This window comes from Actinomadura rupiterrae, from assembly GCF_024172125.1.
GTDB classification, from domain to species: domain Bacteria; phylum Actinomycetota; class Actinomycetes; order Streptosporangiales; family Streptosporangiaceae; genus Spirillospora; species Spirillospora rupiterrae.
In genome coordinates, this window is sequence record NZ_JAMZEA010000012.1 from 1 (window position 1) to 115343 (window position 115343).

Here is a 115343-nt window from a genome sequence, read left to right on the forward strand (position 1 = left end):
CCTCCTGAAGGAGTCCGGCGCCGAGGAGATCGCCCGCGCCGTCAAGGCCGTCGCCGCCGGCGAGGCCATCTACGGCCCGGAGATCGCCCGGCGCGTCCTGACCTACTTCGCGGGCATGCCGCACCCCCGCCAGAACGCCTTCCCCCAGCTCACCGAGCGCGAACGCGAGGTCCTGGAGCTGATCGCGCAGGGCCGCGGCAACGCCGACATCGCCTCCGCGCTCTTCCTGTCCACCAAGACCGTCCGCAACCACGTCTCCAACATCTTCATGAAGCTCCACGTCGCCGACCGCGCCCAGGCCATAGTCATGGCCCGAGAAGCCGGCCTCGGCGAGTCCTCGAAAGGCTGAGACACCGCCCCCCAGACGCCGGAAGGCCCGCCGTCCCCTGGGGCGGCGGGCCTTCTCGCGGGCGTCCTGGCGCTTGCTAGGCGCTCTTTTCGCGGGGTTCGCGTTTGGTGCGTTCGCGCGGGACGAGGGTCGGGTTGACGTGCTCCAGGACGGCCTCGCGGGTGATGACGACGCGGGCGACGTCCTGGCGGGACGGGACCTCGTACATCACCGAGAGGAGGACCTCCTCCATGATGGCGCGGAGGCCGCGGGCGCCGGTGCCGCGCAGGATCGCCTGGTCGGCGATGGCCTCCAGGGCGTCGCCGGTGAACTCCAGGTCGACGCCGTCCAGCTCGAAGAGCCGGTGGTACTGGCGGACCAGCGCGTTCTTCGGGACCGTGAGGATGTTGATCAGGGCCTCGCGGTCCAGGTTGTGCACGCTGGTGATCACCGGGAGGCGGCCGATGAACTCGGGGATCATGCCGAACTTCAGCAGGTCCTCGGGCATCACGTCGCCGAGCACGGCGGACGACTCCTCGAAGTCGTTCTTGGAGCGGATCACCGCGCCGAAGCCCATGCCCTGCTTGCCGACCCGGGACTCGACGATCTTCTCCAGGCCGGCGAACGCGCCGCCGCAGATGAACAGCACGTTGGTGGTGTCGATCTGAATGAACTCCTGGTGCGGGTGCTTGCGGCCGCCCTGCGGCGGGACCGACGCGGTCGTCCCCTCCAGGATCTTCAGCAGCGCCTGCTGGACGCCCTCACCCGAGACGTCCCTGGTGATCGACGGGTTCTCGCTCTTGCGGGCGATCTTGTCGACCTCGTCGATGTAGATGATCCCGGTCTCGGCCTTCTTGACGTCGTAGTCGGCCGCCTGGATCAGTTTCAGCAGGATGTTCTCGACATCCTCGCCGACGTACCCGGCCTCCGTCAGCGCCGTGGCGTCCGCGATCGCGAACGGGACGTTGAGGAGTTTGGCGAGCGTCTGCGCGAGCAGCGTCTTGCCCGATCCGGTCGGGCCGAGGAGCAGGATGTTGGACTTGCCCAGCTCGACCCCGTCGCCCGAGCCCGTGTCACCGGACTGGATCCGCTTGTAGTGGTTGTAGACGGCCACCGAGAGGGCCTTCTTGGCCGTCTCCTGCCCGATCACGTAGGAGTCCAGGAACTCGTAGATCTCCCGCGGCTTGGGCAGGCTGTCCCACTTGAGATCGGAGGTCTCGGAGAGCTCCTCCTCGATGATCTCGTTGCAGAGATCGATGCACTCGTCGCAGATGTACACGCCCGGACCCGCGATGAGCTTCTTGACCTGCTTCTGGCTCTTCCCGCAGAACGAGCACTTGAGCAGGTCACCACCGTCGCCGATGCGTGCCACCCAACTGTCTCCTTTTCGTGGGGCCGCGGCCTGTGAGGCCATCCGCTGCGGCTCGGTCTGGTCCCGGAGGCTCCAGGCGCTGGACTCGACGTTACCGCCTCGAAGCGGGTTGTTAAGCCCCCCGCCCGGTTCGATCCCGGCCGGGCGGGGGCCCAACGCGCCCTCCCGAGGGGACGCCGTGAGCGCCGTCTATCAGGACGACACTACCTCGGCTTTGCGCTTCCTGCTGACGAAGACGTCGTCGATCAGGCCGTACTCCTTGGCCTCCTGGGCCGTGAGGATCTTGTCCCGCTCGATGTCCCGGCGGACCTCCTCCAGGTCCCGCCCGGAGTGCGTGGCCAGGATGTCCTCCAGCTGCTCCCGGATCCGCATGATCTCGCGGGCCTGGATCTCGATGTCGGAGGACTGGCCGTAGGTGCCCTCGGTCGCGGGCTGGTGGATCAGGATCCGCGAGTTCGGCAGCGCGGCCCGCTTGCCGGGGGTGCCCGCGGCGAGCAGCACCGCCGCGGCCGAGGCCGCCTGGCCGATGCAGACCGTCTGGATGTCCGGCTTGACGAACTGCATCGTGTCGTAGATCGCCGTCATGGCGGTGAAGGAGCCGCCGGGCGAGTTGATGTAGATGCTGATGTCGCGGTCGGGGTCGATCGACTCCAGCGTGATGAGCTGCGCCATCACGTCGTTCGCCGAGGCGTCGTCGATCTGCACCCCGAGGAAGATGATCCGCTCCTCGAAGAGCTTGTTGTACGGGTTCATCTCCTTGACCCCGTACGTGGTGCGCTCGACGAACGACGGGATGATGTAGCGGTTGTCCACCGGCATCACGCCACCGCCCGCCTGGATCTGGGGTCGGTACAGTTCGCTCACTTGCCTTGCCTCCGCTTCGGGATGATTCGTCAGCTGACCGTGCCCTCGGAGGGCACCTGGTTGGCGCTGAGCACCACGTGGTCGACGAAGCCGTAGTCCTTGGCCTCCTCGGCGGTGAACCAGCGGTCCCGGTCGGAGTCGCGCTCGATCTGGTCCAGCGGCTGGCCGGTGTGGGAAGCGATCTTCTCGGCGAGCGTCTTCTTGACGTACAGCATCTGCTCGGCCTGGATCTTGATGTCGGACGCGGTGCCGCCGATCCCGCCGGACGGCTGGTGCATCATGATCCGCGCGTGCGGCAGGGCGTAGCGCTTGCCGGTGGTGCCGGCGCAGAGCAGGAACTGCCCCATCGACGCCGCCAGGCCCATCCCGACCGTCACGATGTCGTTCGGGACGTACTGCATGATGTCGTAGATCGCCATGCCGGCCGTCACCGAGCCGCCGGGCGAGTTGATGTACAGCGTGATGTCGCGGCGGCCGTCCTCGGCCGACAGCAGCAGCAGCTCGGCGCAGATGCGGTTGGCGATGTCGTCGTCCACCTGCTGGCCGAGGAAGACGATCCGCTCGCGCAGCAGCCGCTGGAAGAGCTGGTCGCCCAGGGGCAGCAGCGGCGCCTCGGCCACCCGCGCCTGGATCCGGGACGACTCGTCGAAAGTCGGAGGCATGCTCACCGGGTGTTCCTCCGGTCCTTTAATCGGTTCGGATGATTGGACATTAACGCGCCCCGGGCCCCGCCTAAGCCCGAGCCCCCTGCTTTTCGCCAGGGGCGTACCGATGGCGAGAACCGGGCTTGATCGCGTAGGACACCGCCGGTCCCCGCCCGGAGGCCGGACCGTCCCGTAGAGACGGAACCGCCCCGCAGTCCGTCCGAGGGACGGGCTGCGGGGCGGTTCGGGCGTCAGGGGCGCGCTCAGGCGTCCTTGCCGTCCTTCTCCTCGGCGTCGGCCTTGGCCTCGGCCGCGGCGTCGGCCTCCTCGGCCTGCTCGCGGTCGGCCTCGTCGGCGGCGTCCGCGTCGGCGGCGGCGTCGGCGATCTCCTGGGCCTCGTCGACCGCGTCCTCGGCGAGGTCCTCGGTGTCGCCGCCGTTCAGCTCGCGCTGGATGGCCTCGACGTCGAGGGTCTCACCGGACTCGGTCTTGAGCACCACGTGCTCGACGATCAGGTTCAGGGCCTTGCTGCGCAGCACCTCGGACACGATCGCCGGGAGCTGGTTGTTCTCGGTGAGGTACTGGGCGAGCTGCTGGGGCGCGACGCCCATCTGCATCGCCTGGGTGACGACGTACTCGCTGAGCTCCTCGTTCTCGACGCCCAGCTCCTCCTGGACGGCGAGCTGGTCGAGGACGAAGCCGCCCTTGACGGCCAGGGCCGCGGCGTCCTTGACCTCCTGGTCGAAGTCCTCCTCGGACTTCTCCTCGTCCTTGAGGTAGTCCTCCTTGGTCATGCCCGCCATCTGCAGCTGCTGGTCGAGCTGCTGGTAGCGGCGGTCGACCTCCTGCTGGACGACGGCGTCCGGCAGCGGGATCTCGACCTTCTCCAGCAGGGCCTCCAGCGCCTTGTCGCGGGCGTCGGACAGCTGCTGGAGCTTGACCTGGCGGCCGAGCCGGGTGCGGACGTCGTCGCGCAGCTCGTCGATGGTGTCGAACTCGGAGGCCAGCTGGGCGAACTCGTCGTCGGCCGCGGGCAGGTCCTTCACCTTGACCGACTGGACGGTCACGGTGATCTCGGCGTCCTCGCCCGCGCGCTCGCCGCCGACGAGCTTGGAGGTGAACGTCTTGGACTCGCCGGCGGACAGGCCGGTGACGGCGTCCGAGAGGCCCTCGATGGCGCCCTCGCTGCCGACCTCGTAGGAGTACCCGGAGGTGGCGGCGTCCTCGACGGACTCGCCGTCGATCTCGGCGGCGATGTCGATGGTGGCGAAGTCGCCGGCCTCGGCGGCGCGCTCGACCGTGGTCAGCGAGGCGAACCGCTCGCGCAGGTTGTCGAGGGTCTCGTCGACCTTCTCGTCGGTGACCTCGGCGTCCTCGACGACGACCTCCAGGCCGTCGTAGTCCGGCACCTCGAACTTCGGCCGGATGTCGACCTCGGCGGTGAAGGCGAACTTCTCGTTGTCGTCGAGCTCGGTGACCTCGACGTCCGGCTGGCCGAGGACGAAGATCTCCTTCTCCTCGACGGCGCGGCCGTAGAGCTCGGGCAGGGCGTCGTTGACGGCCTCCTGGAGGACCGCGCCCCGGCCCACGTACTGGTCGATCAGCCGGGCGGGGACCTTGCCGGGCCGGAAGCCCTTGATCCGCACCTGGCGCGAGATCTCCTGGTACGCCTTGTCGAGATTCGGCTTGAGCTCGTCGAACGGAACCTCGACGGTGAGCTTGACCCGCGTGGGGGTCAGCTCCTCGACATCGGTCTTCACTGGGGTAGGTCTCCTTGATCGGGCACTGTCTTCGCCGCGGCGTTCGACGCGCTTGCTCAGCCTGGGTCTGTCTCTCTGGCTCGCGAGAGGGCGGGCACGCCGAATCACCGGCTCCTCGCCCATGCGCGCCAAGTCTATGGGGTAACCGGGGGAACTGCGGACATCGGCGGGTCGTTCGCGGACCGCAATCCCCGGGTTCCGGTCGTCCCACGGGACGTTACCAGTTGCGGCTGGTGGCTCTGGAGTGCCTGGCGATGGGCAGCGCGTCCTCCGGGCGCTCGTACACCGACTGGACGGCGACCCGGCCGGGTCCGACCAGCCGCGCCCAGATGCTGCGGTTGCTGTAGCGGTTGCCGAACAGGGAGGCCAGGCCCCGCCCGTTCAGGTTGCGCGGGTACTCCAGGTGCAGGTGGGCCTGGACGGTCACGTCCCGGTAGAGCAGGGCGCTCGGCTGGATGAGGAGCGGCTCCCCCGGCGCGAGGTCGCGGACGAAGGTGTTCCCGGGCGCGTGCAGGAGGAGCAGGCCCGGCCCGTTCTGGGCGGAGAACACGTCGCCGAACTGGCCCATGGGCCAGTGCCGCTCGCGCTCGTCGCCCTTGCGGGTGTCGTACCAGATGCCGGTGCTCGTCCAGTCGTAGGCGACGTTGCCCGTGGCGACGAGGAAGCGGTGCTCGCGCACCCACATCGACTGGCCGTGCTGGAGCGGCAGGACGACGATGTCGCCCGCGTGGTTGTCGGACAGGGCGATCCGGCCCGGTCCCTGGCCGACGAGCATGACCAGCGGGAGGCCGGCCATCATCCGCTTCCAGCCGCCCTTGAGGCCCATGTTGGAGAGCTGGGCGCCGGGGTCGGCCCACAGCAGGTTCTTGTGCGAGAAGTAGATCCACTCGCCGGAGGCCAGCGCGAAGTCGGCCACCGGGACCATGGTCCCCTCGATCTGGCAGCGGGACTGGCCGAACTGGATGTGCGCCATGTCGCGGATCGCGGGCTGCTTCGTCCAGCCGGACATGCTCACCGAGGCGCGGATGTCCACGGGCGCGCCGCAGAGCGGGCAGGTGCGGGCGGACGGGTCGCTCGGCTGGCGGCAGTACCGGCACACGTATTGCTGCGAGCCCATTCCTTGCTGTGAGGTCATTCCGGCCTCACCCGGAGTGGTGGTGGACGTACATGGACTGGATGCCGACGCGGCCGGGTCCGGTCATCTCGGCCAGGTACATGCCGCGCCGGAGCAGGCCGGTCTTGAGGTTCATCTGCACCGCCTGCATCTGCACGGTGGAGTCCTTGTAGAGGAATCCGCCGGGCTCGACGAGGATCTTCTCCCCCGGCCGCAGCACCCGCTCGAAGACGTTCCCGTAGCCGTGCAGCATCAGCAGGCCCGGATACCCCTGGGTGACGAACCGGTCCATGTACATGCCGTTGCCGCCGTGCAGGATGTTCGCCAGGCCCTTGATCCGGACGAACGAGTAGCCGATCGACCCGGACGCCACGAGGAACGCGTGCTCCCGGACGTCCAGCTCCATCTGCGGGTGCAGGGGCAGGACGACCAGCTCGCCCGGGGAGTCGCGGGAGAAGGCGACGCGGCCGGGCCCGGACGCGACGGTGACGATGTGCGGCATCCCGGCGAGGGAGCGCTTGAGGCCGCCGCCGGTGTTGTAGGCCGAGAGCGGGGTGTGCTCGTCCTTCCACAGCATCACGTGGTGCTCGAAGTACACCGCGTCGCCCTGGCCGAGGGCGACCTCGGCGACCGGGACGAGCTCGCCCTCGACCTGGCAGGTGCTGTTGCCGAAGCGGAACTCGGTCATGTCCCGCAGCCGGGGCGCCTCGCGCCAGCCGGAGTCGCTGACGCGGTCCGCCTCGTTCTGCGGCGCGCCGCAGGTCACACAGCTGATCGTGCCGGGCGGGTTCTGCCCGCGGCACCACCGGCACTGGATTCTCTCCACCGCTTCTTCCCGCCCCCGCCCTTACCTTTTTAACCTTGCTATAACTTCGCGCTTACCTTTTATCGGCCCGTTTCGCCGCCATTCGCGGAAAGAAGGTAGCAGGCACGGTTAGGATCCGTTCGGGGCTTTCCGGCGCAGTGGAGGGTACGAGGGGACATGGCCTGGTTCGAACGGGAATTCATCGCGGTACCGGATGAACGCAAGGGGCAGCTGGTCTTCAAATGGCCGGACGTGAACATCCGCCGTTTCACGAAGGCGATCGTCAACGCCGACCAGATGGCCCTGTTCGTCAACACCGGCCAGGTCGTCCAGATGCTCGGGCCGGGACGGCACAACATCGACGCCGAGGAGCTGCCCGGACTGGGCGCGGTGATCGACCGGCTGACCGGCGGCAACGCCTACCGCGCCGAGCTGTACTTCGTGCACACCCGCGAGTTCACCTCGTTCACCTTCGGCGGCCGGGTCGACAACGTCCAGGACCCGAAGAGCGGGCTGATCGTGACGCTGCGGGTGTTCGGCGACTACGCGCTGCGGGTCACCGACCCGGCCCGGATGATCATCAACCTCGCCGGGACCGTGGACCTCACCGACAACGAGCGCGTCGCCGCGTGGGTCAGCGACCAGCTGCTCAAGGCGCTGCGCTCCGGTGTGACCACGCAGATCGTCCGGAACGGCTGGCCGATCCTGGGCCTGTCGGCCTACTCGCAGGAGATCGAGAACGCGGCGATCGCCGCGGGCAACAACCAGCTCGCCGCGTACGGCGTCGCGATCACCCGCATGGGCAACTTCGACATCAACCTGACGCCCGAGGACGAGAACGAGCTCAAGCGGCTCGCCCGGGACGTCCAGTACTCGCAGCTCGCGGGCGGGTTCAACAACTACGCGGCGGGCCAGATGGCGCTCGGCGCCGGCCAGGGCATGGCCCAGGGCGGCGGCGCGAACGCGGGCGCGTTCCTCGCCGCCGGGCTCGGCCTCGGCCAGCAGGCGGCGGCCGCCCAGCCGCAACCGCAGGCCCAGCCCGTCGCCGCGGTCGTCTGCACGTCCTGCAACACCGGGAACGCGGCGGGCGCGAAGTTCTGCATGGGCTGCGGCCAGCCGGTCGCCGCGCCCGTCCCGCACTGCACCGGCTGCGGCTCCCAGATGCCGTCCGGAGCGCGCTTCTGCGCCAACTGCGGACAAGCTGCCACTTCTGGCTGATCAAGCGGGAACACTGAGGGCCGGGGGCGATCGCCCCCGGCCCTCAGTGTTCGGTCACTTGCCTCGGCGGTCCTGCTTGGGGAGGCCCTTGTCGAGGCCCGCGCGGCGGAGGGCGTCCGCCATGGCGCTGTTCCCGGCAGGGGCGCTGCTTCCGCCGCCGCTCTGGCGGCCTCGGCCGCCCCCTCCACCGCCACCGCCGTTGCCGCCCTGTCGGCGCTGCTGGCCTCCGCCGCCACCGCGCTGGCCTCCGCCTCCGCCGCGCTGGCCTCCGCCTCCGCCGCGCTGGCCTCCGCCGCGCTGGTTGCCGCCGCCGCGCTGGCGGTCGGCGGGCTTCTGCTGCTGCGCCTCCTCGTCCAGGCGGAGGGTGAGGGAGATGCGCTTGCGCTGGAGGTCCACGTCCAGGACCTTCACGCGGACGATGTCGCCGGGCTTGACGACGTCGCGCGGGTCCTCGACGAACTTGCTGGACATCGCGGAGATGTGCACCAGGCCGTCCTGGTGGACGCCGACGTCCACGAACGCGCCGAACGCGGCGACGTTGGTGACCACGCCCTCCAGGATCATCCCGGGCTGGAGGTCGGCGAGCTTGTCGACGCCCTCCTTGAAGGTGGCGGTCTTGAAGGCGGGACGCGGGTCGCGGCCCGGCTTCTCCAGCTCGGCGAGGATGTCGGTGACGGTCGGCAGGCCGAACGTGTCGTCCACGAACCGCTCCGGCTTCAGCGAGCGGAGCGTCGCGGTGTTGCCGACCAGCGCCTTGATGTCGGTGCCCGCCGCGTCCAGGATGCGCCGGACGACCGGGTACGACTCGGGGTGGACGGCCGAGGCGTCGAGCGGGTCGTCCCCGCCGGGGATGCGCAGGAAGCCCGCGCACTGCTCGAACGCCTTCGGGCCGAGCCGGGCGACGCCGCGCAGGCCGTCGCGGGTGCGGAACGGGCCGTTCTCGTCGCGGTGCGCGACGATCGAGGCGGCGAGGCTCTCGCCGATGCCCGACACCCGGGTCAGCAGCGGCACGGACGCGGTGTTGACGTCCACGCCGACCGCGTTCACGGCGTCCTCGACGACCGCGTCCAGCGAGCGGGACAGCTTCACCTCGGACACGTCGTGCTGGTACTGGCCGACGCCGATGGACTTCGGGTCGATCTTGACCAGCTCGGCCAGCGGGTCCTGGAGGCGGCGCGCGATGGAGACCGCGCCGCGCAGCGAGACGTCCATGCCGGGCAGCTCGCGGGCGGCGTAGGCGGACGCCGAGTACACCGACGCGCCCGCCTCCGACACCATGATCTTGGTGAGCTTCAGCTCCGGGTTCGCCGCGATCAGGTCGGCGGCGAGCTTGTCGGTCTCCCGCGACGCGGTGCCGTTGCCGATCGCGATCAGATCGACGTTGTGCTCTTTCGCCAGCTTGGCGAGGGTCGCGAGCGAGGCGTCCCACTGCCGGCGCGGCTCGTGCGGGTAGATCGTGTCGGTCGCCACGGCCTTGCCGGTGGCGTCGACGATCGCGACCTTCACGCCGGTGCGCAGGCCCGGGTCGAGGCCCATGGTCGCGCGGGTGCCGGCGGGCGCGGCCAGCAGCAGGTCCTTGAGGTTGGCGGCGAAGACCCGGACGGCCTCGTCCTCGGCGTCCTGGCGCAGCCGGGTGCGCAGGTCGATGCCGAGGTGGACGAGGATCCGCGTCCGCCACGCCCACCGGACGGCGTCCTGCAGCCACTTGTCGGCCGGACGGCCCTGGTCGGCGATCCGGTACCGCGCGGCGATCTCGGTCTCGTACCCGGACCGGACGCCGGGCTCCTCGTCCTGCATCTCCGGCTGGAGGTCCAGGTCGAGGACCTCCTCCTTCTCGCCGCGGAACAGGGCGAGGATGCGGTGCGAGGGCAGCTTGGTGAACGGCTCGGAGAACTCGAAGTAGTCCGAGAACTTCGCGCCCGCCTCCTCCTTGCCCTCGCGGACCTTGGAGACGACGCGCCCGCTGGTCCACATCCGCTCGCGCAGGGAGCCGATCAGGTCGGCGTCCTCGGCGAACCGCTCGACCAGGATGGCGCGGGCGCCCTCCAGCGCGGCGGTCCCGTCCGCGACGCCCTTCTCGGCGTCCACGTACGCGGCGGCGGACGCGGCCGGATCCTGCGTCGGGTCGTTCAGCAGCAGGTCGGCGAGCGGCTCCAGGCCGGCCTCGCGGGCGATCTGGGCCTTGGTGCGGCGCTTGGGCTTGTACGGGAGGTAGATGTCCTCCAGCCGGGCCTTGGAGTCGGCGGCCATGATCTGCGCGCGCAGCTCGTCGGTCAGCTTGCCCTGGCCCTCGACGGACTCCAGGATCGCGGCGCGCCGCTCGTCCAGCTCGCGGAGGTAGCGGAGCCGCTCCTCCAGGTCGCGGAGCTGGGTGTCGTCGAGCGCGCCGGTCGCCTCCTTGCGGTACCGGGCGATGAACGGGACGGTCGACCCGCCGTCGAGCAGCTCGACGGCGACCCGCACCTGCCCCTCCCTGACGCCGAGCTCCTCGGCGATCCGCGCGGTGATGGGCCGCGGTGCGGCCTGCTCGGCGGCGTTCTGGCTGGTGACTGTCACGTGTCGGTTCGCTTTCTCCCCAGGATGTCGCCCGTGCATTGTCCAGGAACCGGGGCCGCTTGTCGCGTCAGCCCCGGTTCCCGGACGGTCTCCATCCCGATCCCGCGGAGTGGATCAGCCGACGGGCACCCGCTGGGAGATCCGCTCGCCGCGCGCCGGGGCCTTGCGGGACAGGCGTCCCGGCCACCAGTTCGCGCGGCCCAGCAGCACCATCGCGGCGGGCAGGACGACGATCCGGATCACCACCGCGTCGATCAGCACCGCCACGGCGAGCCCGACGCCCATCTCCTTCATGTCCATCAGGCGCAGCGCCCCGAAGATCGCGAACACCGAGATCATGATCACCGCGGCGCTGGTCACGGTGCCGGCCGAGCCGGTGATGCCCTCGGCGACGGCGCGCCGGGTCGGCATCCCGGCCTGCGCGGCCTCGCGGATCCGGCTGACCAGGAAGACGTGGTAGTCCATCGAGAGCCCGAACAGCACCGCGAACAGGAACAGCGGGATCCAGGCGACGATCGCGCCGGTGCTGTGGAAGCCGAGCGGCTTCTCCAGCCAGGTGTGCTGGAAGATCAGCACCAGCGCGCCGAACGAGGCGCCCACCGACAGCAGGTTGACCAGGATCGCGGTCAGCGCGACGACGACCGACCGGAACATCAGCGTCATCATCACGAAGGTCAGGCCGAGGACGAACGCGACGACCAGCGGCAGCCGCTCGGAGATCTGCTTGCCGAAGTCGACCGAGGCGGCGGCGTCCCCGCCGACCCAGTTCTCGGCGCCCGCGACCTTCCCGACCGTGGCGGGGACGAGGTCGTCCCGCAGTTCCTTGACCGCGTCGCGGGCCTGGCCGCTGTTCATCCCGTACGGGGTGGAGAGCGTGAGCATCTGGACGCGTCCGTCCGCCGAGGACCGGATGTCGGGACGCGGCCCGCGCGCCACGAACAGCCGGTCACCGGACGTCCGCTTGGCGAGGTCGGTCAGCGCGGCGCGGACCTGCTGGGCCTCGCCCGGAGCCGACCGGACGACGATCTGGTGCTCGGTCGACTGGCTCGGGTAGGCGGCGACGAGCCGGTCGTAGGTCTGGAGCGCCGGGATCGCGCGCGGCAGCTGGTCGGCGGTGGTCGGACGCAGGTTCATGCCGAGCGCCGGTAGGGCCAGCGCGGCGAGCGCGGCGACGGCCAGCACGAGCGTGATCACCGGGTGGCCGAGCGCCGGACGCAGCAGCGCGCGCCACAAGCGCGGGTTCTCGCGGGTCGCGGTGAGCCGCCACAGCACCGGGACGCGCGGCTTGTCGACGCGCGGGCCGAGCTTGGCGAGGATCGCGGGCAGCACCGTGATCGAGCCGAGCATGGCGACCGCGACCACGACGATCGCGGCGGTCGCGAGCGAGGTGAAGATGATGTTCTGGGTGAGGAACAGCCCGGCCATGGCGACGATCACCGCGACGCCGGACACCACGACCGCGTGCCCGGAGGTGGCGGCGGCGATCTCGATGGCGTCCCGGTGCCGCGCCCCGCGCAGCCGCTCCTCGCGCTCGCGGCGCAGGTAGAACAGCGAGTAGTCGACGCCGACGGCCATCCCCATCAGCATCGTCATGCTGCTCGCGGTGTCGTACATCGGGACGAGGTGGGAGACCAGCGCGGTCAGCCCGGTCGCGCCGAGGATCGCGGTGATCGCGAGCAGGATCGGGACGCCGGCGGCGATCAGCGCGCCGAACGCCACGACCAGGATCAGCAGCGTCACCGGGAAGCCGATGCCGTCCGCGCGGACCAGGTCCTTCGCGATCAGCTCCGACAGGCCCTTGTTGATCGACGCGGCGCCGGTCTGCTCCACGCGCAGGCCGGGATGCTCCTTCTGGACGTTCGCGGTCCGGTCGCGTAGCGGCTGGACGCGGTCCTTGGCCGTCAGCGGGTCCCCGGACATGGTCACCGGGACCATGAGCGCCGTGCCGTCCTTGCTGGGGACGGCCGCGTCCACCTTGGCGACCTGCGGCATCGTCCGCAGCGCCGCGGCCACCTCCGTCGCCGCCTTCTGCGCCTCGGCGCGGGGCAGCGCCCCGGACCGGGACGTGATGACCACGTTCTCCACCGCCGGCGGGCTCACGCCGTGGGCGTGGGCGACGCGTCCGGCGGTGCCCGCGTCCCGAGCCGCCTGGTCCAGGTCGGTCGCCTTGTTCGTGCCGAGGGCGCCGCCCAGCACCGTGCACGCCACCACGAAGACGATCCACAACCCGATCGCCCGCCAGGGGTGGCCTGCGCTCCAGCGGGCCACCCGCACTGTCACCGATCGCCTGCTCATGAGCCCGACGCCCTTCCGTCGTTCCGTCACCGGTCTGAGCCGTCCCTGTCGGGCCGACGCTTCGATGCTCGTCCGGCGGAGGCGCCCGTGCAGTGGGCTCACATCCTCTTAGGGGTAGGGGAAAGTCCACCCCTGGGGTTAGGGGTCTGGACCCACCGCCCGCAGCTTGCGCACCCGGGCACAATGGGGCCGTGAACGGCGAAGCGCACGACCACGCGCGAGAGAGCGGCCTGGCGGTCGCGCGCAGCCTGCTCCAGGCCCTGCTGGCGCAGGTCGCGAACCTGCCGCTGGCGATCCTGCTGCTGGTGTCGCTGGCGTTCGTCCCGCTCGGGGTGGGGCTGGCGCTGCTGCCGCCGGTGCTGTTCGCCCTGCGCGGCCTGGCGAACCAGCAGCGGCGCTGGGCGGCGGAGTGGTCGGGCGTCGAGATCGTCGTCCCGTACCGTCCGCGGCCCGAGGGCGCGTCCGGCATCGGGGTCGTGAAGTGGCTGCTGCGCGACCCGGCGACCTGGCGCGACATCCTCTGGACGGCCGTGAACGCGGTGACCGGCCTCGTGCTGGCCGGGCTGCCCGCCGCGCTGGTCGTCTACGGGCTGGAGGGCGTCCTGGTGGCGCCCTGGATGCCGAAGGTGCACACGTTCGGCTGGGGGCCGTTCTGGCCGCTCAGCGACTACGGCCTGGCCGGCTCGGCCGGGAGCGCGCTGCTCGGCTCGCTGATGCTGCTCGTCGGCTGGCAGCTCGGGCCGTCCATCATGCGGGCGTACGCCATCGTCAACCGGTCGATGCTCGGCCCGACCCGCGGCCGGCTTGAAGAGCGCGTCCGGAAGCTGACCGAGACCCGCACCGAGACCGTGGACGCCTCGGCCGCCGAGCTGCGCCGCATCGAGCGCGACCTGCACGACGGCGCGCAGGCCCGGATCGTCGCGGTGTCGATGACCATCGGGCTCGCCGAGCAGCTGGTGAAGGACGACCCGGAGGCCGCCGCCCGGCTGATGGCCGAGGCGCGGCAGGCGAGCGGCACGGCGCTGACCGAGCTGCGCGACCTGGTGCGCGGCATCCACCCGCCAGTGCTCGCCGAGCGCGGGCTGGAGGGCGGCGTCCGCGCGCTCGCGCTGACCCTGCCGCTGCCGGTGGACGTGGCGGTGGACGTGCCCGGACGGGCCGCCGCCCCGGTCGAGTCCGCCGCGTACTTCGCGGTCGCCGAGATGCTCGCGAACGCGGCCAAGCACGCGGAGGCGGCGCGGGCATGGGTGGACGTCCGGCACAATGGCTCCGCGCTCGTCATGATCGTCGGGGATGACGGGCGCGGCGGCGCGGATCCCACCGCGGGGAGCGGGATGCGCGGCATCGAGCGCCGCCTGGCCGCCTTCGACGGCACGTTGGCGGTCACCAGCCCCGAGGGTGGGCCGACCGTCGTGACCATGGAGCTGCCGTGCGCGTTGTCATCGCCGAAGACCTAGCGCTGCTGCGGGACGGGCTGATCCGCCTGCTGTCGGCCTACGAGTTCGAGGTCGTCGAGGCCGTGGACAACGGCCCCTCGCTGAAGCGGGCGCTGGTGGAGCACCGCCCGGACGTCGCGGTCGTGGACGTCCGGCTGCCGCCGACGTTCACCGACGAGGGCCTGCGGGCCGCGCTGGACGCGCGCCGCGAGATCCCGGGGCTGCCCGTCCTGGTGCTGTCGCAGCATGTGGAGCAGCTGTACTCGCGCGAGCTGCTGTCGGACAGCTCCGGCGGCATCGGCTACCTGCTGAAGGACCGCGTCTCGGACGTGAAGCAGTTCGTCGAGGCCGTCCGCCGGGTCGCCGACGGCGGCACCGCGCTCGACCCGGACGTGGTGTCGCAGCTGCTCACCCGCCGGTCCCGCGAGGAGCCGCTGAAGGCGCTGACACCGCGCGAGCGCGAGGTGCTGGAGCTGATGGCCGAGGGCCGGTCGAACGCCGCGATCGCCGCGAAGATGTTCGTCACCGAGAAGGCCGTCACCAAGCACACCGCGAACATCTTCGCCAAGCTCGGGCTGCCGGTGTCGGAGGACGACAACCGGCGCGTCCTGGCCGTCCTGGCCTACCTGCACGCCTGATCCTGCGAACGAGAAAGGGCCGTCCCTGGCTGGGACGGCCCTTCCTTCATGTCGTTACGAAACGGTGTAGGAGTACGGGATCGCGGTCAGGACGTCGCCGCCGGTGTAGATGGCGCCGAGCGAGCCGTTGAACGCGCCCACCGGCGAGGTCACCAGGTAGAGCACGCCGTTCACGACCGTGCCGGGCTTGCCGGACGGCGTGATCGTCACCGCGACCTTTCCGGACTTGCCGGGCTGGACCACGACCGGGCTGCCGCCCTGGTTCCAGTCCCCGGTGATCGCCGTCTTGTACGGGTCACCGGCCGGCGAGGACACCGCGGTGTCCCACGGCTGGGTCTTCGCCAGGGCGGCCAGGGTGCTGCTGCCCGCGGGGGCCGGACCCGAGAACGGGCCGATCTCCTGGACGTAGCTGAACCAGTAGCCGCGCGCGAGGACGTGCCGTCCGCCCGCCTCGGTGACCCGCGCGACCGAGGTCAGGTCGCCCTTCTTCGCCGCGTTCAGGTCGCCGAACACGTCCGGCTGGCCGGACGGGCCCTGCAGCTCGACCTGGGCCGGGAGGCTGGACTTGGCGCCCAGCGACAGCGACCGGGTGCCGGGCGGCACCAGGTACGCCGGGACCGACGAGCTCGGGGTGATCGGCAGGGTGATCGTCGGGGACGAGCCGAGCGGCGCGAGCGCGACGTCGGCGTAGTCCCGCAGCCGCGGGTTCACCTGCACCGGGACGGGCGCGACCCCGTTGTTGGCATAGGTGAGGGTGAAGTTCGCGGCCTTCCCGGCGGGCAGCTTGCCGCCGTTCGGGAGGGAGCCGGTGACCTTCACCTGGTCGAACCCGATCGTGCCGGAGAAGTTCTGCGAGATCTCCTTGCCGCTGACCGGGTTGGCGACGATGACGGTCAGCCGCCAGCGGCCGGGCTCCGGGTCCGCCTGCGACACCTGGAGGGTGCTCGCGGTGACGGGCGTGCCGTCGTCCTTGAAGCCGCGGGCGTTGGAGCCGGTGCCGATGAGCTGGCCGTCCGGGTCGACCAGCGCGGCCTGGACCAGGACGTTCGGGTCGCGGGCGAGCTTCAGGGTGACGCCGACGTCGTGCCGGCCCTTCGGCACGTCGAACGCGTAGGACGCGGTCTGCGTCGGCGTGCCGCCGCGGGCGTTGCCGCCCGTGATCAGGCCGCTGAAGGTGCCCTTGCCGCCCTTGGTCGGGACGAGCGTCCGGATGACGACCGGAACCGACCCGGACTGGCCCTCGGCCGACCTGTACCAGACGGCCTCAGGCAGGTCGCCGCGGTTGCCGTCGGTCTTCGCGCGGAACGTGACGTCCGCGCTCTGGCCCGGCTTGAGGGTGACCGAGGACGGGCTGACCGTGCCGCGCGCGACGGCCTTGGCGGCGCTGGTCGCGAACTGGACCGGGCCGCTGTAGGACTGCGCCCCGGCCTGCGGGGTGTAGAGGATCGCGGTCCACGTGCCGGCCGCCGGGTAGCGGACGTCCACGTAGGCGTGGTTCGCCGAGACCGGGCCGCCCTGCGGGCGCGAGTTGGCCGCGTACGCGCCGTTCGGGTCGATCAGCGTGAGCCGGACGACCGGCCCGATGAGGCTGCCGTTCGACTGCGGCTTGTTCACGCCCTGCCAGGCGGTGGAGACGCCCAGCACGTCGGTGCCCTTGGCGACCTTGAAGGTGACCTTCTTGTACGCCCACGGCACGCCGTTGGTCGCGTACGGGAACGTCGGCAGCGAGCCCGCGGCGAGCGGGACGGTCTGGAAGCCCGTCTGCCTGGTGTCGTACGCGCGCGTCCCGAGGGTGACCTTGGTGGTCTTGGTGCCGTGGTTGGTGAGCGCGAACCTCTTGCTCACCGTCCCGCCCTGGGTGCCGGTCAGCGTGGTCTGGCTGATGCTCGGGACCACGGTGGCGTTCCCGCCGCCCTGCGCGGCGGGGTCGGCGCCCTTGTAGGCGCGGGCGGCGTCCACGGCGGCCTTGGCGTCCAGCAGACCGGCGCCCTGCTCGGGGCCGGGCAGGCCGAGGTCGTGCGCGGTGCCGGTGAGGAACCGCTTGACCAGCAGCGGCGACGGCGACTGGCCGTGGTGCGTGGACCGGTACGCCTGGATGACCAGGGCCGCGGCCCCCGCGGTGATCGGCGCGGACTGGCTCGTCCCGCCGAACGGCTGGATCGAGGCGGGCTTGCCGGAGTAGCCGACGCAGTTCTCGAACTTCTCCGGGTCCGGCGTGCACAGCGCCCAGTCGGACTCGCCCGGCGCGGCGAGGTCGGGGACCCGTCCGCCCTGGGTGATGCCGCCGGACGACAGCGCCGAGATGTTGTTGGAGATCCACTTGCCGGGCTTGGCGAAGCGCGACGCGCCGTACCCGGTCTGCTGGTAGTTCTGGAAGTCGGTGGACGCGGCGGTCGCGATCACGTTCGGGTCCGTGGACGGACTGCCCTGCGTCCCGCTGATGCCGCCGTCGCCGGTGGACACCGTGACGGTGACGCCCGCGCGGACGGCGGCGTCGTTGAACAGCCGGATGGTGTCGCGGCTGCCGTCGTCGGGGTACACGTTCGACCCGAACGACTCGTTCAGCACGTTGACGTGCTTGGAGATCGCGTAGTCGATCGACTGGAGGATGGCCGAGTTCGGCAGCGTCTCGCCGCCGGCCTTCAGCCCGAGGATGGACGCGCCGGGCGCCATGCCGAGCACCCGGATGGTGCAGCCCTTGGGGATGTTCTGCGACGGGTGCGCGTAGTCGGACGCGTCGTAGACCATCCGGCCCTGCGCGCCGATCGCGGACGCGTCGCCGAACGCCTCGGCGCCGCCGGACGGGGTGTCCGGGCCCTCGCCCGAGAAGTCCTTGTACTCGGTGAAGACCTTCTGCCCGTTCGCGCGGACGAAGTCGGGGTTGTTCGGGTCGACGCCATCGGCGATGTAGGCGACGGTCACGCCCTTGCCGTCGATGCCGGCCCGGTGCGCGAGCGACGCGCGCGTGCTGGTCAGCGCCTCCGGCTCCGGCAGCGGCTTCTTCGGGTCGGTCGGGCAGACGTTGGACGGCAGCGCCGCCTGCGCCCGCATGCCCTTGACCGGGGCGGTGGGCTTCTGGCTCGGCGCCGGGGGCGCGACCGGCACGTTGGTGTCGGGCACCACGGCCGCGACCGCCGGGTCGTTCGCGAGCGCGACGGCCTGGTCGGCGGAGACCGTCGCGGCGAACGACGGCACGGCCTGGTAGGTGGTGATCCTCGTCCCGCCCGCGCCCCGCACCTTCGCCACCAGGGCGCTCTGCGCGGAGCCGGACTTCAGCAGCACGATCACCCGGGACGGGCGGCCCGCGTCGGGCTTCGGCGCGGCGTGGGCGGGGGCGGCGAGCGCCCCCGAGCCCAGCGCCAGCACCGCCGCGCCCAGCCCGGCGAGCACGCTGCTCCGCCGGGTGAGCGCGCCGCCCCGCGCGTCCGTCAACCGAGACGATCTGGCCTGTCGTAGGGCCATGAGGTCCCTTCACAAGATCCTTCGCGGCCGTGGGCGGGTGAACGCGGCCGCGAGAACGGCGTCCGGTCGGGATGGGCCGGACGGGTCGCCGTCGGACAGAGACGGCGAACGACCGAATATCAACGGATCTTGACGGATGGGACAAGAGGGAGAAAAGCGGCGATTAGATTACACTTTGGTTTAGGACACGCCTGGTGACCGGGTTGCGGCGGGCGGTAATTCGTGGTGCTAACCGTCCGCCCTTCCGTTCCGGTATCGGTGCCGGTATCGGCACCGGACGTCCGGGCAAGATCATTTATTGATCGGCACTCTCAGCGGACCCAGGGCGGGGTGAGGCGCTCGTCGCCCTTCGGCGCGAGTTCGCAGCCGTCCTCCTTCGCGGGGTCGGGGTTGTAGACGACGGTTCCGGCGGGCGCGGCGACGACGGCCTGGAAGCCGTCCGGGGAGATGACCATCTGGCGCGGCGCGCCGGCGGGCAGGACGAGGGTGTCGCCGGGCGCGACGTCCACCTTGTCCGCGTGCTCGCCGTCGCCGACGGTCCAGGACGCCGCGCCGCCCACGCACGTCCAGACCTGCTCGGCGTCGAAGGTGTGCAGCGGGCCGGTCACGCCGGGCAGCGCGTCCACCCGCCACACGGCGAGCGTCGACGTGCCGCCCTGGGTGGGCGTCGCGAGGGTGGTCATGGTGCCGTTGGGGGTCGTGGTGCGGCGGGACTCGGCGGCTCGGATCACGATCATGGGGCACTCCGCTAAGGTTTGGACAACTGGGTTGTCCATATAGTCAACGAGGTTGTCTTTCATGTCAAGCCCCGACACCGATCCGCCCGGCTTCGAGCTGCCGCTCCGGCTGTTCCTGGCGTTCCGGACGATCATCGACGCGACGCACGAGGAGCTGGCCCGGCAGGGGCACCCGCACATGCGCCCGATGCACGGCTTCGTCTTCCAGGCGATCGGGCCGTCCGGCACGTCCGCCGTCGAGCTCGGCCGCCGCCTCGGCGTCAGCAAGCAGGCCGCGGGCAAGCTCGTGGACACCCTGGAGCGGCTCGGCTACGTCGAGCGCGCCGCCGACCCGTCCGACGCGCGGCGCAAGATCGTCCGGCTGACGGGGCACGGGGTGGACGCGCTGCGCCGGTCCGCGCTGATCTTCGAGACCGTCCGGGAGCGCTGGGCGGACGAGCTCGGCCGGGACCGGCTGCGCGCCCTGGAGGCCGACCTGGCGACCATGACGCCCGGCGACATCTGGCGCCTGGACGCCCCCGGCTGGTTCGGCGGCGCCTGACCCCGGGCGCGGTCCAGCCCCGCACCGCGGGCGTCCGGCGGCGGGCGGAAGCGATCTTCCGGACCGGCGCAGCGTGCGGGGCGGACCAGCTTGATCGCCCATAACCGCTGCGCCGAAACCCTTGCCGGGGCCCGGCGGCGCGGTTAACATCGCGGCGACTCTTAGGAAACTTTCCTAAGAATTCTTGAGATTCCTGTTGGTTCGGGGGCGCGAACTGATCGGAGAATCATGGCCACACCGGGCAGCCGACGGGTCCTCGCGGCCCTGTCCGCGCTCACCGCGGCGGCGGGGCTCGCGCTGACCGCGGCGCATCCCTCGGCGGCGGCCGGCGCCGTCACCGCGACCTGCACCAAGACCTCCGACTGGGGCACGGGCTTCGAGGGCTCGTGCACGATCAGCAACGGCACCGCCGCGCCGATCAGCAGCTGGAAGCTGGAGTTCGACACCGCGGCCGGGACCGCGATCACCTCGGCCTGGAACACCACCCAGACCCATTCGGGCAACCACTACACCTTCGCCAACGCGTCCTGGAACGGGACAGTGGCGGCGGGCGCGACCACCAGCTTCGGCTTCGACGGCAGCGGCTCGGGCTGGATCTCCGGCTGCACCGTCAACGGCGGCGCCTGCGACGGCTCGACCACGCCGCCCGGCGGGGACACCCAGGCCCCGACCGCGCCGTCCGGCCTGACGTCCACCGGCAAGACCGACACCACGGTCAGCCTGTCCTGGACGGCGTCGACCGACAACGTCGGCGTCGTCGGCTACGACGTCTACCGGGGCACGACCAAGGCGACCTCGGTCACCGGGACGTCCGCCACGGTCTCCGGCCTGACCCCGAAGACCGCCTACAGCTTCACCGTCAAGGCGCGCGACGCCGCCGGGAACGTGTCCGCCGCGTCCAACGCCGTGTCGGTGACGACCAACGACTCGGGCGGCACTCCCCCGCCCGGCGGCTCGAAGGTCATGGGCTACTTCACCGACTGGGGCATCTACCAGCGGAACTACCAGGTCAAGAACATCGACACCAGCGGCACGGCGGGCAAGCTGACGCACATCAACTACGCGTTCGGCAACGTCACCAACGGCCAGTGCGCCATCGGCGACAGCTACGCCGACTACGACAAGGCCTACACCGCCGCCGACAGCGTGGACGGCACGGCCGACTCCTGGGACAACGGCGCGCTGCGCGGCAACTTCCACCAGCTCCAGGAGCTGAAGAAGAAGTACCCCGGCATCAAGGTGATCTGGTCGTTCGGCGGCTGGACCTGGTCCGGCGGCTTCACCCAGGCCGCCGCGAACCCGGCCGCGTTCGCCGACTCCTGCTACAAGCTGGTCAACGACCCGCGCTGGGCCGGGCTCTTCGACGGCATCGACATCGACTGGGAGTACCCGAACGCGTGCGGGCTCAGCTGCGACACCAGCGGGTTCGCGTCGTTCAAGAACCTGATCGCGGCGCTGCGGTCGCGGTTCGGCTCGTCCCAGCTGATCACGGCCGCGATCACGGCGGACGCCACGTCCGGCGGCAAGATGGACAAGGCCGACTACGCGGGCGCCGCGCAGTACGTCGACTGGTACAACGTCATGACCTACGACTACTTCGGCGCGTGGGACGCCAAGGGCCCGACCGCCCCGCACTCCCCGCTGACGTCCTACTCCGGCATCCCGATCAAGGAGTTCAACAGCACCGACACGATCACCAAGCTGAAGGGCCTCGGCATCCCGTCCGGCAAGCTGCTGCTCGGCATCGGCTTCTACGGACGCGGCTGGACGGGCGTCACGCAGAAGGCGCCCGGCGGCACCGCCACCGGCCCGGCCGCGGGCACCTACGAGCAGGGCATCGAGGACTACCGCGTCCTCAAGTCCAAGTGCCCGGCCGACAGCGTCGTCGCCGGAACGGCGTACGGGCTGTGCGGCAGCGACTGGTGGAGCTACGACACCCCGTCCACGATCGGCGGGAAGATGGGCTTCGCGAAGTCCCAGGGGCTCGGCGGCGCGTTCTTCTGGGAGATGTCCGGCGACACCTCGAACGGTGAGCTGGTCTCCGCGATGCGCAGCGGCCTCGGCTAGCTCCTCCCTCGGCTAGCTCACCCCGGTCGCGGTCCGGCCCTCCCCAGAACGAGCCGGACCGCGACCCCACCCAGAAGGCCCCCGGTACACCTCCCACCGGGGGCCTTCGAAACGTCCGGGGTCAGCGGCCCTCGAACGTCGGGCGCAGCGACTCGGCGAGGTGGTCGATGTACCACTGGGGCGAGGCGGCGACGTCCGGACGGTCCTTGCGGAACTCGTCCCACTCGACGTACTCCAGCTCCTCCCGGAGGGTCCGCTCGGTCACCGGGAAGTGCCGGTACTGCTCGTCCGCGAGGTCGAACACCTTGCGGAGCAGGTCCGCGGACAGGGTCGTCCGGTCGGCGAGCAGGCAGGCGTCGAAGAGGTCCTTGCCCTCGGGGTAGGAGTCGCTGGTCAGCCAGAGCAGCTTCCAGGCCAGCGACAGCTCGGGCGTCGCGGCCAGGACGCGGACCGGGTCCCGGCCTCCGGCCAGGGCCGGGATGCCGGTGAACTCGGGCGCGGCGGGCAGCCGCTCGTTGAACACGAAGTCGAGCTGGACGGTGCCGGTGCCCGCGTCCTCGGACGTCCACGGCAGGATGACGCGGCGGCCCGGAACCCGGTCGTACGTCCAGATGTCGGACCAGACCGCGTCGTCCGCGTCGATGAGCACCGGCGTGCCGGATCCCGCGTCCTCGCGGGAGGCCGCCTCTTCACGGGAGACCGCCTCGGCCGCCTGGGCGACGCCGGTCAGAAGGGTGTCGGTGCGCTCCTCCTTCACGCCCCAGCTCTGCGGCCGGAGGACGAAGTCCAGGTCACCCGGCTCGCGCGCGACGGAGCCGTACCAGGCGTAGAGCAGCATGCTTCCGCGCAGCATCAGGTTGTCCACCCACGGCGAACCCGCGACACCGGCTACCACGTGGTCGATCGCGCGCCGCCGCGCGGCGAACCAGCGTCCGCCGCGGTGCGTGTCATCGAACCTCGGCTCGCTCGGACGCAGCGCGCGGGCGTAGTGCTTCACAGCCGGGTCGAACACCGCCACCTGCTCGGCGTCCGGCACCGGCCGGATGCCCGGCGGGAGCCAATTGCGCTCGGCGGTCTGCGCGTCGGGCGCGTACTTCGGCAGCGGGTCCGCGGCCGACCAGGGGCCGTGCCGCATCTGGTGCCAGACGTTCATCGGGTCTCCTCGGTGATCCATCCGTCGTCGAGGGACGGGGTGTCGTCGTGGACGACGTACTCGCGCTCGACCTCGACGATCTCGTAGGACGCGGCGCGCAGCGCCTCGACCAGCGCGTCCAGGCGGGCCGTGGCGGTCGGTGCGCCGACGCGGTGGCAGCGCTGGGTGACGAAGCGCTCGGGCCGTCCGTCCGGGCGGACGCGCCGGACGTTGCGGGACACGTGCGCGCCGTGCGCCACGGCCGTCCGGGTCAGCCCGGCGAGATCGGCGTCCGGGTCGAGCAGCAGCTTCACGTGGTGCTCGAAGTAGGAGCCGAGCGCCTCGCCCGCCGCGTCGGTGCGCGGCACGCCGTCGTTCCACGGCGCGGCCTCGACCTTGACGCGGACGACGTCCAGACCGTCCGCGCGCAGCCCGGCGGCGGTCCGGTCGGCCTCCGCGAGCACGTCGCCGAACGCGCCGGACCGGCGCAGGCTCAGCATCGGCTGCGCCGGCGTCCGGCCGCGCGCCAGCTCGATCAGGGTGAGCTTCAGTCCGCTCGCCGCGGCGGCCGCGCGCGCCCGCGGCGCGTCCGGACCGGCGACGGTCAGATGGATCTCGAAATCACCCTTGATGTCCACGGAAGCGATGGTCGCAGAAGGCCGAGCGCTGCCTCACCCGGATTTCGGCTGCGAGAATCCCGGTCATGCCCCTCCGCACCGCCGCCGTCCTGTTCGATCTCGACGGAACGCTGATGGACCACGCGACCGCCGCCACCCGCGCGATCCTGGAGTGCTGGCCAGGCGCGGACACCGGGTTCGTCGAGCGGCGCTGGAACGAGCTGACCGACGGCTACGTCGAGCGGTATGCCAGGGGTGAGATGAGCTTCGCCGAGCAGCGGCGGCGCCGGGCGATCACGCTCGCGCGCGAACTCGGCCACCCCGGCTGGGACGACGCGAAGGCGGACGCGTGGTTCGCGGGCTACCTCGCCCGCTACCAGGGCCACTGGGCCGCGTTCCCGGACGTCCTGCCCCTGTTCGAGGAGCTGGCGGCGCGCGGGCTGCGGTTCGGGATCGTGACCAACGGGGACGGCTCGCAGCAGCGGAGGAAGCTGGAGCGGATCGGCGTCCTGCCGCACGTGGCGGACTGCGTCATGGCGTCCCGGGAGGTCGGCGCGGCCAAGCCGGACGCGGCGATCTTCACGGCGGCGTGCGCGCGGCTCGGGCTGCCGCCGGACGCCGTCCTGCACGTCGGGGACCTGCTCGACACCGACGCGCGGGGCGCGGCGGCGGCCGGGCTGACCGGGGTCTGGCTCGACCGTCCCGGCACCGGAACCCCAGCGGACGTGGCCCGCATCACGACCCTCGCCGACCTCCCCGGGCTGCTCCTGTGACGGGCCCCGGCGCGTAACCGGGATGAAGTCGCGGGTTCCGGCGGTTACATTGGGTCAGACCTGAGCCACTCGGATGGAGTAAGAGCAAGAGCGATGGGCCTTCACGAGGTGGGGCGGCGAGCTAGCCGCGCCGAGCCGGAGAACGCGCGAACCCGCGCGGTCCGGCTCGGCGGTGTGCGCCGCTGCCCCGACCACCTCGTGAGGGTTCACCATGCTTTCCACTGACGTCCGCTCGACCTTCCTGACCTTCTTCCGCGAGCGCGGCCACTTCCGCGTGCCGTCCAGCCCGCTGGTGCCGGACGATCCGACCCTGCTGCTGGCGAACGCGGGGATGAACCAGTTCAAGCCCTACTTCCTCGGCGAGCGCGAGCCCGGGCACCGGCGGCTGATGTCGGTGCAGAAGTGCGTCCGCACCACCGACATCGAGAACGTCGGCCGGACGACCCGGCACGACACGTTCTTCGAGATGCTCGGGAACTTCGCGTTCGGCGACTACTTCAAGCACGAGATCATCCCGTGGTCCTGGGAGCTGCTGACCGGGCACTACGGCCTCGACCGGGACCGGCTGTGGGTCACGGTGTTCCGCGACGACGACGAGGCGGAGGCGATCTGGCGGAGCCTCGGCGTTCCGGCGGACCGGATCCAGCGGCTCGGCATGGCCGACAACTACTGGTCGATGGGCGTCCCGGGGCCGTGCGGGCCGTCGTCGGAGCTGCACTACGACCGGGGGCCGGAGTTCGGGCCCGAGGGCGGCCCGGCGGTGGACGGCGAGCGCTACCAGGAGCTCTGGAACCTGGTGTTCATGCAGAACCTGCGCGGCGAGGGCACCGGCAAGGACGGCTACGAGGTGCTCGGGCCGCTGCCCGCGCGCAACATCGACACCGGGCTCGGCCTCGGGCGGCTCACCGCAATCCTCCAGGGTGTCGACACCGCGTGCGAGACGGACATGATGCTGCCCGCGTTCCGGTTCGTCCAGGAGCGGGCGGGACGGGAGTACCCGGGACGGCACGGCGGCGAGGTCTCGACGTCCATGCGGGTGGTCGCGGACCATGCGCGGACGGCGGCGTTCCTCATCGCGGACGGCGTGCTGCCGTCCGGAGACGGGCGCGGGTACGTGCTGCGGCGGCTGCTGCGCCGCGCGATCCGGCACGCGCGGCTGCTCGGCATCGAGGGGCCGCTGCTCGCGGACCTGACCGGACGCGTCGCGGACGGCCTCGGCGGCGAGTGGCCCGAGCTGGTCTCCGGCCGGTCGCTGATCGCGAAGGTCGTCTCGGTGGAGGAGGAGCGCTTCGACCGGACGCTGCGGCAGGGGTCGCGGCTGCTGGAGTCGGCGATTTCGAAATCGTCCGGGAGCCTGCCGGGGCGGACGGCGTTCGAGCTGCACGACACCTACGGCTTCCCGATCGACCTGACCCTGGACGCGGCGCGCTCGGCGGGCCTGACCGTGGACGAGGACGAGTTCGGACGGCTGCTCGAAGCGCAGCGCAGGCAGGCGCACGAGGCGAGCCAGGGCCGCAAGGGCGACGCGGTCGCGCGGCAGGATCTCTACAGGGGCGTCCTCGCGCGGCATGGGCGCACCGAGTTCGTGGGGTACGACGGCACATCGGCGGAGAGCCGTGTCGTGGCGCTCCTAGATGGCTCGGAGTCGCGTACGCGCGCGCACGAGGGCATGACGGTCGAGGTCGTCCTGTCCCGGAGTCCGTTCTATGCGGAGGCGGGCGGGCAGGTCGGCGACACCGGGCGCGTCGTCACGCCGTCCGGGACGCTGGAGGTGCTCGACACCCGGCTCGGCCTGGACGGCCTGCACGTGCACACCGCGCGGGTCGTGGCGGGCGAGGTCGGCACCGGCGAGGAGGCGGAGGCGGTCGTGGACGCGGACCGGCGCGCGGCGACCGCGCGGTCCCACAGCGCGACGCACGTCCTGCACGCGATGCTGAAGCGGGTGCTCGGCGAGCACGCGGCGCAGCGCGGTTCGCGCGTGGAGCCGGGCCGGCTGCGGTTCGACTTCGCGCACTTCGGCGCGGTGACGGACGGCGAGCTGGCGACCGTCCGGACGCTGGTGAACGACTACCTCCTGGACGATCCGGACGTCCGCGTCTGGGAGGCGGACCGCGCGGCGGCGGAGGCGGCGGGCGCGGTCGCGCTGTTCGGCGAGAAGTACGGCGACCACGTCCGGATCGTGGACATCGGCGACGCGTCCCGCGAGCTGTGCGGCGGGACGCACGTCGGCCACGGCGCGCAGGCGGGCCCGGTGCACCTGCTCGGCGAGTCCTCGGTCGGCTCCGGCCTGCGCCGGATCGAGGCGCTGACCGGCCCGGACGCGCTGCGGCACTACGACCGCGAGGGCGAGCTGCTGCGGGAGCTGGCGCGGCTGCTGTCCGTCCCGGCGGACCAGGCGCCCGACCGGCTGCGGCAGCGGCTGGCGACGCTCGCGGAAGCGGAGCGCGAACTCACCGCGCTGCGTGCGGCGGACCTGTCGTCCCGCGCGTCCGTGCTGGCGAGGTCCGCGCAGCCCGCGTCCGGCGTCGTGCCTCACACGGGGCCGACCGGCGCGGTCGCGGCGGACGTCCTGGCGGTCTGCGCGCCCGTGGACGGAGTACCCGCGGATTCGCTGCGCGGGCTGGCGTCGGAGACGCTCGGGCTCATCCCCCGGCCCGGCGCAGTCGTGCTCGGCACGGTCGCGGACGGCAAGGCGCTGCTGGTCGCTGCGGTTTCGGAAGGGCTCGGCATCCAGGCGCGGGACCTGCTCGGCGACGCGGCGCGCGTGGTCGGCGGCGGCGCGGGCGGACGCGGCCCGCTCGCGAACGCGGGCGGCCGCCGCACGGACGCCCTCCCCGAGGCGCTCGCGGTGGCGGCGCGGACCGTCCGGAACGTCCTCGGCTAGCCCGCCCGCTCCCCGGTCAGCGGCCGGTCGCCGCACCCGGCCGCTGACCGGTGAGCTCCGGGTCAGTTGGGGACGATGACGGCGCGGCCGTTGACCTTGCCTTCGTGGAGGCGCTGGTACGCGAGCGGCGCCTCGTCGATGGAGTAGGTCTCGACGTGGACGTCCACCGATCCGGCGCGGGCGAGGTCGAGCACCTCGATCAGCTCGGCGCGGCTCCCCCAGTACGGCGCCCGGACGGACGCGTCGTACGCGATCGACCCGAACCCGACGCTGGCCGCGCCGCCGCCGATGCCGACGATCGCGACGTCGGCCTCGACACCTGCGACGCCGGTGGCGGTCGCGGTGGTCGGCGGCGCGCCGACGAAGTCGAACACGGCCTGGGCGCCGAGCCCGCCGGTCAGCTCGCGGACGCGCGCGACCGCCGAGGCGTCCGATGTGACGACCTCGTGCGCGCCGACCGTCCGGGCGAGGTCGAGCTTCTCGTCCGACACGTCCAGCGCGATCACGCGGGCCGGGGACAGCGCCCGGAGCAGCTGGATCGCGACGTGCCCGAGCCCGCCCGCGCCGATGACCACGGCGGTGCTGCCGGGCACCAGGCGCGGCAGCGCGCCCTTGATCGCGTGGTACGGCGTCAGGCCCGCGTCGGTCAGCGGGACGCTCCGCACCGGGTCGAGGCCGCCCAGCGGGACGAGGTGGCGCGGCGCGTCCACCAGCAGGTACTCGGCGAGCGCGCCGGGGGCGCCGAGGCCGGGCGGGCGGATGCCGAGCGCGGCGGCCCGCAGGCAGTAGTTCTCCTTGCCCTGCGCGCACATCGTGCAGGTCCCGCAGCCCCACGGCCCGTACACCGCGACGGGCTCGCCGAGCACCAGGCCGGTGACGCCCGCGCCGAGCTTCGCGACCGTGCCCGCGCCCTCGTGGCCGAGGGTCAGCGGGAGCTTGAGCCCGGTCTCCTCCGGCGGATGGCTCATCACCGCGAAGTCCGAGTGGCACACCCCCGCGGCCGTCACCTTCAGCAGCACCTGGCCGGGGCCCGGCTCCGGGTCCGGTACCTCGACGACCTCGGGAAACGTGCCGAACTCGCGATATTGGACAGCCTTCATGCTCTTCCCCCCAGTTCGGCGGCGAGCACGTCGAAGGCGCGGCGGGCCGACTCCTGCGGGCCGCCGTCCTCCTCCGGGTGCTCCTGCCACCATCTGATCGCGGCGCGCAGCGCCCCCGCGCACGCGGCCGCCAGTACGACCGGGCGCAGGTCGTCCGCGCCCAGCCGGTCCGCGAAGATCTCGGCCGTCCGGTCCTCGGCCGCGGCGATGACGCGCTGGTAGGCGGCCTCCGCCGGGGCCTCGGCATGGACGGTCCGGAGCAGCTCCGCGCGCGCCTCGTGCGGCGCGCCCGATCCGAGCCAGTCGAGGACCGCGTTCCGGTAGGCGACGACCGGACGCTCGTCCGCCGGCCGCGCCGCGAGCGCCGCGTTGATCCGCGCGCAGTCGTCCCGGACGGGCTCGACCAGCGCGTCCTCGCGGCCCGCGAAGTACCGCGAGAACGTCCGGCGGGACACCCCGGCCCGGTCCGCGATCTCCTGGACGGTCAGCGCCCGGAAGCCGCGCTCGGCGACGATCTCCAGGGCCGCCGCGGCGAGCGCCGCCCGCGTCCGCGCCACCCTGCGCGCCCGCGGTCCGGACTCCGCAACACTCACATCTCCACGCTAGCTCGCAAACTGTCCCATCGGGACACGAGCCCCCCTGACCCACACCGCCCGCCCGCGCATCTGCGCCGACACCGCCGGACGGGATAGACTGCCGCGTGCTGCGGGCTGTAGCGCAGTTTGGCTAGCGCACCGCCTTTGGGTGGCGGGGGTCGCCGGTTCGAATCCGGCCAGCCCGACGGACGAGGCGCGGCGGGGGCCCAGAGGTCTCCGCCCGCCTCCGCCCGGTATCGAAGCGGCGACCGGTCCGAAAACCCGGTACGCTACGGTTGCGGCCGAGGCGAGAGCCCGGCGCACGCGGATGTAGCTCAATGGTAGAGCCCTAGTCTTCCAAACTAGCTACGCGGGTTCGATTCCCGTCATCCGCTCCAGAACGCGAAAACGGCGGCCATTCGGCCGCCGTTTTTTCGTTTCTCGCATCAGGCCGTCGGGGGCTGGAGGAGGGCCTGGCCGGCCGCCCGGTGCTCGGCCGCGGCGGGCGGGTCGGTCTCGGCCAGGACGGCCGCGATGCCCTCGTGGGCCAGGGCCTCCTCGTGCCGGTATCCGACCGCCGGCGCCAACTCAAGGGCCTCGCGGTGCAGGCGCAGGGCCTCGTCCGGCAGGCCCGCCAGGCGGCAGGTCTCGCCGTAGCCGTTGAGGAAGTGGATCTTCCAGTGCTCCTCGAACAGCTCGTCCAGCAGGGCGAACGCCTGGCGGTGGCTGGCGAGGGCCTCGTCGTACCGGCCCATCCGGCGCAGGGCCACGCCGAGGCAGTTGAGGCACCACGCCTCGTTGTGCTTGTGGCTGTCCTCGCGGGCGAGTTCGAGGGCCTGGTTGAGGTGGTCGGTCGCCTCGTCGGGGTTCTCGTGGGCGATGGCGACGCCGAGCGTGATGCGGGCCGTGAGCGTGGACGGCCAGGCAGGATCGGAACTGGTCAGATCGAGCGCCTCGCGGGCAAGGCGGGCGGCGTCGTCGCTGAAGCCGAGCTGTTGGAGGGCCCATGCCTCGTAGGCCGTGGCGTGGGCCTTTCCGGTGACCGAACCGATGCTCTCGTAGAGCTTCCCGGCCTGGCGGAAAAGGTCCAGGGGTTCTTCGACGTGGCCTTCGTCCCAGAGGAGGAAGGCCCGGCGCATGGTCAGCTCGGCCAGTGACCAGGTGTCACCGGTCCGGGACACCAGGGGCTCGGCCGCGTCGTAGGCGGCGTGGGCCTCGGCCATGCGTCCCGCGTTGTAGCGGGCGAAGCCGAGGTCGCTGTGCGCTTCGGCGAGGCGGCGCGGGTCGTCCAGGCGCTCGGCGGCGTCCAGGGCGCGTTCGAACAGGCCGTTCAGGTGGGTGGTGCCGCAGCGGCGGGCGAAGTACGCGCGCATGAAGCGCGGCAGCTCGCACGCGTGGACGTCCGCGCCGGACGCTACGGCCGTGTCGAAGACCGTCATCAGGTTCGTGTACTCGGTGCCGAACCAGAAGAGCGCCGCATGCTTGTGCTGGAACGTCGGGAGTTCGGCCGGTGCCTCGCCCGCAGTGGGCGGCTGGCTCCGAGACAGGTAAGGCATCGCCGATTCGGCGGACGCCGCCGCGTGGACGTAGTAATCGAGGACGCGCTCCAGCGCACGGTCGCGGTCGGCCTGCGAATCGTGCTCCGCGGACGCTCGGCGGGCGTGCGCGCGCACGAGGTCGTGCAACCGGTAGCGTCCCGCCGCGGGCTGCTGGACGAGGTGGGCGTCGAGCAGGTCCTCCAGCATCGTCCGGGCGGTGCGCAGGGGGACGTCCGCGACGGCCGCCGCCACGTACTCGTCGAAGGACGACCCGGGCAGCAGCCCCAGCAGGCGGAAGAAGCGGCGCTGCGCCCGGTCGAGCTGCCGGACGGACATGTCGAAGGCCGTGTCGAACTCGCTCGGCCCCTCGGCCATGCGCTCGACGAGGATGCCGACCGTCCAGCCGGGGCGGTGCCGGAGGCGCGCGGCGGCCAGGCGCAGGGCCAGCGGCAGGTGCCCGCACAGCCGCAGCACCTCGGCGGTGTTCTCGGGCTCGCGGGCGAGCCGCCCTTCCGGACGGGCCGCCTCGCCGCTCGCGCGGGCGAGCAGCTCGGCGCTCTCGGCCGGGGACAGCACGTCCAGCGAGACCGGCGGCACCTCGTCCAGGCCGAGCAGGCGGTTGCGGCTGGTGATCAGCGCGACGGACTCCCCCGCGCCCGGCAGCAGGTGCCGGACCTGCCCGGCGTCCGCGGCGTTGTCCAGGACGACCAGCGCCCTCCGGGTCGCCAGCTCCGCGCGCCAGCAGGCGGCGAGCGGCTCGATGCCGCCCTCCTGCGGGATCTTCTCGGACGGGACGTCCAGCGCGGCGAGCAGCGTCCGCAGCGCCATGTCCGGGTCGAGCGGCTCGCGTCCCTCGGTGAAGCCGTGCAGGTCGAGGTAGAGCTGGGCGTCGGGATACTCGGAGGTCAGCCGGTGCGCGGCGTGCACGGCCAGGCAGGTCTTGCCGACGCCCGCCATCCCGTCGACCGCGACGAGCCGGTCCGTCCGGACCGCCTCGACCACGGCGGCGAGCGCGTCCTCGCGCCCGGTGAAGTCGGGCACGTCGCGCGGCAGGTCGTTGCGGGGCGGGCGCGGCGCCCCGGCGGGCGGCGACGGCGGCTGCACCTGGCGGCTGGTCTTCGGCGGCGCGGGCAGCGGGCTCCCGGCCCGCTCCCACAGCGGACGCAGCGGACGCGGGTCCCGCTTGACCAGCCGGCACAGCGCGACGACCGCGGGCCACGGCGGGACGGTCTGCCCGCTCAGGTACCGCGACAGCGAGGACGAGCTGAGCCCGGCGTCCCGCGCGAGCGCCCGGACGCCGCGACCGGACAGCTCCTGGACGAGCCGCAACCGCTCGGCCAGCTCGTCCTGCGGGGCGGCCGCCCCCGCACCGGACCCCGTGCGCTGCTCTGAAACCACCGCGACCTCTGTGTCCCGCTGGAGAAGAAACTTCTCGAACCGTATCTTCGCTGGTCGAGACGGTAGCAGCTGTCCCATGGTGTCCCACGGGGATCGTCCCGCGCGGCCCGCCCGGCTGGAATAGGGCCATGCCCCGAGCACGGGGCGGACGGAACGCGAAACCCCTGGTAGAGGAGACCGAAATGCAGGCTCGCATGCAGAACCCGGCCATGGTCCTGTCCGGCGCGATGAAGCCGATCCAGGAGCTGTTCAAGGCCGTGCACACCGGCGGCGTGGACGAGCAGACCCTCGAACTCGTCCACCTGCGCGTCAGCCAGATCAACGGGTGCAGCGCGTGCGTGGACGCCGGCGTGAAGGGCGGCCGCAAGGCGGGTGTGAGCGAGGAGAAGCTGGCCACCACCGCCGCCTGGCGCGAGGCGCCGTACTTCTCCGAGGAGGAGCGCGCGGCGCTGGCCCTGGCCGAGGCCGCGACCCGGCTGGCCGACCGTCCCGACTCCGTGAGCGACGAGATCTGGGACGCGGCCGCCACCTACTTCGACGAGAAGCAGCTCGCCGCGATCGTCATGATGATCAGCGTGACCAACCTGTTCAACCGGCTGAACGCCACCACCCGGCAGATCGCCGGCGCCTGGGGCTGAGCCGCCCGGTCCTTGTCCTTACCGAACGTCCACACCGAGTCCTTACCGAACGTCCACACCGAGTCCTTACCGAACGTCCACACCGAGAGCGAGGAGAACGGCCATGGCCGCGAAGAACGAGTCCGAGGGCTTCACCACCGAGGAGCGCGCCGCGATGAAGGAGCGCGCCAAGGAGGTGCGGTCCGCCAAGCGCCGCACGTCCGCCGCCGAGAAGGCCGCCGAGGCCGAGCAGGAGGTGCTGGCGAAGATCGCCGAGTTCCCCGAGCCGGACCGGGGCATGGCCGAGCGCGTTCACGCGATCGTCAAGGAGAACGCGCCGGGCCTCGCGCCGAAGCTCTGGTACGGGATGCCGTCCTACGCCCTGGACGGCAAGGTCGTCTGCTTCTTCCAGAACGCCGACAAGTTCAAGGCCCGGTACGCCACGCTCGGCTTCAACGACAGCGCGCGGCTCGACGACGGGACGATGTGGCCGACCGCCTACGCCCTGACCGAGCTGACCGAGGCGGTCGAGGCGCGGATCGCCGAGCTGGTGAAGCGCGCGGCGGGCTGAACGGCCGTATGTGGCCGACTTCCCGCGTCAACCCCGCACGCGTTGTTAGCGTGCGCGCCATGCGGAGAGTGGTCACGCCCGGACGCGCGGCATTCCTGGCGGTCTGGACGGCGGCGGGCCTGGCGGCCGCCGGATGCCTGCCCGGCGCCCAGGCCGGCTCGGGCCTGCTGGCGAAGCCGACCCTCGTCGCCGGCGTGCGGCCCGACCTCCCGGGGATCGGCGAGCACGGCCAGGGCGGCTCGTTCCAGGGCCTGGACGTGGACGTCGCGACCTACATCGCGCACGCGCTCGGCAAGCGCGTCCGGATCGTCCCGACGGTGGCGGCCGATCGCGAGCGGTTCCTGCTGAAGGAGAAGAGCGTCGACATCGTGCTCACGTACTGGGTGCGGGCCGACTGGAAGACCCGGATCACCTTCGCCGGGCCGTACGTGCCGTCCTACCAGGACATCCTGGTCCGCGCGGACGAGCAGCGCATCCGGAACGTGCACGACCTGGCCGGGCGTCCGATCTGCGCGGTCAGGGGCGCGGGCGCCTCCGACCTGGTGATCAAGGGGCTGCGCGTGCCGGCCCGGCCGGTGCCGACCGACGGCTACAACCAGTGCACCACGATGCTGCGGGACGGGCAGATCGACGCGATCACGACGAACGACACCATCCTGGCCGGGCTGCGCAACGCGCAGGGCGCGTCGTTCCGGCTGCTGAACGCCCGGTTCGGCGAGCAGCGCACCGGCATCGGCATGCGCCCCGGAGACCCGGACGGCTGCGAGGCCGTGAACAAGGCGATCACGCAGATGTACCAGGACGGGACGATGGCGAAGACCATGCGGCGCTGGTTCGGCGGCTCCGGGCTGGACCTGTCGGTCGTCGCCGTGCCCCAGTTCGAGGGCTGCGAGTGACGGGAACGGCCCGGGCCACGGGAGCGGCCCGGGTCACAGGGGCGGCCGGGGTCATAGGGGCGGCCGGGGTCACAGGGGCGGCCGGGGTCACAGGGGCGGCCGGGGTCACAGGGGCGGCCGGGGTCACGGCATCATGACCGGGTGGACATCTCACAACCGCTGGTCGATGCCGACTGGCTGAAGCAGCATCTCGGAACTCCCGGCCTGGTCGTCCTGGACGCGTCGGTGGGCGCGGAGCGCGGCGGGCCCGAGCGCATCCCCGGCGCGCGGCGGTTCGACATCGACGGCGCGCTGTCCGATCCGGAGAGCCCGCTCCCGCACACGATGCCCGGGGCGGAGCGGTTCGCCGAGGAGATGCGCGCGCTCGGCGTGAGCATGTCCGGCGCGGTGGTCGTGTACGACGCGGCGGGCGTCTACTCCAGTGCCCGCGCCTGGTGGATGCTGCGCGCGATGGGGTTCGACCAGGTGGCCGTCCTGGACGGCGGGCTCCCCGCGTGGATCGCCGCCGGCCTGCCCACCGAGACCGGCGAGCCCGAACCCCCGCTGGAGCCGGGCGACTTCGAGTCGCGTCCCCGTCCGGGCTCCTTCGTCGGCGCGGACGAGGTCGCGGAGGCGCTGGACGACCCGTCCCGCGTCGTCCTGGACGCGCGCTCGCCCGGCCGCTTCGCCGGGACAGCCCCGGAGCCGCGTCCCGGCCTGCGCGGCGGCCATATGCCCGGCTCGGTCAACCTTCCGTTCCTGTCCATCCAGGACGGCGGCCGGATGCTGCCCGCGGCGGACCTCCGCGAGCGGTTCGCGGGCGCGACGGGAGGCCGCGAGCGCCTCGTGGTCAGTTGCGGCTCGGGCGTCACCGCCTGCGTGCTCGCCCTGGGCGCCGAGCTGGCCGGGTACCGCGACCTCACCGTGTACGACGGTTCCTGGAGCGAGTGGGGGCTGCCGGGCTCGCGTCCCGTGCAAACGGACTAACGGGGCGTCTCCGGGCGGCGGCGCGGGCGTTTCGCGGGTATCCAGTGTGTCTTGGGTGACGTTTGGGGTTGCCCTGCCGCCTGCGGCGGTAAAGGTGAACCTAGGGCCAGGAGATCACCCCCGAGCGACGACAGGAGCAGCCATGCAGCGGCCGCAGTCGCAACCGCGGCAACGCCAACCCCAGGCGGTGCTGAACCCGCTCACCGAGGCCGCCGTGTTCCTCGTCGTGACGATCGACGAGGGGGCCGAGCAGGTCGTCCACGACCTGCTCGCCGACCTGTCGGGCATCGTCCGCGCGGTCGGCTTCCGGGTGCCGAAGGGCGGCCTGACGTGCGTGACCGGCATCGGGTCCCGGGCCTGGGACCGGCTGTTCTCCGGGAACCGGCCCGCCGAGCTGCACGAGTTCACCGAGCTGGACGGCCCCCGGCACCGCGCCCCCGCCACCCCCGGCGACCTGCTCTTCCACATCCGCGCGGGCGCCATGGACCTCTGCTTCGAGCTGGCGTCGCAGATCATGGACCGGCTGCGCGGCGCGGTGACCGTCCAGGACGAGGTGCACGGGTTCCGCTACTTCGAGAAGCGCGACCTGCTCGGCTTCGTGGACGGCACCGAGAACCCCGCCGGGCTCGCCGCCGAGCGCGCCGCCCTGGTCCCGGAGGAGGACGACCCGGAGTTCGCGGGCGGCAGCTACGTGATCGTCCAGAAGTACCTCCACGACCTCCAGGCGTGGAACGCGCTGCCCGTCGAGGCGCAGGAGCTGGTGATCGGCCGCCGCAAGCTGTCGGACATCGAGCTGTCCGACGAGGCCAAGCCCGCCGACTCGCACGTCGCGGCGAACACCGTCAACGACGCGGACGGCGAGCAGCAGCAGATCCTTCGCGACAACATGCCGTTCGGCTCGGTCGGCGCGGGCGAGTTCGGCACGTACTTCATCGGCTACTGCCACACGCCCGAGACGACCGAGCAGATGCTCCGGAACATGTTCCTGGGGACCGCCGCGTCCGCCGGACGCCACGACCGCATCCTCGACTTCTCCACCGCCGTCACGGGTTGCCTGTTCTACTCCCCGACGTCCGACTTCCTGGACGACCCGCCCGACCTGCCCGCCGCGTCCGGAGCATCCGAGGCGTCCGGGGCGTCCGGGGCGTCCGCCGTGGCCGCCGATGCCGCGGCCGTGCCCGAACCCGCCGTGCCCCTGCCGTCCGCCGCCCTAACCGACCTGACCCCGCGCGATCCGTTCGGGTCGCTGGGCATCGGTGGTCTGAAGGAGACGCCGTGAACAACCTGCATCGCGAACTGGCACCGATCTCCGGCGCGGCCTGGGCCGACATGGAGGAGGAGATCCGCCGCACGTTCAAACGGAACATCGCCGGACGCCGCCTGGTGGACGTCCCCGACCCCGCCGGGCCCGAGCTGGCCGCCGTGACGACCGGCTACCTCGACCCCGCCGCCTCCCCCGCGGACGGCGTCACGGCCGAGCTGCGCACGAGCCGTCCCGTCGTCCGGCTGACCGTGCCGTTCACCGTCTCCCGCAAGGCGGTCGACGCGGTGGAGCGCGGCGCGAAGGACGCCGACTGGCAGCCCGCCAAGGACGCCGCGACCAAGCTCGCCCGCGCCGAGGACCGCGCGGTCTTCCACGGCTACGAGGCCGCCCGCATCACCGGCATCGCCGAGGCGGCCGTCAGCGTCTCACCGGCGCGCGCCCTGCCCGCCGAGGCGTCCCACTACCCGGACGTCGTGGCCGAGGCGCTCGGCACGCTCCGCCTCGCCGGAGTGAACGGCCCGTACGCGCTGGTGCTGGGCTCGGACGCCTACACCGCCGCCACGCAGTCGTCCGACCAGGGGTATCCGGTCTACCAGCACCTCGCGAAGCTGCTCGACGGCGGGATCCTGTGGGCTCCGGCGGTTGACGGCGCGGTGGTGCTGAGCACCCGCGGCGGCGACTACCAGCTGTCGCTCGGCCAGGACCTCTCCGTCGGCTACACCAGCCACACGGCCACGGACGTGACCCTGTACCTGGAGGAGTCGTTCACGTTCCTCGCGTTCACCGCCGAGTCGGCCGTCGCGCTGACCGGACCGGCCGGTGAAGCTCACCCGACCGGTTTCTGACGGCGGATTTCGGACCGGAACAGCCACGTTCGCGGGCGGCCAGGCCACAGAAGTGTGGCCTGGCCGTTCGCTGTCAGCGCCCGGCGGTGTCGAGGGCCTGGAGGACGTCGGCGATGAGGTCGTCGGTGTCCTCGATGCCGCAGGAGAAGCGGATGAAGCCGGGCGGGACGGCGTCGCCGCCCCAGCGCGCGCGGCGCTCGGCGGTGCTGGTCACCGAGCCGAAGCTGGTCGCCTCCGTGACCAGGCGCAACGCGCCGAGGAACCGGTCGGCGGCGTCCTGCGACGGCAGCGCGAACGACACGACGCAGCCGAACCGGCTCATCTGCTTGGCGGCGAGGACGTGCGCCGGGTCGTCCGCGAGGCCGGGGTAGCGCAGGCCGCTGAGCAGCGGGTGCCCGCGCAGGGCGGTGGCCAGCGCCAGCGCGTTGGCGGTCTGCCGGTCGAGCCGCAGGGCGAGCGTGGCCAGCGACCGGTGCGCGAGCCACGCCTCCATCGGGCCGGGGATCGCGCCGACCGTCTTCCGCCACGTCCGGACGGCCTGGGCGAGCGCCTCGTCGCGCGTGGTGACGTGGCCGAGCAGCACGTCGCCGTGGCCGGTCAGGGACTTGGTGTCGCTGGCCACGGCCAGGTCGGCGCCGAGGTCCAGGGCGCGCTGCCCGAGCGGCGTCGCGAGCGTGTTGTCCACGGCGACGAGTGCGCCCGCCTCGTGCGCGGCGGCGGCGATGCGGGCGATGTCGCAGACGTCGAGCCCGGGGTTGGACGGCGTCTCCAGCCAGACGAGACGCGCGCCCCGCACCTCGTTGAGCTGGGCGTTCCCGGCGGTCGGGGCCATGCGGACGGTCACGCCGTACGACTCCAGCCGGTCGCGCAGCGCGCGGGACGTCTGGTAGCAGTCGTCCGGCATGACGACCGTGTCCCCGGACGACACCAGCGACATCATCGCGGCGGACACCGCGGCCATGCCGGACGAGAAGACGGTCGTGAGGCCGCCGCCCTCCAGCTCGCTGATCGCGTCCTCCAGCAGCGTCCACGTGGGGTTGGTGTCGCGGCCGTAGGTGTAGGGCCCGGCGACCTCGCCGGCCAGGTGGAAGTGGGAGGCGAACGTCGGGCCGGGGAGGCCCGGCGCGTGCTGCTCGGCCTCGGGCCGCCCGGCCCGGACGCTGCGCGTGCTGTCGCCGTCGACCATGCCGTTCCTCCTTCGGACGTGCTCTCGGATCGTCCGACCGAAGGCTAACGGCACTGGTCAGGCACGCCGGATCCCGGGGCGGCGGATCCCGGGGCGGCGGATCCCGGGGCGCCGGATCCCGGGGCGGCGGATCCCGGGGCGGCGGCAGGCCCGTCCGCCGAAGCGGTCAGCGGCGGCGGTGGCTCGGGGACGGATCGGGGTCGGCGTCGCGGCGAGCCGGACCGGACGGCGAGGGCGCCGGAGCGGGCGCGTCGCCGTCCACTGGGGACGGCAGCAGGCCGATCTCAGACAGGTAGGCGCGGCCCCGGGGCGTGATGTCCCACAGGTTGCTGCGCCACTCCTTGCGCCGCCACACGACACCGGCGGCGAGCAGCCGCCGGCCGACCCGGCTGATCTCGGTGTCATCGGTGCCGAGTTCGGCCGCCAGCTCGCGGTTCGACCGGCCCGGACGGGCGGCCACGGCGACCAGGAAGCGCGCCGCGTGGCCGCCCGGACGCAGGCCGAGCTGGAGCCCCGACGGCATCCGGCGGAGGGCCCAGTGGGCGACGTCGATCAGTCCGAGGATCCGGCCGCGTTCCTCGCGCTGGTCGGGGTCGAGGGCCGGGACGTCGAGGTAGTGCGTCCGGTAGAGCCACTGGAGGCCGTCCTTGATGGCGGTCAGCGACGGTTCGTCCGCGCAGAGCGAGGCGTCGGTGATGAGCATGCCGAGCGCGCTGAAGTGCCCCTCTTCCAGGGACTTCGCGTGCTCCATGGTCTCCAGCAGCCGCTCGGCCTCGGCCGTCCTGCCGCCGCTCGCGCCGAACGCGGTGGTCGTCGTCGCCATCTGCGCCGTCCTCGGTCTCATCGACTGGTACTCCTCCACTGTCCGCCGGTGCCAAGTGAATGTCAAGTGACTCACCCGGTTCGCGCCGGACGGCACGAAACCCCTACGCCGTCGGGGCTAGCATCGATGGACACACCCTGTAGCGCGCTGTCACCCCCGGAGGGCGCACATGACGGATCGGCTCGCGGCGTACCCGCACGAGCCCGCGGAGTACCCGGCCGACCCGGCGGACCTGTTCGTCCGGCTGTACGACGAGCTGCCCGCGGAGCTGCACCGCTCCTGGGACCCCGGCGCCTGGTACGAGAAGGACCAGGTCCGCCGCGCGGCCGCCGCGCTGCGCGAGCGGATCGCCGCGGACGGCGCGCTCGACCCCGCCGAGACCGCCGCGCTCGTCGCCGCCGAAGGCGACCAGGGCCGGTTCACGCTGCTGCTCGCACTGGACGGCGCGCTCGCCCTCGCCAACCCCTACGGGCCGTTCTACGACGCGTCCGCGATGACCGGGATCACCATCCGCTACCTGGTCGACGGGCGGTTCGACACCGGCGCGGCGGGCGGCGCGCTGCTCCCCCGCTGCGCCCTCCCGGGACGGCCCGAGGGCATGCGCACGCTGCCGGACCTGTTCGGCGTCCACCGCGTCCCGGCGCACCTGTGGAACGGGATCGAGCACACGCAGCTCCCGGCCGTCCACGACCCGCACCTGCCGCGGGACGAGCCGGTCGAGATCGGCTGCGCGCCGCTGATGGAGACCTTCGACGACGTCCGGATCGAGTTCGGCGAGCGCGCCGGACGCCAGGTGTACCGGCTCAAGCCGTCCGACACGGCGGAGGTGCGGTCCCGCATCCGGACGATCGTCCGGCGGCTGGACGAGGCGGGCGCGCGGATCGCGGTGCTGCCCGAGGCGACGCTGACCGACGGCCTGCTGGACGAGTGGAAGGAGGCGGCGTTCGACACCGCGCGCCGCGGCGGCCCGCTGCGGCTGCTGATGGTCGGCTCCGGCCCGCTCGGCTCCGGTGCGCCCGGCGGCGGTGCGCCCGGCGACGGTGCACCCGGCGGCGGTGCACCCGGCGGCAGTGCGCCCGGGGGCGGTCCGCCGCCGAACCGCGCGGTGCTGATCGACCGCTGGACCGGCGAGGAGCTGCTCGTCCAGGACAAGATGAGCCCGTTCGTGCTCGGCGAGCAGCAGATGCGCGGCTGGGCGCTGCCCGGCCACCCGGACGCGGGCACCGCCGAGGAGGACATCGCGCCCGGCGCGGCGGTCCGGCTGCTGGACTGCTCGCTCGGCCGGCTCGCCGTGCTGATCTGCGAGGACCTGAACCGCGCGGACCGCTGGGACCGCGAGCTGATGGCCGCCGGCGCGTCCCACCTGCTGGTCCCGGTCTTCGCCAAGCCGATCCTGCGCTTCCGCTGGGAGGAGCAGAACGCGCAGCGCCAGGTCAACACGCTCGGCGCGTGGGTGGTCGTCGCGAACAGCCTGGTCGTCGGGAACGGCATCCCGCCCGACCCGGCCGAGGGCGAGCGGCACACCTGCCTGGTCGCCGGGCCGGACGGCGCCGCGCGGCTCGACTACGCGCCGGTGCTCGCCTTCGGGGTCGCGGCGCACGGCGACGAGCCCGGCCTGACCGCGGACGGCAAGCTCCCGTCCGTCCACACGGGAGCCGCGCACGAGACCTGGCTCCCGCACTGGACGGACACCCTGGACGACCACCCCGGCCCGGCCGAGGAGATCACCATCCCCTGACCAGGCCGGACGGCCCGGCGCGTCAGGCCGGGCCGGGGTCCGGGGAGCGGCGGCGCGTGCGGCCCTCGACGAGCTTCTGGTCGGGGACGTTCAGCGACAGGCCGGACTTCCGCCAGGGCGTCTCGGCGGCGGCGCGGGCCTCTGCCGCCTCGTCCGGACGGTCCAGCTCGTCCAGGGCGACGGCGGTCAGGGCGAGCACGCGGCCGCGCAGGTAGTCGTCGCCGATCCGGCCGAACAGCTCGGCCGCGCGGGTGCCGACCTCGACGGCCTCGGCGGGCTGCCCGAGCTGCATGTGCGCGACGATCGTCCGGGGCAGGCACCACGCCTCGCGGAGCGGCATCCCGCGCGTCCGGAAGATCTCGCCGGCGGTCTCCAGCTCGTCCAGCGCGCGCCGCGGGTCGCCCGCGTAGAGGGACGCGACGCCGAGCCCGAGCCAGCACAGGCCCTCGGCGTTCGCGTCGGCGGCCGGCCCGGCCAGCGCGAGCCCGGCCAGCCCGTGCCGCCGCGCCTCCTCGGGCATCCCGGTCTCGGCGTAGGCGAGCGACAGCTGGCCGTGCGCGCGGCTGATGAAGGCGTCATCGCCGGTCAGCCCGTCGAGCGCGTCGGTGAGCAGGCAGATCGCCTCGTCCGCGGCGCCCATCACGCGCGCGCCCGCGCCCATCGCGAACAGCACGCCGGCGGGCAGCAGCTCCGCCGGGACGGTCGTCCGGTCGGCGAGCGAGGGCACGACGAACAGCCGCCCGACGAGCCGTCCGGGCGAGCCGCCGCCCGCGAGGTAGCCGTGGATCGCCGCCATCACGTTGCGGTTCTCGGCCCGCATCCAGGCGATCATCTCCGCCGCGTCCGCGAAGTGCAGGCCGGTGTGCAGGGCGTCCGCCGCCGCGCTGTGCGCCGCGACGACCTCCGGCTCGGAGTACACCTGGTACAGCGCGAACGTCTGCCGGAACAGGCCGCGAATGCCCGCAAGGAAGTGCTCCAGCAGCCGTTCCAACGCGCGGGCGCACGAGACCGGGCCGTCGCCGCTCTCGGCGAGTCCGCGCGCATAGAGGCGCAGGAGGCTGTGATACACGTACCGGCCGGGCGCGCGGCATTCCAGCAGGCCGGAGTCGACGAGCGACTCGCAGAGGTCCTCGGCGTCCAGGACGTCCAGGTCGAGCAGCGCGGCGGCCGCCTCGACCGAGAAGTCCGGCCCCTCGTGCAGCGCCAGCAGGCGGAACGCGCGGGCCTCCTCGATGCCGAGCTGGGCGTAGCCGAGCGCGAAGCACGACTCCACGGCCTCGTCGCCGATCCGCAGCTCGCCGAGCCTGCGGCGCTCGTCGGCGAGGCGCCCCGCGAGCACCGCCGGGCGCATCCGGGGCCGGGCGGCGAGCCGGGACGCGACGATCCGCACCGCGAGCGGCAGCAGCCCGGACGCGTGCACCAGCCGCAGCGCCGCGTCCGGGTCGGCGGTGATCCGCTCCGGTCCGGCGACGCGTTCGAGCAGCGCGGTCGCGGCCTCCGGGGTGAACGGCGCGAGGTCCAGGTGCGCGGCGACCGGCAGCTCGGCGAGCCTCGTCCGGCCGGTGACCAGCACCGCGCTGCCGGTCTCGCCGGGCAGCAGCGGCGCGATCTGCGCGGCGTCGCGGGCGTCGTCCAGCACCACCAGGACGCGGCGTCCGGCGAGGTGGGAGCGGAGCAGCGCGGCCCGGCGGTCCGGTTCGGGCGGGATCTCCCGGTCCGGCGCGCCGAGAGCGCGCAGGAACTCGGCGAGCACCCCGGCGGGAGCGGCCGGGGCCGGGCCGGTTCCGTGCAGCTCGGCGTAGAGCTGGCCGTCCGGGAACGCGTCCCGGACGGTGTGCGCGACGTGCAGCGCGAGCGCGGTCTTCCCGATGCCGCCGAGCCCGGCGACGGTGACGACGGGCACGGCGCTGCCGTTCCTCGTGGTGAGCGCGGCGGCGAGGCGCGCGGTCTCGTCGTCCCGTCCGGTGAAGTCCGGCAGGTCGGCGGGAAGCTGCGCAGGCGGCAGCGCCGCCCCCGCCCCCGCCCGCGCGCCCTTCGCGTCACCGGACGGTGGCCAGTCGCCGCTGACGGGCTGCGGGCTGGGCGTGCCGGCGGGCACCGGGCTGGGCGTGCCGGCGGGCTGCGGGCTGGAAGCTGGTTCGGGCGTTCCGCTGGACGGCGTCTCGGACGGACTGTCGGCGGAAAGCCCCTTGGCGGGTGGCACGTCGGACATGGCGATCCCCTCGTTCCCCTCACTCAGGCAGTAATTTTGCATGTCGGCGACATCGGTGACGTAAGGGAGCAAATGGGCGATGGTCCGCGGTTCGCCGTGCTCGGCCCGGTACGCGGGTGGCGCGGGGACGCCGAACTCGACCTCGGCGCGCCGCAGCAGCGCGCGATGCTGGCCTTCCTGCTGCTGCAGGAGGGACGCGCCGTGGCGGCGCAGACGATCATGGCGGCGCTGTGGGGCGAGCGTCCGCCGGGACGGGCGCTCGGCGCGGTCCGCGCGCACGCGTCCAGGCTGCGCTCGGCCATCGAGCGCGACCGCACGCGTCCCGGCGTCCTGCTCTCGGCCGGGGACGGATACCAGTTGCTCTTACCGGACGGCGCATTGGACGCCACGCGGTTCCGCAGCGAACTCGCCTCCGCCGAGAGCGCGCGGGCGTCAGGCGATCTGCACGCAGCGCGGCACCATGTCGCCGAGGCGCTCGCCCTCTGGACGGGCCCGCCGTTGGAAGAAGTTCCCGGACCGTTCGCCCATGCGCAACGTGCGCGGCTCGCGGAATGGCGCCTCGCCGCGCTCCAGACGCGTTTCGAACTCGACCTCGAACTCGGGCTCCACGAGGAGGCCGTCGCCGAACTCGCGGCTCTGGCCGCCGAGCATCCGCTGCGCGAAGGGTTCCAGCGGCTCCTGATGCTGGCGCTGCACCGGTCAGGGCGGCACGCCGAGGCGATCGAGGTCTTCGACCGGTCGCGCTCCCTGCTGGACGCCGAACTGGGCCTGGACCCCAGTCCCGAACTTCTCGACCTCCGCCGCCGCATAGCCGCCGCTGCGCTGGCGCCGGGCGAGGGTGGCGGCGCGTTGCGCGAGGTCAGCGGGGCGGGGGTGGCGCAGTTGCCTACGGATCTGATCGATTTCAGCGGGCGGGAGGCGGAGGTCGCCGAGCTGGTCCGGGTGCTGTCGTCCGGAGCGGCCGTCGCGGCGGTGCACGGGCCGGTCGGAGTCGGGAAGTCGGCGCTCGCGCTGCGCGTCGCGCATCAGGTGAGAGATTCCTATCCGGACGGACAGCTGTACGCCGACCTGCGCCGCGGCGACCCCGACGCGATCCTGCTGGACTTCCTGCGCACGCTCGGGGTGCCCGCCGATGGCGTCCCGGCGCGTTCCGGGCGGGTCGCGCTGTTCCGGTCGGCGCTGCGCGGGCGGCGGATGCTGCTCGTCCTCGACAACGCGCCGGACGCGGAGTCGCTCCGTCCGCTGCTTCCCGTTGGCGGCTGCTCCGCGCTGGTCACCTGCCCGGCGCGGCCGGACGTCCCGCACGCGATCGAGCCCGACGTCCCGCACACGGTCGAGCCCGACGTCCCGCACACGGTCGAGCCCGACGTCCCGCACACGGTCGAGCCCGACGTCCCGCACACGGTCGAGCCCGACGTCCCGCACACGGTCGAGCCCGACGTCCCGCACACGGTCGAGCCCGACGTCCCGCACACGGTCGAGCCCGACGTCCCGCACACGGTCGAGCCCGACGTCCCGCACACGGTCGAGCCCGACGTCCCGCACACGGTCGAGCCCGACGTCCCGCACACGGTCGAGCCGGACGTCCCGCACGCGGTCGAGGCGGACGTTCGGCACACGGTCGAGTTGTCCGAGTTCTCCGAGCGCGAGGCCGTCGCGCTCTTCGGACGCATCGCGGGCCCCGAGCGGGTGCAGGACGAGCCGGACGCGGTCGCCGAGGCCCTGGCGTTGTGCGGACGGCTCCCCCTGGCCGTCCGGATCCTGGCCGCGCGGCTCGCGTCCCGGCCCGGCTGGACGGTCGGTTCGCTCGTCCGGCGGCTCGCGGACGAGCGCCGCCGCCTCGCCGAGCTGAAGGTCGGCACGCTCGACGTCGAAGCGTCCTTCGCGCGCGCCCGCGCCCGCCTCGACGCCTCGCAGGACCGCGCGTTCCGGCTGCTGGCAGAAGCGACTGGCGCGTTCACGCTCGATGCCGCTGCCGAACTCCTGGGCGTCCCGCCGGACGAGGCGCGGGCCGTCCTGGACGCGCTACGCGACCTCGGACTGCTGACCAGCCCGTCCAGCGAGCACTACCGCTACCCCGACCTGCTCAGGCTGTACGCCCGCCAGCTGCCCTGAGTCAGCGGGCGCACGTGCTGCTCGTCGGGGCCTGGTCGCTGGACGCGAGCAGGGCGCGGACGTCGTCCGCCTCGGGAACGCCCAGGTCGGTGAACATGGCGAGCGCGGCGCGCCATTCGCGGTGGGCGCGGGACGTCTGGCCGAGCGCGGCCCAGGCGCGGCCCAGGACGACCCGGGTGCGCGCCTGCTGCCAGTCCCCGCCGATGACGCGCGCGACGGCGAGGGACTGCGTCGCGGTGTCGGCGGCGTCCCTGAACTGGCCGAGGGCGAGGCGCGCCTCGGCCATCCGCATGAGCACCTGCGCCTCGCGCAGCGGGAGCGAGTGCGTCCAGCAGACGGTGAGCGCCTCGTCGAAGGCGGCCAGCGCGTCGACGTGCCGGTCCAGCGCGCCGAGGACCTGGCCGACCAGGTAGAGCGCGTAGGCGACGGCGACCGGGGCGTCCGCGCGGCGGGCGAGCGCGAGGCCCTGGTACCCGGCGGCGAGCGCGGCCGTCCGGTCGCCCGCCGCGAGGTGCAGCTGCGCGATGTTCGCCATCCGCGTCGCCTGGCCCCGGACGTTCCCCATCCGGATGTCGATCGCGAGCACCTCCTTGCAGCGCGCCAGGCTGACCGCGTGGTCACGCCGGTAGAAGGCGTCCAGCGCGAGGACGCTCAGCGCCTCGGCCAGCGCGGACTCGTCGCCGAGCTCGCGGCACAGTTCGACGGCGCGTCCGACGAGCTGCTGACCGCCGGGCTGCTTCACGCAGTGGATCAGGTGGTAGCCGAGGACGAACGACCCGGCCATCTCCGCGCGCCGGTTGCCGCGCGCCACCCCGGCGTCCAGGAGGGCGCGCGCGGCGACGACCAGCTCCATCCAGCGCGGCCCGTCGTCGAGCTGCTGCGCGAGGGCGAGCGTCAGCTCCGCGACGCCGTCCAGGGGCGGGACGGGATCGGCGGCGTGCCGGGTGACCAGCGCCAGCAGCTCCGACAGGTGATCGGTCGTCCACTGGCTCGCGGCGTTCGCGGAGGGGAACCGGGGCGGTCCGGTCCGGGCCGCGAGCGCGTGGCTCTCCCCGAGCAGGACGAGCGCCTCGCGCTGCGCCGCCAGGTGGTAGTCCAGCAGCCGGGCGTACGCGGCGCGCCGCTCGTCCGGGCCAAGCCGCTCGCCCAGCTCGCGCGCGAACAGCAGGGACAGGTTGTGGAAGCGGTACCGGCGCGGCGCGGGCGAGGCGAGCATGCCCAGCTCGACCAGCGAGTCGGCGAGTTCCTCGGCCTCCTCCTCGTCCGTGCCGAGCAGCGCGGCGGCCGTCCCCGCCGAGATCACGGGCGCGTCGGAGAGCGCGAGCAGCCGGAACGCCCGCGCCTGGCCGGCGTCGAGCCGGTCATAGGCCACCCGGAACGTGGACTCGACGGCCGTCCCGCCGAGCCGCAGCTCCGCGAGCCGCCGCCGCCCGTCCGCGATCCGGGCGAGGAGCGACTCGACCGTCCAGTTCGGATGCTCCGCGAGCCGGGACGCGACGATCCGCACCGCGAGCGGCAGCCGGTCGCACAGCCGCAGCAGCTCCTCGGCCGCCGAGCGCTCGGCGGCCGTCCGCGCCGTACCGGCGATCCCCGCGAACAGGGCGAGCGCGTCGCCGCGATCGAGCGTGCCGAGGTCGAGGTGGCGGTCCACCGGCAGCGCGGCGGGACGGGCCCGTCCGGCGATCAGCACCGCGCATCCCGCGCCTCCCGGCAGCAGCGGGCGCAGGCGCGTGGTGTCGCCCGCGTTGTCCAGGACGACCAGCACCTTCCGGTCGGCCAGGCACGAGCGGAAGAGCGCGGCGGCTGAGGCCGGGTCGTCCGGTTGGTGCGCGTCCGGGACGCCGAGCCGGCGCAGGAACCCGGCGAGCACGCGGTACGGGTCGACCGCATCCTCCCCACCCCCGCCCAGATCTGCGTAGAGGACGCCGTCCGGGAAGGATTCGGCCACGTCGTGCGCGACCTGCAGCGCGAGCGCCGTCTTCCCGACGCCCGCTCCCCCGGCCAGCGTCACGATCACCGGCGCCCGGCCGCGCCGTCCGCCGCGATCGGGCTCGGTGAGCGTCGTCCGCAGGCACGCCAGTTCCCGCGCCCGCCCCACGAAATCCGGAACCGCGCGCGGCAACGCGTACATCGGCACGTCCGGGGACACCTCTTCGCGACGAAGCGTCGTTTCGCTCACGGACACCGCGTGAGGTGTTTCCTCGGGCTCGTCCGGGGTGGCTCGGAGGATGCGTTGGTGCAGGTCTTGGAGGGGTTGGCCGGGGCGGGCGTCCAGCTCGGCCGCGAGGGAGCGGCGTGCCGTGGTGTACGCCTCCAGGGCTTCGGCGCGGCGCCCGCTGCGGTAGAGGGCCAGCATGCGGAGTTCGTGGAGGCGCTCGCGGAGCGGGTGCGCGGCAGTCAGCGCGGCCAGCTCGACGGCGGCCTGGGCGTGGTGGCCGAGGGCGAGGTCGGCGGCGAAGCGGGCCTCCAGCGCGTCCAGGCGGAGCAGGCAGAGGCGCTCGCGGTGCGCGGCGGCGGACGGTCCGGGCAGGCCGGCGAGGGGTTCGCCGCCCCAGAGCGTGTCGGCGTCCAGGAGGAGGCGGCGCGCCCGGGCGTGGTCACTGGCCTCGGCGGCATCGCGGGCGTCCCGGACGAGCCGCTCGAACTCCACCGAGTCGACGTCCTCGGGCGGGACGCGCAGGGCGTACCCCGGCCCGACCGAGACCAGGAGCGCGGGACGGGCCCGGTCGTCCTCCAGGACGAGCCGCAGCCGCGACACGTAGGTGCGGATCATGCCGACCGCGCGGGCGGGCGGCGGGCCGTCCCAGAGCGCGGCCACCAGGTCGTCGATGCCGGCCGGGCGGCCGCCGCGCAGCAGCAGCGCCGCGAGCAGCGCGCCCTGCTGCGGCGACCCGGTGCCGAGCCGGACGTCGCCGCGGCGGACCGCCGGCGGTCCGAGCAGCGTGAAGCGCAGTCGTGTCGAGGTCACCCCGGTTACCCTCTCGAATGCCGATCATCATGCGATCAATGCCCGCTGTACCCGCAGCGCCCTCGGTGCCGGTCCTGTCGTCAACGTCAACGGCTGGTCGGTTCACCGCTCACTCTCGCACGGTGAAGGTGTCCGGGCTGGTGGCGGATCCGCCCGGTGTGCGGACGACGAGCCGTCCGGACGCGGCGTCCGCCGGGACGGTCGTGGTGAGCGAGGTGTCGGTGACGGACCTGACCGGCGCCTCGGCCGTACCGAACCGGACGGCCGTCGCGGCGGACAGCCCGACCCCGGTGATCCGGACGGACTCGCCGGGCGCGGCCTCGACCGGGTCCACGTCCCGGACCTGCGGGCCCATCGCCTGGTCGCGGCCCTGCTGGGCGGGTGCGAGCAGGGTGGCGAACACCGCGCGGAGCTTCTCGGACGTCTCCCGCGAGAACAGCCCGACCAGCGCGGAGAGCGCGGCGACCGTGTACGGGTTGATGTCGTCGCCGCCCGCGCCCGTCACGAGGCCGCCGCGCAGCACGAGGTAGACGATCAGGCCGAGCAGCGCGCCGACGAACGGCAGCGCCAGGTACATCATCAGCCAGCTGCGGCGCAGCGACCGGTTCCCGACGTACCAGTACAGCGAGCGGGACACGTGCACGCACGAGCCGAGCGCGCCCGCCGCCAGCACGACGAGGAACATCGCCTTGTCGCGGGACACGTGCGTCCGCCATCCGAACCAGTTCAGCGTGTGCGCGGGCGGCGTCCGCGTCCCGGCCGGGACGCCCGGCGGCCACGCCTGGACGAGCAGCGTCACCAGCGCCGCCGACATGAGCACGATGACCAGGGCGACCGCGACGATGTCGCGGGTGCGCGCGTAGTCGCCGCCGACCGGGGCGTCCTGCACGGATGTTCCTCGCTGATGTCTCGTCGGGGGGCGTCTCACGCAAATCTGTCTCGTCGGGGGGCGTCTCACGCAGATCTGGCTCGTCGGGGGCGTCTCACGCATATCGCTCCGCACCGCCGCCCCGTTTCCGTGCCGGGCGCCCCGAAAGATCGCCCTATTCACCCCATCCCATTACAAATTGGTGGAGTCTTCACCGGTGGTTCTGTTTACGACAGGCCGGTCGCCCTACGCTCCCGCCATGCGCCAGAAAGCAGCAGCACTCGCGGCCGCGGCCGTCGCCGCCGCGGGCTTCGCCGGGTACACCGGCACCGCCCGCGCCGAGACCCCCGCGACCGCCTGCGAGACGCCCGCCGACCACCGGATCTCCCAGGTCCAGGGCTCGGCGGACGCCTCTCCCCTCGCCGGGCAGACCGTCCGGGTCGAGGGGGTCGTCACCGGCGACTTCCGCCGTGCCGACCAGCTCAAGGGGTTCTTCGTCCAGGACCCCAAGCCCGACGCCGACCCGGCGACCTCCGAGGGCCTGTTCGTCTACTCCACCAAGGACGTGAAGCCGGGTGACCGCGTCCTGGTCACCGGCAAGGTGACCGAGTACAGCGGGCTGACCGAGCTGTCGCCCGCGTCCGCCGTCGACGTCTGCGGCACCGGGACCGTCAAGCCCGTGGACGTCCGGCTCCCGCTCCCCCAGGGCGTGACGCTGGAGCGGTACGAGGGCATGGCCGTCCGCTTCAAGCAGCGCCTCACCGCCACCGAGGTCTACAACCTCGGCCGCTACGGCGAGGTGTCGCTCTCGTCCGCCGGACGCCTGTTCAACCCGACCGAGGGACGCGGCAAGACGCAGGCCTGGAACGACGCGCACCGCATCCTGCTGGACGACGGTTCCAACGTCCAGAACCCGCCGGTGCCGCCGTACACCAAGCCGCACGTGCTGCGCGTCGGCGACTCGACGACGAACCTGACCGCGATCCTGTCGCAGGGCTTCGGCAGCTACCGGCTGGAGCCGGCCAAGCTGCCCAAGTTCGCGCGCACCAACCCGCGCCAGCCGCGCCCGTCGCGCGTCGGCGGGGACGTCCGCGTCGCGAGCTTCAACACCGAGAACTGGTTCACCACGCTGAACATGCGCGGCGCGACCAGCGCCGAGGAGCGCGACCGGCAGCTCGCCAAGCTCGTCGCCGCGATCAAGGGCCTCAACCCGGACGTCGCGGGCCTGATGGAGATCGAGAACAACGACTCCGCGGGCGCGACCTCCGCGATCCAGACCCTCGTCGACAAGCTCAACAGCGAGGTCGGTGCGGGCACCTACGCGTGGATCAAGCACCCGAACCCGGGCACCGACCAGATCCACGTCGCGGCGATCTACAAGCCGGCCAGGGTCCGCCCGGTCGGCACGCCGCGCTCGTCCGACGCGCCGGTGTTCGAGCGCCCGCCGCTCGTGCAGACCTTCGCCCGCGCGAACGGCAAGGGCGCGACGTTCACCCTCATCGCCAACCACTTCAAGTCCAAGGGCTGCACCGGCGCGACCGGCGCGGACAAGGACCAGGGCGACGGCCAGGGCTGCTTCAACCCGCGCCGCGTCTCCCAGGCCAAGGCGATCGCCGAGCTGGCCGCGCACGAGACCAACCCGCTGGTGCTCGGCGACCTCAACTCCTACACCGCCGAGGACCCGATCAAGGCGCTGACCGGCGGCGGCCTCATCGGCCAGACCGAGCGGTTCATCAAGCCCGCGCAGCGCTACAGCTACGTCTTCGACGGCCAGTCCGGCGAGCTGGACCACGTGCTGGCGAACAAGGCCCTCTCCAAGCGCGTCACCGGCGCGGCCATCTGGCACATCAACGCCGACGAGCCGCTCGCCGAGGGCTACTCCATGAAGTACAACCCGCCCTTCCTCTACCACCCGGACGCGTACCGCTCGTCCGACCACGACCCCGTCGTAATCGGCCTCAACCTCCACTGACCCGCCAACGACAATGCCCGGAGCGTTCGCGCGCTCCGGGCATCCTCGTGTTCTCAGGCCGTTGCGAAGGCGTCCTCAAGGATGTCGAGGCCTTCGGATAGGAGGTGGTCGGGGATGACCAGGGGCGGGAGGAAGCGGAGGACGTTGCCGTACGTTCCGGCCGTGAGGACGAGCAGGCCGGCGGCGTGGCAGCGGCGCGCGATCTCCGCGGTGGTCTGCGGGTCCGGGTCCTTGGTGCCCGGCTTGACCAGCTCGATCGCGATCATCGCGCCGCGGCCCCGGACGTCCCCGATGGCGTCGTGCTCGGCGGCGAGGTCGCGCAGCCTCGGGAGCATCGTCTCGCCGATGCGGCGGGCGCGCTCGACCAGGCCCTGCGCCTCGATCTCCTCCAGGACGGCGAGGGCGGCCTCGCAGGCGAGCGGGTTGCCGCCGTAGGTGCCGCCGAGGCCGCCGCCGTGCACCTTGTCCATGATCTCGGCGCGTCCGGTGACGGCGGCGAGCGGGAGGCCGCCCGCGATGCCCTTCGCCGTGGTGATCAGGTCCGGGACGATGCCCTCGTGCTCGCAGGCGAACAGGTCGCCGGTGCGGGCGAAGCCGGTCTGGACCTCGTCCGCGACGAACAGGATGCCGTGCTCCTTCGCGAACTCGGCGATGCGCGGCAGGAAGCCCGGCGCGGGCTCGATGAAGCCGCCCTCGCCCGCGATCGGCTCGACCACGACGGCCGCGACGTTCTCCGGGCCGATCTGCTTGGTGATCTGGTCGATGGCGAGCGCCGCCGCCTCGGGCCCGCAGTCCTCCGGCCCGGACGGCCAGCGGAACGGGTAGGCCAGCGGCATCCGGTAGACCTCGGGCGCGTACGGGCCGAAGCCGTGCTTGTACGGCATGTTCTTCGCGGTGAGGGTCATCGTGAGCAGCGTCCGGCCGTGGTAGCCGTGGTCGAACACCACGACGGCCTGCCGCCCGGTCGCGTACCGGGCGATCTTGACGGCGTTCTCCACCGCCTCCGCGCCGCTGTTCACCAGGATCGACCGCTTCGCGTGGTCGCCCGGTGTGAGCGCGTTCAGCGCCTCGCACACCGCGACGTACGACTCGTACGGCGCGACCATGAAGCAGGTGTGGGTGAACCGCTCGACCTGCGCCTTCACCCGCTCGACCACGCGCGGGTTGGCGTTGCCGACGTTGGTGACGGCGATGCCCGAGCCGAAGTCGATCAGCGAGTTGCCGTCGGCGTCCACGACCACGCCGCCGCCCGCGTCCGTCACGTACACCGGCAGCACGCTGCCCACTCCGGGCGGGACGGCCGCCTTCCGGCGCTCCTGCAACTCCCGGGACCGGGGGCCGGGGATCTCCGTGACGATGCGCCGTTCCTGGGCGGGTTCGCTGGTCATACGGCTGACGCTAGACCGGCGCGGGCCTAGGCTGAACTCGCCGTGACGGCGAACCAGCACCGTCGCGTTCGCCCTCATGGAAGGATCCGCGCGTGCCGCCCCGCCTCGCCGCCGTCGCCGGGCTCCCCCGGCTCGGCCTGCTCCCGCTGACCCCGGTCCCGCCGGACGTCCCGGTCTCCTGGGTCGCGGTCAGCGAACTCGAAGATCCGACCGCCTACCTCGAAGGCGGCGAGCTGCTGCTCACCACGGGCATGCGGCTGACCGACGCCAGCGCCGGGGAGTACCTGTCGCGCCTGGTCGAGCGGGGTGTCGCGGGGCTGGGGTTCGGCGTCGGCGTCGTCCACGAGACCGTCCCGGCGGCGCTGATCCTCGCGGCGCAGCGGCACGGCCTGCCGCTGCTGGAGGTCCCGCGCGCAACGCCGTTCATCGCCGTTGGCAAGGCCGTCTCCCGGATGCTCGCCGCCGAGTGGTACGAGGACGTCACGCGCGCCTTCCAGGCCCAGCGCGCCCTGTCCCGCGCCGCCCTGGACGGCCCGTCCGCCGTGATCGCCCGCCTCGCCCGCGAACTCGGCGGCTGGGCCCTCCTCCTGGACGCCGCCGGGACCGTCCAGCACGCCGAACCCTCGTCCGCCGCCGCCCGCGCCCCGGCTCTGGCGCCTGACCTGAACCGCCTACGCCCGCCCAAATCGGGCTCGGGGGTGGCGGGGAGCCTGTCGCTGGTGGACGGGGACGCGCATGTCGTCGTCCAGGGGATCGGGCCCGGTGACCGGCCGCGCGGGTTCCTCGCCATCGGGACGTCCGAGCCGCTGCCGCATGTGGCGCACACGATCGTCGGGGCCGCCGCGGCGCTGCTGACGCTGCGGTCGGAGACGCCGCGCTCGGGGCGCGGCCTGCGGGCGGCGCTCGCGGCGGCGCTGCTGGACCTGCCGTCGCCGGAGCGGGCCGTCCCGCGCTTCCCGGCGTCCGTGCTGGCCTGCGCGAACGCGTCCGTGGCGGACGCGCTGGAGGCCGACCCGCTCGGTGACCGCTGCCTGGCGCTCGCACGTCCCGGGCATGTCGTGGTGATCGCGCCCGCGGCCGACGCGCGGCGGGTGGCGGCCCTGGCGGACGGTCCGGTCGGCGTGAGCGAGCCCGCCGCGTCCGCCGCCGACCTCGGCACCGCGCTCTCCCAGGCCGAAACCGCCCTGAGCGCATCCCGGCGAACCGGTTCGGCCCTCGCGTACGGGGAACTCCCTGGTCAGGGGCTCCTCGGCGTCCTCGATCCGGAGCTGGCGCGGGGCTTCGCGGACACGCTGCTCGCGCCGCTGCGCGACGAGCCGTCCCTGGAGGCGTCGCTGCGCGCCTTCCTGGCCGCCGGCGGACGGCTCGAAGAGGCCGCCCGCGACCTGGACGTCCACCGGCACACGCTGCGGCACCGCGTCCGCCGCATCGGCGATCTGCTGGGCCGCGACCTCGACGATCCGGGCGTCCGGGCGGAGCTGTGGGTGGCACTCGCCGTGACGGCCAACGACGCCCCTCCGATTGGCCGGACCGGAGCGTCCGGGCCGGGATAGGCAGAGATAACGTCGGGGTATGGACGTGACTCCTTTCTGGCTCGCCGGGCGCCCCGAGACCGGTACCGAAACCCTCGCCGTGACGCACCCCTACGACGGCCGCGAGGTCGGCGTCGTGGCCGTGCCCACCCCCGAGCAGGTCGAGGAGGCCGTCGCGGCGGCCCACGCCGTCCGCGCCGAGGCCGCCGCCCTGCCCGTCCACGTGCGCGCCGACGCGCTCATGCACGTCTCCCGCCGGCTCGACGAGCGGCTGGAGGAGATCGCCAAGCTGATCACCGCCGAGAACGGCAAGCCGCTGATGTGGTCCCGCGTGGAGGTCAAGCGCGCGGTGTCGGTGTTCCGGTTCGCCGCCGAGGAGGCGCGCCGCTGGTCCCCGACCACCCAGCGCCTGGACACCGAGCCCGGCGGCGCGGGCCGGCTGGTCTACGTCGACCGCGTCCCGAAGGGCCCGGTGCTCGGCATCTCGCCGTTCAACTTCCCGCTGAACCTGACCGCGCACAAGGTCGCCCCGGCGATCGCCGCGGGCGCGCCGATCGTCGTCAAGCCCGCCCCGGCGACGCCCCTCTCCGCGCTGATCCTCGGCGAACTGCTCGCCGAGACGGACCTGCCCGCCGGGATGTTCTCGGTGCTGACCGTCCCGAACGACCGCGCGTCCGACCTGGTGGACGACCCGCGCCTGCCGGTCGTGTCGTTCACCGGCTCCGTCCCGGTCGGCTGGTCGATCAGCGACCGCGTGCCGCGCAAGCACGTCACGCTGGAGCTCGGCGGCAACGGCGCGGCCGTCGTCCTCCCCGACGCCGACCTCGACTGGGCCGCGCAGCGCATCGGCCTGTTCTCCAACTACCAGGCCGGGCAGTCCTGCATCGCCGTCCAGCGCGTCTACGTGGACGAGGCCGTCTACGACGAGTTCCTGCCGAAGCTCGTCGACACCGTCAACGGCCTGGTCACCGGCGACCCGTGGGACGACAAGACCCAGGTCGGCCCGCTCGTCAGCCAGGACGCCGCCGAGCGCGTCGAGTCCTGGGTGAACGAGGCCGTCGCGTCCGGCGCGAAGGTCCTGGCGGGCGGCACCCGCGAGGGCTCGACCTACGCCCCGACCATCCTCGCCGACGTCCCGCACGACGCGAAGGTGCTGCGCGAGGAGGTCTTCGGGCCCGTCCTGATCGTCCAGAAGACCTCGGGCGTGGACGAGGCGTTCGCCAAGGTCAACGACTCCAAGTTCGGCCTCCAGGCCGGCGTCTTCACCCGCAACCTGGACACCGCGTTCCGCGCCCACCGCGAGCTCGCCGTCGGCGGCGTCATCATCGGCGACGTCCCGTCCTACCGCGCCGACCAGATGCCCTACGGCGGCGTCAAGGACTCCGGCGTGGGCCGCGAGGGCCTCCACTCCGCCATGACCGACTACACCGAAGAGAAGATCATGGTCCTCACCGGCCTCCCCCTCTGAGAACGCGGCCGCCGAGCAGAATGGGCCAATGCATCCCGTTCTGCTCGGCCTGGCGGCCAACCCGGCACTGCCACCCGCGCTGGTCGACCGCCTGATCAGCACCGCCGACCCGGACATCGCAAACGAACTGTCCAAACGGGACGACCTCACCCCCACCCAGGCCCGCGCCCTGATCGCGGTCGACGAAACCTGCGCCTGGCACCTCGCCGAGCGCCACACCCTCGACATCGACGCCTCCGCGCACCCGGACGCAGCGCTGGCCCTCCTCCACCACGGCCGCGGACGTCCCGAATGGGCCAGAACCCTGGCGGCCTCCCCCGCCCGCCGCGTCCAGCTCGCCGAATGCCCGAACCTCCCACCCGACGTCCAAGAGACCTTGGCCAACGACGAGAACCCCGAGGTCGTCGCGGAGTTCGCCATCTGGGCACCGGCCCCTATCGCCGCCCGCCTAGCCCGACACCCCCACGCCGAAGTCCGCTGCGGCGTAGCCGCCAACACGGCAACACCCCCAAACGTCCTCGCAGCCCTCTTGACCGGGGCCGGACCCCCGGCGAGCCTTTGCATCGTCTGCGAACGCGAGCAGATCCCCTTCGTCCACGATCCGTACTGCCCGCGCACGGACTGCGACCTGCCCGCCGGCGCCGCATGCGACGGCACGCACCAGTCGACCGTCCACACGATGCACCTGCGCGCCCTGGAAAACCCGTCCACCCCGACGTCCGCCGCCATGCCCTTCGCGAACGCCCGGTCGATGCTGCTCCGCTGCGCCGTCGCCTCCCGCCCCGACCTGACACCGGACGCGGCCGCCCGACTGGCCACAAGCCCCGAGCCGGGCGTCCTGGAGGATTTGGCAGCGAACCCGGCGATCAGCACCGCCCTCATGCGGACCTTCGCCGCGTCCACCGACCCGGCCCTCCGCCGAGCCGTGGCAACCAACCCCCGCGTCCCGCTCGACCTCCTGAGCGACCTCGCGACGACCGCCAAGATCGGCCTCACGCTCCTCCCCCGCGTCGCGACCGCAACGGACGCCGAGGTCGCAACCATGGCCGCCGCGCCGAACCCGGCCGTCCGCATGCTGGTCGCCGCCCGCCGCGACCTCCCACCCGCCCTCCGCGACACCCTGGCGAACGCCCCGGACGCCAAGGTCATAAAGGCAATCGCCCCTCACCCCGACCTGCCCGAATCCCAACTCCGAGCCATCCTCTACCGCCACGGCCCCAAGCTCGCCGCCCACGTAGCCGCAAACCCGAACGCAACGCCAGCCGTCCTCGAAGCCATCACCACCCTGACGCCCCTCCCCCGCAAAGCCCTGCTCCGCATGGCCGTCCACCCGAACGCGACGGCTCCCGCTCTCCTCGCATGCCTCGCCGACCCCAGGGCCCGACGCCGCGCTGCCGCCCACCCGGCCCTGCCACCCGCCACGATCACCGCCCTGCTGGACGACCCGGATCCCGAAGTGGCAGAAGCAGCAGCCACCAACCCGTCCCTCCCGTCCGCAGAGTTCCACCGTCGCCTCGCCAACGCCTGACCAGAAGGCCTGGCGAAACATCCGCACGAACATACTTTCGAGGTCGCACTTTCTGCAATCACACTCTGTGATGATTCGAACACGACTACCGTCTGCGCCATGCCCCCGAGAGAAGATCACGCAACCGTTCCCGAGGCCCCTCGGGAACTCATTGAGCTGGCCAGCAGGATCGCGACGGACGCATTCGTCCAGGAGTTCAACGCGCGCGCCGCGGAGACGGCCCGACAAGCCCTGGTCGCGTTGACGACCGCGGTCGCACGCGAGTCGCAGAGCGCCTGGAAACGGCGCCGGTGGGCCGAGGCATGGGTTGAAGGGTGGGCCGAGGGACAGGCCAGGGCGGTGTTGGCAGGTCTGCGGTCCCGGGATCTCTCGGTGTCGCCCCAGGCTGCCGAGCAGATCGAGAGCTGTAAGGACTTCGATCAGCTTGCGGCCTGGGTGGCCAAGGTTGCGCTTGTTGGGCAGGTCGACGAGATGTTCGGCTGATACGGGGTCGCACGCGGCGCGGGTTGGGGATTTTGGTCCTCTTCTCGCGCCGTTTCGCGTTTGGCGGTGGTCAGGTCGGGGTTTCGGTGAGGTGGGTGGTCAGGGATTGGGCGAAGTGGGTGGCGGCTGGGGTTGGGGTTGTGGGGAGGACGAGGGCCAGGTGGCGGCTTAGTTTGGGGGTTTTCAGGGGGATTAGGCGGATGCCGTTTTCGGGGTCGTCGGCTCGGGCGGTCAGTTGGGTGGGTGGGGCGAGGGCTATGCCGAGGCCGGCTTGGACGAGGTCTCGGAGGAGCTGCCAGTCGGCGACCTCGCAGACGATGCGGCGGGGGACGGCCGCTTCGGCGAAGGCGGCGTCGGTGCGGTAGCGGGTCGTCCAGGTCGGGTCGGTTTCGACGAAGGGCTGGTCCGCGAGGTCCTGGAGGGTGAGGGCGCGGCGTCCGGCCAGGGGGTGGGCGGACGGGACGGCGACCTGGAACTCCTCGGAGATCAGCGGGATGGCGCGGAGGCCGGGGGCGGGCGGGCCGACCTGGTCGAAGAGGGCGCAGTCGAGCTCGCCGTCGGCGACCTTCGCGGCGGTGCTCAGGCCGGGGATCTGGCGGACGGAGACGTCCAGCGCCGGGTGGGCGCGGGCGAAGGCGAGCAGCAGGGCGGGCAGCGGGAGTAGCCGCGGGTTGATCGGGTACGTGCCGATGCGCAGGTGGCCGGAGAGCAGGCCGCGGACGTCCTGGACGGCCTGGCGCGCGGCTTCGGCGGATTCGAGGGTGCGGCGGGCGGCCGGGAGGAGGGCGCGGCCCTCGGCGGTCAGGCGGACGGGGCGGCTGCCGCGCACGAAGAGGTCCGCGCCGACCTCGCGTTCGAGGGCGCGGACGGACGACGACAGCCCGGACTGGACGATCAGCTCGCGCTCGGCGGCGCGGGTGAAGTTCCGCTCTTCGGCGAGGGCGACGAAGTGCCGCAGGTGGCGGAGTTCCATGGCACCAGTATCTCTGGTGGAGATGGAACGGATCTCTATTTTCTGTGCTGGAGGGGGTGGGAATGCGGTCGGCGGCTTGGTTGTCTGGATTCATCGTTGCCGATTGGAGCTGATATGCCCGTGATGTCACAGGTCAGGACCTCGCCCGAGGACGTGCGCGAGGGGGCCGCCCACGCGCGCGGATTCTGGGTCGCGGCCGTGGCGTTCGCGGTCGTGATGGCGTTCGGGACGGCGCCGACCCCGCTGTGGCCGCTGTTCGCGGCGCGCGACGCGTTCGGGCCGACGATGGTGACGGTGGCGTTCGCGGCGATCGTCGTCGGGACGGCCACCGGGTTCCTGCTGCTCGGGCACCTGTCGGACCGGCACGGGCGGCGGGTCGTGATCATCCCGGCGCTGCTCGTCGCGTCGGCCGCGGCGCTGCTGCTGGTCTTCTGGCACGGGCTTGCGGGGATCATCGTCGCGCGGGTGCTGAACGGGATCGGGACGGGACTGATGGCCTCGACCGCGACGGCCTACCTTTCGGACCTGTACCGGCGGGCTCATCCGGACCGTCCGGGATCGAAGGTCCCGGGGGTCGCCGCGGCGGCGTCGAATCTGGGCGGGCTCGCGCTCGGGCCGCTGGTCGCCGGCGTCCTGGCCGCGTGGGCGCCGGCGCCGCTGACCACGACGTTCGTGGTGTTCGCGGTGGCGATGACGGGCCTCGCGGCCGTCCTGCTGCTGGACGCGCCGGAGACCGTCGAGCGCGGTTCGGCCGAGGGCGCGCCGCGGAAGTTCGGGCTGCGGCCGGGGGCGGGCGCGGTGTTCGCCGGGGCCGCCGGGACGGGCGCGGTCGCGTTCGCGGTGCTGGGGTTCTTCTCGTCGCTGAGCGCGATGATGCTGAAGACGGCGCTCGGCGAGTCGTCGGTGTTCGTGGCCGGTCTGCCCGGGTTCGCGCTGTTCGCGGCGAGCGCGGCGGTGCAGCTCGCGGCCGGGAACTGGTCCGCCGGACGGCTGTCCGGGCTCGGCGTCGTGTTCTTTCCGGCCGGGCTGGCGCTGACCGTCCTGTCGCTGTACCACCCGTCGCTCGCGCTGTTCCTGGTCGCGGCGACGGTCACCGGGGCGGGCGCCGGGATGCTGTTCAAGGCGGCGCTCGGCGCGGCGGGCGGGGCGGCGCGTCCGGAGTCGCGGGCGGGCGTCCTCGCGGTGTTCTTCGCGGTCGGCTACGTCGGGATGGGCCTGCCGTCGATCGCGTTCAGCACCGCCCAGCAGCGGTTCGGGCTCAACACGTCCATGGTGTGGTTCGCCGTCGTGATCTCGGCCGCCGCCGTCCTCACCGTGACCATCGCCCGCCGGGCCAACCGCGCGTCATGAATTCGCCCAGCGGGCCAAGCGGACGGCGTGAACTCGCCGAGTCGGCGAATCGAGTGGCGTGACTCGCCGAGTGGGCCGACCGGGCGGTGTGAGTTCGCCGAACCGGCCAGTCGAGTGGCGTGACTCGCCGAGTGGGCCGACCGGGCGGTGTGGATTCGCCCGGTCGGCCAGGTCGGTCCTGCGCTAGGCGAGGGTCACGGTGACCGGCATTTCCTTGATGCCGTTCACGAAGTTCGACCGGACGCGCCGGACGTCGCCCGCGAGGCGGATGTCGGCGAGGCGCGGCAGCAGCTCCTCGAACATGACGCGCAGCTCCAGGCGGGCCAGCGCGTTGCCGAGGCAGAAGTGCGGGCTGCCCTTGCCGAAGGTGACGTGGTCGTTCGGCGTGCGGGTGACGTCGAAGACGTCGGGGTTCTCGAAGACGTCCTCGTCGCGGTTGCCGGACGCGAACCACAGCACGACCTTGTCGCCCTCGCGGATCGTCCGGTCCCGCAGCTGGACGTCGCGGGTGGCCGTCCGGCGGAAGTGGTACACCGGGGACGCCCAGCGCAGGAACTCCTCGACGGCCGTCGGCATCAGCGACAGGTCGGCGCGGAGCCGGTCGGCCTGCTCGGGGTGGTCGATGAGCGCGCGCATGGTGTGCGTGATGGCGTGCCGGGTCGTCTCGTTGCCGGCGACGACCAGCAGCAGGAAATAGTTGTCGAAGTCGTGCGCCGACAGCGGCTCGCCGTCCAGCGGGGTCTCGTTGACCAGCTTCGACACCAGGTCGTCGCCGTCGCCGCCGCGGCGCTGCCGGGCCAGCTCGCGGCCGTACTCGAAGACCTCCAGCGCGGCGGGCGAGCGGAACGGCAGGTCCTTGTACTTCTCCGACTCCTCGCTGTGGATGACGACGTCGGCGTACTCGGGGTCCTGGTTGGCGATGATCCGGTTGCCCCAGTCGATCAGCCGGGTGGTGTCGCCCTCCGGGACGTCCATCATGCGGGCGAGCACGTTGATCGGGAAGTCGGCGGCGACCTCCTTGACGAAGTCGAAGGTGCCCTTCGCGAGCGCGCGGTCGAGGGTCCGCGCGGTGAGGCCGCGCAGGAACGCCTCGTACCCGGCGACGGCGCGCGGGGTGAACTGCCGCTGCAGGACGCGCCGGAGCGCGTGGTGCCGCGGCCCGTCGGTCTCCAGCAGCGAGCGCCGGATGCCCGCCTGCCGCTCGTCCACCTCCTCCAGGTTCACGAACTTGGTGGAGGTGAAGGTCTCGGCGTCGCGGTCCACGGTGACGATGTCGGCGTGCTTGGTGACCGACCAGAAACCGCTGCCGCCGTCGTGCTCGGGCGTCCAGTGGACGGGGTCGGTGCGGCGCAGCTCGGCGAAGATCCGGTAGGGGGTCGCGCCGTCCAGGAACAGGTCCGGGTCGGCGAGGTCCAGGGACGTCGCGGTGCTCAAAGCCGGGTCTCCTTCTCAGAGGTGGTAGGCGTACTCGCGGAACTCCCAGTCGGTGACGTACCGCTGGAACCGCTCCACCTCGTCGCGCTTGTAGGTCAGGAAGGCCCGGACGAACGGCTCGCCGAGCACGGTGGTCAGGTCGGTGTCGGCGTCCAGCGCGTCCAGCGCGGACGGGAGGTCGGCCGGCAGCAGGGGCGAGCGCTCGGCGTCGTAGCCGTAACCCTCCAGCGGCGCCGGGCATTCGAGCTTGTCGCGGATGCCGAGGTGCGCGGCGGCGACCAGGCCCGCGATGCCGAGGTAGGGGTTGGCGGTCGCGTCGCCGAGCCGGACCTCCAGGCGGGTCCCGGCGCCGCGCTCCGGCGGGATGCGGACCATCGCGCTGCGGTTGTCCAGGCCCCAGTCGATCAGCCACGGCGCGAGCGTGTCGGGCCCGAACCGCTTGTAGGAGTTGATCGTCGGGTTGAACAGCGCGGCGAGCGCGGGCGCGTGCGCGAGGACGCCCGCGACGGCGTGCCGGGCCGTGGCCGAGAGGCCATGCTCGTCTTGCTCACCGGCCAGCACATTGTGGCCGGTCTGGTCGCAGAGCGAGAGGTGGACGTGGAAGCCGGAGCCGCCCTCGTCGTTGAACGGCTTCGCCATGAACGTCGCGAGCCGCCCGCCGGTGCGGGCGATCTCCTTGACGGCGGCCTTGAAGCGGAACGCGCGGTCGGCGGCGTCCACGGCCTCGGAGTGGTCGAGGTTGATCTCGAACTGGCCGCCGCAGAACTCGTGGTTGCCCATCGTCGCGCCGATCCCGTAGTCCTTCAGGTGGCGCAGCGTGGACAGCAGGTGGCCGTCGGGGTCGCCCTTGCGTCCGGCGACGTAGACGTTGCCGGGGGCGTCGCCGTAGCGGCGCCATCCGGTGGGGCTCTGCGGGTCGGGCTCGCAGAGGAAGTACTCCAGCTCGGGGCCGGCGACGGCGGTCAGCCCGGTCTCGCCGAGCGCCGCGACGACGCGCCGGAGCACCTCGCGGGGGCCTTCGGGGCAGGGGTCGGTGACGTGCGGCTCGAAGGCGTCGCCGAGGCAGTGCGCGACGCCCGGCTCCCACGGGAGCGGGGCGAGCGTCGCCAGGTCCGGGACGACCCGGATGTCCGGCAGGCCGGCGCCGAGTCCCTCGGGCAGCGGCACCACGTCCCCCTGCGGCGTGGTGTGGTAGACGGCGCGGCAGAACGCCAGGCCGTGCTCCATCACCGCGGGCAGCCGCTCGACCAGGACGTCCCGGGCGCGCTCGGTCCCGATGAGGTCCGGGTAGGCGACGCGGACGACGTCGATCCCGGCCGCGGCCAGCCGCTCGACGACCTGCTCGACGGGCTCGCCGCCGCGTCCTGCGTGCTGGTGCCCGGCCCCGCGGGCGCGGGCACCGTCGAGTGGGTTGCTCACCGTCGAACTCCCTCACCGGGGGGTCATTTGACCCCAAACCATATGGTCGGAAGTAAGCGCTGACAAGCCCCCTTTCGTCCAGTTTCGTGGCACCTCTGGCCGACCTCCGGCTCGCGCCGATATCGTACGGGCCCAAACGAGCACCTCGAAGGAGCAGCATGGACGTGCGAGGCTTCCTGCACCCCCGAACCGCGACGGGCCGTTCGTCGCTGATCCCGAGCCCGCCGTGGCACTACTCCGGCGACCTGCTCACCGTCGAGTACCGGACGGACCCGGCCCGCGTGGCCGAACTGCTCCCCGCGCCGCTCTCCCTCGCGGACGAGGACCCGGGCGCCGTCGCGCTGATCTGGGCGGACTGGCAGTCCTGCTCGTCCTCCGGCGAGGAACTGCTCGACCCCGTCCGGTCGCAGTACAAGGAGTGCTTCGCCGTCGTCCGATGCTCCTTCGAAGGCCGGACGTACTCGCGCTGCGTCTACATCTGGGTCGACAAGGACTTCGCCATCGCGCGCGGCCTGCACCAGGGCTACCCGAAGAAGCTCGGCTCGATCCACCAGACCCGTCCGCACCCCTTCGGCGCCGCCGCGCCGCGCATCGCCGAGGGCGGACGCTTCGGCGCGACCCTCGCCGCCGCCGACCGCCGCCTCGCCGAGGCCGTCGTCACGCTGCGCGAGCCGTCCGAGACCAACGGCTTCGTGAACGGCCACCCGATGGCCCACCACCGCTACCTGCCGAGCATCGAGACCGGCGGCGCGCCCGCCCTGGACGAGCTCATCGAGTCCGGCGCGTCCTCCTTCGAAGCCGGCCCGGCCTGGCGCGGCGACGCCGACCTCCGCCTCTTCGACTCCCCCACCGAGGAACTCGCCGCGCTCCACGTCGACGAGATCATCGGCGCCTACTACCGCCAGGTCGGCGTCGTCTGGAACGGCGGCCGCAAACTAACCTGACCCCCACCCCTGCGCTTTCCGACCCGCGGGGCTCGCCAGCGCCGCGAGGCTTGCCCATCCGCGGAGCTTGCCGACCAGCGGGCCTGCCAGCCTCGCGAGGATTGCTGACTCGCGGGGCTTGGCAGGACGGTGGGGGTTGGTTTGGTGCGGGCGGCGGGTCGGTAGGGCACCGGCGCGCCGCTTCGCAATTTGGGTCAGCCTCGGCCTATGCGTTCGTAGGAGGTCGGGCGGACGGTTCGGAGGACGAGTGCGAACGCGACTCCCGCCGCGGCGACGGCGAAGATGGTGCCGGGGAGGATCCAGACCAGCGGGGAGTTCTTGTCCGCGCCGAGCAGGGCGTCGAAGTTCCGCAGGCAGACGACGAACAGGGCGGCCAGGCCGAGCGCGGCCAGGACGGGCGCGATGAGGCGGTTCCAGAGGTTCTCGCCGCGCGCGTCCTTCAGGAAGTACGCGACGACGGCGGCCGAGGTGAGCGCCAGCAGGAGCATCACGCCGAGCGCGCCGAGGTTGGTGAACCAGTTGAACAGCGTCAGCACCGGGTCCTTGCCGGACGCCGCGAAGACCACGACCACGGCGATCGCGAGGACGGTCTGGGCGGCCGATCCCACGTGCGGGGAGCTGTGCTTCGGGTGCGTCCGGGCGAGCGGGGAGGGGAGCACGCCGTCCCGTCCGAGCGAGTAGAAGTAGCGCGCGACCGCGTTGTGGAACGACAGCAGCGCCGCGAACAGGCTCGTGACCAGGAAGAGCTGCGCGAGGTCGGAGAAGGACCTGTTCAGGTGCTCGGCGGCGAGGCTCCAGATCATGCCCGGCCCCTCCTTGCCGGACCGCTCGACGATGTGCCGCGGCCCGGCGCCGATCGTGATCGCCCACGCGGTGAACGCGTAGAAGAGCGCGATGACCGCGACGGCGATGTAGGTCGCGCGGGCGACCGTCCGGCGTGGGTCGCGGCACTCCTCGCTGTAGAGCGCGGCGGCCTCGAAGCCCATGAAGCTCGCCATCGCGGCGACCATGGCCGCGCCGGTCGCGCCGGTCTGGACGGCGTCCCAGCCGAGGGGCTGCGCGGTCACGCCGTCCGGCGCGTCCGCGAACTGGGCGAGGTCGAACACCAGGACGGTCAGGAACTCGACCGCGAGCAGGACGCCGAGGACCCGCGCGTTCAGGTCGATGCGCCGGAACCCGAGGACGGCGACGACCGCGACGCCGGCGAGCGCGACCGTCCACCAGGGCAGGTCCCAGCCGAGCCTGCTCTTCAGCAGGTCGGCCGTCGTGAACCCGAAGATCCCGTACAGGCCGACCTGCATCGTGTTGTAGGAGAGCAGCGCGATGAACGCGGTCGCGACTCCGGCGACGCGTCCGAGGCCGTGCGTGACGTAGGCGTAGAACGCGCCGGCGTTGGCGATCGAGCGGCTCATGGCGGCGTACCCGCCGGTGAACACGATGAGCAGGACGCCGAGGACGACGTACAGCGCGGGGATGCCGAGCGTCCGCGAGACCGCGAACGAGGTGGGCATGCCGCCCGCCGCGACGGTCAGGGGCGCGGACGCGGCGACGACGAAGAACACGATGCCGGGAACGCCGATGCGGCGTCCGGGGCGGTCGGCGGGAGCGGACAGGGGGGATGCGACGTCTGAGATCGCCATCAGCGGCTCCAGGCTGGGCGCGACAGGACGCCCGGCGCGGCGGGACCTCTGGACACGGCACGCGGGCCGAAGGAGGTCGTTCGGCCCCGCACGACGTCCGGGTCGCCCGATCGTACGGATTCAAACGAGCGCCGACAAGGGTAGGTTCTGCTTGAGCCACGGCGGAACGCTGGGCGGCGGGACGGCTTCCGAGACGGATGGAGAGCGCGTGACCGGGCACCACACCCTCGGCGAGACCGAGCAGGCGATCCAGCGACGGCTCGGCGACGTGCCCATCCGGCACGACGCGATGATGGCGGTCTCGAACATCTACCGCGCCGCGACGGCCATCCGGCAGCACGTCGAGGGCTCGGTGCTGCGCCAGGCCGACCTCACCTGGACCGCGTTCGTCGTCCTGTGGGTGGTGTGGATCTGGGACGAGATGGAGACCCGGCACGTCGCCGAGGAGGCGGGCATCTCCAAGGGCACGCTCACCGGCGTCGTCCGCACCCTGGAAGGACGCGGCCTCCTGGAGCGCCGTCAGCACGCCACCGACGGCCGGCTCGTCCTGCTCCGCCTGACCGCCGAGGGGTCGGACCTGATGTGCGACCTCTTCCCGGCGTTCAACGCCGAGGAGGCCTTCGTGGCGACACCGCTGTCACCTGGCGAGAGCAAGAGTCTGGCGCATTCGCTGCGTGCCATCGTCGAGCACCTGGAGGCCGAGGGCGACGACCGCCGCAAGGCCCTCCGCGCCGACTCCCCACCCCCACCCCGCCGCTCCGGCCGCCGCCCCCGCCTCTAACCCACCAACACCCACCACCACCCCCCGCCCCACCCCGCCCCGCACCTCCGCCCGCCCCGCGCCTCCGCCCCACGCTTCCGTCCGCCCCGGGTCTCCGCCCGCACCGCCCCACACCTCCGTCCCGCGCCACGCGTCCGCCCGCCCCACGTCTCGTCCCACGCGTCCGTCCGCCCCGCCCCTCGCCCGCACCGTCCCGCGCCTCCGCCCCGCCCGCGCCTCCGTCCGCCCAGCGCCTCTGCCCTGCCATGCGCCTCCGTCGCGCTGGGGCTCCGTCCGCTCCGCACCTCGAACCCTGCGCCGACAAGCATCCGCGCGCCTCCTCCATCCCAGGGTGAGTGAATACTCACTGACCGCGAGTGGGCAATCACTCACCTCAACCGGCCGACGCGATGGCGTCCACGAGGAGCATGCAAGAGCGCGGGATCGCCGACGACGCCGGGCCCAGCAGGACGACGCCCCGCCTCCGCCCCGGCGCCTTGGGCCCCGCGTCGGCAGACATCTCGCACCTCACCCCACCCCGGGGTGGGTGAATGCTCACTGAGCGCTAGTGAGTATTCACTCACCTCGGTTGCGAGTGAATGCCCAGTGAGTGCTAGTGAGCGTTCACTTACCTCAGACGGATGCGGGGGTGGCGTCCATGAGGAGCTTGCGGTACCGCGGGATCGCCGAGGCCAGGCCCAGCAGGACGACGCCTACGAGCTCGCCGTCGCGGTGGTAGCCGACGGCGCATTCGGACGTCATGTCCCCTTCGAGGACGCGGATGTCGTCCGCGCCCAGGCCAGGCACGCCGAAGGACTGGATGCGCATGTCGTACTGGTCGCTCCAGAACGACGGGAGCGGGACGAAGGGCGGGGCGTCCACACCGAGGAGCGTGCGGGCGGCCTTGCGGGCGGTGTCGGTCGGGATCGACCAGTGCTCCACCCGGCGGCACACGTCGTCGTAGCGGACGTTGGGGAAGCGGGCCACGTCGCCGACCGCCACGATGTCCGGACGGCCCTCGACGCGCAGGTCGGCGTCGCAGAGGACGCCGTCGGACAGGTCCAGGCCGTTGCCGTCCAGCCAGGAGACGCACGGGGTCGATCCGACGGCCTCGATGATGACGTCGGCGGCGACCGCCGAGCCGTCCGAGAGCACGACATCCGCGGCAGTGCGGCTCGATATGCCCGTTGAGAAGGCGGTTACGGTGCGGCCTAGGAGGAAGCGGACGCCCTCGGCCTCGTGGCGGCGGCGCAGTTCGGCGCCCAGGTCGGGGCCGAGCGGGGTCATCAGGGGCTCGGCGGCAGCGCAGACGACCGTGACCTCGGCGCCGAGCCTGCGGGCGGTCGCGGCGACCTCGCAGCCGACGAAGCCCGCGCCGATCACGACGACCCGGACGCCCGGCGCGAGGGACGCGCGGAGGCGGGTCGCGTCGTCCAGGGTTCGGACGACGTGGCGGCGGTCCTCCAGCCCGGGCAGCGGCAGCCGGCGCGGACGCAGGCCCGTCGCGACCACGAGGCCGTCGTAGGCGAGGGTCGAGCCGTCCAGCAGGGTGAGCCAGCGGGCAGCGAGGTCGGACGAGACGACCGGCATGCCCAGCCGCCAGTCCACGTCCTCGACCGAGGAGCGCATCCGGAACGCGACCGCCGCGTGCGTGACCTCGGAGGCGAGCACCTCCTTGGACAGCGGCGGGCGGTTGTAGGGCCGGTACGGCTCGTCCCCGACCACGGTCAGCTGCCCGGTGAACCCGGCCGCGCGCAACTGCTCGGCCGCGCGCAGCCCGCCCATGGACGCGCCGACCACCACGATCCGCCGCATGCTCATCCCTCCAGGTCAGCCTTCGAGAGTGATGGCTTGGAGGGGGCAGACGTCGGCGGCTTCCTCCACGGCGTCGCGAAGGGAGTCGTCGGGAACCGACTCGTACTCCAGGTGGCCCTCGGCGTTCAGGCGGAACACCTCGGGGGCGGAGAAGACGCACTGGCCGTGGTCCTGGCAGCGGTCCATGTCCACGATGATCTTCATGGCGGCGGTTCCTCTCAAGCGAAGGTCAGCGGCGCGGCGCGCGGATGCCGCGGAATTCCCAGTCGCCGCCGAAGGCGGTCGAGACGACCTCTTCGGACTCGGTGGGCTGGGCTCCGCAGTCGTCGCGGACCGGCACGGGGCCCGTGACGATGTGGTTGGTGAGGCGGCCCAGGCCCTCGGCCTCGACCTCGACGACGTCGCCGGGCGCGACCGGGCGGGAGTTGGCCGGGGTGCCGGAGAGCAGGACGTCGCCGGGGTTGAGGGTGATCGTGCGGGCGATGTCGGCGACGAGGTAGTGCATGTCCCACTGCATCTCGTCGGTCGAGCCGTCCTGGACGAGTTCGCCGTTGACGTAGGTGCGCAGGTACTTGCCGCGGAAGTCCCAGCCGGTGACGAGGCCGGGGCCGAGCGGGCAGAGGGTGTCGGAGCCCTTGACGCGCAGCATCGAGCCCGCGTCGGTGTCGCGGAAGTCGTGCAGGCCGTAGTCGTTGGCGACCGTGTAGCCCGCGATGTAGTCGCCCGCCTCGGCGGGCGCGATGTTGCGCGCGGTGCGGCCGATGACGATGGCGATCTCGCCCTCGTAGTTGAGGTACTTGCAGCCCTCGGGCCGGACGACCGCGCCGTTGTGGGAGTTCAGCGCGGACGTCGGCTTGTGGAAGTAGGTCGGCGCGGGCGGCAGCGAGGTCTGGAACTCCTCGACGCGGCTGCGGTGGTTCAGGTGCACCGCGATGATCTTGGACGGCTCGACCGGCGGCAGGTGCACGGCGCCGGTGACCGGGACGCGGCGGCCGTCGGCGGACACCAGCTCCGAGCCGTCGCGCACGACGCGGGTCACCGCGCCGTCCAGCAGGATCCGGCGGTACTCCACGGTCATCGGGCCGTCCATCCGTTCTCGGGCCGGTCGAACCAGAGGTGCACCTGGCCCGTGCCGACGCTGTTCTCGTACTCGCTGTAGAGGCGGCCGGGGGCGGTGCAGTCCCGCTCGCCCAGCGCGCCGATCATCATCAGGTAGTGCCCGAAGCGAGCCTCGGGCTTGTACTTGAGGAACTCCGGCATGTTGTCCAGGACGCGGGCGTGGTCGCCCTTCCCGAACCACTCGATGAGCTGCTCGTCCGCGCGCCGCGCCGCGTCGGTGAAGATGTGGGACGGGTCGGCGGACTCGTGGTCGCGGATCTGCCGCAGCGGCCAGAAGGTGTGCGACAGCGCGCCGGACGCGATCAGCAGGACGCGCCGGTCGGTGTCGGCGATGCCCGCGGCGAGCGCGCGGCCGAGTCGCAGGTTGTCCTCGACGTCGGCGGTCTGGCACACGCCGATCGAGATCCACTTCTTGCCCGCCTGGTCCAGGTACGGGAAGTCGCGGACGCCGAGGAACGTCCACAGGTTGACCGTGGCGTAGTGGATCGGCAGGTACGGGTCGTCCACCGGGGTGATCCAGGTGCCCTGCTCGGCCGCGTGCGAGGCGATCGCGTGCGCCAGCTCGGGGTCGCCCGGGAAGTCGTACGGCACCCGGCACATGCCGCGCGGCAGCTCGTCCGACGTGTAGAGCCCGGCGCGGCGGGCGTGCGCGGTGACGACGAACTCGACGGTCGTGGCCCAGTGCGAGTCGAGGACGACGACGGTGTCGTAGTCGTCCCGGTCGAAGACGTCCGCGCGGAGCCGTTCGAGGCCGGCGACGAGCGTGGAGTCCTCGCCGTTGTTCAGCTCGCGGCGCGTGACCTCGGGCAGGACGATGGTGGGGACGTGCGCGAGCAGCCCCGCGCCGACTACTTCTCCCATGGGGCCGTCACCGTGTTCTTCAGATCGCAGTAGAAGTCGAAGGACCAGTCGCCGCCCTCGCGCCCGACGCCGGACTGGCGGGACCCGCCGAACGGCGCGCGCAGGTCGCGGACGAAGAAGCAGTTCACCCAGACCGTCCCGGCGACCAGGGCGGACGTGACGCGCCGCGCGCGCTCGGCCGATCCGGTCGCGACGGTCGCGGCGAGACCGAACTTGGTCTCGTTGGCCATCGCGATGGCCTGCTCTTCGGTGTCGAAGGTCTGGAGGGTCAGGACGGGCCCGAAGACCTCCTCCAGGACGATCTCCTCGCCGGGCGTAGCGAACAGCGTCGGACGGTAGTACAGACCGCCCAGATCCTCGTTCGGGCCGCCGCCCATCAGGGTGGTCGCGCCGTCCGCCTTCGCCCGCTGGACGAACCCGTCCACGCGCTCGAAGTGCTTACGGTGGATCTGCGGGCCGATGTCGGTCGCGGCGTCGCGCGGGTCGCCCTGCTTGAGTTGCGACGCCTTGGCGATGAAGCGCGCGGTGAACTCGTCCGCGACGGACGACTCGACCAGCAGCCGGGTCGCGGCGAGGCAGACCTGGCCGGCGTTGTCGTACTGCTCGACCGCGAGGTCCACGGCGAGGTCGAGGTCGGCGTCGGCGAAGACGAGCAGCGGGGACTTGCCGCCCAGCTCCAGCGACATCGGCGTCAGGTTCGGGGCGGCCGCGGCGGCGATCGTCCGGGCGGTCGGGACGGACCCGGTGAAGCTGATCCGCCGGACGTCCGGGTGCGCGGTCAGCGGGCCGCCGACGTCCGCGCCGTAGCCCTGGACGACGTTGAACACGCCGTCCGGCAGCCCGGCCTCGGCGGTGATGTCGGCGAGCAGGGACGCGGTCAGGGGCGTCCACTCGGCGGGCTTGAGCACGACCGTGTTCCCGGCGGCGAGCGCCGGGGCGATCTTCCAGGTGGCGAGCATCAGCGGCGCGTTCCACGGGGTGATCAGCGCGCAGACGCCCGCCGGGTCCCAGGAGACGTGGTTGGTGTGGCCGCGGGTCTCGAAGTCCTCGTGGCCGAGGTTCAGCAGCCAGTCGGCGAAGAAGCGGAAGTTGTGCGCGACGCGGGGCATGACGCCGCGGCGGTGCGAGCGGATCAGCGCGCCGTTGTCGTGCGTCTCGACCTGCGCGAGCTCCTCGATCCGCTTCTCCACGCCGTCCGCGATCGCGTGCAGCAGGCGGGCGCGCTCCTCGCGGGACGTCCGGGACCAGGCCGGGAACGCCCTGTGCGCGGCGGCGACGGCGGCCTCGGCCTCGCGCGCGCCGCCGGAGGCGACCTCGGCGAGCGGCGCGCCGTCGATGGGCGACACGTCGGTGAACGTCGCGGCGGACGGCACCCGCTCGCCGCCGATCCAGTGGCCGGTGTCGACGGCGACACCCGCGATCGTTGCCACGGCACCTCCAAGTTGTTTGACCCCAAATAAGTTTCCGGATGGGAGTGACGGAGGTCAACCCCCGGTCATAACATTCGGGACCAAATGAACTCCCGACCCCGAGGAGGGACCGTGCCCGACATCTCCCACCAGGAGTGGCGCGAGCGGGCCGCCCGGCTCGTCCCGGCGACCGCGCACCGCATCGGCGGAACCGCCTGCGACGCGGGCGGCGACGGCTTCGACGCGGTCTCCCCTCGGGACGGCGCCGTGCTCGCCCGCGTCCCGTCCGCCGGGAAGGACGAGGTGGACCTCGCCGTCGCCGCCGCCCGCCGCGCGTTCGACGAAGGCCCGTGGCCGCGGCTAAAGCCGGCCGAGCGCAAGGCCGTCCTGCTGCGCTGGGCGGACCTGGTCGAGCGCGACCGCGCCGACCTCGCGCTGCTGATCGCGCTGGAGATGGGCAAGCCGGTCGCCGAGGCGGACGGCATCGAGCTGCGCGCGGTCGTCAACGGGCTGCGCTGGTACGCCGAGATCGCCGACAAGGGCCTGGACGAGGCGCCCCGCACGGCGGACGGCTCGCTCGCCCTCGTCACCCGCGAGCCCGCCGGGGTCGTCGCGGCCGTCGTCCCGTGGAACTTCCCGCTCACGATGGCCACCTGGAAGCTCGCGCCCGCGCTCGCGGCGGGCTGCACGGCCGTGCTCAAGCCCGCCGAGGAGTCGCCGCTGTCGGCGCTGCGCTTCGCCGCCCTCGCGGACGAGGCGGGCCTTCCGCCCGGCGTCCTCAACGTCGTCAACGGCCCCGGCGAGGTCACCGGCCGCGCGCTCGGCGAGCACCCCGGCGTGGACGTGCTGGCGTTCACCGGCTCCACCGAGGTCGGACGGCACTTCCTGCGCTACGCGGCCGACTCCAACCTCAAGCGGGTGTGGCTGGAGCTGGGCGGCAAGTCCCCCAACATCATCCTGCCGGACGCGCCGGACCTCGACGCCGCCGCCGACACCGCCGCCTGGGGGATCTTCTTCAACGCCGGGGAGATGTGCACCGCGCCGTCCCGGCTGCTGGTGCACCGCGACGTCGCCGACCGCGTCGTGGAGCGGATCGTTGCGCGGGCCTCCGCGCTGCGCGTCGGCGACCCGCTCGACCCGGAGACCGAGATGGGGCCGCTCGTCTCGTCCCGGCACCGTGACCGCGTCCTGTCCTACGCGGAGGCCGGACGGGCCGACGGCGCGCGGCTGCTCGCGGGCGGCGCGTCCCTGGACCGTCCGGGCTTCTTCGTCCAGCCGACGGTGTTCGACCAGGTCACGCCGTCCATGCGGATCGCCCGCGAGGAGATCTTCGGGCCGGTGCTGTCGGTGCTAACCTTCGCCGACGCCGACGAGGCCGTGCGGCTGGCGAACGACACCGACTACGGCCTCGCCGCCGCCGTCTGGACGTCCGACCTGTCCAAGGCGCACCGGATCTCGCGCGCGCTCCGCGCCGGGACGGTCTGGGTCAATTGCTACGAGGAGGGCGACTACAGCGTCCCGTTCGGCGGCGTGAAGCTCTCCGGCCACGGACGCGACAAGTCGCTGCACGCGCTCGACAAGTACACCGACCTCAAGACCACCTGGATCGAGCTGTGAACGCCTCTGGGCTGAGGCCGCTGATCGCGCTGCCGTGCCGGTTCTCCGAGTCGGCGTCCGCGCTGCGGTACCGCGCCGAGGTCACCGCGCGGGCGCTCGCCGAAGCCGTCTGGCGCGGCGGCGGCGAGCCGTTCATGATGCACCCGGCCGCTCCGGAGGACGTCGCGTCCCGGCTGGCGCGCTGCGACGGCGTCCTGCTCCCGGGCGGCGGCGACCTGCACCCGCGGCACTACGGCGACGCCGACGAGCACGAGACCCTGTACGACGTGGACGAGGACCAGGACGCCTTCGACCTCGCCATCGCCCGGCACGCGCTCGGCGCCGGGCTCCCGCTGCTCGCGGTCTGCCGCGGCCTCCAGGTCGTCAACGCCGTCCGCGGCGGGACGCTCCGGCAGCACATGGAGCCCGACCACCGGCACGTCGTCCACCCGGTCGCGGTCACGCCCGGGACGCTGCTCGCCAAGATCGTCGAGGACGCGCAGGTGTCCGCGTCCTGCTACCACCACCAGGCCGCGGAGACCCTCGGCGCCGGTCTGGTCCCGGTGGCGCGTGCGGCGGACGGGACGGTCGAAGCGGTCGAACTGGACGACGCGCCGGGCTGGTTCCTCGGCGTCCAGTGGCACCCCGAGGACACCGCCGGCACCGACCCCGTCCAGCAAGCGATCTTCACCGCCCTGATCGAGGCCTCCACCGCTCCTTGATCAGTCGCGGGTACGCGGCGGCAGGTGCGCGGGGGCGACTTTCGTCAGGAAGGCGTCGAGGAGGGCGCCCATCAGGGCGGACGTCCGGACGGCCTGGGCGCGGACCTCGGCGAGGATCGTGTCCGGGTCGAGCCCGGCGCGGCGCAGCACGCCCGAGGCGCCGCCGTCCAGCCACTGCTCCAGGACGTCCGGGGTGATCTCCGGGTGGAACTGGACGCCCATCGAGCGGCCGAGGACGAACGCCTGCGGCGCGGCGTCGTTCCGGGCGATCACGCGGGCCCCGTCCGGCGCGAAGAAGCGGTCGTTGTGGAACTGGAACCACGGCCCGGACGGGACGAGCGAGGCGTCGTCGGTCTCGACGTCCACGAAGCCGAACTCGGCGCGGGCGGCGCGGTCGGTCCGGCCGCCGAGGGCGGTCGCGAGCAGCTGCGAGCCGAAGCAGATCCCGAGGACCGGGACGCCGGAGTCGTGCGCCCTCCGGATCAGCGCGAGCTCGGGCGCGATGGTCGGCGCGACCTCCGGGTCGTGCGCGGACCAGGCCGCGCCGAGCGGCGCGACAAGCTCGAACCCGGCGGGATCGGGCAGCTCGGCGCCGGGGCCCTTGACCACGTGCTCCTCGCACTCCCAGCCGCGTTCGGCGAGCGCGGACTGGAGGCCGTCGACGGGTGCGGACGACTCGTGATTGATGATCAGGGCACGCATGCGACATATCGTACGGTCCCGAACGAACCAGAACCAGCCGGTCTTTCCGGGCTCCGGGGTTGCGCTGCGCGCCGGTTGCAGTAAACATTTACTTCATGACCGACAGCCGGACCGCACTGCTGGACGCCGCCGCCGAGGAGTTCGCCCGCCACGGGTTCAAGGGCGCGCGCGTCCAGGAGGTCGTCCGGCGCGCCGGGGTCAACGAGCGGATGATCTACCACCACTTCGGCAACAAGGAGGGCCTGTACCGGGCCGTCGTCCAGGACCTGCGCCGCCGCACCGGCGAGCTCTGGACGCCCGTGCTGGCCGAGGCGGTCGCGATGGAGCCGGTGGACGGCGTCCGGCACGCGCTGCGCGGCCTGTTCGTGTCGCTCGACACCGTCCCGCAGATGATCGCGGTGATGCTGCACGAGTGGCTGTCCGGCGAGTGGCGCTCGTCCATGCCCGGCCCGGACGAGCTGCCCGTCGAGCTGCGAAAGCTCTACGAGCGCGGCCAGGACTCGGGGACCTTCACCCCGGACGTCCCGTTCGAGGTCGTGTACGGCTCGGTCATCGGCTCGGTGATCTCCACCAACGTGTTCGTCGGCCGCTTCGCCGAGTTCAACCCCGGCAGCATCCCCGCCGACAAGGCCACGCAGCGCGAACTGGCCATCGAACAACTCCTCTACGGGATGAGCACCCGCACCCGCACCCGCTGACCGCGCGCCCCCGACCCTGCGCTTGGCACCCCATACCCCAGCCCGCTTCACTCCGTCGTGCAGTAAATATTTACTGCGCCCCTCGATCGGGAGTACCGGACATGGCAGAAACCACACTCAGTCCCCCGCCGCCCGAGGCGCGGCGGCTGTCGCCCGCGCTGCTCCGGCTGGCGGGCGTGATCATGCTCGCCTCGCTGATGATGCAGCTCGACATGACGATGACCGGCATCGCGACCAGGACCCTGCTGCGGCGCTTCGACACCACGCTCAGCACCGTCCAGTGGGTGACCACCGGGTACATGCTCGCGATGGCCGTGGTCATCCCGGTCGCGGGCTGGGGCATGGAGCGGTTCGGCGCGCGTGCGGTCTGGATGACCTCGCTCGTGCTGTTCCTCGCCGGGTCGGTGGCCTGCGGAGCGGCCTGGTCGATCTGGTCGCTGGTGGCGTTCCGGGTCGTGCAGGGCCTCGGCGGCGGGCTGATCCTGCCGCTCGCGCACGCGATGGCGGCGCGCGAGGCCGGGTCCGAACGGCTCGGCAGGATGACCGCGGCGATCGCCGTCCCGTCCCTGCTCGGGCCCGTCCTCGGGCCGGTGCTCGGCGGCTGGATCGTCAGCGATCTCGACTGGCGCTGGATCTTCTTCGTGAACGTCCCGGTCTGCGCCGCCGCGCTCCTCCTGTCGCCCCACGCCGTCCCCTCCGACCGAGGCCCCGCCCCGTCCGGCGAGGGCCCCGTCCCGTCCGAGCAAGGCCCCGTCCCGTCCGGCCAAGGGCCGACCGCGTCCGGGCGAGGCCCCGCGGCTTCTGAACAAGGCTCCGCCCCGTCCGACCAAGGGCCGGTCCCGTCCGGCCGAGGAGCCTCGCCGTCCGATGCGCGGGGCGGACGGGCGCCGTTGGATGTGGTGGGGCTCGGGCTGCTTGCGGGGGCTTCGGGGGCGCTGGTGTACGGATGCGCCGAGATCGGACGGCTCGGGTCGTTCACCAATGCGCGCGTCGTCGTCGCGCTGGTCGCCGGGGTCGCGCTGCTCGCGGCGTTCGTGGCGCACGCGCTGCGTCCCGGGGTTTCGCCGATCATCGATCCGCGGCTGTTCCGGTCTCGTGGCTTCGCCGCCCCGGCCGCCGGGATCCTGCTGGCCACCGTCCTGATGTTCGGCGCGCTCGGCCTGCTGCCGCTCTACTTCCAGCAGGCGCGCGGCGAGGACGCCCTGCACACCGGCCTGCTGATGATCCCCTTCGGCGTCGGGATGGGCGTGGCGCTGGCCGTCAACGGCCTGCTCGCCGACCGCGTGCCGGCCCGCCTGCCGGCCGTCGCCGGGACCGTCCTCACCGGGATCGGCGCGCTGCTGTTCACCCGCTTGGACGCCGGAACCGGCGATGTGCTGACCGGAACGGCGCAGGTCCTGTACGGCGCGGGCATCGGCGGGCTGCTCGTGACCGTCCTGACGGCGGGGATGCGCGGCGTGCCGCCCGCGGCCATCCCGCGCGCCTCGACGGCGCTGCGCATCCTGCAGCAGATGGGCGGGTCCTTCGGCAGCGCGCTGCTGTTCGTCGTGCTGCAACGGCGGGAGGCCGCCCATCCCGGCGCGGACGCGTTCGGGCACACCTTCTGGTGGCCGGTCGCCTGCACCGGGCTCATGCTCCTGGCCGCTCTCGCGCTGCCGTCCCGCCGTCCCTGACCAGGCTCGCCCCGGCTCCGCAGTGCGCGGGGCCGGGGGTGTGAGATGGGACGCTTGTCCGGTTGGGAAGAGGACGGGAGCGACGGGGGTTGCCACTGAGCATGAGTCTCCCGTTCTCCGTGCTCGATCTCGCGCCCGTCGCGTCCGGTTCGACGTCCGCGCAGGCGCTGCGCAACACCCTGGACCTCGCCCGGCACGTCGAGGACCTCGGCTACCACCGGTACTGGCTCGCCGAGCACCACCGGATGCCGGGCATCGCGTCCTCGGCGACGTCGGTGGTGATCGGGCAGGTCGCGGCGGCGACGGAGCGGCTGCGCGTCGGGTCCGGCGGGATCATGCTGCCCAACCACGCGCCGATGGTGGTGGCCGAGCAGTTCGGCACGCTGGAGGCGCTGTTCCCGGGCCGGATCGACCTCGGCCTCGGCCGCGCGCCCGGCACCGACCAGGAGACCGCGCGGGCGCTGCGCCGCACGCCCGGCCCGCTCTCGGTGGACGACTTCCCCGAGCAGCTGCACGAGCTGCGCGCCTACTTCGAGGACGGCGGGACCGTCACGCCCGCGGCGGGCAACCGTCCGCCGGTGTGGCTGCTCGGCTCCAGCGGCTACAGCGCGCGGCTGGCCGGGCTGCTTGGCCTGCCGTTCGCGTTCGCGCACCACTTCAGCGCGGAGAACACGCTGCCCGCGCTGGCCCTGTACCGCGAGTCGTTCCGTCCTTCGGCGGACGGCCTGTCCGAGCCCTACGCGATGATCGCCGTGTCGGTGACCGCCGCCGAGGACGACGCGACGGCCGAGCGGCTCGCGCGCCCGCAGGCGCTGTCCTTCCTGCGGCTGCGCCAGGGGCGTCCGGGCACGCTGCCGTCCCCGGCGGAGGCCGACGCGTACCCGTACACGCCGCTCGACCACGAGGTGATCCGGTCCCGGCAGGACGCGCAGGTCGTGGGCGGGCCCGCGACCGTCCGGCAGAAGATGGACGCGCTGATCGAGGCGACGTCCGCCGACGAGGTCATGGTGACGACGATGGTCCACGACCATGACGACCGCCGCCGCTCCTACGAGATCCTCGCGGGCCTCTACGGTCTGGTCTCGGCTGCTCCGCAGGGCGACCTGGCGCGCCGCTAAGGGTTCTGGCGCGCGGTTTGGGGTTATCGGGCGCGCCGCTGAGGGTTTCGGCCGCCGTCCTCTTCGAGGGTGAGGACGGCGTTGGGGCACATGTCGGCCGCGAGGCGGACGGCCTCGTGCCGCTCCGCCGGCGGGGTCTCGGTCATGAGGACGACGGTGCCGTCCTCGTCGGACTGGTCGAAGACGTCCGGCGCGTACAGGGCGCACTGGCCCGCGCCGAGGCAGCGGTCGCGATCCGCGATGATCTTCATGTCCTCGCTCATCCCGGCTCTTGGCCTCACTCGTCCCAGCTCACGGGCAGGCCGTGCACGCCGTAGATGGCCATGTCGTGCCGCATCGGGACCTCGTCCGGCGGGACGGCCAGGCGCAGGCCCGGCAGGCCGTCGAACAGGGCGGTCAGCGCGATCCTCATCTCGATGCGGGCGAGCTGCTGCCCGAGGCACTGGTGGATGCCGTGCCCGAACGCGACGTGCTGCGACGGCGGCCTGGTGACGTCCAGCTCGTCCGGGCGGTCGAAGTGCCCGGGGTCGCGGTTGGCGGCGGGCAGCGACAGCACGAGCGTCTCGCCCTTCCGGACGGCGTGCCCGTCGAGGTCGATGTCCTCCTTCGCGACCCGGGTCGCCCCGAACTGGATGATCGTCAGGTACCGGAGCAGCTCCTCGACCGCGCGGTCGGCGACCTCCGGGCCGCCGGTCCGGAAGGCGTGCAGCTGGTCGGGATGGGTGAGCAGGGTGAACGTCCCGAGGGCCAGCATGTTCGCGGTGGTCTCGTGCCCGGCGATCAGCAGCAGGCGGCCTACGCCGGTCAGCTCGGCATCGGTGAGGTCGGTCCCGGCGGCGATCAGCGTGCCGAGCAGCGCGTCGTCCGGTTCGCGGCGCTTGGCGAGGACGAGGTCGAGCATGTAGTCCATCAGCTCGTCCCGGGCGTCCTGGATCTCCTCGTCCGTCGCGGTGAGGCTCAGGACCTTCGCCGACCAGGCATGGAACCGGGTGCGGTCCTCGTACGGGACGCCGAGCAGCTCGCAGATCACCAGCGACGGGATCGGCAGCGTGAACGCCGGGACGAGGTCGGCGGGCGGGCCTCCGGCGCGCAGCGCGTCCAGGTGGTCGGCGACGATCCGCTCGATGCACGGCGCGAGGGCCCGCATCCGGCGGGTGCTGAAGTACGGCGTGAGCAGCCGCCGGTAGCGGGTGTGCTCGGGCCGGTCCATCGTGAGCATCAGGCCCGGGCGGTCCTCGGGCTTGAACGGCGGGCGGCCGCGCACCGGCGACGACGCGGTCACCCGGTCGGCGCTGTACCGCTCGTCCGCGAGGACGGCCCGGACGTCCTCGTGCCTGGTCAGCAGCCATCCGGTCTTGCCGTCGGGGAACGCCAGCCGCGAGATCGGCGACTCGTCGCGGAGCACGCCGAGCGCGGGCGGCGGGTCGAGCGGGTCGTCCCTCCGAACCGGCATCTCGGCGGCCGTTGAGGCGGACGCGGGGGCCGTTGAGGCGGAGGCGGGGGGCGTTGGAGCGCGCATGAGGGTCCCTTCCTCGGCGGATCGCGCTGCGCCGCTCCCCCGGCGGGTCCCGATTCCTGCGGGCCTCGCCGGGCGCGAGCGGCCTGCCCTCCGAAAATAGAACTGCTTCGTTCTATAGGCGAGGATCGCGCGAGTTCGGGACGTCCAGGAGGGGGGCCAGGATGCCGTCCACAAACCGGTCCACCAGCCCCGGATCTGGGCTTTCGTCCCTGACAAGCGCGTGACTGAAGATGACCGCGAAGGGCAGGTCGGCGAGCAGCCCGGCGTCCACCCGGTCCGGGATCTCGCCGCGGGCGCGTGCCCGGTCGAGCGCCGCCTCGATCGACCTGCGGACCGGCGCCGCCAGCCGTTCGCGCCGCAGCCGGGCCAGCTCGGGGTCCCTGCGGCTGCCTTCGAGCAGCGCGATCAGCAGCCCCCGGTCGAGGCCGGACTTGCTGTCGACATAGGCCGTGAGCAGCTGCCTGATGTCCTCAAGGAAGGACCCGGCGTCCCGCTCGGGGACCACCGGGCGGTACCGCTCCATCGCGGCCACCACCAGATGCGCCTTGGACGGCCAGCGCTGGTAGAGGCTCGCCTTCCCGGCGCGCGCCCGCTTCGCCACCAGGTCCATGGTCAGCCGCTCGTAGCCGACCTCGGCGAGCAGCGCGAGGACCGCGTCGAACAGCTCGGCCCGCCGCTCCGGCCTGCTCAGCGGCACCTTCCGGATCCCGGTCCCGGCCGTCCTCCGCCCCGGACGCCCCGCCGGCCGCCGCATCCCGGCCTCCGGGCGGCTCCCCGCCACTGGTTCGTCCCGCACGCCGTCCGCCCTTCCGATGGTGCACAGCACGGTAAGCCCCAAGTGACCGCGCGGCAGCCCCTAGAGACACGATGCTGCCCTCCCCGACATCCCGCCACCGATTCCTGCCCACCCCCACCCCCAGCACGACCAATCAGCCCCCCCCCCGAACGGATGAGGAAGAACGGCACCCAGCGACGACCCCGCGCAAGCGGACCGAACCAACCCGCTTAGCGGCACCTCCGTGCCGACGAAGCGGAACAGCGCGCCCAACAGCGGCCCCAGGCGCGCGAATCGGACCAGCGCGCTCAGCGGCAACTGCGCGCGGACGAAGCGGAACGGCGCGCCGAACGGCAGCCGCCACGCAAGCGGACCGGACCGGCCCGCTCAGCGGCACCTCCGTGCGGACGAAGCGGAACAGCGCACCCAACGGCGGCCCCCGGGCGGGCGGATCGGACCAGCGCTCAGCGGCAGCCGCGTGCGGACGAAGCGGAACAGCGCGCCCAACGGCAGCCGCCGGGCAGGCGGATCGAACCGGCAAGCTAAGCGGCACCTCCGTGCGGACGAAGCGAAACGGCGCGCCCAACGGCGGCCGCCGGGCGGGCGGATCGAACCAGCGCGCTCAGCGACAGCTGCGCGTGGACGAAGCGGAACGGCGCGCCGAAGGGCGGCCGCCGGGCGGGCGGATCGGACCGGCAAGCTAAGCAGCACCTCAGTGCGACCAAGCGGAACTACAAACCCAGCCGCGGGAGCGGGCGGGCGGGGCGGGCCAGCGCGCTTAGCGGCGGGTGCGGGCGGGTGCGGGCGGGCGAGGTGGAGCGGCGGGCCTAACGGCGGCCTGCGGGCGGGCGGGTTGGGCCGGTGGGTTTAGCGGCGGGCGTAGCGGTGGCTGCGGGATTGCGGGCTGGAGCGGAGGGCGGGGAGTTCGCGGGCCAGGACGGCGGCGACGCGCTCGCAGAACGCCTCGGGCTCGTCGGCGGCGTCGGGACGTTCGGGGACGATCTCGTCGACGATGCCGTCCGCGCGGAGGTCTTCGGCGCGGACGCGCTGGGCGGCGGCGAGTTCGGGCGCGCGGTCCGGCGTCCGGTGCACGATCGCGGACGCGCCCTCGGGCGGCAGCGGCGCGAGCCACGCGTGCCGTGCAGCGAGGACGCGGTCGGCGGGCAGCAGCGCGAGCGCCGCGCCGCCGCTCCCCTCGCCGAGCAGCAGGCAGAGCGTGGGCGTCCGGAGGGTGATCAGATCGGCGAGGCAGCGCGCGATCTCACCGGCCAGGCCGCGTTCCTCCGCCTCGGGGGACAGCTCCGCGCCGGGCGTGTCCACAACGGTCACCAGGGGCAATCCGAATTCGGCGGCGAGGCGCATCCCGCGCCGGGCGACGCGCAGCCCGGCGGGTCCGATGGGCCGTCCGACGCGCTGCGCGGCCCGGTCCTGGCCGATCACCACGCAGGACGCGTCGCCGAAGCGGGCCAGGGCGAGCAGCAGCCCCGGGTCGGCGTCGCCGTCGCCCGTCCCGGACAGTGGCGTGATTCCGGACGCCCCGAAACGCAGCAGCTCCCGAATTCCGGGCCGATCAGCGCGCCGCGACCGCTCAACCGATTCCCATGCCGAAACGCCGCCTCCCACCGCATCGTCGTCGTTGTCCTGGCTTGCTCGCGGCGTTGGCGGCTGCTGCGGGGCGGGGTGCGGTGGTCGGACGGCGCACAGGGTTTCCAGGGCTTGGGCGGCGGTGGCGGGGAGGTCGTCCACTCCTACGACGGCGTCCAGGAGACCCTTGGCGGCCAGATTCTCGGCCGTCTGCACCCCGGGCGGGAAGGGTTTCCCATTGAGCGTCTCGTACACGCGCGGGCCCAGGAAGCCGATGAGTGCGCCCGGTTCCGCCGCCGTCACGTGGCCCAGCGAACCCCAGGACGCCAGCACTCCGCCCGTTGTGGGATGCCGCAGGTAGACGAGGTAGGGCAAGCCAGCCGCGCGGTGCGTCATGACGGCGGCGGTGATCCGGGCCATCTGGACGAACGCGATGGTTCCTTCCTGCATGCGCGTCCCACCGGAGGACGGCGCGGCCAGCAACGGCAGCCCTTCGGACGTCGCGCGCTCGACGGCCGAGACGATCCGGTCGGCGGTCGCGATGCCGATCGATCCGGCTAGGAAGGCGAACTCGGAGACGACGACGGCTACGCGTCGTCCTCGGAGCAGACCGGCTCCCGTAACGACGGCCTCGTCGCGTCCGCTGCGCTCGTGCGCCCGCGCGAGGTCCGCCGCGTACTGCGGAGTCAGCGCCGCATACGTGGGCGGGACGTCCCAGGGCTCGAAGCTGCCCGGATCCAGGACCCGGTCCAGCAGCCCGGCGGCGTCCGGGCGCTCCAGCGGCGCGTTCATGGCTCGCAGGCTAACCCGCCCGGCATCCCCGCACCGGACCGGGTCACGGCGCCATGGCCAAGGTCACGGGACTTGGGCAACGTCGCAAGGCTTGGGCCGGGCCGCGGGCCTTGGGCCGGGCCGCGGGGCTTGGGCCGGGCCGCGGGGCCTGGACCGGGCGGCGGGGCCTGGACCGGGCGGCGGGGCCTGGACCGGGCGGCGGGGCCTGGACCGGGCGGCGGGGCCTGGACCGGGCGGCGGGGCCTGGACCGGGCGGCGGGGCCTGGACCGGGCGGCGGGGCCTGGACCGGGCGGCGGGGCCTGGACCGGGCGGCGGGGCCTGGACCGGGCGGCGGGCCTTGAGCAGGTCGCGAGGCTAGGACCGGGTCGCAGGGCTCGGGCCGGTCATGGGGCTTTGGGGAGGGTCAGGACGAGGCGGGCGCCGATCTTGGTGTCGGCGATGACCAGCGTGCCGCCGTGCGCCTGGGCGATGTCGCGGGAGATCGGGAGACCCAGGCCGGAGCCGCCGGTGTCGCGCTTGCGGCCCTCGGCGAGCCGCTGGAAGCGCTGGAAGACGCGGTCGCGGTCGGCGCGCGGGATGCCCTCCCCGTCGTCCTCGACCGTGAGGACGGCCTCGGAGCCGCTGGTCACGACCGTGATGAGCACCCGGCTGCGGGCGTGCCGCGCGGCGTTGTCGAGCAGGTTGGTGATCAGGCGCAGCAGCGCGCCGCGCGCGCCGAGCACGACCACGCCCTGCTCGACCGAGATGTCCACCGGGACGCGGCGGACGCGGCCGCCCTCCTGCTGGGCGAGGTCGCCGAGGTCCACCGGCTCGCGGCCGAGCGGCACGCCCGCGTCCAGCTTGGCGAGCAGCAGCAGGTCGGTGACGATCCGCTGGAGCCGGTCGGCGTCGTTGAGCGCGCAGCGGGCGACCTCGGGCCAGTCCTCGTCCTCGGGGTGCTCCAGGGCCACCTCCAGCTGGGCGCGGAGGCCGGTCAGCGGGCTGCGCAGCTCGTGCGAGACGTCCCCGACGAACTGGCGCTGCCGCATCACGGTCCGCTCCAGCCGGTGCAGGGTGACGTTCACCGACGAGGCGAGCTGCGCGATCTCGTCGTGGGACGCGGGGACCGTCACGCGCCGCATCCGTCCGGGCCCCGACCCGGTGACCTCGGCGAGTTCGGCGCTCATCCTCCGGACTGGCCGCAGCGCGCGGCGCACGGCGAGCGACACCGACACGGCCACCAGGAGCAGCCCGAGCGGGACGGCGAGCACCAGGAGGACGGTGAAGTACGCGCGCGAGTGCAGGTACCCCGGCATCGGCGCGCCCGCATAGACGACCCGCCAGCCGTCTCGTGCGTGCACGCGCATGGCCACCACGTAGACCTCTTCGTGCGCGACGGTGACCTTCCGGGTGAGGGTCGGATGGCCCGCGTCCGGATGCAGGGTGACGATGGCCGGGCGGCCGGCGATCTCGGGGCTGGCGGCGAGGACCCGGCCCTTGTCGTCCTGGACCTGGAGCAGCGGGAACCCGGTGTCGGAGGGGCGCAGCACCGCCGGCCCGTGCGGGTCGGTGCTGCCGACCGTCTGGGCGAGCGCCGTCACGGCCTGCTCGCCCCGGTCGCGCAGCGAACCGTAGACGGCGTGCCGCAGGACGGCGTAGAAGCCGACGGCCCCGGCGGCCAGCAGCACGCCGACCACCACGGTCGCGGCGACCGTCACCCGGGTGCGCAGGGTCCAGCGCCCCGGCGGCCAGCGCCCCGGCATCGTCCGGTTCCTCCCCCGTCGCAGCGCCACGCGGCACGACACCGCCTGAAGGATCACGCTCGGGGTTGCGGCGGCCGGACGCCACCACCCCGCGCGAGGGCTGGCCGTACCGGGATGATCCGCTTAAGAAATCTTGTGCAGCGGCTGGCACTGCGGGCCGGGAATGTGCCGGTGGTCGGGACGGGCCGTGCCGTCACCGTCCCGACCACCGTGCGCCCCGCCGTAGGAGCGCCCCGAACGGCGGGGAGACCCTTGACGGGCCTGACTTCGCGTTCCCATCCTGGCGAGTATTTCCCATAAAGTCAACTGGTTTTATAGGGAAATGCCGGGACCGATGTCCGCGCGGCCGGGGCCTCCCACCCCTGGGGACCCGTCCGCGCGGACATCGTCTTCGGTGCCGCCGACCGCCGCGCCCGTACCGCGCCGAGGAGGTTCCGCCGGGAGCGGGGCGGTCGTCGAACTGATCCCTACTCTGCCCGCCGTTCGTGCACTGGCCGCTACATCCAGATGACGATCACGTTTCGCGGTTCCGTGCGGATGGGGCACCATGTTGGGCCGGACGTCCGGTGCGGACCGGACCGCGAGCGACGAGGGAGCCCAGGGGACGGCATGGACGCGCAAAGGCCCGACCCCGCCCCCGACCTGCCCGAACCCCCGCCGGCTCCCGGCGCGTCCCCGCCCGGCGCGCCTGCGGCGGAGTCGGCCGCACCACTCGGGAAGCCGCCGACCGAGCCGGGCGCGCCGCTCGAATTCCCGCCCGCAGAGCCGGGCGCGCCGGTCAGGGCGAAGCCGGGCGGACCGCGCGAAGTTCCCTCGGCCGAGGCGGGCGCGCCGCGTGGGTTGCCGCCGGCGGAGGCGGGTGCACCGCTCGGGTTGCCGCCAGCTGAGGTGGGTGCGCCGGTCGGGCTGCCTGCGGGGCCCGCGGCGGAGGCTGCCGCGCCGCTCGGGCCGTCCGACCCGCGGGCCGTCGGCGCCTACCCGCTGCTCGGACGCCTCGGCGCGGGCGGGATGGGCACCGTCTACCTGGGCCAGGACCCGAACACCGGCGCGCGCGTCGCGGTCAAGACCATCCACCCGCACCTGGCGGACGACCCGAGGTTCCTGCGCCGCTTCCGGGACGAGGCGGTGGTCGCCGGGCGGGTCGCGTCGTTCTGCACGGCCCGCGTCCTCGCGCACGGCGAGGAGGGCGGCCGCCCCTACATCGTCAGCGAGTACGTCGCCGGGATCTCGCTCCAGCAGCGGATCTCGTCCGGCGGCCCGCTGCCCGCCGCCGACCTGCACGGCGTCGCGGTCGGCGTCGCGACGGCGCTCGCCGCGATCCACGCGGCCGGGCTCGTCCACCGCGACCTGAAACCGGCGAACGTCCTGCTCACGCTGTCCGGATGCCGGGTGATCGACTTCGGCATCGCGCGCGTGCAGGGCGCGCCGGGCTCGGCCGGCACCGCCGGGACCGTCATCGGCACCCCCGGGTGGATGCCGCCGGAGGTCATCGCGGGCGACCCGGTCTCCCCCGCCGCCGACGTCTTCTCCTGGGGCTGCCTCGTCGCGTACGCGGGAACCGGACGCCTTCCCTTCGGCGAGGGCGCGGCACCCGAGGTCGCCCTACGCGCGGCGAACGAGGAGCCCGATCTGGCCGGTCTGCCTATGCAGCTGGTCCCCGCCGTCCGCTCGACCTTGGCGAAGAACCCGGAAGACAGGCCATCGGCGTCCGAACTGCTGATGTCCCTTGTCGAGCAGACCGCGGCCGCTCAGCCGCCGCCCTCGCTCCCGCACGCGCACGAGGACGACCCGGACGCGCACACGCAATCCTTCAGCGCCATCCCGGACAACACGCACACGCAGATCTTCGCCCCGGCACCGGCCAAGAAACCCTCGCACCTCCGGACGCGCGTCCTGGCCGGAGTGGGCGCGGCCGCCGCGACCGTCCTCGTAGGAGCCGTCGCCATCGGACTGTCGGACAAGAGCGATGCCGCACCCTCGCACAAACCTCCTTCGCCTACGGCGACGGCCTCAACACCGGCTCCCACACCGTCCACGCCCACTGCTAAGCCGAAACCCAAGCCGAAGCCGCGTCCGAAGCACAAACCCAAGCGCAAACGCGGAAAGCACCACGGCCACTAGGACGAACGTCAGGTGCGCCAGATGAGGATGAGCGCGCAGTCGTCGTCCCGTTCGGCGGACATCAGCTCGACCAGCTCGCGCGCGCCCTTGCGGAACCCGTTGGGGACGAGCCGCTCCGCCTCGCCCAGAAGGCGGTCGATCCCGGCGTCCAGGTCGCTTCCGGGCGACTCGACCAGGCCGTCTGTGTAGAGGAGCAGCGCGTCGCCGGCGCGGAGCCGTCCGCGCTCGGGCGTCGCGGCGAGATCGGGGATCACGCCGAGGACGACCCCCTTGGCCGGACTCACCTGCCACGTTCCACTGCCCGCGTCGAACTGCACGACCGGCGGATGGCCGGCCGACTCGACCGTGTACTCCCCGGTCTCCAGCTCGATCACCACATGGACGGCCGTGACGAACCCCTCGTCCCACTGCTGCCGGTGGAGATAGGTGTTGCACGCGGGGAGGAACTGTTCCGTAGGAACCGACCCCAGCAACCCGCCGAAAGCCCCGGACAGCATCAGCGCTCGTGTGCCCGCGTCCGTCCCCTTGCCGGAGACGTCCACAAGGGCGACTTCGAGCACCCCGTCATGCAGCGCCGACACGACGAAGTCGCCGCCGAAGGACGAGCCGCCCGCCTGGAGCATGACGACCTGCGTGTCCCAGCCGTCCGGGAGCTTGGGCATCTCGCCCTGGCTCCGCAGGCGGTCGCGCAACTCCAGAAGCATGGAATCGCCGCGCAACCCCATGACGCCGAGCTGCTGCCGCGTCCGCGCCAACGTCACCGCGAGCACCGCCGTGACCGCGAGCGTGGCGATAATGCCGGGTCCGGTATTGCTGGGGGCCTTCCAAGCGTCATAGCCGACCATCACGGCCACCACGCCGAGCAGCACGGCCAAACTGCGCACGCGCAGGAGCAGCCCGCCACCGAGCAGCGTCAGGACCAGAGCCCCGGACGGCGACCACCGCTGCGACTCCACCGCCCCGAAGCCGAGGACGATCGCCAGCAGCGCCAGGCCCGCGCCCAGGTAGCGGTCGCGCGAGAGCGTCCCCCGCCGCAGCCACCTGTAAAGCGCCACGAGCGGCGGGATCCTCCGCAGGAAGGCCCGCACTCGCGGCGGCAGCAGGTGCACCAGACGTTGAAGCATGACCTGGGCACTGTACCGAGCATCCGTACCGAGGTCCGGACATCCGCGCCCGTCGTCACGTATCGCAACCACACCGCGACACAACGACCGTGCGAGTTATCCACAGGCGCGGCCGCCGCTTGCCACGCACCCCACCGGCGGGTGTCCAATGGACGAACGGCCGACCAACGGAGCACCTCGATGACCCAGCCCAGCATGCGCATCACCGTCGACGCCGCCATGCGCGCCCGAGACGTCTCCCGCCCCACCCCCGAAGGCGCCCCCACGCCCCCTCCGCCCCCACCCGACCCACCCCGCCGAACCCGAGCCGCCAAAAACGAACGCCGCCGCCAAGACAAACGAGGCCCCCGCCCCACACCCCCCACCGACTCCGCCCTCTAACAACCCGTAACCTGCGGCGCACAAACTCCCCGCAGCCCGCACGGGCCCCACGCCCATGACCTTCAAGCCCACGACAACGCTCTGCCGCCCCACCAGCCCAAAGGAGTTGGAGTTCGTCCGCGCGTCAGGTCGGCGCGCCTGGGGGCCGCCCCGCCTGCCGGAGCAGCCGATCTTCTACCCCGTGCTCAACGAGGAGTACGCAATCAAGATCGCGAGGAACTGGAACGCCGCACACGACGGCGCCGACTACGCCTCCCTGGCGCGCAACCCCGTACAGCAGCCCGGCGGCCGAACAATCCAAGAACCGTGGGCCCCCGCCGAAGACCCGGCCGAGCTCAACACCCGAATCACCGACCCGATCGACCTCGTCCAAGAGTTCTCATGACCAGCGCCGATCCCCCGCAGAACCCGAGCCCCCCGATCATCCTCGGCATCGACGACCTGCGACCTCTCCCCCATGCCACGCAACTCGCGCGGACGAGCGCGGAGGGCATCCGCCTACTCACAGAACACCGAGCCGTCTTCATCGACGAACTCTGGCTAGACCACGACCTGGGCGGCGACGACACCATCATGCCCGTCGTCACCCTCCTGGAGGAGGCCGCCTTCAACGGCCACCCCTTCCATATAGGCACGATCTTCGTCCACAGCGCCAACCCCACCGGCGCCGAAACCATCCTCCGCGTCCTAACCCGCTGGCACTACAACACCCACCGAGCCACCCCCTAACCCACGCCCCCAAACACCCGCCAACCGCCGCACCGCCAACCAGGCAGAAAACGCCAATCGCCCCCGGCCACACACCAGCTCGGGCACGCACACCAGCCCGTCCACACACCAACTCGGCCGCGCGCGGCACTGGGCGTCGGACAGCAGGCGGACGATGCGCAGGACGGAGCGGCTCAGGCGCCCGCAGCCGACTGGCACTCAGGGGGTTGAGCGGGCGCGGCGGGTTCACCACGCTGCTACTTGGGCACGCGCAGCGCCTTCAAGCACGCGCGCGAGGAGCCGGGCGCGCGCAGCGGCTCGTCCAGGCGGCCCCCACCCACGCACGCCAGCTCGGGCACACACACCGGCTCGGGCACGCGCACTGGGTCGGGCTGCGGAGCAGATCGGGCAGGCGCGGCGCCGGGCGTCCGGCGGCAGGCGGGCGGTGCGCGGGAAAGAGCGGCTTGGGCGCGCGGGGCGCTGGGTTGGCTACACGGTTGCTGGCTACAGTCGGCGTGTTGCCTGTTGGGCACGGGCGGAGAGTTGAGCGCGCGCGGCCGACTGGCACTCAGGGGGTTGAGCGGGCGCGGCGGGTTCACCACGCTGCTACTTGGGCACGCGCAGCGCCTTCAAGCACGCGCGCGAGGAGCCGGGCACGCGCAGCGGCTCGTCCAGGCGGCCCCCACCCACGCACGCCAGCTCGGGCACGCGCACTGCACCGGGCCACGCACCAGCCCGGGGCCGCGCACCGACTCGGGCCGCGCAGGCACAGGGCGCCGCATAGCGGGCGGGCGGTGCGGAGGGTGGAGCGACTCGGGCGCAGGGGGCGGCTCGGCCGGGCACGCGCTGTGTTCCGGTATGCGCTGCGGCTCGGCTAGCGCAGTGGCTTCAGGCGTGCGCGTGAGGGGGTGGCGCGCGCATGAAGGGTGGCGCGGGGGTGAGAGGTGGGCACGGGCTGGGGCCCGTGCCCGGAGGGGTTAGGACTCTCGGGGGAGGGGTGGGAGTTCGGAGGTGTGCTCGTAGTCGCTGAGCATGCGGATGCGGCGGGTGTGGCGGGGCTCCTTGGAGTACTCGGTGCCGAGGAAGATCCCGACGAAGCGGGTGGCGTCCTCGATGGAGTACTGGCGCGCTCCGAGGCTGATGATGTTGGCGTCGTTGTGCTCGCGGGCGAGGCGGGCGGTGTCGTCGCTCCACACCAGGGCCGCGCGGGCGCCCTTGACCTTGTTGGCCGCGATGGCCTCACCGTTGCCGGAGCCGCCGATCACGATGCCCCGGGACGCGGGGTCGGCGATGGTCCGCTCGGCGGCACGCAGGACGAACGGTGGGTAGTCGTCCACCGCGTCGTACACGAAGGCACCGCAGTCGACCGGCTCGTGGCCGTTGTCCTTCAGCCAGGCGACCAGGTGCTCTTTCAGTTCGTACCCGGCATGGTCGCTTCCAAGAAACACGCGCATGCGCCGATTCTCGCAGGTGGCCGGTGATCTTGGGACGGCCGCCCCGCCCCGCGAGCCCGGACACGCGGCCAAGGGCACGCGATGTCGTGCCCGGCGCCCTGGGCCGTCTCAGAGCGGCGGGGGCAGAGGTTCCTCGGACGAGCGGGGTGCCGCCTCCGGTTGCGCGTTCTTCGTGGATGCGGCCCCCGGGACGTCCGACGGCTGCTCGACGATGGTCGCGGGCGCCGCCGGGGCCGGAGGAGCAGTGCTGGGAGTCGCGGGCTCGCCTGCCTCGGCGTCCGGCTTGAGAGGCGAGTGCTCGGCGATGGTCGTGGGGGGCTGCAACGTGCTGGGAGTCGCGGGCGCGTCCGCTTCGGCGTCTGCCGCGACCGGCGGCTGCTCCACGACGGTCGCCGGCGCCGCCGGGGTGGTGCTGGGAGTCGCGGGCTCGTCCGTTTCGGCGTCCGGCTTGAGCGGGGAATGCTCGGCGATGGTCGCGGGCGCCGAGTCGGCGGTTGGTGCGGGCAACTCGTTCGCTTCGGGGGCCGCCTTGGGCGGGGCGTGCTCGGCGATGGTTGCGGGGGGCTGGTCGGGGGTGGGGGCGGGCGGGTGAGGGGCTGGGGTGGACGTCGCGGTCTCGGCGGAAGATTGCCCGGGCGGCGTGGCGGGTGGCTGGGTGGCTGGTGGGGTGGGGTGGGGGGCTGCGGGGGGTGTCGTGTTTGGGGCCCATTGGGGGTAGGTGGGTGGGGCGTATTGGGCCAGGGGAGTCGGGGGTGGGGTGGTGCTGGGGGCTGGGGCCGCTGGGGGTGCGGTCGGGTATTGGGGGGCTTGGTATGCGGCGGGTGTTTGGGTGGGGGCTGGGCGGGGTTTGTTGGCGCGCATGACGACCAAGGCCAGGAGGGCGCCCAGGCCGCCTAGCCAGCCGAACCAGAGGCCGAACTCGGCGCCGGTCGCGGCCGACTGCCAGACCATGAGGCTGTACTCGCCGCCGGGGTAGTGGAAGGCCTGGGCGAGGAGGAAGCCGCGCATGAAGGCGGTGACGCCGGCGGCGATGATCGTGGCCCACCAGCCGAGGGTGAGCGCGGAGAACAGGCCGCGCTCGGCGTCCAGCGCGCGGGCGCCGGCGAAGACCAGGCCCGCGAAGACGAGCAGGTAGAAGAAGGTCGAGATGTCCTCGGCGAAGACCATCTGGCCGGCGCCGCCGCTCATCCGGCCGCCGAGGCCGGTGAGGCGCCAGCCGGGCGCCTGCGAGATGCGCAGCAGCGGGCCGGCGCCGCGGCTGAAGTTCATGTCCTGTTTCAGCATCTCGTCGTTGACCCATTGGTTGGCCACGACCAGGACGTACAGGACGGTCGGCACCAGCGCGCCGACCGTCACGACGAGCATTCGCCGGACGGTCATGCGCGGCACTGTAGCGGCGATCACATGACCGCGGCAGGCCCTTTCAGACCGGGAAGCGGAAGTCCGGATCGACCTGCTTCTCCAGGTCCTCGCCGGTCGCCGCGTTGGCCCAGCTCCGGGCGTTCTTGACGTGGAACTCGACGGCCTGGCGCTGGTACTTCGCCCAGTCCTTGCGGCGGGCGTCGACGGCGGCGAGCATCCAGTCGAGCGCGGCCTCGTTCGCCGACTCCAGGTCGACGCCGCGGCGGCCCTGCTCCAGGGCGCGGACGGCGGCGGACTGGCCGACCCAGGTGAGCAGGTCGTCCCCGACCTGCTCGCGCAGGTAGGAGATGTCCTGGTCGCCCTGGATCTTGTTGCCGACGACGGTGATGGCGACGTCGTAGTCGGACGCGTAGTCCTTGTACTGGCGGTAGACGCCGACGCCCTTCCGGGTGGGCTCGGCCACCAGGAACATCAGGTCGAAGCGGGTGAACAGCCCGGATGCGAAGGTGTCGGCGCCGGCGGTCATGTCCACCACGACGTACTCGCCCGGGCCGTCCACCAGGTGGTTGAGGTAGAGCTCGACCGCGCCGGTCTTGGAGTGGTAGCAGGCGACGCCGAGGTCGGCGTCGTTGAACTTGCCGGTGACCAGCAGGGTCGCGCCGTTCACCTCCTGGCCGAGCGCGTGCACCGGGTCGTCCCCGCCGAGGGTCAGCAGCCGCGAGCCGGAGCCGGGCGGGGTGGTCTTGACCATGGCGGACGGCGAGGAGATCCGCCAGTTCCGGCCGCGCAGGTGGGTCTTGATCTCGGCGAGCCGGTCACCCATCGCCGGGATCTTGGCGGCCCGCTCCTCGTCCAGGCCGAGCGCGACCCCGAGGTGCTGGTTGATGTCGGCGTCCACCGCGACCACGGGCAGGCCCTTGCTCGCGAGGTGCCGGATGAACAGCGAGGACAGCGTCGTCTTGCCGCTGCCGCCCTTGCCGACGAACGCTACCTTCACGTATGCCCCCAAACGGATATGAAAACCATTGCCACTGCCAGGAAGGCCGAGTCTTCCCGAGTGGCGACCGCGAGGCAAGGCGAATCCCCGAGCCGACCTCGGACGACTCCCCAGCCGAGTCCTGAGCGACTCCCCGGGCAGGCCTTGGAGCTCCCGGGCGGGCCCTGAGGGACTCCCCTGGCGGATCTTGGGACTCCCCGGCGGGCCTTGCGCGACTTCGCGGGCGGGTCTCGGGTACTCCGGGCGGGCCTTGGGCTACTTCGCGGGCGGGTCTCGGGTGACTCCCGAGCAGATCTCGGGAGTCTCCCCAGACCTTCGGGCGATGTCTTGGGACGGTCTCGGGCGACTTCCACGGGCCGCCTCGCGCGGTGCGCGGCGGGCGCGGCGGGGGTTCCGGGACGGTCTCGGGCGGCTGCCGTGCCCGTCTCGGACGGCTGTGCGGGGCGCCTGCGGGGAGGGAGGGGTGAAGATCACGTGGGGTCTAGTTGCAAATGATTTGCAAGTGCGTGAATCTGGTGGGAGCAGTTCACGCGCGAGAAGGGACCGGCCGGATGGGCGAGAGCGGTGTCGGAGTGAGGCGTTCGCTCGCCGCGGGCGAGTGGGGGCGGCTCGGCGGCATGGCGGCGTTCATCCTCGCGCTGCACGTGGTCGGCTGGGGCATCCTTCTCTTCCTGGTGCTGCCCGGCCACTACCGGCTCGGGGACGGCAAGCTGTTCGGCATCGGCGTCGGCCTGACCGCCTACACGCTCGGCATGCGGCACGCCTTCGACGCCGACCACCTGGCCGCCATCGACAACACCACCCGGAAGATGATGAACGAGGGCAAGCGGCCCATGTCCATCGGCTTCTGGTTCTCGCTCGGACACTCGTCGGTGGTGTTCGTCGCCTCGATGCTGCTCACCTTCGGCGTCAAGGCCCTGGCGAACGGGATCTCGGACGACGAGTCCGGCCTGCACAAGATCACCGGGACGATCGGCCCGACCGTGTCCGGCACGTTCCTGGCCGCGATCGCGACGATCAACCTGGTCATCCTGGTCGGGATCGTCAAGGTCTTCCGGCGGATGAAGGCCGGCGAGTACGACGAGGCCGCGCTGGAGGACCAGCTCAACAACCGCGGCTTCATGAACCGGATCCTCGGCCGGTTCACCAAGCTGATCACCCGGCCGTGGCAGATGTACCCGCTGGGCTTCCTGTTCGGCCTGGGCTTCGACACCGCCTCGGAGATCGCGCTGCTCGCCCTGGCCGGCAGCGCGGCGGCGGGCGCGGGCCTGCCCTGGTACGCGGCGCTCTGCCTGCCGATCATCTTCGCCGCGGGCATGTCGCTCTGGGACACCATCGACGGCACGTTCATGAACTTCGCCTACGGCTGGGCGTTCTCCAACCCCGTCCGCAAGGTCTTCTACAACATCACCCTGACCGGCGTCTCGGTCGTGTTCGCGTTCGTGATCGGTGGCACCGAGCTGCTCCAAGTCCTGCAGGACCGCGCCGGGCTGACCGGCGGGTTCTGGGACTGGATCGCCGCCCTCGACCTGAACATCGCCGGGTTCGTCGTCACCGGGCTGCTGCTCGTCCTGTGGTCGGGCGCGCTGCTCTACTGGAAGTTCGGCCGGGTCGAGGAGCGCTGGTCCGCGGGGCTCGCCGACGGAAGGCCGGACGAGCCCGCGCGCACCAGCGCCTGACCGGGCCTCCATGACTCCGGGCCGGGGCCAGGGGGTGACCCCGGCCCGGACCGAATCCACCGCTCCGGACCGTCCGCTGCGGAACGTCTGCAACGGAACGACATCGTCCGCAACGGGACTTCTTCGTCCACAACGGAACGTTTCTCGTCGGCGTCGGGACGCGCCGGAGCGGGCGGGGGTCAGTCGAAGATCGGGTCGCGGGTGCGGGTCCGCTTCAGCTCGTAGAAGCCGTCCACGGACGCGACCGCCACGACGCCGTCGAAGAGCTTCAGGGCCTGCTCGCCGCGCGGGATCGGGGTGACGACCGGGCCGAAGAAGGCGTGCCCCTCGATCTCGATGACCGGGGTGCCGACCTCCTGGCCGACGCGGTCGATGCCGTCCTGGTGGGACGCGCGGACGGCCGGGTCAAGGGACGTGTCGTCCGCGGCCTTGGCGAGCTCGGGGTCGAGGCCGGCGGCGGTGAGCGCCTCGCGGAACAGCTCCGGGCTCCACTCCTGGCCGCCATTGTGGCGGCGGGTGCCGAGCTCGGTGTAGAGCCGTCCGAGCGCCTCCGCGCCGTACTTCTGCTCGGCCGCGATGGCGATCCGGACCGGGCCCCAACCGCGCTCGATCATGTCCTTGTAGTGCTGCGGGACGTCCTTGTCCTCGTTCAGCACCGACAGGCTCATCACGTGCCAGTGCACGTCCAGGTCGCGGTGCTCGGCCACCTCGTGGATCCACCGGGACGTGATCCACGCCCACGGGCAGAGCGGGTCGAACCAGAAGTCGACGCGCTGGGACATCGTCAGCCTCCTCAAGGCCAGGTCAAGAGTCGTTACGCCCAACCCCGCCCGAACCTCCCCCATTCCCCACCCCGCCGATTCGGACACGCCGCCCCAACTCCGCCCCGCACAGCCCCCGCCTTCAGGCCACCCCGCGCCCCGGACCCCCTGTGCCCCGACCTCGCCCCCCGGCTACGAACCGCGCCGCGCCAAGCCGTGTGCGAACCAGGCGGAATCGGGGCGAACTCTTCGGACCGCCGCGCCCCGGCTCCGGACCACGCTGCCCCCGACGTCGGACCGCACCGCCCGGGCTCGGACCGCGCCGCCCCGGCTTCGGACCGCGCCGGGCCACCGGCTTCGGACCGCGCAGCGCCCCCCGGCTTCGGGAGCTCGCCGTGCCTCGACCTCGGGCCGCGCCGCCCCGGGCTTGGACCGCGTCGCCCGACTCCGAACCACGCCGCGCCCCGGCGTCGGACCTCGCCGCGCGCAGCCGCGGGCGGGCCAGGCGGAATCGGGGCGAACGACTCGGACCGCGCAGCGCCCCGGCTTCGGGCCGCGCTGCCCTCGGCTTCGGGCTGCGCGGCGCGCAGCGGGGGTGGGGTGGGGCATTGGGGGAACGGGATACGGGGGGTGAGTGGGTGGGGGCTTACTGCCACGGGGCGGTGCCGCGCGCGCCGTGGAGGCCTCGGCATTGGTAGACATGGACCGACAGTCTTCTTTGACGACCAAACCGGGTTCTTTGACGACCAAGGAGTACACGTGGCAGGCAACCTCACGCGCGACGAGGCGCGGGAACGGGCGAGGCTGCTCACCGTCGAGTCGTACGAGGTGGAGCTCGACCTGACGACCGGCGCCGAGCGGTTCGGCTCCACCACCGCGATCCGGTTCGGCTGCGCCGAGCCCGGCGCGTCGAGCTTCGTCGACCTGCACGGCGGGGTCGTGCACGAGGTGACGCTGAACGGCCGGGCGCTCGACCCGGCGTCCTACGACGCGGAGAAGGGCCGCATCCCGCTGCCGGACCTGGCCGCCGAGAACGAGCTGAAGGTCGTGGCGGAGGCCACCTACTCCCGCTCCGGCGAGGGCCTGCACCGGTTCGTCGACCCGGTCGACCAGTCCGTCTACCTCTACACGCAGTTCGAGACGGCCGACGCGCACCGGATGTTCACCTGCTTCGACCAGCCGGACCTGAAGGCGACGCACGAGTTCACGATCACCGCCCCCGAGGACTGGCAGGTCGTGTCGAACGAGGCACCCGACCGGGTCGAGGGCGCGGTGCGGCACTTCCCGAAGACGCCGCGGATCTCCACCTACATCACCGCGCTGGTCGCCGGGCCGTACCACGTCGTCCGGGACGAGTACCGGCGCAAGGACGGCACGGTCATCCCGCTCGGCGTGTTCTGCCGCGCGTCCCTGGCCGAGCACCTGGACGCGGACGCCATCGTGGACGTCACGCGGCAGGGCTTCGCCTTCTTCGAGGACGTCTTCGGCCGCCCGTACCCGTTCTCCAAGTACGACCAGCTGTTCGTGCCGGAGTTCAACGCGGGCGCGATGGAGAACGCGGGCTGCGTGACGTTCCTGGAGGACTACGTCTTCCGCAGCCGGGTCACCGACGCCGCCTACGAGCGCCGCGCCGAGACGATCCTGCACGAGATGGCGCACATGTGGTTCGGCGACCTGGTCACCATGCGCTGGTGGGACGACCTGTGGCTGAACGAGTCGTTCGCGACGTTCATGAGCGTGCTGTGCCAGGCCGAGGCGACCAAGTGGAAGGGCGCCTGGACGACGTTCGCGAACCTGGAGAAGGCGTGGGCGTACCGGCAGGACCAGCTGCCGTCCACGCACCCGATCTCGGCCGACATCCCGGACATCCGGGCGGTGGAGGTCAACTTCGACGGCATCACCTACGCGAAGGGCGCGAGCGTCCTGAAGCAGCTGGTGGCCTACGTCGGGCGGGACAACTTCCTCGAAGGCGTCCGGCACTACTTCGACCGGCACGCGTGGGGCAACACCGTCCTCGCGGACCTGCTCGGCGCGCTGGAGCAGACGTCCGGGCGGGAGCTGACGTCCTGGTCGAAGGAGTGGCTGGAGACCGCGGGCGTCAACACCATGCGCCCGTCCTACGAGCTGGACGAGGACGGCAACTTCTCGTCCTTCGCCGTCCTGCAGGAGGCCAAGCCCGAGTACCCGACGCTGCGCTCGCACCGCCTCGCGATCGGCCTGTACGACCGGACGCCGGACGGCATCGTCCGCCGCCGCCGGGTCGAGCTGGACGTCGTCGGCGCGCGCACCGAGGTGCCCGAGCTGGTCGGCGACAAGCGCCCGGACCTGATCCTGGTGAACGACGACGACCTGACCTACACCAAGGTCCGGCTCGACGACCACTCGCTGAAGACGCTGGTCGAGGGCATCGGCGACGTCAAGGAGAGCCTGCCGCGGGCCCTGTGCTGGTCGGCGGCGTGGGACATGACCCGCGACGCCGAGATGGCGACGCGCGACTACGTCCGGCTCGTCCTGTCCGGGATCCGCGGCGTCACCGACATCATGGTCACCCAGACCCTGCTGCGGCAGGCGCGCACCGCCCTCCAGCAGTACGCGGACCCGGCCTGGCGTCCCGAGGGCCTGCGGCTGATGGCGGACGCGCTGTACGACCTCGCCCGCGAGGCCGCGCCCGGCTCGGACTTCCAGCTCGCCTACGTCCAGGCGTTCACCGGGGTCGCGTCCTCGGCGGAGCACCTCGCCTACGTCCGGGCCCTGCTGGACGGCACCGAGGTCCTGGACGGCCTGACCGTCGACACCGAGCTGCGCTGGACGCTGCTGCGCCGCCTGGTCGTCACCGGCGAGGCCGGGCAGGCCGACCTGGACGCCGAGCTGAAGCGCGACCCGACCGCGGCGGGCGAGCGGCACGCCGCCGCCGGCGCCGCCGCGATCCCGACCGCCGAGGCCAAGGCCGCCGCCTGGGACAAGATCGTGTCCGGGACGCTGCCGAACGCCGTGTTCCGCGCCACGATCGGCGGCTTCGTCGACCCGGACCAGACCGACCTGCTGCTGCCCTACGTCGACAAGTACTTCGCCGAGGTGGGCCGCATCTGGAAGGAGTGGTCGAGCGACACGTCCCAGACGTTCGCCGAGGTCGGCTACCCGTTCCTGGTGATCGACCAGTCCACGGTCGACCGCACGGACGCCTACATCGCCGACGAGCGGCCGCCGTCCGCCCTCGCCCGCCTTCTCTCCGAAGGCCGCGACGGCGTCGCCCGGGCGCTCAAGGCCCGGGCGAAGGACGCCGCCACCGCCTAAGCGAACCCGAGGAGGCCGCCCGTCCCCAGCGGACGGGCGGCCTTCTGCTGCCACGGCGGCGCGGGTGGGGAAGGTTTTCCATCGGCGGCGGATTGATCGGTGAGAACGCGTGGCAGAGTGTCGGGGTGGAGACCGCGCGGGACGTGCTCAGGGTGTTGGCGGGGCGGTATGCGTTCGGGGACCTGGAGGCGCTGACGGCGTCGGCCCAGGGCCCCGTCGCGCCGCTGTGCGCGTTCGGGCAGCGCGTGCTCGACCTGGACGCCGAGGACTTCGGGATGCCGGAGGAGGCAGGGGAGGTCCCGAAGGACCTGCTCGACCGGGCGCGGGCGAGCCGGATGCCGCAGACGGCGAAGGAGCGTCCGCGCGGGGCGCTGGCGAGCCTGCGTCCGGCGTACCGGCTGCTGCTGGAGGTCATCGAGATCCGGTGGCGCCGCCGGGAGATGGCGCCGCTGGTGGCGGCCGTGCACATCGCGAGCGAGTACGCGCCGATGCTGGCGTGGGAGCCGGTGCTCGGGCACGCGGGCGACCCGGCGCTGATCGGACGGTCGGTGTCCGGCCCGGACAGCCGGTTCGGCGTGCCCGTGGAGCCGGGGTCGGAGCGGCGCTGCGACCACACCCGGCCCGAGCGGTCTGCCTGCGAGCGGACGCTGCGCGTCGCGCAGGAGCCGGGGCCGGGCTGGCGCGCCTACCTGGACCGGCAGCACAGCCAGGTGGCGCGGGCGCTCGGCGACTGCGCCGCCAGGTGCCGGACGCCGTGCAGCGTCATGACCCGGCTGGACGACCGGATCCGCGCCGAGCTGACCGACCGCTGCCGGCTCGCGGCGGACTTCGCCGACAGCGCCCTGGTGCGGCTGCGGCACGCGGCGCCGGTCGGGCACGGGTTCGGGGTCCCGTCGCCGGAGGAGGTCGAGACGGCGTGGGCGCGTGCCCGGGCGTCGCTGCGGCACCACCCGCTGGGCGAGGTGGCCCTGAAGAACGAGGACACCGACGATTACCCGCTGCCGGGGCTGCCCGGCCTGTTCTCGGCCATCGCGTCCACGGAGATCGTCAAGGACGACCTCCTGGAGGAGGTCTCCCGCCGCCTCAAGGACGCGCTGGCCTGAGCGGGCTCAGGGGCGCGGCGGCCGGAGCGGTCCGAGGTCGTCCAGGAGGACGGGGTGGGTGGCGGCGTCGGCCAGGGGGACGCGCCAGTTGGGGTATTCGTCGGTCGTGCCGGGCTGGTTCTGCGTGCGGCGCTCGCCCACGAGGTCGGTGAGCGCGAGGCCGGCGAGGCGGGCCGGGGTGCGGCGCAGGAAGGCGTGCAGGGCTTGGACGACCTCTGCGTCGTGCGCGGTCGAGCCGTCGTCCAGCGCCGCCAGGACGGTCGCCGGAGGTGTCGCCAGCAGCCCTTCCGCGGCCAGGAGGTCGAGCCATTCGCCCAGGTCGCGGCGGTGTTCGGCGTCCTCGACCGCGCGCGGCCGGGTCAGCAGGCCGAGCCGGTCGCGCAGGTCGATGTGGTCGCCGTGCAGCATCCCGGTAATCGGCGGCATGTCGTGCGTGCCGACCGTGGCCAGGGACAGCTCCCGCCACTCCCCCGGGGGTTTCGGACGTCCGTTACCGTCGCGCTCGAACCAGAGCAGGGACGTCCCGTAGACGCCGCGCGCGGCCAGGTCCTCGCGGAGGCCGGGTTCGACGGTGCCGAGGTCCTCGCCGACGACCACGCCGCCGGTTCGGGCGGCCTCCCAGGTCAGGGCGGAGAGCATCGCGTCCCGGTCGGCGGCGACGTACGCGCCGTCCGCCGGGGACGCGCCGTCCGGCACCCACCACAGGCGCGACACCTGCATCGCGTGGTCGAGCCGCAGCCCGCCGCCGTGCCGGAGCGCCGCCGCGACCATGCCGCGGAACGGCAGGTAGGCGGCCTCGGCGAGGCGTCCGGGGTGCCAGGGCGGCTGGCCCCAGTCCTGGCCGAGCTGGTTGAACTCGTCCGGCGGCGCCCCGACGCTCATGCCGGGCGCGAACAGCGGCCGGTACATCCACGCGTCCGCGCCGGCCGGATGCACGCCGACCGCCAGGTCATGGACGATCCCGACCGGCATCCCCGCCCCGCGCGCCGCCGCCTGCGCCGCGCCGAGCTGCCGATCGAGCTGCCACTGCAGCCACGCATGGAAGTTCACGCGGTCGGCGAGCCGGTACGCCGCGGCCCGCATGGCCGGGCCCTCGGCGTCGCGCAGCTCGGCGGGCCATTCACGCCAGTCCGGCCCCTGCTCCTCGCACAGCGCACACCACGTCGCGAATGCCGTAAGCGGCGCGCCCTCCCGGGCCCGGAACTCGTCCGGCTCGTGCGCACGCGCGTTGTAGAGGATCTCCAGGGCCTCTAGCTTGGCCGTCCAGACCGCGTCGCGGTCCAGGGCGTCCAGGGTCGCGTTACGGGCGCGTAGGGGCGCGCTGAGGCGGTCTACACGGTCGCGCTCGTCCGCCGCGAGGGACGCGTATTCGGGGACGTCCTCGACGCGCAGGTACAGCGGGCTGGCAAAGCGGCGGCTCATCGGCGAGTACGGCGACGGCCCGACCGGCGGGACGGGCTCGGTCGCGTGCAGCGGGTTGATCAGGACGAACCCCGCGCCTTGCCGCCCGCCCCACGCGGCGAGGTCGGCGAGATCGCGCAGGTCGCCCATCCCCCAGGACGCCCGCGACCGGACGGAGTACAGCTGCGCCGTCACGCCCCACGCGGCGGGCCCCGTACCGAGCCGTTCCGGCGCGACGAGCAAGGCCGCCTCCGCGCCGTCCACGGACAGCTCGTGCCAGCCGAGCGGCAGCTCCTCGTCCGTGGGGAGGTCGAGGACGCGGCCGTCCGCGAGCACGACCGTGCCGTCCTTGCCGAGGGGGCGTCCGGGCCGCGTCACCACGACGGGCGGGAGGCGGCGCGGCGTGGCGGCCCGCTCCAGCTCGTCCCGGATGGACGCGGAGGTCGAGACGTCCGCCCCGAGGGACGTGAGGACGGCCCGCAGCGTCTCGGGCGAGACCACCGCGGGCCGTCCCCGCCAGTCGAAGTAGTCGGTGGAGACGCCGTGCGCGCGGGCCAGCGCCCGCAGGTCCAGATCCCGGTCCTTCACCCCCACCCCATGCCCGCCCAAAACGGGCCCAAAGCCCGGCGGTCAGGCGTGCCAGATCTCGGGCTTGCGGTGCGCCCAGGGGCGCGCCTCTTCGAGCTGCGCGGACAGCGAGATGAGCGTGCCCTCGCCGCCCGGACGGCCCGCGAGCATGATCCCGATCGGCAGGCCCTCGTCCGTCCAGTGCAGCGGGACGTTGACGGCGGGCTGGCCGGAGACGTTGTAGACCGAGGTGAACGGCGTGTACAGCTTCTGCCGCTCGAAGTTCTCCTGCGGTTCCTGGCCGTGGAAGTACCCGATCGGGGCCGGGGGCTGGGCCAGCGTCGGGTGCAGGATGGCGTCGTACTGCTCCAGCACCGGCAGGACGGTCCGCATGGCCGACTGGAGGGCCGCGTGGGCCTGCATGAGCGCCGGGCCGCCGGTGGCGTGGCCGCGCTCGCGCAGCCACCGCGTGAGCGGCTGCAGGATCTCCTCTCGGTCGGGCGCGACGGGCGTGAGGGTGGCCATCGCCGCCCAGAGCGTCTCGAAGTGCGGCACCAGGTCGGCGTTCCACAGCACCGGGACGTCCACGACCTCGTGGCCGAGCTCCTCCAGCAGGACGGACGCCTCGTCGTACGCGGCCTGGACGTCCGGGTGGATCACCACGCCGGGGACGCCCGCCTCGATGCTGCGGGCGATGCGGAGGCGGCCCGGCGGGCGCTCGGTGTACGAGAGGAACGTCCCCTCGACGTCCGGCGCGCGGTAGATGTCGCCGGGACGCGGACCCGACATGACGTCCAGCAGGAGCGCGGCGTCCCGGACGGTCCGGGTGATCGGCCCGTTAGTGGACAGGCCGAAAAGGTCCGGGACGATCGGCCCGTGCGAGATCCGCCCGCGGGACGGCTTGATGCCGAACAGGCCGCACGCCGACGCCGGGATGCGGATCGAGCCGCCGCCGTCGCTGCCCTGCGCGACCGGAGCGAGACCGGACGCGACCGCCGCGGCCGCCCCGCCGGACGAACCGCCCGCCGAGCGGGAGGTGTCCCAGGGCGTCCGGGCCGGGGGCGCCACGTCGTTTTCCGTATAACAGGGCAGACCGAATTCCGGAGTGTTCGTCTTGCCCAGATGGACAGACCCCGCTTCCCTCAACCGCACCACAACAGTGTCGTCGGCGAAGCCGGTGAGGTCGGCGTGCGCGGCCGAGCCGAGCGTCATCCGCACCCCGGACACCATGTTCAGGTCCTTGACCGGAACCGGCACGCCGAGCAGCGGCGGCAGCTCGGCCGGGTCGTCCGCGCCGGTCACGAGCTTCTCCGCGGCGCGCGCCTGCTCCAGCGCGAGCTCGGGGGTGAGCGTGACGTACGCGCCGACCCGGTCGTTCAGCCGCTCGGCGCGGTCGAGGTAGTGGCGGGTCAGCTCGACGGGCGAGACCTCGCCGGAACGGACGGCGGCGGCGGTCTGTTCGGCCGTGAGGTCGTGGGTATGAGTCACTGAGTCGGTCACACGCCGAACGCTAGCCGCAGGCACGGGAGGACAATGAACCTACCCGTCCGCCGAGTCCGCGAACCGCCCGGAAACGGCGACAAAACTATTAACCCGGCATGACTGGTCGGGGACCGGCGAAGTGATTACTCTGCGCTCGGAGGATCATGCTTCCGGCGCGAAAGGAACACGGAGCGTCACCTATGGCGATCACGGAACGGAGCAACCCGCAGAAGGCCCGCGGCCAGCCCGAACAGGCCGCGGAGCGGCGCCGGCCCGAAGGCGAACCCGTCGCCGTCGCAGCCGGCGAGCACGGCGCGCCCGGCGTGCCGGGCGAACCCGGCACAGCCCGAGATCCCGGCGGGCCCCCCGAATCCGGCGGAGCCGCGGTTCAGGGCTCGGTCCAGGAGCAGTCCGGCCCGCTCGGGCTGGGCGACAGGCTCGGCGACCCCGCCACGCGGCGGTGGCTCCAGCGCGGCGTGGCCGCGCTGGCGGTGCTGCTGCTGGTGTCGGTCGTCCTCAACTTCAAGCTCGGCCTCATCGCGGCGGTCCTCGTCGTGGCGGCGGACGTGTTCCGCCGGGCCCGCACGGCCTCCAGCGTGGAGGCGTGGCAGAAGGCCTCGGCGGTCGAGCGCAGAACCGAACGGCAGCTGAAGTCCCTGGAGAAGAACGGCTACCGGGTGCTGCACGCCCGGGCCGTGCCCCGCGACGACGACGGTGTCAGCGACGGCCGGATCGACCACCTGGTCATCGGCCCGAGCGGGGTGTACGCGATCGACTCCGAGGCGTGGGACAAGCGGCTGCCGGTCCGCACGCTCTCCCACCGCAAGCTCTTCCACGGCCCCTTCAACAAGAAGGACCGGCTGGACGAGACGCACTGGGAGGCGGACCTGGCCAGCAAGATCATCAGCGGCCGGGTCGGCTTCGAGGTGCCGGTCCAGGGTTCGGTGGCGATCTACGGGCCGTCCATCCCGTGGAAGGTCATGCGCGTCCGCGACGTCGACGTGTACGCGGGGAACCGGGCGCGCGGCTACCTGCGCCGCCGGCCGCGCATACTCACCGGCACCGACGTGGAGCGCATCTTCCAGGCGGCGGAGGAGTCCCTGCCGCCGAAGTACCCCGACTGATCAACGCACCACCAGCACGCTGATCAACGCACCACCGATCGACGCACCATCGCCCAATGCACCACCGGTCAACGCAGTACCGATCGACGTACCAGTGATCAACGCACCGGTGACCGACGCACGCTGATCAACGCACCACCGATCGACGCACCGCCCGGGCGGTCCAGCCGGACCGGGCCGCCCATCAGGCTCGACGACGAGCTTCCCCACGCGCCCGGAGCAGCCGTCCCGGCGCGGCGCGGGCGCCCTCCGCCCGCCCCCGGCCCGCGCCTTGCCGGAAACAGGCGTTCCAGCATGTGAGACGAGACGTCCAGGGTTCCGCCGGGGCATGCGCGCGGCGTTGGTACGATCGGACGCACCGGCCGACCGGCGGCAGCGCCGCGCCACCCGCCCGCTGCGGCCCGAGCCCGGCCCGCGCCCGCCCCACCCGCCGCGGACGAGGTCCCGCTCGCCGTCCACGCTCGTCCACGGTTGGAAGAGGTCCCATGCCACCGCTCAGGTCACGTACGGTCACCCACGGCAGGAACATGGCGGGCGCCCGCGCCCTCATGCGCGCCAGCGGCGTACAGCGCGAGGACTTCGGCAAGCCGATCGTCGCGGTGGCCAACAGCTTCACCCAGTTCGTCCCCGGGCACGTCCACCTGCGCGAGGTCGGCGACGTCGTCGCCGGCGCGGTGCGCGAGGCGGGCGGCGTGCCGCGCGAGTTCAACACCATCGCGGTGGACGACGGCATCGCGATGGGCCACGACGGCATGCTGTACTCGCTGCCGTCCCGCGAGCTGATCGCCGACGCGGTCGAGTACATGGTCGAGGCGCACCGCGCGGACGCGCTGGTCTGCGTGTCCAACTGCGACAAGATCACGCCCGGCATGCTGCTGGCCGCGCTGCGGCTGAACATCCCCACGGTGTTCGTGTCCGGCGGGCCGATGGAGGCGGGCAAGCCCGTCCAGGGCGTGCAGGGCGGGCACAAGCTCGACCTGATCGACCCGATGATCGCCGCCGCGAACGAGTCGGTCAGCGACGCCACGCTCGCCGAGATGGAGGAGAACGCCTGCCCGACCTGCGGGTCCTGCTCGGGCATGTTCACCGCCAACTCGATGAACTGCCTCACCGAGGCGATCGGGCTCGCGCTGCCCGGCAACGGCACCGTCCTCGCCACGCACACCGCCCGCCGCCGCCTCTACGAGGACGCGGGCCGGACGGTCGTGGAGATCGCCAAGCGGTACTACGACGGGGACGACACGTCCGTGCTGCCGCTGAACATCGCGACCAAGGACGCGTTCGAGAACGCCATGGTGCTCGACATCGCCATGGGCGGCTCGACCAACACGATCCTGCACCTGCTCGCCGCCGCGGTCGAGGGGCACGTCGACTTCGGGCTCAAGGAGATCGACGAGCTGTCCCGGCGGGTGCCGTGCATCTGCAAGCTCGCCCCGGCCACCGCGAAGTACCACGTCGAGGACTGCCACCGCGCCGGCGGCATCCCGGCGCTGCTCGGCGAGCTGGACCGCGCCGGGCTGCTGCACCGGACGGTCACCTCGGTCCACTCGTCCTCGCTGACCGAGCACCTCGCCAAGTGGGACGTCCGCTCCCCCGACGTGCTGCCGGAGGCGGTCGAGATGTTCCACGCCGCGCCCGGCGGCGTCCGCTCGACCTCGGCGTTCAGCCAGTCCGCGCGCTGGGACGACCTCGACCTCGACCGCGTGGACGGCTGCATCCGCGACGTCGAGCACGCCTACACCACCGACGGCGGCCTGGCCGTCCTGCGCGGCAACATCGCCGAGGACGGCGCGATCGTCAAGACCGCCGGGGTCGAGGAGGAGCTCTGGACCTTCACCGGCCCCGCCGTCGTCTTCGAGTCGCAGGACGCGGCGGTCGAGGGCATCCTCGGCGGCAGGGTCAAGGAGGGCGACGTCGTCGTCATCCGCTACGAGGGGCCGCGCGGCGGGCCGGGCATGCAGGAGATGCTGTACCCGACCTCCTTCCTGAAGGGCCGCGGGCTCGGCAAGGCGTGCGCGCTGATCACCGACGGCCGGTTCTCCGGCGGCACGTCCGGGCTGTCGATCGGGCACGCCTCCCCGGAGGCCGCGGGCGGCGGCGTGATCGCGCTCGTCCGCGACGGCGACCGGATCGTCATCGACATCCCGAACCGCGTGCTCCAGCTGGACGTCCCGGACGAGGAGCTGGCCGCGCGCCGCGAGCAGCTGCTCGCCGAGCTGGGCGGCTACCGCCCGCGCGACCGCGACCGCAAGGTCAGCGCCGCACTCCAGGCCTACGCCGCCATGGCCACGTCCGCCTCCACCGGCGCCGCCCGCGACGTCACCCTCCTCAACCCCTGACCACCATCCCCCGAACGCCCGCCCGGACCCAGGTCCGGGCGGGCGTTCCGCATTCCGGACGCGCCCAGCCCGCGTCCTGGCGGTCCGCCGCACTGCGGAGCGCAAGCCCCCCGAACCAACCGCCCGGCCTAGACCCGAGCGGGCGTTCCGCATTCCGGACGCGCCCAGCCCGCATGCGGGCGTCCGACGCAGGGCGGAGCGCAAGCTTTCCGAACGCCCGGCCGGACGCAGGTCCGGGCGGGCGTTCGCGTTTTCGGCGTGAAAGCGGAGGGGGCGGTCGGTCAATACAGGGAGAGATCAACGGAAAGGACTCTCCTTGCGACCCATCAGATCCGGCGTGGCCGCCCTTGCGAGCGCGGCCGTCCTCGCCGCAGCGCTGACACCGCTCGGCGGTGCGGGCGCGTGGGCGGCGCCGCCGTCGCCCGTGCAGCCGCTGCCGAGCGGGAAGTCATGGCAGGTCACGCTGTTCACCGGGGACGTGGTGACCGTCCGGACGCGGAAGGGCGCGGTCCCGAGCGTGGGCGTGCGGCCCGGCGCGGACCGGCGGAACAAGGTCTTCAGCACGTCGGTCCGGCCGGACGGGCACGTGGTCGTCGTGCCCGCCGACGTGGCGCGGCTGCGCGGGCGCGTCGTCGACCCGGCGCTGTTCGACGTGACGGCACTGATCCAGAACGGCCTGGACGACGCGCGCAGCCGCGAACTGCCGCTGATCGTGCAGCGGTCCGGGCGCTCGGTGGCGGCGGCGCTGCCGCAGGGGCGGCGGCTCGCCAGCCTCGACGCGGTGGCCGTCCGGCAGCCGAAGTCGGGGACCGGGCGCCTCGGACGCGCGCTCGCCGCAGCGCCGGGCGGCGACGCGTCCCACATCTGGCTCGACCGGACCGTCCACACGACCCGCGCGCCGCAGGCGCCCGTCCCGGCCGCGGGCGCTCCGTCCGGTGCGGCGAAGCCGGGCCTCGACCGGAACCTCACGCAGGTCGGGGCGCCGGTGGCGTGGAAGGCGGGCGCCACCGGGCGCGGCGTCAAGGTCGCCGTGCTCGACACCGGCGTGGACGCCACGCATCCGGACCTCAAGGGACGGATCGCCGAGAGCGCGAACTTCTCCACATCTCCCGACGTGAAGGACCGGTTCGGGCACGGCACGCACGTCGCGGCCATCGTGGCGGGCGGCGGGAACGCGTCCGGCGGGTCGCGCAAGGGCGTCGCGCCGGACGCGCGGCTGCTGGTCGGCAAGGTCCTGAACGACGACGGGCGGGCGCCGGAGTCGCAGCTCATCGCGGGCATGGAGTGGGCCGCCACCCGCGCGAAGATCGTCAACATGAGCATCGGCGGCGACACGACCGACGGCACCGACCCGCTCTCGGTGGCTCTGGACGGCCTGTCCAAGCGGAACGGCACGCTCTTCGTCGTCGCGGCGGGCAACGACGGCGCGATCGGCTCGGTCAACACGCCGGGCTCGGCCGACACGGCGCTCACCGTGGGCGCGGTCGACGCGTCCGACCGGCTCGCGCCCTTCTCCAGCCGCGGCCCGCGCGCCGGACGGACGGCAGCCAAGCCCGAGCTCGTCGCGCCGGGCGTGGACATCGTCGCCGCCCGGGCGACCGGGACGTCCCTCGGCCGGATCATCTCGGCCCGGTACACCGCGCTGAGCGGCACGTCCATGGCCACGCCGCACGTCGCGGGCGCCGCGGCGCTGGTCGCGCAGAAGCATCCGGGCTGGGGTGGCGACCAGCTCAAGGCGGCCCTCGTCGGGTCGGCCGCCACGGCGAAGGACCGGGACGCCTACGAGGTCGGCGCCGGACGGCTCGACGCGGGCGCCGCGGTGACCGCGCCGCTGCTGTCGCGGCAGGCCGTCCCGCATCTGGGCACGTCAGCGTTCCCGGCACATCCGGCATTGGGGACGAAGCTGGCATGGAGCGCGCCGGGCAAGGCGGTGACGGCGAGCCTGTCCGTCACGGTCACCGACCGGCAGGGCCGCACGGTCGCCGGGGCCGCGAAGCTGTCGGCGACGCGGCTCGCGATCCCGGCCGGAGGCACCGCGACCGCGCAGCTGACCGTAAAGGTGCCACGTCCGGGGCTCTACGCGGCCGAGGTGACCGCCACGGGCGGCGGGCACAGCGCGCGGACGCCCGTCACGTTCGCCGTCGAGGCCCCGAGCCACACCGTGACGGTGGTCGGCAAGCCGATCCCGGGCACGGCCGCGAAGGACTACAGCGGGTCGGCGTCGGTCGTGAACCTCGACGACGTCGCGCAGTTCGCGCAGGGCGTGGACGTCCCGGCGGATGGCGGCACCAAGGTCCGCGTTCCGGACGGCCGTTACAGCGTGATCGGCAGCGTGGGCGACTCCCGGTCCGACCTCATGCGGACGGCCCTCGCCGGCACGCCCGAAATCACCGTGGACCGGGACGTCACGGTCACTCTCGACGGCACCGCCGCGCGGCCGTTCGGCGCGAGCGTCCAAGGCGTCGCGACGAAGACCGCGATGTCGTCACTGTCGGTCGTCCGGTCGTTCCGGCAGGGCATCATCGCGGACGGCGTCTACACCGCGGACAGCCTGCCCGGCCAGGTGTTCGCACAGCCCATGCCAGGCCGCCTCACCACCGGGTCGATCACCACGGCCACCGGGTTCCGGCTGACCGCTCCCGGCGCGGTGTACGACCTGTTCTACCCGCGTCCCGGCGGCGTGCCCGCCGATGCGTCGCACGTCGTCACGCCCGCCGAGCAAGCGAAGATGGCCCGGATCGACCAGCGGTTCGCAGCCCTGGACGGCGACACCTCGAAGCCGGTTTCGGACGTCCGGTACGCGCTGGCTCCGAACGCTCCGCTGTCCGTCGGCTTCCAGGCCGGATCGGAGGTTCCGTCCGGCACGACGCGGACCGACTACGTCAGCGCGAGCCCCGGCGTGCTCTGGATGCACGAGGCGTTCCCGCGGGCCGTCGCGGACGGCGGCTGGGGCGACCTGGGCGACTTCGCCGAGCTGAAGCCCGGCTCCCGCGCCGCCGAGACGTGGGGCCGCCAGCCGTTCCGGCCCGGACCGTACTCGGGTACGGGCCACTCCGAAAGCGGCTGCGCCCCGGCGCCGTCCCTGCGGACGAGCGGGAACGTGCACGTCCACCTGGTGGACCTCCAGGTTCGCCGGGACGGCTTCGACTGCGACATGATCCCGACGCTGAAGCACACCATGACGCTCAGCGAGGGGACGCGCCGCATCGGCCAGGTCGCCTCGGCGGCGGCGGACTTCCCCGTCCCGGCGCGCGCCGCGACCTTCACGCTGCGCTACGAAACCGACTCGTCGTCGGTTCTGCAGGTCTCGCCCCGGACGTCCACGACCTGGACGTTCCGGTCCGGTGTGCCGTCAGGGACGTCATCCGAGCGGCTGCCGCTGCTGCTGGTCGACTACGACCTCAGCCTCGACCTGCGCAACCAGCCGACCGGCGCGCCCGCGACGTTCACCGTCGCGCGGATGGCGGGCTCGGCCCGCGCGACGGCGACGGGCTTGGCGGTCGAGAGGTCCGTGGACGGCGGCAAGACCTGGCACGCGGCGACCGTCCGCGCGCTCGGCGGCGGGAAGTTCTCCGCCGCGCTGCCGAAGCCGGCCGCGGGCGGCTCGCTGTCGCTCCGCGTGACCGCGCGGGACTCGGGCGGCAGCTCCGTCCGGCAGGAGATCATCTCCGCCTACCGGCTGCGCTGACGCGCGTCCGGCAGACCGTTCCCCCGGGGGTAGGCGGTGGCATTACGTCCGACGTCATCGCCTGCTCCCGGGTCCGCCGGGCAGACTAAAGATCATCAACCGGGCGCACCGGGCGTCCGGGAGGAGAACCGAGGAGCACGCCATGCCCGCCGCCTACGCCATCGCCCGCATGTACCCGCCCGCGCGCCTGCACGACGACGTCCTGGAGTACATGGAGCGCATCCAGGAGACCATGGACCCGTTCGGCGGCCGGTTCCTGGTGCACGGCGGCGTCCCGGACGTGAAGGAGGGCGACTTCCCCGGCGTCGTGGTCATCATCGGCTTCCCGGACGCGGACGCCGCCCGCGCCTGGTACGCCTCGGACGCCTACGTCGCGATCATGGCCAAGCGCAGCGACCACATCCCCAGCGACCTGTTCCTCGTCGAGGGCGTGGACGCCGACTACGACATCAGCAAGACCGCCGCCGAGCTGCGCCGCCTCCGCGACAGCGCCGAGTGACCGCGCCGCGGCCGGCCACGCGGCGGCCCAACCACGCCGCGGCCCGAGCGCGCGGCGGCCCGAGCACGCGGCGGGAGGGTGGACGGGCGACGGGCCCCGGACATCGCGTCCGGGGCCCGGCCCTTGCGTCCGGATCAGGAGCAGCAGCCCCCGCCGCAGCAGCCACCGCCCCCGCCGCCCGAGCGCGGGGCGGGCGCGGACGCCTGCCCCGTCACCGCGACGGTGGACAGCAGCTTGACGGTGTCGTCGTGGCCCTCCGGGCAGGGGGCCGGGTCGGACGCCTGGATCATCGGTCGCGAGACCTCGAAGGTCGAACCGCACGCGCGGCAGCGATAGTCATACCGTGGCACCCGACCAGGATACGTGGGCCCGCCCGTTCCCGTCGCGGGGTCAGGCGGCGGGTTCGGCAGCGCGGGCCGAGCCGGGACGGCAGCGCGGGCCGAGCCGGGACGGCAGCGCGGGCCGAGCCGGGACGGCAGCGCGGGCCGCGTGCGCTGGACGGTGCCGGGCGGCGAGGTCAGGCGGCAGGTCAGGTGGGCGGACGCGGGGTCAGGCGGCGGGTTCGGTGACGTAGGGGGCCCACTGGGGGTCGCCGTCGTGGACGATGCCGATCAGCCGCCAGTGCGCGCCGCGCGGCACGCCGGGCGTGATCGGGAGCGTCCAGCCGAGCTCGTCCAGCAGCCGGTCGGCCTTGCGGTGGTTGCAGTTCTGGCAGCACGCGACGCAGTTCTCCCAGACGTGCTTGCCGCCTCTGCTGCGCGGTTGCACGTGGTCGATGGTCTCGGCGCGGCGGCCGCAGTAGACGCAGCGGAAGTTGTCGCGGCGCATCAGGGCCGTCCGGGTCAGGGGGACGCGGGTGCGGAACGGGATGCGCACGTACCGGCGGAGCCGGATCACGGAGGGGACCTCCACCGTCAGGGCGGCGGAGTGGAGGAGGGCGCCGGAGGTGTCCTGGTGGACGATCTCGGCCTTGTCCCGGAGGACGAGGACGACGGCGCGGCGGAGCGGGAGCGTGGTCAGGGGTTCGTAGGTCGCGTTGAGCAGCAGGACCTGGCGCATCAGACGGCCTCCGCCGGCTCGGAGGCGGCCGTCACCGTGCGATCGGCAGTGCGTTCCTTCGCCTCGGCGGGCGCGCGGCTCGCGCGCGCCCCGGCCCGAGGCCCGAGTATCGTCTCCGGCACCTGTGCACCCGCCATGAGGACCTCCCCAGGGGCGTTTCCGGTCCGTCCTTTACCGACCTGGCGTCACTGCCCTGCCGGGGGCGGGCGGGCCGCGACAGCCGGCCGTGACGGCCGGCCCGCAATCAGTGTGGCCCCTGAGCTGGCCGCCCGCTACCCCCTTTAATCCCCACGAAGGCGCCGGTTCGAACCGGAACGGGCCTCGTGGCGACGCGAAAATCCTTGCGCCGCAGGGCCTGCGGCCGCCTCGCCGCACCACCGCGGACGGACCGGACGGGCCCGAGAAGCCGGTCCGATCCGTCCGTCACGGCGCGTGTCCGGTCAGCCCTGCGGCGGGATCATGGCGGGCGCCGCCTGGTGGGTCCGGCCGCTCGTCGCGGCCTTGCCGGACGACGCCGCCTGGCTCTTGGGCGCGGCCGGGGCCTTCGGCGCTTCCGGCGCGGCCTGCTGGTTCGGCGCAGCCTGCTGCTCGGGAGCGGCCTGCTGGTCCGGCGCGGCCTGCTGGTTCGGTGCAGCCTGCTGCTCGGGAGCGGCCTGCTGGTTCGGCGCGGCCTTCGCGTCGGGCGCGGTCTGGGCGTCCGGCGCGACCTGCTGCTCCGGCGCGGCCTGCCCGTTCGGCGCGGCCTGCTGGCCCGGCGCGGCCTGCTCGCCCGGCGCGCTCGTGCCCGCCGGCACCTGCCGCTCCTGCCAGGTGACCCGGCCGTTGATCTGGATGGACCCGCGCGTGTTGGACGGGACGGCCGCGGTGAGCGCGCCCCTGGTCGTCGCGCCCGCCGCGAGCCTGCCGTAGGCGCAGCGGACCGTGGATGCGAGCACCTTGCACTGCGGCGAGACCTTCGCGACCTTGAGCTGCGGCGTGATCCTGTGCGTGAGGACGACGTTGTCCACGTTCTGGGCGCCCAGGTTGCGGAGCGTCCAGTTCCAGGTCACCGAGTCGCCCGCCCGCGCGACCTCCGGCGCGGAGTAGGCGAACTCGACCTTCCCCGCCGGAGCCGGCGCCGGCTCGGCCTGCGCCGCCGGCACGGACGCCAGCAGCGAGGCGCCGAGCAGGGCTCCGCCCAGGACGGTGGTGCGCGCGGCGATGGACTTGTTCATGGGTGTTCCCCCCGGTGGATGTTCTCCAGTGATCACCAACCGTTCTACCGATGTCACCGTGCGTATACACCTCGGGACACGGAAATGATCTCGGATCGGGTGGCGGTCCGGGTGAATACAGTGCTCGCATGACCCGACCGCAGTACCCCTCCGCGCCCCGCCAGGACGTCGCCGACGACCTGCACGGCCACCGAGTGCCCGACCCGTACCGCTGGCTGGAGGACGCCGGCTCCGAGGACACCGCCAAGTGGCTGGCGGCGCAGGACGAGCTGTTCCACCAGACCGTCGACGGCCTGCCCGGGCGCGACCGGCTGCGCGCGCGGCTCGGCGAGCTGCTCGGCGCGGGCAGCGTCGGCGCGCCGGTGTGGCGGGGCGACCGGCGGTTCTTCACCCGCCGCCGCGCCGAGCAGGAGCACCCCGTCCTCTACACGGTCGACCCGGACGGCTCCGAGCGCGTGCTGGTCGACCCGACCGCGCTCGACCCGACCGGCACCACCACGCTGGACGGCTGGCAGCCCGACAAGGAGGGCCGGCTGCTGGCGTACAAGGTCTCGCACGGCGGCGACGAGGAGTCCCTGCTCTACGTGCTGGACGTGGCGTCCGGCGAGCGGGTCGAGGGCCCGATCGACCGCACCCGCAACTCGGTCGTCGCGTGGCTGCCGGGCGGCGAGGAGTACTACTACGTGCGGCGGCTCGCGCCCGCCGACGTCCCGGACGGCGAGGACCAGTTCCACCGCCGCGTCTTCCTGCACCGCGTCGGCGCGGACCCGGACACCGACGTGCTGGTGTTCGGCGACGGGCTCGACAAGACCAACTACTACGGCATCGGCGTCAGCCGCGACGGCCGCTGGCTGACGGTCACCGCGTCCGCCGGGACCGCGCCGCGCAACGACCTGTGGATCGCCGACCTGACCGCCGCGCCGCTGCGGAGCCCGGAGTTCCGCGAGGTCCAGGTCGGCGTGGACGCCTCGACCGGCCTGCACGTCGGGCGCGACGGCCGCGCGTACGTCTTCACCGACCGGGACGCGCCGCGCTCGCGGGTGTGCGTGACCGACCCGTCCGACCCGTCCTACGAGAACTGGCGCGACCTGGTCCCCGAGGACCCGGAGGCCGTGCTCACCGACTACGCGATCCTGGACGACCTGCACCGGCCCGTCCTGCTCGCGGCCTGGACGCGGCACGCGGTCAGCGAGATCTCCGTGCACGACCTGGAGACCGGCGAGCGGACCGGCGGCGTCCCGCTGCCCGGGCTCGGCTCGGTCGGCGGCATCGTCGAGCGCCCGGAGGGCGGGCACGAGGCGTGGTTCGGCTACACCGACAACGTCACGCCGTCCTCGGTGCTGCACTACAACGCGCGGACGGGCGCGACGAAGGTGTGGGCGTCGGCGCCGGGCACCGTCGCCGTCCCGGAGATCGAGACGCGGCAGGTCACCTACACGTCCAAGGACGGCACGGACGTCCGGATGCTGGTGATCTCCCGTCCGGACGGCACCGGACCGCGTCCCGCCGTGCTGTACGGGTACGGCGGCTTCAACATCTCGCTCACCCCGGCGTACTCGGCGTCCATCCTCGCCTGGGTCGAGGCGGGCGGGGTGTACGCGGTCGCGAACCTGCGCGGCGGCTCGGAGGAGGGCGAGGACTGGCACCGCGCGGGGATGCGCGACCGCAAGCAGAACGTCTTCGACGACTTCCACGCCGCCGCCGAGCGCCTCATCGCGGACGGCCTGACCACACCGTCCCAGCTGGCGATCTCCGGCGGGTCCAACGGCGGCCTGCTGGTCGGAGCCGCACTGACGCAGCGCCCTGACCTGTACCGCGCGGTGGTCTGCTCGGCGCCGCTGCTCGACATGGTGCGCTACGAGAAGTTCGGCATCGGCCAGATCTGGAACGACGAGTTCGGCACGGCCGACAAGCCGGACGAGCTGGAATGGCTGCTGTCCTACTCGCCGTACCACCACGTCCGCGAGGGCGTGGACTACCCGGCCGTGCTGTTCACGATCTTCGACAGCGACAGCCGCGTGGACCCGCTGCACGCCCGCAAGATGTGCGCGGCGCTGCAGCACGCGACGTCCTCGGCCCAGCCCGTCCTGCTGCGGCGCGAGTCGGACGTCGGCCACGCCGCCCGCTCCGTCACGCGCTCGACGGCGCTGATGACCGACACGCTCTCGTTCCTGGCGTCCCAGACGGGCCTGTGCATGAGCTGACCAGCGGGCGGGCGGCGGTGCGTTCGGTCACACCGGCGGGCCGTCCGGGACAGGACGTATTGACGCGTGGTCGAATAAGACCGTGCGCTCCTCGACCACGCAGGACCCCGGGCTGCTCGACCGCGTCCTCGGGCTGCTCGCCGAACCGCCCGCGGCGCCCGCCGCGCCGCACGGCTACCTGGACCTGCTCGCCGCCGAACCCGCCCCGACGCTCGCGCAGCGGGTCATGCAGTCCACGCTGCTGCCGCAGGTGTACGAGCGGGTGTGGCGGCCGGTCGCGTTCAACGTGTCCAAGGGCTGGCCGTCCGGGCCGGACACCGCCGAGGAGCACGCGCTCGCCCGCGACTGGCTCGGCCTCGGCCAGCCCGGCGACATCGCCAAGCCCGCCGCGACCGTCCTCGACCTGGCCTGCGGACCGGGCAACACCACCCGCGCGCTGGCGTCCGGCGTCGCCGAGAACGGCCTGGTCATCGGGCTGGACGCGGCCCCGGCCATGCTCGCCCGCGCCGCCTCCGACAGCCAGGGCATCGCCTACGTCCGCGGCAACGCCGTCACCCCGCCCTTCCGTGACGGCGTCTTCGACGCGGTCTCCTGCCTCGGCGCCCTCTACCTCTTCGACGACCCCTGGACGGCCCTGGACGGCATGATCCGCGTCCTGCGCCCCGGCGGCCGCCTGGTCATCCTCACCACCCGCCGCCCGGCGCTCCCCCTGACCCGCCTCACCGGCGACGTCCTCGGCCGCGCCGCCGGCATCACCATGTTCGACGACGACCTCCCCGACGACCTCGCCGCCCGCGGCCTCACCATCCTCCACCACCGCCGCTACCCCCTCATGCAATTCA

Annotated in this window: 87 protein-coding genes and 2 tRNA genes (1 of these 89 running past the window's edge); 43 read left to right on the plus strand and 46 right to left on the minus strand. The window is 73.0% G+C overall.

Going from position 1 to position 115343, the window contains the following annotated elements:
* The coding region (locus FHU30_RS35405; protein WP_253881910.1) for a helix-turn-helix domain-containing protein at positions 1-349 on the plus strand (349 nt) is incomplete at its 5' end.
* Positions 350-425: 76 nt separating this feature from the next.
* On the opposite strand, the gene clpX is transcribed toward FHU30_RS35405, so the two are convergent.
* From clpX to FHU30_RS35435, 6 genes are all read right to left on the minus strand, one after another.
* Positions 426-1700, minus strand: a complete 1275-nt coding sequence (clpX, locus tag FHU30_RS35410) for an ATP-dependent Clp protease ATP-binding subunit ClpX (RefSeq protein WP_253881911.1) — start codon at positions 1698-1700, stop codon at positions 426-428.
* A gap of 192 nt (positions 1701-1892) precedes the next feature.
* A complete protein-coding gene (locus FHU30_RS35415) occupies positions 1893-2519 on the minus strand; it encodes an ATP-dependent Clp protease proteolytic subunit (protein ID WP_301324159.1) in 627 nt (208 codons plus the stop codon).
* Between the two features lie 74 nt (positions 2520-2593).
* On the minus strand, positions 2594-3226 hold the full coding sequence (locus FHU30_RS35420; RefSeq protein WP_253882148.1) for a ClpP family protease: 633 nt from the start codon (positions 3224-3226) through the stop codon (positions 2594-2596).
* Positions 3227-3471: 245 nt separating this feature from the next.
* Complete coding sequence (gene tig / locus FHU30_RS35425; protein WP_253881913.1) at positions 3472-4968, minus strand: trigger factor; 1497 nt, start codon at positions 4966-4968, stop codon at positions 3472-3474.
* Positions 4969-5185: 217 nt separating this feature from the next.
* Positions 5186-6103: an AIM24 family protein gene (locus FHU30_RS35430; protein ID WP_253881914.1), complete on the minus strand. Its 918-nt coding sequence runs from the start codon at positions 6101-6103 to the stop codon at positions 5186-5188.
* A gap of 7 nt (positions 6104-6110) precedes the next feature.
* Positions 6111-6848: an AIM24 family protein gene (locus tag FHU30_RS35435; RefSeq protein ID WP_253881915.1), complete on the minus strand. Its 738-nt coding sequence runs from the start codon at positions 6846-6848 to the stop codon at positions 6111-6113.
* A gap of 216 nt (positions 6849-7064) precedes the next feature.
* Between FHU30_RS35435 and FHU30_RS35440 the strand changes: the two genes are divergently transcribed.
* Positions 7065-8105 (plus strand): SPFH domain-containing protein, encoded by a 1041-nt coding sequence (locus FHU30_RS35440; RefSeq protein ID WP_253881916.1) that lies wholly within the window; start codon positions 7065-7067, stop codon positions 8103-8105.
* Positions 8106-8159: 54 nt separating this feature from the next.
* Here the strand turns inward: FHU30_RS35440 and FHU30_RS35445 are convergent, their stop codons facing one another.
* Together FHU30_RS35445 and FHU30_RS35450 are read right to left on the minus strand one after the other, a co-directional pair.
* Positions 8160-10700 (minus strand): Tex family protein, encoded by a 2541-nt coding sequence (locus tag FHU30_RS35445; protein ID WP_301324151.1) that lies wholly within the window; start codon positions 10698-10700, stop codon positions 8160-8162.
* 75 nt (positions 10701-10775) lie between these two features.
* Complete coding sequence (locus tag FHU30_RS35450; RefSeq protein ID WP_253881918.1) at positions 10776-12941, minus strand: MMPL family transporter; 2166 nt, start codon at positions 12939-12941, stop codon at positions 10776-10778.
* A 206-nt stretch (positions 12942-13147) separates the two neighbouring features.
* Here FHU30_RS35450 and FHU30_RS35455 point away from each other — a divergent pair, with 206 nt between their 5' ends.
* Positions 13148-14413 carry a sensor histidine kinase gene (locus FHU30_RS35455; RefSeq protein WP_253881919.1) on the plus strand — a complete coding sequence of 422 codons (1266 nt, stop codon included), beginning with the start codon at positions 13148-13150 and terminating at the stop codon, positions 14411-14413.
* Entirely contained in the window at positions 14386-15030 is a 645-nt protein-coding gene (locus tag FHU30_RS35460; RefSeq protein WP_253881920.1) for a LuxR C-terminal-related transcriptional regulator, read from the plus strand. The genes FHU30_RS35455 and FHU30_RS35460 overlap by 28 nt, the downstream gene beginning before the upstream one ends.
* 54 nt (positions 15031-15084) lie before the next feature.
* Here FHU30_RS35460 and FHU30_RS35465 read toward each other — a convergent pair whose 3' ends face one another.
* Positions 15085-18462 (minus strand): S8 family peptidase, encoded by a 3378-nt coding sequence (locus FHU30_RS35465; protein WP_253881921.1) that lies wholly within the window; start codon positions 18460-18462, stop codon positions 15085-15087.
* A gap of 341 nt (positions 18463-18803) precedes the next feature.
* The gene (locus tag FHU30_RS35470) at positions 18804-19229 is read right to left on the minus strand and encodes a cupin domain-containing protein (RefSeq protein ID WP_253881922.1); all 426 of its coding nucleotides are present in this window, start codon (positions 19227-19229) and stop codon (positions 18804-18806) included.
* Positions 19230-19290: 61 nt separating this feature from the next.
* Between FHU30_RS35470 and FHU30_RS35475 the strand changes: the two genes are divergently transcribed.
* Positions 19291-19770 (plus strand): MarR family winged helix-turn-helix transcriptional regulator, encoded by a 480-nt coding sequence (locus tag FHU30_RS35475; protein WP_253881923.1) that lies wholly within the window; start codon positions 19291-19293, stop codon positions 19768-19770.
* 228 nt (positions 19771-19998) lie between these two features.
* A complete protein-coding gene (locus tag FHU30_RS46545; protein ID WP_301324153.1) occupies positions 19999-21837 on the plus strand; it encodes a glycosyl hydrolase family 18 protein in 1839 nt (612 codons plus the stop codon).
* Between the two features lie 121 nt (positions 21838-21958).
* Here the strand turns inward: FHU30_RS46545 and FHU30_RS35495 are convergent, their stop codons facing one another.
* Together FHU30_RS35495 and FHU30_RS35500 are read right to left on the minus strand one after the other, a co-directional pair.
* Positions 21959-22990 (minus strand): nucleotidyl transferase AbiEii/AbiGii toxin family protein, encoded by a 1032-nt coding sequence (locus tag FHU30_RS35495; RefSeq protein ID WP_253881924.1) that lies wholly within the window; start codon positions 22988-22990, stop codon positions 21959-21961.
* Positions 22987-23607: a hypothetical protein gene (locus FHU30_RS35500; protein ID WP_253881925.1), complete on the minus strand. Its 621-nt coding sequence runs from the start codon at positions 23605-23607 to the stop codon at positions 22987-22989. Before FHU30_RS35500 ends, FHU30_RS35495 begins: the two co-directional genes overlap by 4 nt.
* 65 nt (positions 23608-23672) lie before the next feature.
* Here FHU30_RS35500 and FHU30_RS35505 point away from each other — a divergent pair, with 65 nt between their 5' ends.
* Together FHU30_RS35505 and alaS are read left to right on the plus strand one after the other, a co-directional pair.
* Positions 23673-24359, plus strand: a complete 687-nt coding sequence (locus tag FHU30_RS35505; protein WP_253881926.1) for an HAD family hydrolase — start codon at positions 23673-23675, stop codon at positions 24357-24359.
* A gap of 211 nt (positions 24360-24570) precedes the next feature.
* Positions 24571-27243 carry an alanine--tRNA ligase gene (alaS, locus tag FHU30_RS35510; protein ID WP_253881927.1) on the plus strand — a complete coding sequence of 891 codons (2673 nt, stop codon included), beginning with the start codon at positions 24571-24573 and terminating at the stop codon, positions 27241-27243.
* Between the two features lie 62 nt (positions 27244-27305).
* Here the strand turns inward: alaS and FHU30_RS35515 are convergent, their stop codons facing one another.
* Positions 27306-28343, minus strand: a complete 1038-nt coding sequence (locus FHU30_RS35515) for an NAD(P)-dependent alcohol dehydrogenase (protein ID WP_253881928.1) — start codon at positions 28341-28343, stop codon at positions 27306-27308.
* Positions 28340-28936 (minus strand): TetR family transcriptional regulator, encoded by a 597-nt coding sequence (locus tag FHU30_RS35520; RefSeq protein ID WP_253881929.1) that lies wholly within the window; start codon positions 28934-28936, stop codon positions 28340-28342. The genes FHU30_RS35515 and FHU30_RS35520 overlap by 4 nt, the downstream gene beginning before the upstream one ends.
* 113 nt (positions 28937-29049) lie before the next feature.
* Here FHU30_RS35520 and FHU30_RS35525 point away from each other — a divergent pair.
* Positions 29050-29124 (plus strand) — tRNA-Pro (locus FHU30_RS35525).
* Positions 29125-29242: 118 nt separating this feature from the next.
* Positions 29243-29316, plus strand: a tRNA-Gly gene (locus FHU30_RS35530).
* A 48-nt stretch (positions 29317-29364) separates the two neighbouring features.
* Here FHU30_RS35530 and FHU30_RS35535 read toward each other — a convergent pair.
* Positions 29365-31854, minus strand: a complete 2490-nt coding sequence (locus FHU30_RS35535; RefSeq protein ID WP_253881930.1) for an ATP-binding protein — start codon at positions 31852-31854, stop codon at positions 29365-29367.
* A gap of 182 nt (positions 31855-32036) precedes the next feature.
* Between FHU30_RS35535 and FHU30_RS35540 the strand changes: the two genes are divergently transcribed.
* From FHU30_RS35540 to FHU30_RS35565, 6 genes are all read left to right on the plus strand, one after another.
* Positions 32037-32492 (plus strand): carboxymuconolactone decarboxylase family protein, encoded by a 456-nt coding sequence (locus FHU30_RS35540; protein WP_253881931.1) that lies wholly within the window; start codon positions 32037-32039, stop codon positions 32490-32492.
* Positions 32493-32595: 103 nt separating this feature from the next.
* Positions 32596-33042 carry an iron chaperone gene (locus FHU30_RS35545; protein ID WP_253881932.1) on the plus strand — a complete coding sequence of 149 codons (447 nt, stop codon included), beginning with the start codon at positions 32596-32598 and terminating at the stop codon, positions 33040-33042.
* Between the two features lie 59 nt (positions 33043-33101).
* Positions 33102-33938 (plus strand): transporter substrate-binding domain-containing protein, encoded by an 837-nt coding sequence (locus FHU30_RS35550; RefSeq protein WP_253881933.1) that lies wholly within the window; start codon positions 33102-33104, stop codon positions 33936-33938.
* A gap of 141 nt (positions 33939-34079) precedes the next feature.
* Complete coding sequence (locus tag FHU30_RS35555; protein WP_253881934.1) at positions 34080-34904, plus strand: sulfurtransferase; 825 nt, start codon at positions 34080-34082, stop codon at positions 34902-34904.
* Positions 34905-35046: 142 nt separating this feature from the next.
* Positions 35047-36183 (plus strand): Dyp-type peroxidase, encoded by a 1137-nt coding sequence (locus tag FHU30_RS35560; RefSeq protein ID WP_253881935.1) that lies wholly within the window; start codon positions 35047-35049, stop codon positions 36181-36183.
* Entirely contained in the window at positions 36180-37013 is an 834-nt protein-coding gene (locus tag FHU30_RS35565; protein WP_253881936.1) for a family 1 encapsulin nanocompartment shell protein, read from the plus strand. The genes FHU30_RS35560 and FHU30_RS35565 overlap by 4 nt, the downstream gene beginning before the upstream one ends.
* Positions 37014-37086: 73 nt before the next feature.
* Here FHU30_RS35565 and FHU30_RS35570 read toward each other — a convergent pair whose 3' ends face one another.
* Positions 37087-38199, minus strand: coding sequence for a cystathionine gamma-lyase (locus FHU30_RS35570; RefSeq protein WP_253881937.1), 1113 nt, complete (start codon positions 38197-38199; stop codon positions 37087-37089).
* Between the two features lie 166 nt (positions 38200-38365).
* Positions 38366-39043, minus strand: a complete 678-nt coding sequence (locus FHU30_RS35575) for a MarR family winged helix-turn-helix transcriptional regulator (protein WP_253881938.1) — start codon at positions 39041-39043, stop codon at positions 38366-38368.
* A 148-nt stretch (positions 39044-39191) separates the two neighbouring features.
* Between FHU30_RS35575 and FHU30_RS35580 the strand changes: the two genes are divergently transcribed.
* On the plus strand, positions 39192-40760 hold the full coding sequence (locus FHU30_RS35580; RefSeq protein ID WP_253881939.1) for a carbon-nitrogen hydrolase family protein: 1569 nt from the start codon (positions 39192-39194) through the stop codon (positions 40758-40760).
* 22 nt (positions 40761-40782) lie between these two features.
* On the opposite strand, the gene FHU30_RS35585 is transcribed toward FHU30_RS35580, so the two are convergent.
* On the minus strand, positions 40783-42972 hold the full coding sequence (locus FHU30_RS35585; protein ID WP_253881940.1) for an AAA family ATPase: 2190 nt from the start codon (positions 42970-42972) through the stop codon (positions 40783-40785).
* Positions 42973-43044: 72 nt separating this feature from the next.
* Between FHU30_RS35585 and FHU30_RS35590 the strand changes: the two genes are divergently transcribed.
* On the plus strand, positions 43045-45087 hold the full coding sequence (locus tag FHU30_RS35590) for a BTAD domain-containing putative transcriptional regulator (RefSeq protein WP_253881941.1): 2043 nt from the start codon (positions 43045-43047) through the stop codon (positions 45085-45087).
* A 1-nt stretch (position 45088) separates the two neighbouring features.
* On the opposite strand, the gene FHU30_RS35595 is transcribed toward FHU30_RS35590, so the two are convergent.
* Complete coding sequence (locus tag FHU30_RS35595; protein WP_253881942.1) at positions 45089-48055, minus strand: AfsR/SARP family transcriptional regulator; 2967 nt, start codon at positions 48053-48055, stop codon at positions 45089-45091.
* Between the two features lie 109 nt (positions 48056-48164).
* Positions 48165-48944, minus strand: a complete 780-nt coding sequence (locus tag FHU30_RS35600; protein WP_253881943.1) for an IPT/TIG domain-containing protein — start codon at positions 48942-48944, stop codon at positions 48165-48167.
* A gap of 238 nt (positions 48945-49182) precedes the next feature.
* Between FHU30_RS35600 and FHU30_RS35605 the strand changes: the two genes are divergently transcribed.
* Positions 49183-50895 carry an ExeM/NucH family extracellular endonuclease gene (locus FHU30_RS35605; protein ID WP_253881944.1) on the plus strand — a complete coding sequence of 571 codons (1713 nt, stop codon included), beginning with the start codon at positions 49183-49185 and terminating at the stop codon, positions 50893-50895.
* A 53-nt stretch (positions 50896-50948) separates the two neighbouring features.
* On the opposite strand, the gene gabT is transcribed toward FHU30_RS35605, so the two are convergent.
* Positions 50949-52283: a 4-aminobutyrate--2-oxoglutarate transaminase gene (gene gabT / locus FHU30_RS35610; protein ID WP_253881945.1), complete on the minus strand. Its 1335-nt coding sequence runs from the start codon at positions 52281-52283 to the stop codon at positions 50949-50951.
* A 92-nt stretch (positions 52284-52375) separates the two neighbouring features.
* On the opposite strand from gabT, the gene FHU30_RS35615 reads away from it, so the two are divergent.
* The 4 genes from FHU30_RS35615 (at position 52376) to FHU30_RS35630 (ending at position 57294) form a co-directional block, all read left to right on the plus strand.
* Complete coding sequence (locus tag FHU30_RS35615) at positions 52376-53836, plus strand: PucR family transcriptional regulator (RefSeq protein ID WP_253881946.1); 1461 nt, start codon at positions 52376-52378, stop codon at positions 53834-53836.
* A gap of 19 nt (positions 53837-53855) precedes the next feature.
* Positions 53856-55283, plus strand: a complete 1428-nt coding sequence (locus FHU30_RS35620; RefSeq protein ID WP_253881947.1) for an aldehyde dehydrogenase family protein — start codon at positions 53856-53858, stop codon at positions 55281-55283.
* Between the two features lie 28 nt (positions 55284-55311).
* Positions 55312-56811 (plus strand): DUF2336 domain-containing protein, encoded by a 1500-nt coding sequence (locus FHU30_RS35625; protein ID WP_253881948.1) that lies wholly within the window; start codon positions 55312-55314, stop codon positions 56809-56811.
* A gap of 99 nt (positions 56812-56910) precedes the next feature.
* The gene (locus tag FHU30_RS35630; protein ID WP_253881949.1) at positions 56911-57294 is read left to right on the plus strand and encodes a hypothetical protein; all 384 of its coding nucleotides are present in this window, start codon (positions 56911-56913) and stop codon (positions 57292-57294) included.
* A gap of 70 nt (positions 57295-57364) precedes the next feature.
* On the opposite strand, the gene FHU30_RS35635 is transcribed toward FHU30_RS35630, so the two are convergent.
* Entirely contained in the window at positions 57365-58267 is a 903-nt protein-coding gene (locus tag FHU30_RS35635; protein ID WP_253881950.1) for a LysR family transcriptional regulator, read from the minus strand.
* Between the two features lie 114 nt (positions 58268-58381).
* Between FHU30_RS35635 and FHU30_RS35640 the strand changes: the two genes are divergently transcribed.
* Positions 58382-59617 (plus strand): MFS transporter, encoded by a 1236-nt coding sequence (locus FHU30_RS35640; RefSeq protein WP_253881951.1) that lies wholly within the window; start codon positions 58382-58384, stop codon positions 59615-59617.
* A gap of 183 nt (positions 59618-59800) precedes the next feature.
* Here the strand turns inward: FHU30_RS35640 and FHU30_RS35645 are convergent, their stop codons facing one another.
* Both FHU30_RS35645 and FHU30_RS35650 read right to left on the minus strand, forming a co-directional pair.
* Complete coding sequence (locus FHU30_RS35645) at positions 59801-61051, minus strand: cytochrome P450 (protein WP_253881952.1); 1251 nt, start codon at positions 61049-61051, stop codon at positions 59801-59803.
* Positions 61052-61066: 15 nt separating this feature from the next.
* Positions 61067-62470 carry a glutamine synthetase family protein gene (locus FHU30_RS35650; RefSeq protein WP_253881953.1) on the minus strand — a complete coding sequence of 468 codons (1404 nt, stop codon included), beginning with the start codon at positions 62468-62470 and terminating at the stop codon, positions 61067-61069.
* Between the two features lie 158 nt (positions 62471-62628).
* On the opposite strand from FHU30_RS35650, the gene FHU30_RS35655 reads away from it, so the two are divergent.
* Positions 62629-63414 (plus strand): acetoacetate decarboxylase family protein, encoded by a 786-nt coding sequence (locus tag FHU30_RS35655; RefSeq protein WP_253881954.1) that lies wholly within the window; start codon positions 62629-62631, stop codon positions 63412-63414.
* A 194-nt stretch (positions 63415-63608) separates the two neighbouring features.
* Here the strand turns inward: FHU30_RS35655 and FHU30_RS35660 are convergent, their stop codons facing one another.
* Positions 63609-65054 carry an APC family permease gene (locus FHU30_RS35660; protein WP_253881955.1) on the minus strand — a complete coding sequence of 482 codons (1446 nt, stop codon included), beginning with the start codon at positions 65052-65054 and terminating at the stop codon, positions 63609-63611.
* A gap of 208 nt (positions 65055-65262) precedes the next feature.
* On the opposite strand from FHU30_RS35660, the gene FHU30_RS35665 reads away from it, so the two are divergent.
* Entirely contained in the window at positions 65263-65835 is a 573-nt protein-coding gene (locus tag FHU30_RS35665; RefSeq protein WP_253881956.1) for a MarR family winged helix-turn-helix transcriptional regulator, read from the plus strand.
* 612 nt (positions 65836-66447) lie between these two features.
* Here the strand turns inward: FHU30_RS35665 and FHU30_RS35670 are convergent.
* The 5 genes from FHU30_RS35670 to FHU30_RS35690 are packed head-to-tail and all read right to left on the minus strand — an operon-like array spanning position 66448 to position 71039.
* Entirely contained in the window at positions 66448-67635 is a 1188-nt protein-coding gene (locus FHU30_RS35670; RefSeq protein ID WP_253881957.1) for an NAD(P)/FAD-dependent oxidoreductase, read from the minus strand.
* Positions 67636-67644: 9 nt separating this feature from the next.
* Positions 67645-67833, minus strand: a complete 189-nt coding sequence (locus FHU30_RS35675) for a ferredoxin (RefSeq protein ID WP_253881958.1) — start codon at positions 67831-67833, stop codon at positions 67645-67647.
* 25 nt (positions 67834-67858) lie between these two features.
* Positions 67859-68707, minus strand: coding sequence for a fumarylacetoacetate hydrolase family protein (locus tag FHU30_RS35680; RefSeq protein ID WP_253881959.1), 849 nt, complete (start codon positions 68705-68707; stop codon positions 67859-67861).
* A complete protein-coding gene (locus FHU30_RS35685; protein WP_253881960.1) occupies positions 68704-69609 on the minus strand; it encodes a 3,4-dihydroxyphenylacetate 2,3-dioxygenase in 906 nt (301 codons plus the stop codon). Before FHU30_RS35685 ends, FHU30_RS35680 begins: the two co-directional genes overlap by 4 nt.
* Positions 69597-71039: an aldehyde dehydrogenase gene (locus FHU30_RS35690; protein ID WP_253881961.1), complete on the minus strand. Its 1443-nt coding sequence runs from the start codon at positions 71037-71039 to the stop codon at positions 69597-69599. The genes FHU30_RS35685 and FHU30_RS35690 overlap by 13 nt, the downstream gene beginning before the upstream one ends.
* A 111-nt stretch (positions 71040-71150) precedes the next feature.
* On the opposite strand from FHU30_RS35690, the gene FHU30_RS35695 reads away from it, so the two are divergent.
* Entirely contained in the window at positions 71151-72635 is a 1485-nt protein-coding gene (locus tag FHU30_RS35695) for an aldehyde dehydrogenase (protein ID WP_253881962.1), read from the plus strand.
* Complete coding sequence (locus FHU30_RS35700) at positions 72632-73336, plus strand: gamma-glutamyl-gamma-aminobutyrate hydrolase family protein (protein WP_253881963.1); 705 nt, start codon at positions 72632-72634, stop codon at positions 73334-73336. Before FHU30_RS35695 ends, FHU30_RS35700 begins: the two co-directional genes overlap by 4 nt.
* Here the strand turns inward: FHU30_RS35700 and FHU30_RS35705 are convergent, their stop codons facing one another.
* Entirely contained in the window at positions 73337-74038 is a 702-nt protein-coding gene (locus FHU30_RS35705; protein ID WP_253881964.1) for a type 1 glutamine amidotransferase, read from the minus strand.
* A 95-nt stretch (positions 74039-74133) separates the two neighbouring features.
* Between FHU30_RS35705 and FHU30_RS35710 the strand changes: the two genes are divergently transcribed.
* The 3 genes from FHU30_RS35710 to FHU30_RS35720 all read left to right on the plus strand — a co-directional run bounded on the left by FHU30_RS35710 (position 74134) and on the right by FHU30_RS35720 (position 77527).
* On the plus strand, positions 74134-74736 hold the full coding sequence (locus tag FHU30_RS35710) for a TetR/AcrR family transcriptional regulator (RefSeq protein WP_253881965.1): 603 nt from the start codon (positions 74134-74136) through the stop codon (positions 74734-74736).
* Between the two features lie 101 nt (positions 74737-74837).
* Positions 74838-76409 carry an MFS transporter gene (locus FHU30_RS35715; protein ID WP_253881966.1) on the plus strand — a complete coding sequence of 524 codons (1572 nt, stop codon included), beginning with the start codon at positions 74838-74840 and terminating at the stop codon, positions 76407-76409.
* A gap of 101 nt (positions 76410-76510) precedes the next feature.
* On the plus strand, positions 76511-77527 hold the full coding sequence (locus tag FHU30_RS35720; RefSeq protein WP_253881967.1) for an LLM class flavin-dependent oxidoreductase: 1017 nt from the start codon (positions 76511-76513) through the stop codon (positions 77525-77527).
* A 23-nt stretch (positions 77528-77550) separates the two neighbouring features.
* Here FHU30_RS35720 and FHU30_RS35725 read toward each other — a convergent pair whose 3' ends face one another.
* The 5 genes from FHU30_RS35725 to FHU30_RS35745 all read right to left on the minus strand — a co-directional run bounded on the left by FHU30_RS35725 (position 77551) and on the right by FHU30_RS35745 (position 83940).
* On the minus strand, positions 77551-77790 hold the full coding sequence (locus FHU30_RS35725; RefSeq protein WP_308211463.1) for a ferredoxin: 240 nt from the start codon (positions 77788-77790) through the stop codon (positions 77551-77553).
* 14 nt (positions 77791-77804) lie between these two features.
* Positions 77805-78980, minus strand: coding sequence for a cytochrome P450 (locus tag FHU30_RS35730; protein WP_253881968.1), 1176 nt, complete (start codon positions 78978-78980; stop codon positions 77805-77807).
* A gap of 178 nt (positions 78981-79158) precedes the next feature.
* On the minus strand, positions 79159-79743 hold the full coding sequence (locus FHU30_RS35735; protein WP_253881969.1) for a TetR/AcrR family transcriptional regulator: 585 nt from the start codon (positions 79741-79743) through the stop codon (positions 79159-79161).
* Positions 79744-80688: 945 nt separating this feature from the next.
* Positions 80689-82197 carry a carboxyl transferase domain-containing protein gene (locus FHU30_RS35740; RefSeq protein ID WP_253881970.1) on the minus strand — a complete coding sequence of 503 codons (1509 nt, stop codon included), beginning with the start codon at positions 82195-82197 and terminating at the stop codon, positions 80689-80691.
* 384 nt (positions 82198-82581) lie between these two features.
* Positions 82582-83940, minus strand: coding sequence for a sensor histidine kinase (locus FHU30_RS35745; RefSeq protein ID WP_253881971.1), 1359 nt, complete (start codon positions 83938-83940; stop codon positions 82582-82584).
* Positions 83941-84549: 609 nt separating this feature from the next.
* Between FHU30_RS35745 and FHU30_RS35750 the strand changes: the two genes are divergently transcribed.
* Positions 84550-86061: a serine/threonine-protein kinase gene (locus FHU30_RS35750; RefSeq protein WP_253881972.1), complete on the plus strand. Its 1512-nt coding sequence runs from the start codon at positions 84550-84552 to the stop codon at positions 86059-86061.
* 8 nt (positions 86062-86069) lie between these two features.
* Here FHU30_RS35750 and FHU30_RS35755 read toward each other — a convergent pair whose 3' ends face one another.
* The gene (locus FHU30_RS35755) at positions 86070-87185 is read right to left on the minus strand and encodes a PP2C family protein-serine/threonine phosphatase (protein ID WP_253881973.1); all 1116 of its coding nucleotides are present in this window, start codon (positions 87183-87185) and stop codon (positions 86070-86072) included.
* Between the two features lie 436 nt (positions 87186-87621).
* On the opposite strand from FHU30_RS35755, the gene FHU30_RS35760 reads away from it, so the two are divergent.
* Positions 87622-87951: a hypothetical protein gene (locus FHU30_RS35760; protein ID WP_253881974.1), complete on the plus strand. Its 330-nt coding sequence runs from the start codon at positions 87622-87624 to the stop codon at positions 87949-87951.
* Complete coding sequence (locus FHU30_RS35765) at positions 87948-88295, plus strand: cyclic-phosphate processing receiver domain-containing protein (protein ID WP_253881975.1); 348 nt, start codon at positions 87948-87950, stop codon at positions 88293-88295. The genes FHU30_RS35760 and FHU30_RS35765 overlap by 4 nt, the downstream gene beginning before the upstream one ends.
* Before the next feature lie 956 nt (positions 88296-89251).
* On the opposite strand, the gene FHU30_RS35770 is transcribed toward FHU30_RS35765, so the two are convergent.
* From FHU30_RS35770 to FHU30_RS35780, 3 genes are all read right to left on the minus strand, one after another.
* The gene (locus tag FHU30_RS35770; protein WP_253881976.1) at positions 89252-89728 is read right to left on the minus strand and encodes a ribose-5-phosphate isomerase; all 477 of its coding nucleotides are present in this window, start codon (positions 89726-89728) and stop codon (positions 89252-89254) included.
* 108 nt (positions 89729-89836) lie between these two features.
* On the minus strand, positions 89837-91108 hold the full coding sequence (locus FHU30_RS35775; protein ID WP_253881977.1) for a hypothetical protein: 1272 nt from the start codon (positions 91106-91108) through the stop codon (positions 89837-89839).
* A gap of 43 nt (positions 91109-91151) precedes the next feature.
* Positions 91152-92087 (minus strand): ATP-binding protein, encoded by a 936-nt coding sequence (locus tag FHU30_RS35780; protein ID WP_253881978.1) that lies wholly within the window; start codon positions 92085-92087, stop codon positions 91152-91154.
* A 551-nt stretch (positions 92088-92638) separates the two neighbouring features.
* On the opposite strand from FHU30_RS35780, the gene nicT reads away from it, so the two are divergent.
* On the plus strand, positions 92639-93766 hold the full coding sequence (gene nicT / locus FHU30_RS35785) for a Nickel transporter NicT (protein WP_253881979.1): 1128 nt from the start codon (positions 92639-92641) through the stop codon (positions 93764-93766).
* 179 nt (positions 93767-93945) lie between these two features.
* Here nicT and FHU30_RS35790 read toward each other — a convergent pair whose 3' ends face one another.
* Positions 93946-94548, minus strand: coding sequence for a mycothiol-dependent nitroreductase Rv2466c family protein (locus FHU30_RS35790; RefSeq protein ID WP_253881980.1), 603 nt, complete (start codon positions 94546-94548; stop codon positions 93946-93948).
* 738 nt (positions 94549-95286) lie between these two features.
* Between FHU30_RS35790 and pepN the strand changes: the two genes are divergently transcribed.
* Together pepN and FHU30_RS35800 are read left to right on the plus strand one after the other, a co-directional pair.
* Positions 95287-97821 carry an aminopeptidase N gene (gene pepN / locus FHU30_RS35795; RefSeq protein WP_253881981.1) on the plus strand — a complete coding sequence of 845 codons (2535 nt, stop codon included), beginning with the start codon at positions 95287-95289 and terminating at the stop codon, positions 97819-97821.
* Between the two features lie 125 nt (positions 97822-97946).
* Positions 97947-98924, plus strand: a complete 978-nt coding sequence (locus tag FHU30_RS35800) for a hypothetical protein (RefSeq protein WP_253881982.1) — start codon at positions 97947-97949, stop codon at positions 98922-98924.
* Between the two features lie 6 nt (positions 98925-98930).
* On the opposite strand, the gene malQ is transcribed toward FHU30_RS35800, so the two are convergent.
* On the minus strand, positions 98931-100913 hold the full coding sequence (gene malQ / locus FHU30_RS35805) for a 4-alpha-glucanotransferase (protein WP_253881983.1): 1983 nt from the start codon (positions 100911-100913) through the stop codon (positions 98931-98933).
* Between the two features lie 42 nt (positions 100914-100955).
* A complete protein-coding gene (locus FHU30_RS35810) occupies positions 100956-102380 on the minus strand; it encodes an amidase (RefSeq protein WP_253882151.1) in 1425 nt (474 codons plus the stop codon).
* 194 nt (positions 102381-102574) lie between these two features.
* Between FHU30_RS35810 and FHU30_RS35815 the strand changes: the two genes are divergently transcribed.
* The 4 genes from FHU30_RS35815 (at position 102575) to FHU30_RS35830 (ending at position 110024) form a co-directional block, all read left to right on the plus strand.
* Positions 102575-103498: a nuclease-related domain-containing protein gene (locus FHU30_RS35815; protein WP_253881984.1), complete on the plus strand. Its 924-nt coding sequence runs from the start codon at positions 102575-102577 to the stop codon at positions 103496-103498.
* A 485-nt stretch (positions 103499-103983) separates the two neighbouring features.
* On the plus strand, positions 103984-105837 hold the full coding sequence (ilvD, locus tag FHU30_RS35820) for a dihydroxy-acid dehydratase (RefSeq protein ID WP_253881985.1): 1854 nt from the start codon (positions 103984-103986) through the stop codon (positions 105835-105837).
* 316 nt (positions 105838-106153) lie between these two features.
* The gene (locus FHU30_RS35825) at positions 106154-109525 is read left to right on the plus strand and encodes a S8 family peptidase (protein WP_253881986.1); all 3372 of its coding nucleotides are present in this window, start codon (positions 106154-106156) and stop codon (positions 109523-109525) included.
* A 142-nt stretch (positions 109526-109667) separates the two neighbouring features.
* A complete protein-coding gene (locus FHU30_RS35830; protein ID WP_253881987.1) occupies positions 109668-110024 on the plus strand; it encodes a DUF1330 domain-containing protein in 357 nt (118 codons plus the stop codon).
* Between the two features lie 134 nt (positions 110025-110158).
* Here the strand turns inward: FHU30_RS35830 and FHU30_RS35835 are convergent, their stop codons facing one another.
* The 3 genes from FHU30_RS35835 to FHU30_RS35845 all read right to left on the minus strand — a co-directional run bounded on the left by FHU30_RS35835 (position 110159) and on the right by FHU30_RS35845 (position 112297).
* Positions 110159-110374 carry an FmdB family zinc ribbon protein gene (locus FHU30_RS35835; RefSeq protein ID WP_253881988.1) on the minus strand — a complete coding sequence of 72 codons (216 nt, stop codon included), beginning with the start codon at positions 110372-110374 and terminating at the stop codon, positions 110159-110161.
* Between the two features lie 199 nt (positions 110375-110573).
* Positions 110574-111083: an HNH endonuclease gene (locus FHU30_RS35840; RefSeq protein WP_253881989.1), complete on the minus strand. Its 510-nt coding sequence runs from the start codon at positions 111081-111083 to the stop codon at positions 110574-110576.
* 440 nt (positions 111084-111523) lie between these two features.
* Complete coding sequence (locus FHU30_RS35845; protein WP_253881990.1) at positions 111524-112297, minus strand: hypothetical protein; 774 nt, start codon at positions 112295-112297, stop codon at positions 111524-111526.
* Positions 112298-112425: 128 nt separating this feature from the next.
* On the opposite strand from FHU30_RS35845, the gene FHU30_RS35850 reads away from it, so the two are divergent.
* Both FHU30_RS35850 and FHU30_RS35855 read left to right on the plus strand, forming a co-directional pair.
* Positions 112426-114501 (plus strand): prolyl oligopeptidase family serine peptidase, encoded by a 2076-nt coding sequence (locus tag FHU30_RS35850; RefSeq protein WP_253881991.1) that lies wholly within the window; start codon positions 112426-112428, stop codon positions 114499-114501.
* Positions 114502-114583: 82 nt separating this feature from the next.
* Positions 114584-115343: the 5' portion of a class I SAM-dependent methyltransferase gene (locus FHU30_RS35855; RefSeq protein WP_253881992.1), read on the plus strand. Its footprint extends 20 nt past the window's final position; only the first 760 of its 780 coding nucleotides appear in the window; its start codon is at positions 114584-114586; the stop codon falls past the right edge of the window.

Bases quoted from the DNA above. Each gene is read 5' to 3' on its own strand.
- FHU30_RS35415 (WP_301324159.1), bottom strand. From the start codon at position 2,519: ATGCCGGTGGACAACCGCTACATCATCCCGTCGTTCGTCGAGCGCACC.
- FHU30_RS35420 (WP_253882148.1), bottom strand. From the start codon at position 3,226: ATGCCTCCGACTTTCGACGAGTCGTCCCGGATCCAGGCGCGGGTGGCC.
- FHU30_RS35430 (WP_253881914.1), bottom strand. From the start codon at position 6,103: ATGACCTCACAGCAAGGAATGGGCTCGCAGCAATACGTGTGCCGGTAC.
- FHU30_RS35440 (WP_253881916.1), top strand. From the start codon at position 7,065: ATGGCCTGGTTCGAACGGGAATTCATCGCGGTACCGGATGAACGCAAG.
- FHU30_RS35445 (WP_301324151.1), bottom strand. From the start codon at position 10,700: ATGCACGGGCGACATCCTGGGGAGAAAGCGAACCGACACGTGACAGTC.
- FHU30_RS35470 (WP_253881922.1), bottom strand. From the start codon at position 19,229: ATGATCGTGATCCGAGCCGCCGAGTCCCGCCGCACCACGACCCCCAAC.
- FHU30_RS35475 (WP_253881923.1), top strand. From the start codon at position 19,291: ATGTCAAGCCCCGACACCGATCCGCCCGGCTTCGAGCTGCCGCTCCGG.
- FHU30_RS46545 (WP_301324153.1), top strand. From the start codon at position 19,999: ATGGCCACACCGGGCAGCCGACGGGTCCTCGCGGCCCTGTCCGCGCTC.
- FHU30_RS35495 (WP_253881924.1), bottom strand. From the start codon at position 22,990: ATGAACGTCTGGCACCAGATGCGGCACGGCCCCTGGTCGGCCGCGGAC.
- FHU30_RS35505 (WP_253881926.1), top strand. From the start codon at position 23,673: ATGCCCCTCCGCACCGCCGCCGTCCTGTTCGATCTCGACGGAACGCTG.
- alaS (WP_253881927.1), top strand. From the start codon at position 24,571: ATGCTTTCCACTGACGTCCGCTCGACCTTCCTGACCTTCTTCCGCGAG.
- FHU30_RS35515 (WP_253881928.1), bottom strand. From the start codon at position 28,343: ATGAAGGCTGTCCAATATCGCGAGTTCGGCACGTTTCCCGAGGTCGTC.
- FHU30_RS35540 (WP_253881931.1), top strand. From the start codon at position 32,037: ATGCAGGCTCGCATGCAGAACCCGGCCATGGTCCTGTCCGGCGCGATG.
- FHU30_RS35545 (WP_253881932.1), top strand. From the start codon at position 32,596: ATGGCCGCGAAGAACGAGTCCGAGGGCTTCACCACCGAGGAGCGCGCC.
- FHU30_RS35550 (WP_253881933.1), top strand. From the start codon at position 33,102: ATGCGGAGAGTGGTCACGCCCGGACGCGCGGCATTCCTGGCGGTCTGG.
- FHU30_RS35560 (WP_253881935.1), top strand. From the start codon at position 35,047: ATGCAGCGGCCGCAGTCGCAACCGCGGCAACGCCAACCCCAGGCGGTG.
- FHU30_RS35570 (WP_253881937.1), bottom strand. From the start codon at position 38,199: ATGGTCGACGGCGACAGCACGCGCAGCGTCCGGGCCGGGCGGCCCGAG.
- FHU30_RS35575 (WP_253881938.1), bottom strand. From the start codon at position 39,043: ATGAGACCGAGGACGGCGCAGATGGCGACGACGACCACCGCGTTCGGC.
- FHU30_RS35580 (WP_253881939.1), top strand. From the start codon at position 39,192: ATGACGGATCGGCTCGCGGCGTACCCGCACGAGCCCGCGGAGTACCCG.
- FHU30_RS35585 (WP_253881940.1), bottom strand. From the start codon at position 42,972: ATGTCCGACGTGCCACCCGCCAAGGGGCTTTCCGCCGACAGTCCGTCC.
- FHU30_RS35590 (WP_253881941.1), top strand. From the start codon at position 43,045: ATGGGCGATGGTCCGCGGTTCGCCGTGCTCGGCCCGGTACGCGGGTGG.
- FHU30_RS35605 (WP_253881944.1), top strand. From the start codon at position 49,183: ATGCGCCAGAAAGCAGCAGCACTCGCGGCCGCGGCCGTCGCCGCCGCG.
- gabT (WP_253881945.1), bottom strand. From the start codon at position 52,283: ATGACCAGCGAACCCGCCCAGGAACGGCGCATCGTCACGGAGATCCCC.
- FHU30_RS35620 (WP_253881947.1), top strand. From the start codon at position 53,856: ATGGACGTGACTCCTTTCTGGCTCGCCGGGCGCCCCGAGACCGGTACC.
- FHU30_RS35625 (WP_253881948.1), top strand. From the start codon at position 55,312: ATGCATCCCGTTCTGCTCGGCCTGGCGGCCAACCCGGCACTGCCACCC.
- FHU30_RS35630 (WP_253881949.1), top strand. From the start codon at position 56,911: ATGCCCCCGAGAGAAGATCACGCAACCGTTCCCGAGGCCCCTCGGGAA.
- FHU30_RS35635 (WP_253881950.1), bottom strand. From the start codon at position 58,267: ATGGAACTCCGCCACCTGCGGCACTTCGTCGCCCTCGCCGAAGAGCGG.
- FHU30_RS35640 (WP_253881951.1), top strand. From the start codon at position 58,382: ATGCCCGTGATGTCACAGGTCAGGACCTCGCCCGAGGACGTGCGCGAG.
- FHU30_RS35655 (WP_253881954.1), top strand. From the start codon at position 62,629: ATGGACGTGCGAGGCTTCCTGCACCCCCGAACCGCGACGGGCCGTTCG.
- FHU30_RS35660 (WP_253881955.1), bottom strand. From the start codon at position 65,054: ATGGCGATCTCAGACGTCGCATCCCCCCTGTCCGCTCCCGCCGACCGC.
- FHU30_RS35670 (WP_253881957.1), bottom strand. From the start codon at position 67,635: ATGAGCATGCGGCGGATCGTGGTGGTCGGCGCGTCCATGGGCGGGCTG.
- FHU30_RS35675 (WP_253881958.1), bottom strand. From the start codon at position 67,833: ATGAAGATCATCGTGGACATGGACCGCTGCCAGGACCACGGCCAGTGC.
- FHU30_RS35680 (WP_253881959.1), bottom strand. From the start codon at position 68,707: ATGACCGTGGAGTACCGCCGGATCCTGCTGGACGGCGCGGTGACCCGC.
- FHU30_RS35685 (WP_253881960.1), bottom strand. From the start codon at position 69,609: ATGGGAGAAGTAGTCGGCGCGGGGCTGCTCGCGCACGTCCCCACCATC.
- FHU30_RS35705 (WP_253881964.1), bottom strand. From the start codon at position 74,038: ATGCGTGCCCTGATCATCAATCACGAGTCGTCCGCACCCGTCGACGGC.
- FHU30_RS35710 (WP_253881965.1), top strand. From the start codon at position 74,134: ATGACCGACAGCCGGACCGCACTGCTGGACGCCGCCGCCGAGGAGTTC.
- FHU30_RS35715 (WP_253881966.1), top strand. From the start codon at position 74,838: ATGGCAGAAACCACACTCAGTCCCCCGCCGCCCGAGGCGCGGCGGCTG.
- FHU30_RS35720 (WP_253881967.1), top strand. From the start codon at position 76,511: ATGAGTCTCCCGTTCTCCGTGCTCGATCTCGCGCCCGTCGCGTCCGGT.
- FHU30_RS35725 (WP_308211463.1), bottom strand. From the start codon at position 77,790: ATGAGCGAGGACATGAAGATCATCGCGGATCGCGACCGCTGCCTCGGC.
- FHU30_RS35730 (WP_253881968.1), bottom strand. From the start codon at position 78,980: ATGCCGGTTCGGAGGGACGACCCGCTCGACCCGCCGCCCGCGCTCGGC.
- FHU30_RS35740 (WP_253881970.1), bottom strand. From the start codon at position 82,197: ATGAACGCGCCGCTGGAGCGCCCGGACGCCGCCGGGCTGCTGGACCGG.
- FHU30_RS35745 (WP_253881971.1), bottom strand. From the start codon at position 83,940: ATGCCGGGGCGCTGGCCGCCGGGGCGCTGGACCCTGCGCACCCGGGTG.
- FHU30_RS35750 (WP_253881972.1), top strand. From the start codon at position 84,550: ATGGACGCGCAAAGGCCCGACCCCGCCCCCGACCTGCCCGAACCCCCG.
- FHU30_RS35755 (WP_253881973.1), bottom strand. From the start codon at position 87,185: ATGCTTCAACGTCTGGTGCACCTGCTGCCGCCGCGAGTGCGGGCCTTC.
- FHU30_RS35760 (WP_253881974.1), top strand. From the start codon at position 87,622: ATGACCTTCAAGCCCACGACAACGCTCTGCCGCCCCACCAGCCCAAAG.
- FHU30_RS35765 (WP_253881975.1), top strand. From the start codon at position 87,948: ATGACCAGCGCCGATCCCCCGCAGAACCCGAGCCCCCCGATCATCCTC.
- FHU30_RS35770 (WP_253881976.1), bottom strand. From the start codon at position 89,728: ATGCGCGTGTTTCTTGGAAGCGACCATGCCGGGTACGAACTGAAAGAG.
- FHU30_RS35775 (WP_253881977.1), bottom strand. From the start codon at position 91,108: ATGACCGTCCGGCGAATGCTCGTCGTGACGGTCGGCGCGCTGGTGCCG.
- nicT (WP_253881979.1), top strand. From the start codon at position 92,639: ATGGGCGAGAGCGGTGTCGGAGTGAGGCGTTCGCTCGCCGCGGGCGAG.
- FHU30_RS35790 (WP_253881980.1), bottom strand. From the start codon at position 94,548: ATGTCCCAGCGCGTCGACTTCTGGTTCGACCCGCTCTGCCCGTGGGCG.
- FHU30_RS35815 (WP_253881984.1), top strand. From the start codon at position 102,575: ATGGCGATCACGGAACGGAGCAACCCGCAGAAGGCCCGCGGCCAGCCC.
- ilvD (WP_253881985.1), top strand. From the start codon at position 103,984: ATGCCACCGCTCAGGTCACGTACGGTCACCCACGGCAGGAACATGGCG.
- FHU30_RS35830 (WP_253881987.1), top strand. From the start codon at position 109,668: ATGCCCGCCGCCTACGCCATCGCCCGCATGTACCCGCCCGCGCGCCTG.
- FHU30_RS35840 (WP_253881989.1), bottom strand. From the start codon at position 111,083: ATGCGCCAGGTCCTGCTGCTCAACGCGACCTACGAACCCCTGACCACG.
- FHU30_RS35845 (WP_253881990.1), bottom strand. From the start codon at position 112,297: ATGAACAAGTCCATCGCCGCGCGCACCACCGTCCTGGGCGGAGCCCTG.
- FHU30_RS35850 (WP_253881991.1), top strand. From the start codon at position 112,426: ATGACCCGACCGCAGTACCCCTCCGCGCCCCGCCAGGACGTCGCCGAC.